This window comes from Ramlibacter sp. AN1015, assembly GCF_037726105.1.
Taxonomy (GTDB): Bacteria; Pseudomonadota; Gammaproteobacteria; order Burkholderiales; family Burkholderiaceae_C; genus Ramlibacter.
This window is the reverse complement of record NZ_JBBJUM010000013.1, coordinates 1-111,750: the sequence shown is the minus strand read 5'-3', so window position 1 is coordinate 111,750 and position 111,750 is coordinate 1. Positions and strand designations below refer to the sequence as shown.

Here is a 111,750-nt window from a genome sequence, read left to right as displayed (position 1 = left end):
TGAGGTGGCGGGTCTGCGGTGTCAAGGGGCAATGCAGGCTCACCACGTCGCTGCGCTCCAGCAGCTCAGCGAGCTCGACGTACTGCACGCCGAGCTGCCGGCACGCCTCGCTGGGCCGCGGGTCGTGTGCGAGCAGGCGGCAACCGAAGCCGGCCATGATGCGCAGGAAGCATTCGCCTATCTTGCCGGTGCCGATCGCGCCCACGGTGCGCCCGTGCAGATCGAACCCCAGCAGCCCTTCCAGCGCGAAGTTGCCCTCGCGCACCCGGCTGTGCGCGCGGTGGATCTTGCGGTTGAGCGTGAGGATGAGCGCCACCGTGTGCTCGGCGACGGCATACGGCGAGTATTCGGGCACCCGTCCCACGGCAATGCCCAGTGCCGCGGCCTCGGCCAGATCGACGTTGTTGAACCCGGCGCAGCGCAGCGCCACCATACGCACCCCCAGCCGCTGCAGTTCGCGCAGTGCCGGCGCATCGAGGCGGTCGTTGACGAAGGCGCACACCGCCTGCGCTCCAGCGGCGGCTGCTGCGGTGGTCGCGTCGAGCCGCGCCTCGATGAAGATCAGCTGGTGGCGACCGCCGGAGTTGGCTTCACCCAGAAAGGTGCGATCGGTGGGGGTGGTGCTGAAAACGGCAACGTGCATGCGGAAGTCTCCAGGGAGGGCAGGGCAGCCGCGCCGCCGGCTGGCGCGGCCCTCGTCGCATGCTACGGCGCGCCGCAGCCTCAGGGGGCTGCCTTCGACCCTCAGCGATACGCGAAAGCGTTTGTTGCACTTCACGAACACACGGCGGGGCTGCGATGCCTAGGATTTGTGTTCCAGGAGCCGATAGCAGGAATCCCATGCGTTACAGCCGTTCCGAATACGCCAAGATGGTGGCGGCGCAGCAGGAGGTCGCACGCGCCGAAGCCGACTACCAGCGCTTTCGCGCTGCCTATCTCGACATCGCCAAGAACGAACCGGGCCACGAGGTGGCGCTGGCCATGGTCGGCGCCGACATGGACCGGGCACATGCCCGCCTGCAGACGCTGATAGGCCTGCCGCGCCTGCCGTTCACCCACGAGCCCAGCACCGTGATCCGCCGCGAGGCGCAGCGCATCTCGGAGGACTCGGAAGAGCGGTCCTGAGCGGCCGTGACTTGATGCGGCGCACTGCGCTGCACGATGGAAGGAATCACGTGATCCCCTACCAGGTCGATCCCAGCCTGCATGCGGCGCCACCGGCGCCCGATCGGCTGGACGACGGCTGCGGCCCACCCGCCGCGCTTTCCGAGGAAGCATCGCACCGGTCGCCGCCGGTGTCGGGCGATGCCGCTGCGGACGACGGCCTCGCCCACCGCAACGGCCACGGCACGAGCGCCTTCTGAGCCGGCGAGCAGGAAAGAATCTGCCATGGCTACCCACCCTGTCGAGCCGGAAGCACCTGAAGAAGGCGGCGCCGAACCGCCGTCGGCGCCGAACACCACACGCCTGCCGATCGAGCCCGAGTTCCTGCCCGACTGGTCGCCGGCGGAACCCGAAGATCCCGGAGCCAAGCCGCAGCTGCCGTGAGCGCAGATGCGCCTGGAGAGGTCGCGGCTGCAGCGTCCCAGTGGAAATACCCCCGGTTCGATGACATGAACGACCACGAACCCAAGGACCGGCGCGACGACACCGGGCGGGCGGCGGACGCGGCAGCGCGCGCTGCAGGGCGGACCCGCCCCGGCAGCGATGCCGGCGACGCTTCGGCGCGGCCCGTGACGCAGCGCCCGCCGGCCGCCGAGGGAGCCTTCGACACCGAGCCCTTGCCGCCCGAGGATCAGTCTGGCGGCTGATCGCCCAGCAGTCCCTGCGCGTCCTCGTCGTGCACAGCGGGTGCGCTGGGCGTTGCCCGCGCCAGAGCCATCCAGATCGGGAAGGGCAGCGGCGCCCGGGGGCGCGCGGGCGGCTGCCGCAGCGCCTCCAGCCGGTCGCCGCGGGCCAGCAGGACACCGCACTCCAGCGGTATTTCGTCCGGCTCGCCGATCGGACGGCCGCGCGCGTCCACCCCGAGCACGTACCAGCAGCTGCCGAGGGCCAGGTAGGCCGCGCGCTTGCCTGGCTGGCGCAGGTCGGCCAGCAGGTCCGAGCGGCGCACCTTGATCTCGTGCACCAGCGGCTCGACGTATTCGGCCACCGTGGTGTGGCGAATGGAGAAAACGTCGGGGCGCGCCATGGTCCAGTCGGCCTCCGGTGCGGGGCGGGCACGCAGGCCGAGCCCGCACCAGGCGATGCGGCCGGCGCGCGCCATCTCCAGCGCGATGCGCCGCACCAGCGCCTCGTGCTCCGAGAGGCGGCCCCGGTGGAGGGCGCGCTCGGCAGCTGCCCGCCGGATGCCGGCATCGGTCAGGCGCAGGCACTCGCGCCCCTGGGAGTCCTGCACGCGCTCGAGCAGGCCGGCAGCCAGCAACTCGAGCTCGATGCCGTCCTGGCAGGGCCAGCCTGCAGAGCGGTAGATGTCGCGCAGCCGCCGCGCGTGCAGCCGCCCGATGGCGCTCGGCGCCTGGTCGTCGTCAACGGGGGGTGCGGTCACAGCGGCCGCGAGTGTAGCCGCGTCACCGCGGCCGACGTGCCGGCCGGGCCCCGTCCGGCACGGCGGGGGCGGGAAACGCCGGCGGCCCGTCGGTGCGGTCCCACGGTCGTTGTCGCGATTGCCCGATCGGACCGGGGCGGGGCCCTCCCACAATCCACATCCATGGAAAACGCCGTATATGCCATCACTGCGCTGCGCTGGCAGGGGCCCGACGAAATTGAGCAGGCCATGATGGGGCTGCTCGACGTCGATCGCATGCAGTGGGACCTGGCGCCGGCCCCCACGCGCACCACGACCGTGATCGATCGCCTGCTCGACGGTGACACCGTCGTGGCCTGGCTGCCGCAGGAAGGCCGCGGCGGGGTCGGCCCCGGACTGCAGGTGGCTCTGTCGCGCAGCGGCCTCGAAACGCTCGCGCTCGAAGACGAGCCGCCCGGCGCTCGCCTGCAAGACCTGCCGCGCTTCTGAGCTGAATCCGTCCTCGCTGGTCCGTGGGCCGCGGCCGGGCCGCTGTCGCCGGCTCGACGGTCGCCGCTGCAACCTTCAGTGCCCGGGCCCGGGCATCCCGCCCCGCGCACGGACCACCCGTCGGACGCGCGACGCACCGGCATCCAGAGCGTCGAGGGAGACATCGGCGACGGGCGAGACATCTGTGGCGCGGCGGCGATTGCGGCAACCGGGCTGGACCCGTGGCAACACCGCAACGCAATCGCGAAATCAGCGTGGCTGTGTATCCCGGCTGAAACGCGGCGACAGGGCTGCTTGCGTAAGCGGACGTGTCGAGAGCGGTGTACACGACACATGCGGTTTCGAAATCAACGTCGCAGACATGCTCTGCCGGAAGCAGGGGGAGCGCCGACAGCGGCGTACGTCTGGCGCCTACAAGTTGCTGCTGTCCCGCTAGCGCACGATTACGTCTTGAAGTCACCCAGGGAGGCCCGTCCATGCGCAATAAAACACCTATTTCCAGCTCAAGGGCGTATCAAACCGTCGCACCGTATGGCACAGCCCCAGCTTGCGCCGCGTCACACACCGACACGTGCTCTTACGGCGCTGCAACGGCTTGCGACACGTGCGCAGCAGCCGTGCGTAAACAGTCGTACATCGCAAGGAGCGCGGCATGAGCGAAGTTCTCTGTGCCCCCGAGTCGCGGGCCGATGCGGCTGCATTCCTGCAGGTCGCCACGCGTGGCGCAACCCTGTCCACGCATGCCGACCTGTGGCGCTGGCTGCGTGACGACGTGCAGGCGCTGCTGCCGCACGACCTGCTGCTGGTCGCCTGGGGCGACTTCACTGCAGGGGACCTGCAGGTGGACCTGGTTTCCAGCCTGCCGGGACTGCGCACCCACGAGTGCGGCGCGGGGCGGCTGCAGCCCTTGGTGAACTACCTGCGGGATTGCTGGATCGCCGCCGGACACGCCGCCTGCCAGCTGGACCTGCATGGCTGCGCCGACCTCTTCGGCGCGCCGGGCCAGGGCTGGGGCCCAGGCCATGCCCTGAGTTTCATGCGCAGCGGCGTGGTGCACGGCACCCGGGATCCGCGCACCGGCTGCGAGCGCATCTTCGCCGCGCTGGCCAACCGGCCGCAACCCGCCGACAGTGCCCCCGGCATGCTGCGCCTGCTCATGCCCTTCATCGACCTGTCCCTTCGCGGCATGCCTTCCACCCCGGCGCGGCAGGCGCGCTTCGACCGCGGTGAGTTCGACGCGCTGGTCGGGCCGCTCGGCACCCTCAGCGAACGCGAACGCCAGATCATGGTGTGGGTCGCCATGGGCAAGACCAACCCGGAAATCGGCTGCATCCTGCGCATCAGCGAGTTCACGGTGAAGAACCACATGAAAAGCATCTTCACCAAGCTCGATGTCACCAACCGCGCGCAGGCGGTGGCCAAGCTCACACGGATGGCCGCGTATGCGTGACGTGCCTTCGCAGCCCCTGCTCGCGCCGACCCCGCCGGTCTCGCTGGGCGTGCCTGCGGCGCCGGAGAGCCGCCTGCTGCGCGCACTGGAAGCGGCGCTCGATCCGCTGATCCTGGTGCTGTCGCTATGGCTGCTGGTGTGGTGGTTCGAAGGGGCGATGTCCACGCCTTGGCTGGTCACGTCGGTCCTTGCGTTCGCACTCGCCTATCCGGGGCGGCCGCGGCTGCGGCTGCCGGCCCGGCGCGTGGTGGCCTCCACGCTGGTCGATTGGTGCTGGATCGCCGGCCTGCTGCTGGTCGCCGGTTTCGCGACCAACCAGCTCCAGGAGCTCTCGCGCAGCGTGGTGCTGCACTGGCTGTGGTTCGCCCCGGCGAGCCAGTTGCTCGCGCACTGGGCGCTGCGGCGCGGCGCGCGCCATCTGGTGCGCCTGGAGGGGCCGCCGATGAAGGCGGTGGTGGTGGGCTTGAACGAGCAGGGGGCCTCCCTCGCCGAGCGCCTGGACGCCGAGCGGGACACCGGCATCGATCTCCTGGGGTACTTCGACGACCGCACCGACAGCCGCCACCACTCCGCCGGGCGCTACACCTATCTGGGACGGCTCGCGGACATCGCGGCCTTCGTGAAGCGCAATCGCGTCCAGCTGATCTACCTGTCGCTGCCCATGGCGTCGCAGCCGCGCATCAAGGAACTGCTCGATGCCCTCAAGGACACCACCGCCTCGGTCTACTTCGTGCCGGACATGTTCGTGACCGACCTGATCCAGGGCCGCACCGACCAGGTCTGCGGCATGCCGGTGATCTCGGTGTGCGACACCCCGTTCCGCGGCCCTGCGGGGCTGCTCAAGCGCGGCAGCGACATCGTGCTGTCCATCCTGATCCTGCTGCTGGTGTCGCCGCTGCTGCTCGGGGTGGCCATCGCGGTGAAGCTCAGCTCGCCCGGGCCCGTGATCTTCCGCCAGCGCCGCTACGGGCTGGACGGCGAGGAGATCGTGGTCTACAAGTTCCGCTCCATGCGCGTGGTGGAGGACGGCGAGAGCATCCGGCAGGCCAGCCGCAACGACGAGCGAGTCACCCCGATCGGCGGCTTCCTGCGCCGCACCTCGATGGACGAGCTGCCCCAGTTCGTCAACGTGCTGCAGGGGCGCATGAGCATCGTCGGACCGCGGCCGCACGCCGTGGCGCACAACGAGTTCTACCGCTCCCTCATCAAAAGCTACATGGTGCGCCACAAGGTCAAGCCCGGCGTCACCGGCTGGGCCCAGGTCAACGGCTTCCGGGGGGAGACCGATTCGCTCGAAAAGATGGAGGGGCGCATCCGCTACGACCTCGATTACCTGCGCAATTGGTCGCTGCGCCTTGACCTGTACATCATCTTCCGTACGATCAAGCTCGTCTTTCGAGACAGCGCGGCGTACTGATGAGCAGATCTAGCCCGAAGGAGCCATTGTTGTGGTGGTGCCAGGTCGCTCAACATACAGACGGGTTGTCGCGGGAACACCCCGGCCCGGGGCGAGGGCAGACGACTCGAAGAAAGAGGAATGAAGTGAAAAAGAACTTGAAACGCAGCGCTTTCGTGCCGGCGGCGTGCCTGTGCATCGCCTGGCCGCTGGCACACGCGCAGAACGCGGAGACGGGGGATACGTTGCAGTTTCGCGTCGGTGCCGCGCTCGAGCGCGACTCCAACGTACTTCGGGCGCCCGACGGACCCTCCGACACCGTCGGAATCCTCACCGCAGGGGCTCGCTACGACAAGCAGTTCAGCCTGCAGCGCGTCGTGCTGGATGCCGAAGTCGCCACCCACCGGCACCAGGACTTCTCCAGCCTGAACTACAACACCCTGAACTACAACGCCGCCTGGAACTTCGCCATCACGCCGCGTTTTCGCGGGGTGTTGAGCGCCACCCAGAATGAATACCGCGACGTCTCGGTCGCCACCACGGGCGTCTCCGAGTCCAACGTGCGCACCGAGCGCATCCAGCTGATCGAGGGCACCTACGCTCCCGGCGGCGGCTTCCTCGCGCAGGCCGGCCTGAGCCACAGCAGCAGCGAAGCCGAGGTGGCCCGCACGCTGGAGTCGAGCCCCAGCGTGCGCAGCCTGCGCCTGGGTACCGGCTACGAGACCGCCCGCGGCAGCTCGGTCATCCTGCAATACCGCCGCGGCGACGGTGAGTACGACAACCTCGCGACCGACTTCAAGGAAAACGAGCTCTCCGTCATCGCCCGCTGGCCCGTCACCGCCAAGACCACCCTCGACGGCAGCATCGGCTACCTGGAACGCGACCACGACGGCAACCCCGCCTTCGACTTCGACGGCCTGGTGGCGAACGTCGGCGTGAACTGGGAGATCACGGGCAAGACCAGCCTGAACGCCGGAATCGAGCGCAACCTCGGAAGCTACGAGGTCGCCAGCGGCGGCTACGTGCGCAGCGTGCGCACCTTCATCCAGCCGATCTGGCGTGCCACCGCAAAGACGGCCGTGCGCCTGCGCTACCAGCGCGAAGACCGCACCTGGGTCACCACCGCTGCCGCGCCCGACTTCAACCGCTCCGACGACGTGAACGCCTTCGGTGTCTTCGTCGATTGGGAGCCGGTGCGCCGCGTGGTGGTGTCCGGTGCGATCCGCACCGAGCGCCGCGATTCCAGCATCGATGCCTTCGACTACCGCGCCACCATCGTGGGAGTGGGAGCGCGTTACACCTTCTAGGCCAGGCGCCTCGCATCGACGGACCGAAGAAGAAAAGCAGTCACACAAGCAACGCTCAGGGAGAAAACCACTATGACCAGACAGCTTCGCCTCCTCCTCTGCGGATTCCTCGCCGCGTGCACCTTCGCCGTCCAGGCGCAGGCGCCGCGGCCGCCCGCGCCTGCCGCGCCCGCGCAGGTGGCGCCGGGGCAGTCGGTCGCGCGCCAGGCACCGCAGCCCGGACCGGAGTACAAGCTCGGCCCCGGCGACGCCATCCGCATCCAGGTGTTCCAGAACCCCGACCTCACCGTCGAGGCCCGGGTGTCCGAGAACGGCACCATCAGCTACCCGCTGATCGGCTCGGTGCAGGTGGGCGGGCTGTCCATCGGACAGGCCGAGCGCCGCATCGCCGACGCTCTCGTCAAGGGGGGCTACCTGAAGTCGCCTCAGGTCAACATGAACCTGCTGCAGGTGCGCGGCAACCAGGTCGCCGTGCTCGGCCAGGTGCAGAAGCCCGGGCGCTTCCCGCTGGAGACCACCAACGTGCGTGCCAGCGAAATGCTCGCGGCCGCCGGCGGCGTGACCCCCGAGGGGGACGACGTGCTGGTCGTCACCGGCAGCCGCAACGGCCAGCAGTTTCGCCGCGTGATCGACATCCCTGCGCTGTTCGCCGGGCTGCGCCCGGAGGACGACGTGCTGCTGCAGGACGGTGACACGCTTTATGTCAGCCGCGCGCCCATGTTCTACATCTACGGCGAGGCACAGCGGCCCGGCCCCTATCGTGTCGAGCGTGGCATGACCGTCATGCAGGCGCTGGCAGCCGGCGGCGGCGTGACGCCGCGTGGCAGCGAAAACCGCCTCAAGCTGCATCGCACCGGCCCCGACGGACGCATCGTCGAGACCACACCACGCCTGACCGACCTGGTGCAGCCGAACGACGTGATCTACGTGCGCGAAAGCCTGTTCTGAGCGCCGCGCGCATCACCGGAAACGTGCCATGAGCCTCCACCAGTTCCTCTCCATCCTGCGGGCCCGCTGGTTCGCAGCGACCTTGATCTTCCTGCTCGTCGTGGGCGCGGCCACGGCCTGGGCGTTGCTGCGCCCGAGCCAGTACACCGCCCGCGCCCCGGTGCTGGTGGACGTCAATGCCTCCGACATCGGCGGCGGCTATGCGCCGGGGATGCTGTCGAGCTACCTGGCCACCCAGATCGACATCGCCCGCAGCGACCGGGTGGCCGAGCGCGTGCTCGAGCAGCTCAAGCCCCAGTTGCTGCCGGAGCTGCGCGAGCCGCTGCGCGCCACCACGCCGCAGGGCCAGCACCGCGAGCTGGTCGAGCGCCTGCAGGAGATGCTCACGGTGCGGCCGGCGCGCGAGAGCAACATCATCAACATCGACTTCACCGCCAGCACGGCGGCCGACGCGGCCCGCGTGGCGAACATGTTCGCGGCGGCCTACACCGACCTCGCGCTGGACCTCAAGACCAACCCGGCCAAGCAGGAGTCCGCCTGGTTCGACGAGCAGGTGCAGTCCGCACGGCGCAAGCTCGAGCAGGCCCAGGCGCGGCTGTCCGACTTCCAGCAGCGCGCCGGCATCGTCGGCGAGGAAATGGCCGACCACGAGATGGCCCGCCTGACCACGCTGGCCACCCAGCTGGCGCAGGTGCAGGCGCAGACCACCGACAGCCTGAGCAAGCGCGGCGCCGGGCGCGACACCGTCGCCGAGGTGATGCAAAGCCCTCTGATCAATGGCCTGAAGGCCGACATCGGCCGGGTCGAGGCGCAACTGCAGCAGGCGAGCGCCACGCTCGGCCCGCGCCATCCGCAGATCCTGCAGCTGCAGGCAGAGCTCGCCTCGCTGCGCAGCCGCCTGGCATCCGAGACCGGCCGCATCAGCACCTCGATCGACACCAGCCTGGAGACCGGGCGCGCCCGTGAGCGCGAGTTGCAGGCGGCGCTGAACGCCCAGCGTTCGCGTGTGCTCTCGCTCAACCGCGAACGCGGCACGCTCGCCCTGCTGCGCCAGGACCTGCAAGCCGCCCAGCAGGCCTACAACCAGGTCAACGACAACGCAGCCAAGGTGCGCCTGACCTCCCTCACCACCATGACCAACCTGCGCCCGCTCGCCCCGGCCGTGGAGCCGGCCGACCCCGTCGGCCTGAGCAAGCGCAACACGGTGGCCATCGCCGCCGGCGCCGGCCTGCTGCTGGCGCTGCTCGGCGCCCTGCTGCTGGAGCTGGTCAACCGCCGCGTGCGCAGCACCGACGACCTCGTCATGGCGACCCAGCTGCCCGTGCTGGCCACCGTTCCCGCGGCGTCCAGCCGCTACACCGCCCTGCCTGCCGCGCGCCAGCGTCTGGCCTATTCCCCCGGGAGCGCATCATGAGCAGCACCAGCCGCGTCGTGGCCATTCCCCGCGAGCACGAGACCGCCCTCGCTCTGCCGCGCGACACCGCGCTGCCGATGGGCGCCCTGCTGGTCGATAGCGGTCGCCTGAGCTTCGAGGACGCCGAGCGCATCCACGACTACCAGGAGCGCAGCGGCCAGCTCTATGGCGAAGCCGGCATCGAGATGGGCCTGCTCACCGCGCAGGACGTGCGACTGGCGCTCGCCCTGCAGTTCGGACACATCGCCTTGCCGCGCGAGTCGGGCCTGAGCAGCGAACTCATCGCGGCCTGGCAACCCGACAGCCCGGCGGTGGAGCACCTGCGCTCGCTGCGCAGCCAGTTGCTGCTGCGCTGGTTCGAGAGCGATGCCCGCCACACGGCACTCGCGGTCGTCAGCCCCCACAAAGGCGAGGGCCGCAGCTACATCACTGCCAACCTGGCGGTGCTGTTCTCGCAGCTGGGCAAGCGCACGCTGCTGATCGACGCCGACCTGCGCCATCCGCGCCAGCACCGCATCTTCGGCATCCAGGGGCGCATCGGCCTGTCTGCGCTGCTGGCCGGGCGCAGCGGCCCGGAGGCGGTGGTGGATATCGCGGGCGTGCCCTCGCTCGCCGTGCTGCCGGCGGGCATCTGCCCGCCCAACCCGCAGGAGCTGCTGGCACGCGAGGGCCTCAGTCGCCTCATGAATTCGCTGCGGGCCAGTTTCGAGGTGATCCTGATCGACACGCCGGCCGCGAGCGGCTGCGCCGATGCGGCCACCGTCGCCGCACGTGCCGGCGCGGCCCTCATCGTGGCCTGCCGCGACACCAGCAGCATGCCGTCGGTCACGGCGCTGAGCGACGATCTGCGCGAATACGGCGTGGCCGTGGTCGGTGCCGTTCTCAACGGGGCCGGGCGCTCATGAGGCTTGCGGCCGCTCCCCCGGGCGACTGGTTGCCGCGCTGGCACCAGATGGTGTGCTCGCTCGTGCGCGTGCACACGCCCCAGGGCGAGCGCCAGCTGCTCGACTGGCTGACCCAGCCCGAGGAATCGGTGGTGGTCGCCTTCGTCAACGCGCACGCCATGAACTCGGCGGCCACCAGCGCCCACTTCTTCGAGGCGCTGATGTCCGCCGACGTGGTGCTGCGCGACGGCATCGGCATGGCCATGCTGATGCGACTGCTCAACCAGCGCCCGGGGCTGAACCTCAACGGCACCGACCTGATTCCCAAGATCATGGCGCGTTACGCCGGCAGTCCGATCGCCCTGTTCGGCACCCAGGAGCCCTGGCTCTCGCGCGCCAAGCGGGCCGCCCTCGGGCGCTTCGCCAAGGGATCCACCTGCGTGACGGCACACGGCTTCCACGACACCGCCACCTACGTGCGGCTGGCGGCCTTGCACCGCCCGCGCCTGATCGTGCTCGGCATGGGCATGCCCCGGCAGGAGGAGGTGGCCGTGGTGCTGCGCGCGGCGCTGGGGTATCCCTGCGTCATCGTCTGCGGCGGGGCCATCATCGACTTCCTCGGCGACAAGACCCCGCGCGCGCCGCGCTGGATGCGCCAGACGGGGCTCGAGTGGCTCTACCGCCTCAGCCGGGAACCGCGCCGCCTGTTCGAGCGCTATGTGCTGGGCAACCCGATCTTCATCGGCCGCTCGCTGCGGCTGGCGGCGCACAGCATGCGCCAGCTGAACAAGCCGCGCGAAACGATGGCCTGACAGGCGGTCGCGCGGCGGCTGCCGTGGCCGCTGCGACGCCCGCGCTGCGACTCCCGCCCGCACCGACCGCGCCGCATTTCCTCCATCGCGCCGCCGCAGGCGCTGCGTGCGCGCGTTGCGCCACAGCGCCTGCGTGCACACCGCACCGCGTTGGTGACGGCGGCTTCGCTGCACATCACGGGGCCGAACCCGTCGTACACGATAGGGGGAGGGGCCGGGGCGCAGAGGGCCGTCGAGCCCCGATCAGGCTGCGACGACGAGGCGAGACGACCAGAGCAGCCATTCCTCGGACCTGCGCCAGGGGGCGGCCCTACGCCGGCCAGCCGGCCCGGCGCACAAGCGCACCTTCACGCAGTCGCAGGGCCTCAGGAGCCTTCGCGCTGCGATGCCGCCTGCTGCGCCGCCGGCCAGCGCGAGGGTGCCTGCCGGCTCTCCCGCGCCCAGCGCGCGCACTGCTGCACGGACTTGGCGTAGGGGGTCCACGCCAGACCGAGTTCGCGGCCGGCGGCCGTGGAATCGAGCTTCAGGTGCCGATGCCACAGTCCCAGCAGGCCGGGCGTGATCGGGTGGGGCAGGCGCGCAGCCCGTTGCCCTCCCAGGCGTGCAAGCAGCTTGCGTCCGACATGCAGCGGCGGCCCGGCGAGGAAGGCGTCCATCTGCAGCTGCCGCAGCCGCACGTGCCGCAGCGGGGTCGCGCCGGTCGCGAGCGCCAGGTCGGCGAAGTAGGTGTTCCAGCGCGGGCTGTCGGGCGCCGCCAGGTTGTAGCTGCGCCGGCTGCCCGGGTGTTCGTCCGCCTGCAGCGACAGCAGCACGGCCTGGCACACGTCATCGACATGCACGAGGTTGGACCAGCCGTCGCCGGCCGGCCCCAGGTCGCCGAGGCGCCCTGCGGCGAGCCATTGGGCGATCCGCTCGACCCACAGCGTGCTGCCGGGGCCGAACACGCAACCCGGGCGCAGGACCGTGACGCTGCAGCCGTCGTCGGCCAGCGTCGCCAGCGCGGCCTCGGCCTCGATCTTGGACTGGCCATACCAGCCGAGGGAGGCGTCGAGCGGCGCCTGCTCGTCCAGCACGCCTTCGCGCGCGCCGTAGACCGACATGGTGCTGAAGTGCACGACGCGGCGGCAGCCGGCTGCGCGTGCCGCTCGGGCCAGCACGCGGGCGCCCTGGGCGATGGCCGGGCCGCTGCCGGCCACGCAGTTGACCACCGCGTCCGCCTCGCGCAGCGCGGCGCTCAACGCGGCTTCGTCGCGGGTGTCCAGCTTGAGGGCGCGGTCTGTGCCGCGGGAGGACGCGGCGATCGGCGTCGCCCAGCCGGAAGCCTGCAGCAGCGCGCACAGGCGCGCTCCGATGTAGCCGGTGCCGCCCAGGACCAGCACCCGCATCGTCATGCCGCGATCTCCAGGGGCGGCGCGCTTCGGGTCTGCAGGCGCTGGCCCAAGTGCGCTCCGAGGCGCAGCGAGAGCGCGATGAGCGTGAGGGTGGGGTTGGCCTGGCTGGAGGTCGGAAAGGCGGCGCTGCCGGCCACGTAGAGGTTGTCCACCGAGTGGACCTTGCAGTCGCGGTCGAGCACGCTGGTGCGCGGATCGCTCCCCATGCGGGTGGTGCCGATGTGATGGCCGCCATAGGCACCGTAGCGCAGCAGGTCCCGCTCCAGCGTGTCGCGCTGGAAGCTGAAGCGGCCGACACCGCTGCGTGCGACTTCGGCGGCGACCAGCTCCAGCGTGCGGGCCAGCGAATCGATGTCCTGCGCGCAGTAGCGCCAATCGACGCGGATGCGCGGCATGCCGAGCGCGTCCACGCCCTGGCCCAGCGTCACGCGGCTGTGCGCCAGCGGCACCTGCTCGCCCTGCAGCTCGAGGCTGAAGCGGTTGATGCGGTTGCGCAGGATCACCGAGGGAAACTTGCGCTGCGCCAGGGTGCGATGGCGCAGCCAGTGGCCCAGGAAGGCGGCGGTGTCGAGCGGGTCGGTGGCCACGTTCAGCAGGTGGCGCGCGTACAGGCCGGCGGTGGGCGCGGGCCCGTCGTGCAGGCGCTTGCCGTATTCGTAGCTGATGAAGTGGCGCGCCAGGAACAGGCCCGAGAGCACGCCGTTGCGGTGGGTCGGGTCGGTGATGCGCGGGAAATGCAGGCGTGCCACCGCGTTGAGCAGTCCGTCGCGTTTCTGGCGCGAGGCCGCGATGGTCAGGCGGCGCCGGCAGTACACGCCGTCGGGTGCCACCTCGTAGCCGTGCCGCACGTCCGACGGCGGGCCCTGCACGGTGAGAGTGCCGACGTTGCCCGCGATGTGGCACATGTAGTAGCGGCCCACCACGTCGTGCTCGTTGCCCACGCCTTGCGGCGCCACGTCGTTCGAGGCGAGCAGCAGGCGTGGCGTCTCCAGCCCGCCCATGGCCAGCACGGTGGCGCGCGCCTTCACCTGGAAGCGGCGCCCCTCCAGGCTGGAGACGTCGAGGTGGCGCACCGAGCCGCCCTCGGGGGCGAGGCGCAGCGCGGTGCACACGGCGCCCTGCAGCACGCGCACGCGCGGTGCGAGCTCCAGGCGGCGCAGGTAGCGCCGGCCGAAGTGGGTGGGACAGGAAAAGCGTTCGAGGCCGGTGGTGCGCACGACCTCGCTGGAGAAGCCGGCGATCATCGGCGGCAGGTCGGGAAAGGCCTCGCGCGCGTCGTAGGCGTAGCGGCCCGCCTCGGCCAGCGCATTGGCCGCCACGTAGTGCGGCAGGAGCTCTTCATACGAGAGCGGCCAGCCGCTTTCGGGCACCCAGGGCCGACGCTCGAAGTCGATCGGGTCATAGGGCATGCAGCGACCGCCCCAGATCGCGCTGGAGCCACCCAGGCCACGCTGGCGGTAGCGATGCGGCGGGCTGTGCAGGGCTTCGTCGCCCACCTCGCCTTCGTAGAGCGCCTGGGCCGCGCGGTCCTGCGGCTTGCGCCCGGCCTCCAGCAACAGCACCGACAGGCCGGTGTCGGCGAGCGACAGCGCCACCGAGATGCCGGCCGGCCCGCCGCCCACGATGCAGACGTCGGCCTCGAGCACGCTGCCCGGCGCGACCGCGTTGGCGTCGCCGATCATGGCTGCTCCCGCACCGCTTGCGCGGCGGTCTCGCGGGGCGTGTGCAGCGGCTCGGCGCTGCCCTCCGCGACGGCCGACGCAGGGGCGCCCGCGATGCCGAAGTGACGCCGGTGGATGCGCGCGATGTTTTCGTAGAAGCGGGTGAGCGAGAACTGCTGGCGGTACAGCGCCTGTCCGTTGTGTTCCAGCGTGCGGCGCAGCCGCTCGTCGCCCAGCACGCGCGCCAGGCCGTCGGCGATGCTCGCGGCGTCGCCGGCCTGCACGAAGCAGGCGTTGTGGCCGTCGGTCAGGACGTGCGGGATCTCGCCCACCGGCGTGCAGACGACCGCCACGCCCTGCGCCAGGGCTTCCAGGATCGCCAGCGGCAGGCCTTCGTCGTACGAGGGCAGCACCAGCACGTCGGCCTGCGACAGCAGCTGCGCGAGCGTGGAGGCGTCGGCCCAGCCCGCGAAGTGCACGTGCTCGGCCAGGCCCATCCGCGCGGCCATCGCCCGGTACCCCTCGACGTCGCCGCCGCCGGCGAACGTGGCCTCGAACGGAATGCCTTCCATGCGCGGCTGCGCCAGCGCGCGCAGCAGGTCCGACACGCCCTTGCGCTCGGACAGGTTGCCCACGAACAGGATGCGCCGCCCCGCGCCCGGCGCGCGCCGCGGCAGCGTCGGTGCCGGCACGCCGTTGATCACCACCTCGACGCGCTCGGGCGGCACGCCCAGGTCGCGGGTGACGAAATCGGCCGAAGCCTGGCCCAGCACGATGCAGGTGCGGGGCAGCGAGAACACCCAGCGCACCAGCGCGCGGCCCCAGGCCGGGAAGTCCGGGTAAGCGCGGTGCAGCTGCGCGGCGTGCAGGTGCAGCACCACCGGCACGCCGAGCGCCTTGCAGGCCACCACGATGGCGCTCTTGCGCACCAGGCTGAGCCGCTCGGCCATGTTCACGTGCACGCCGGCCAACCGGCCGCCCAGGCGACCGCGCACCAGCCGCGCGAGCGCCTGGGCCAGCACCAGCATGGAGGCCGCGGCGCTTCCCGCACCGCGGGTGTCGAGCGGGCGCAGCGCGGCGCTGCGTTCGTCGGCGCCGGCGCCCTGCGCCTGGATCAGGTAGTCCGCCACCTTGTACATGCCGCCGCCCACGGGCGTCCACGGACAGGCGATGTAGATGGTGCGGCGGTGCGGCTGCGCGGGCACGGCCGCGGGGCGTTCGAGGGTGTCTTCGATCGGGCGGTGGGGCATATCAGGAGCGGTGGGCGGACGGTGGCCGGGGTGGCTGGGAGACACGCAGCGCGGCACCGCCGGGTGCGGCGCTCCAGGGCGTGTGGTGGCTGCCGGACGGCGGCTCTCCGGGCTCGCGCAGGATGCGGCTGGCGATGGGTTCGCTGGCCGGCTTGCGCCGGCGCAGCAGCCCGCGCACCAGTCCGGCGGCGTTGAAGCACCACGACACCACGGAGTACACGCCCCGACTGGCCGAGTGCTTGCGCAGGCTCATGAGCGTGAAGGGACCGAGGGCGAGCACCGCCAGCGCCGTCAACTGCATCGTGGCCGTCACCGGCCACAGCGGAATGCTCAGCATCAGCGCCCACCAGGCCAGCACGCCCAGGTAGATGCGCAGCTCGCGCTGGTTGCGCCACACCAGGCGCAGCCACGGCTGGCCCAGGGCAGAGCGCAGCAGCTCGCCCGAGCCGCAGACGTAACCGGTCTGCCAGCGCCGCATCAGCAGGCGGTAGGGCGGGGCGTCGTGGCCGACATGCGCCACCGAATCGATCGGCAGCCGCCAGAGCTTCCAGCCGCGCGCGCGCAGGCGCACGGCCAGGTCGAACTCCTCGTAGCTGTGCAGGTTGCGGTCGGAGAGGTAGCCCGCCTCCTGGATCGCGCAGCGCCGGTAGAGGCCGCCGCCGTCGAGGCGATCGACGGCGCCGGGTACCCGGTGCGCTTCGTGCTTTTCGCGGGCTGCCCGCTCGCGGTATTCCATGCTGTCGAGGTTGCACTCGATCACGCGGCCGCCGACGCCGGCCACCTCCGGGTGCTGCGCCAGGAAGGCCAGCCCCCGCTCGAGGAAGCCGGGCAGCAGTTCCATGTCGCCGTCCATGAGGTAGACGTATTCGCCGACCGAGTGCTGGTATCCCAGCTGCGGACCCGCCCCGCAGCAGCGCTCGCTGGCATGCGCGAGCTGTACCACGCGGATCGGGTAGGCCGAGGCGATCTCCACCGTGCGGTCGCTCGAGCAGGAGTCGGCCAGCACCACTTCGCCGCCGAGCGCCTGCACGGCCCGCAGCGCGCTCTCGATGGCGAGCGCGATGCGCCCTTCCTCGTTCAGCGCCTTGATCACGACGGTCACGCGGGCGGGGCGGGCCTGCGTCATGGTGGGCGGGGTCATTGCACGGGCTCCTGGGCAAAGGTGTCGGCGCTGCGCACGCGCCAGCGCTGCCAGCGGTCGGCCAGGCCGACCGGCATGAACAAGGCCATCAAGGCGGTGACCAGCCAGCGCCGGCTCAGTGCGCCGCCGCGCGCCTGCATCAGCCACCACAGCGCTTCGGCGCGCCGGTTTTCGGACAGCGCCTCGCGGGCGATGGTCACCTGCAGCTGATCGACGAACCACAGGGCAGAGCGCCGGGACCGCGGGGGCAGGGTGCCGTCGCGGGCCTGCGCGCGCATGCGCACCAGGAAGGGGGGCAGGTGGCGCTTGCGCGGCGTGCGGCTGAGGCTGTTGGGCACCTCGCCGCGGATCGATGCGTACGGGGCGTTGACCACGGCCACCGGCGCGCGGTCGGCCACCCGGAACCACATGTCCAGGTCCTCGCCCCAGGAGTCGCCTTCGATGAAGCGCTCGGGCATGGCGCGCAGGCAGCTGGTGCGCACGGCGACGGTGCTGCTGCACAGCGGCGTGTTCTTCATCCAGCGCAGGCGCAGGTCTTCGATCAGTTCGGTCTCGCAGAAGGACTCCGGCACCGCCCAGGGCTCGAAGGCGCGGCCGGTCGGCTCGACCACGGTGCGAAAGCGGGTGGCCAGCATGCCGGCCTCGGGGCAGTCGCGGTGGGCGCGGGCGAGGACGGCGAGGAACTCGGGATGCCAGGCGTCGTCGGCGTCGAGGAAGGCGACCCAGTCGCCCTGCGCCGCCTCGATGCCGCGGTTGCGCGCGGCCGAGACGCCTGCGTTGGCCTGGCGGATCAGGCGCACGCGCGGATCGTCGATGGCCGCGACGCGGTCGCCGCCGCCATCGGTGGAGCCGTCGTCCACCACGAGCACCTCCAGCGGCGCCAGCGTCTGTGCCAGCACCGAGGCCACCGCGCACTCGACGAACCGCGCCTTGTTGTAGAGGGGAATGACAACCGAGAAATTCATGATGAGGCAACTCCGAATGGCATCGGCGCGCGCCGGGGCACGGCCCGGCGCTGCGCGCTCGCCGCCGCCAGCGTGGCCAGCAGCAGCAGGTGGGTGAAGAGCTCGGTGCCGTAGCCCATGAGGGACAGCGGAACCTCGCTGACGGAGCGCAGGGCGATCGCGACGAACAGGGCCAGCGACAGGCCGCCGCTGGCACGCGCGCTGCGCAGCGCGATGGCCAGCAGCACGGCGGCGTAGATCACCAGCGTGGTCGCGCCCACGCTGCCCGAACGCGCGAGGTCGTCCAGGAACTGGTTGTGCGCGTGCGTGGCGTTGGGCATGTTGATCGCCGCGCGGTAACTCGAGTCCCACAGCGACAGCCCGTAGCCGAAGGTCGGGTTGAGTCGCCACTCGCTCATGGCCACTTCCCAGATGCGGTCCCGCCCGGTCAGCGACATCAGCTGGGCGCCCTCGCGGGTGGAGGCGAAGTCCTGGGCGCGGCCCATGGGGTCGCCCAGCAGCACCCACAGGGTGAAGCCCAGCACGAACAGTCCCGCCAGCAGGCACACCAGCACGCCGCCGGCACTTCCGGTGCGCGGGTCGCTCACGCGGCGCCAGAACGGCCCCGCGTTGCGCACCAGCAGCAGGACCATGGCGCAGGCGGCAAAGGCGGTCCAGGCCGTCTTGGACTGCGCTATGAACAGCACGCCCAGACCGATCACCCACGCTGCGACGTTCAGCCAGCGGCGCTGGTAGGGAACGCACCACAGCACCAGCAGAGCGACCTGCGCCAGCATGCCCTGCGTCACGGGGTGCGCCGTCACGCCGCCGAAGCGCGGCAGACCCGGAATCAGCCCCTGCGTGTAGCTGGTGTCCAGCACCATCGTGGTTTTCAGCGGGATCAGCAGCAGCCCGACCAGCATCAGCACGAACAGCGCGTCGCGGGCCGTTCGCTGGATGCGTTCGCGCTCCTGCACACCCACCAGGCAGATGGCGACGCCTACCACCAGCGAGTAGACGTATTCGTGGCTGATGAGGGGGTTGGCCGCGAACAGCGCGGTCAGTCCCACCGTGCCGATCCAGAAGGCAACGAAACTGATCAGGAGCGTGGCCGAGGGAATGGGGCGCCGCGCGGCGAGGTGCCGGACGATCTGCTGGAGCGCAGCCACCAGCAGGAACACGGACACCGCGCGCTGCACCCAGGGCATCACCGGGTGGCGCGGCGTCTCGGCGACGGACATGAGCGAGGCGAACTGCTGCGTCAGATCGCGGCCGATCAGCAGCACGTCGAGCGCGCCCACGCACAGCATCGCGGGGAAGATCCAGTGGAGCAGCCCGGAGCCGGGTTCGCGGGTGGGGACGCGGGTGACGCGGTGCTTCATGCCTTGCTCCCGGGGGCTGCCGCGGCCGGCGTGGACGGCGCGGGGGTGGCGATGCGGACGAAGGGCAGCAGGCGCGAGAGCGCGAGCCGCGCTTCGTCGCCCAGGAGCTGCGGCGCCGCGACCACCACCAGCGCCATGGCGAGGAACGATGCAACGCTTCCGGCGGCGAAGGACACCGCAGCCATCTCCAGCGGCTGCACCGCGAGCTGTGCACCGCGGGCTGCCGCACCGCACCAGACGGCCAGCAGCAGCCCACGCACGGCCAGCGGGCCCAGCGCCGACCAGCGCAGGTGCAGCGCCCGCACTCCGGCAGCGATGGTGATCAGTGCCCTCGCATAGATGGCGATGGCCGAAACGATGGCGGCCCAGCGCAAGCCCTGCGGCGTGAAGAACCACCAGGCGGGGATGGCGAGTGCGAGCACCGGCAGCTGCAACTGCGCTTCGAGGTGCTTGCGCCCGGTGTTCCACAGCACCGGGGTGGACATGCCCCAGCCGGCCCAGGCGGGCAGGCACAGGAACATCAGCGCCAGCACCCAGGCCGCCTCGCTCCAGTCCGGTCCGTACAGCAGGTGCACCAGGTCGTGCGCGACCAGCGCCATGCTGGCGGCGGCCGGGGTGACCAGCACCAGCACGCAGCCCAGCACCAGCATCCAGGCCTGCGCCAGGCGCTGCGGCTCGCCGGCCATCTTGGCGCCGGAGGCCAGGAAGGTCGGCTGGATGGCGCCGACCAGCAGGGTGTTGGGGATCTGCGCGAAGTTGTAGGCGAGCGTGAACAGGCCCACTGCCTGGGCATTGAGCAGGCGGCCGATGATGATGCGGTCCAGGTTGCCCAGCAGCCAGTTGACGATGTTGGTGACGAATACCGTGCGGCCGGTGGACAGCGCCTGCGCACCGGCGGCATGGGCGAACAGCGGGCGCAGCGCATGCGGGCGCAGCGCGAACGCGCCCACCATGGTCACGCCGGCCTGCACCACGCAGGCCATCGCGAGCGCCTGTGCGCCCCAGCCGGCCAGCGCCAGCGGCAGGCCGACCGCGAGGTACCCGAGCGCATAGCTGGCCAGTTGCAGCAGGCCGAGTGAGCGGAAGTTCAGGTCGCGCTGCAGCAGGCACACCGCCGGTGCCCCCAGCGCCGTGAGCAGGCAGGCCAGCGAAAGCCAGCGCACCATCGGCTCGACCCGTGGGTCGCCGAAGAAGTCGGCCAGCAGCGGCGCTCCGAAGAACATCGCGACCGCCGTGCCGAGGCCGGCGAGGGCCTGCCAGGTGAAGGCGAAGCGCACGTCGTTGCGGTCGATCTTCTCTTGCAGCAGCAGGTTCCAGCTGAAGGCAGAGCCGGAGAGGAAGGCGGCGAAGGTGAGCACGGCGATGCCGATGCCGTAGACGCCGTAGTTGGCCGGTCCGAGCACCCGGGCCAGGGCCACCTGGGCACCCAGCTGCAGCACGAACCGCGCCGCCGTCGTCATGGCGCTCCACTTGACGGCTTTTTCGGCCAAGCTGGCCAGCGAAGCAGACGTCATGAGCGTCCGGTGCCCCAGCGCCGCAGCGCAATGCCGGCCATCAGGGCCACGCCCACCATGAGCAAGGCGCGGGAGTTGGTGTGATGCGCGCCGTCACTGCCGGCAGCTGCCGCCTCGTCGCCCACGGCCGGACGGGACGCCAGCTCCGCCGCGCGCACGGGTTCACTGCGCGCCGTGGCGGTGCGCACCATCGCGGGGCTGTCGGCGGCGACCGTCGCAACCGCTGCGACCGCCGATAAGGTCCCGACGGGAGAGAGCGTGGCGGCGCGCGTGCAGGACGGTTGCGGCGCCTGCGCGAGCGCCGCCGCACCGTCGCACTGGGCGAAGGCAGCCGTGTGCAAGCACAGGCAAGTCAGCGTCGCGGCAAGGGCTTTCATCGATCCATCCTGGGGGTGAGTGGGTGTGCCAGGAAATTCTGGGTTGCTCGACCAAGCTGGAGCGTCGGAAAACACCGTCTCGCGATGGCTCTTTCAGGCTATTTCGCCTCGGGCGCACGGCTCGGCGGCCGCAAAATGCTCTGCCATGCTTCAGACCTTCGCCCGCAGGGGCGTCGTCTTCCTGCTGGTGGTGCTGCTCTTCGGAACGCTCATGCCCGGCGGCTGGAAGGACGGCGCCATCGACCGCATCCCGCTCACGCTGAACCTGGCCGCGCTGGCGCACGTGTCGCTGTTCGCCGGGATGGCGTTCCTGCTTCCGCTTGCGCGCTGGTGGGAGCTGCGCTGGTGGCAGTTGCCCGCGCTGGGGCTGGGGCTGGCCCTGGTTACGGAAGGCCTGCAGTACTTCGCGGTCGATCGCCATCCCAACGTCGCCGGGGTGGTGCAGGACCTGCTGGGCACCTTGCTCGGGTGGGCCGCCGCGGCGGCCTGGCACGGGCGCGTCAGGGCGCGCTGGGGGCGCGACGGCGCAGTGTGAGCAGGCCGGTGGACAGCGCGGTGCCAGCGACGATGACGGCGCCGCACACGAGCATCCAGGGCGTGATGCGCTCGTTCAGCACGAGCGCACCGTAGAAGACGGCGAACACGGGGATCAGGAAGGTGACGGTCATGGCCCGCGCCGGCCCGACGCGGTCGATGACCCGGAAGAACAGCACGTAGGCCAGCCCCGTGCACAGCACGCCCAGCGCGAGGATCGCCGCCCAGGCCTGCAGCCCGGGCATGCGCGCCGGCGCCATCCAGAGCGCAGGAATGGCCAGCAGGGCACTGGCGCCGATCTGGCTGGCGGTGGCCGTCACTAGCGGCGGCACCCCGGCGAGATGCACCTTCGCTGCGTTGCCGGCCACCCCATAGCACACGCAGGCCGCCAGGCAGGCGAGCACGGCCCAGCCGGCCAGTGCGCCGCCGCCCGATCGGGCGCCTCCGCCGGCCAGCAGCGCCACGCCGGCAAAACCGATCGCAAGGCCGGCGACGCGGCTTGCATCGGGACGGTCCTTGAGCCAGAGCCAGGCCACCAGCGCGCCGAACATGGGCACCGTGGCGTTGAGGATCGAGGTGAGGCCGGTGCTGATGTACTGCACGGCGAAGGCGAACAGCGCGAAGGGAATGCCCGAGTTGAGTACGCCGATGGTGGCGGCCGTCTTGCCGTGCCGGCGCAGCTGGGGGCCGAGCCCGTGCGCCAGCAGCAGCGGCAGCAGCACCAGCGCCGCGATCACGCAGCGCAGCGCAGCGGTGGGCAGGGCGCCGAACTCCACCACCGCCAGCCGCGCGAACAGGAACGAAGCGCCCCACACGGCTGCGAGCAGGAGGTAGTCGGCAAGAACGTTCAGCGGCATGGCGGTGCCCAGTGTCCAGGCAAAACTTGCGGGTCCGCGCGGCGGGGGCCATGATTTTTTCGGCCGGTTTGATGCGGCCGCGTCATCGATCGCGGCGTCGGTGGCGTCCTGGGGCACGTCGCGCGGCGCGTCATCGCTCGAGTCCTTTTCGCTTCGTTCAGGCGCCTGCGGCGCCTTCGAGCCGCAGCAGGGCGCGTTTGCGGTCCAGACCGCCCGCATAGCCGGTGAGGGCGCCGGCCTGCCCGAGCACCCGGTGGCAGGGCACCACCACGCTGAGCGGATTGCGTCCCACCGCCGCACCGACCGCGCGCGCGGCACCGACGCGGCCGATGCGTTCGGCAAGCTGCGCGTAGGTGAGCGTGCTGCCGCGCGCGATGCCACGCAGGGCCCGCCACACCTGTGCCTGGAACGGCGTGCCCGCGGACAGGTCGAGCGGCAACGAAAAGGTGTGCAAGCGATCGGCGAAGTAGGCGTCGAGCTGGCGGGCCGCCTCCCGCAGCAGGGTGTCGTCGCCCGCACCCTCGGCCCAGGCAGACGAGGCGTGCGGCCAGTGCTTCTGCCCCTCGAACCAGAGGCCGCACAGGCCGTCCGCGGTGGCGGCGAGCAGGACCGGGCCGAGCGGGCTGGCATGGCGCAAGGTGCGTGGCGGCACTGCCCGCACAACGGCGCCCGCGAGGAGGGATGGCGGCGGCTGCGCGGGAGACGGCGGCATGCACGCCGTGGGATTCACGAGGGGCGAGGCGGTGGTCATGGGGTTTTCCTTCGTCACGGTGCCTGGATGCGGACGGCTGCGGGTGCGGGTGCGGGTGCGGGTGCTGGTGCGGCAGCGATGGGCCCGGCGGCAGCGAGCGCATCTGCTGCGCCGGGCGCCGCCAGGTCGCCGGTGGGGCGCGCGCGGCCGGCCCAGGCCCGAAGGACCGCGTAGCTGCGCCAGGGACGCCAGGCCTCGGCGCGGGCGGTGGCGGCCCGCGCCGGGTGCGGCGCGTCGCGCACGCCCAGGGCCTGCTGCAACGCCACGTCGCCGGCGGGAAAGGCGTCGGGCCATCGCAGGACGCGCATGGCCAGGTACTGCGCAGTCCATGCGCCGATCCCCGGCATCGCCTGCAGCTGCGCGAGGGTGGCTTCGCGTGGCGCTGCTGCCGACAGCACCAGCCGCTCCTGCGCCACCGCCTGGGCCAGCGCCAGGATGGCGGCCTGGCGCTGGCGCACGATGCCCAGGGCCCCGAGTGCTTCCGCCGGCACGCCGGCCAGCACCGGGGCCGCCGGAAAGAGCCGCTGCACGCCGGCCAGCGGCGTCGGGAGAGGTTCGCCGAAGTGCTCGACCAGCCGCGCCGCGAGCGTGCGCGCCGCAGCCACCGTCACCTGCTGCCCGAGCACCGCCCGCACGGCGAGCTCGAAGCCGCACGGGCCGCCCGGCACGCGCAGGCCGTCGCTGTCCGGGAAGTCGGCGGCCAGCACCGCCGAGATCGCCTGCGGGTCGGCGTCGAGATCGAACGTGGCGCGCACCCGCGCGATCAGCTGCGGCAGCACCGGCGTGAGCGCATCGGCGACGCGCAGCAGCAGCAGGTGGCGTTCCGGGACGAAGCGGGCCTCGAACCAGCCCGCGTGGACGCGGCCCTGCGCCTGCACCGCCAGCGTGCGGGCCAGCAGGCCGGCGTCCGCATCGACCCGCTCCACGCCATCGATCGCACGCCGCGCGAAGAACGCGAGCATCGCCCGCACGTCGTAGGGCGGGCGCAGTCCCAGCCGCACCGCCGCCCCGCAGGCCGGCTCGGGTGCGTGGCCTTCGCGGCGCAGTTGTGTCGGATTGAGGCCGTAGTGCTGGACGAAGGCGGCGTTGAAGCGGCGCAGGCTGGCGAAGCCGCTCAACGCGGCCACCTGCGTGACGGGCAGGCGGGTGTCGGCCAGCAGCTGCTTGGCCGTGAGCAGGCGCCGCGTCTGCAGGTACTGCAGCGGCGAGACCCCGAGCTCGGCCTCGAAGACGCGACGCAGGTGGCGGTCGCTCACGCCCAGCCGCGCGGCCAGCGCCGGCATGCCGCCGCCGCCTGACAGCGCTTCGGGCTGGTCGAGCAGCCGGGCCGCCTCGCGTGCCAGGATCGCCGGCGCGTCCTGGCTGGACCACCACAGCGCCTGCGGCGCGAGCTCGGGCCGGCAGCGCAGGCAGGGACGAAAGCCCGCCCGCTCGGCCTGCGCGGCATGGCGGAAGAAGCGGCAGTTCTCGCGTCGCGGGGTGCGCGCCCGGCACACCGGCCGGCAGTAGATGCCGGTGGAGGTGACCGCCGTGAAGAAGCAGCCGTCGAAGCGGGCGTCGCGCGATCGCAGCGCATGCCAGCAGGCGTCGGGTTGCAGGTCGTCGGTCAGGGGGGCCATCGAACCGATGATACGGAGCTCGGGCGCCGCGACTCGCCGTTTCCGGACCCCCGGTCGCAGGCCCGGCGGCCCTGCTTCCCTGCCACAATCCGGGGGCTTTTCGACGGACACAACTCTTCAGGGAATCGCCACCACCATGCAACTGTCCCCCTCGATCTTCAAGGCCTACGACATCCGCGGCATCGTGCCGTCCACGCTCGACGAAACGGTCGCCGAGCGGCTGGGCCGGGCCTTTGCCGCCGCCGCCCGGCGCGAGGGCGAACAGACCGTCGCCGTGGGCCGCGACGGGCGCCTCAGCGGGCCCGCGCTCTCGGCCGCGCTGGTGCGCGGGCTGGTCGCCGGCGGCGTCGATGTCGTCGATGTGGGCATGGTGACCACGCCCATGCTGTATTTCGCGGCCAGCACGCTGTGCAACAGCGGCATCCAGGTGACCGGCAGCCACAACCCCAAGGACTACAACGGCTTCAAGATGGTGCTGGCCGGTCGTGCGATCTACGGCGACGAGATCCAGGCGCTGCGCACCGCGATGGAAGGCGAGTCGCACGACGCCGACGCGCCGGGCAAGGTGCGCAACGTCAACGTCTTCGCCCCCTACCGCGACCGCATCGTCTCCGACGTGAAGCTGGCGCGGCCTGTCAAGGTGGTGGTCGATTCGGGCAACGGCGTCGCCGGTGCCTCCGCGCCGTCCATCCTGCGCGCGCTGGGCTGCGAGGTGGTCGAACTGTTTTCCGAGGTCGATGGCACCTTCCCCAACCACCACCCCGACCCGAGCAAGCCGGAGAACCTGCGCGACCTCATCGCGCAGATCGAGGCCACCGGCGCCGAGCTGGGCCTCGCGTTCGACGGCGACGGCGACCGCCTGGGCATCGTCACCCGCGGCGGCAACACCATCTACCCCGACCGCCAGATGATGCTGTTCGCGCGGGACGTGCTCAGCCGCGTGCCGGGCGCCACCATCGTCTTCGACGTCAAGTGCACCCAGCGCCTCGCGCCCACCATCCGCGAGGCGGGTGGCGAGCCGCTGATGTTCAAGACCGGGCACTCCCTCATCAAGGCCAAGATGAAAGCCATCGACTCGCCGCTGGGCGGCGAGATGAGCGGGCACATCTTCTTCAAGGAGCGCTGGTTCGGCTTCGACGACGGCACGTATGCCGGGGCGCGCCTGCTGGAGATCCTCTCGCGCGAGGCCGACCCGAGCGCCGTGCTCGACGGGCTGCCCACCAGCCACTCCACGCCCGAGCTCAACGTGCGCTGCCAGGAAGGCGAGCCGCACGCGCTGGTGGCCCGGCTGGTCGAGCAGGCGCGTTTCGATGCGCCGGCGCAGGTCAGCACCATCGACGGCGTGCGCGTCGATTGGCCGGACGGCTTCGGCCTGATCCGTGCGTCCAACACCACGCCGGTGCTGGTGCTGCGCTTCGAGGGCCACACGCCCGAGGCGCTGCAGCGCATCCAGGAGGAGATGCTGGCCCTGCTGCGCAGCGTCAAGCCCGACGCCCAGATCGGCGAGGCGGCGCATTGAGGGTTCTCATCGTCAAGCTCTCATCGCTTGGCGACGTGGTGCATGCCATGCCGGCCGTGCAGGACATCCGGGCCGCGCTGCCGCACGCACGCATCGACTGGGTCGTCGAGCGCGGGTTTTCCGGGCTGGTCGAGCGCTGCGAGGGCGTGGTGGGCGTGATCCCTTGCGAGCTGCGGCGCTGGCGCCGCGCGCCGCTGTCGCGCGAAACGCGCCAGGGTTGGCGCGCCTTTCGCACCGCGCTGCGGGCGCAGGCCTATGACGCGGTGATCGACCTGCAGGGCCTGAGCAAGTCCGCCCTGGTAGCGTGGACCGCACGGCTGGCCCCTGGCGGTCGTCGCTATGCGCTGGCCAACCGCACCGAGGGATCGAGCTACGAGGCGCCCACGCGCTGGGTCGCGCACGAGGCGGTGCGCGTCGCGCGGCACGTGCATGCCGTCGAACGCTCGCGCGCGCTGTGCGCCAGCGCACTCGGGTATGCCCAGGCCGGGCCTGCCGTGTTCGGGCTGCGGGCGCAGCAGGGCGCAGGCTTGGCCGCCGACGAGGTCGCGCTGGTGCACGGCACCTCGCGCGACGACAAGCTCTGGCCCGAGGCCCACTGGGTCGCGCTGGGGCGGCGCCTCTCGGCCAGCGGCCTGCGGATCGGGTTGCCGCACGGCAGCGTTGCCGAGCAGGACCGCGCGGGGCGGCTGGCGCAGGCGCTGGGGAAGCAGGCCAGCGTCTGGCCGCGCCTCGACCTGGGCAGCCTGAGCGACCGCATCGCGGGCTGCGCCGGGGTGGTCGGCGTGGACAGCGGGCTCTCGCACATCGCCACCGCCCTCGACCGGCCCCACGTGCAGATCTACAACTTCGACACCGCCTGGCGCACCGGCCCCTGCGGCTCGGCGCGCCAGCGGGCGGTGTTCGCTGCGCCGACCCCATCGGTCGAAGCGGTCTGGTCCGCCTGGGAACAGGTGCGCGCCGCGCCATGATGCGTGCGCTGTACTCGCTGGCGATGGCGGCGGCGCAGCCGCTGCTGCGGCGCAAGCTGCGCCGGCGCGGCCGCGACGAGCCCGGCTACCTCGAAGGCATCGAGGAGCGCTTCGGCATCTACGCCGCGCCCGCCGCGCCGAACGCCCTGTGGGTGCACGCGGTGTCCCTGGGCGAGACCCGCGCCGCGGCTCTCCTGGTGGAGGCCCTGCGCGCACGCGAGCCGGGGCTGCGCCTGCTGCTCACCCACGGCACGGCCACCGGTCGGGCCGAGGGCGCCCGGCTGCTGCAGCCGGGTGACGCGCAGGCCTGGCTGCCGTGGGACACGCCAGCCGCGGTGGAGCGATTCCTTGAACACTTCCGACCCTGCGCGGGCGTGCTGATCGAAACCGAGGTGTGGCCCAACCTGGCGCAGGCCTGCGCCCGGCGCGGGGTGCCGCTGACGCTCGCCAACGCGCGCCTGTCCGAGGCGTCGCTGCGCAAGGCGCGGCGGCTCGCCGCGCTGTCGCAGCCGGCGTATGCGGCCCTGGCAGCCGTGTGGGCGCAGACCGAGGCCGATGCACAGCGGCTGCGCGAAGCCGGCGCCCGCGTCAGCGGCGTGCTGGGCAATCTCAAGTTCGACGCGCGTCCCGATCCGGCGCTGCTGGCGCAAGGGCGCGCGTGGCGGGCCGGGCGCGAGTCGCCGGTGGTGATGTTCGCCAGTTCGCGCGAAGGCGAGGAAGCCGAGTTCCTGCGGGTGCTGCGCACCGACCGCGAACGCCTGCGCGGTGGGCAGGCCCGCCGCGCCACCGACCTGATGGCGCCGGTGCAGTGGCTGCTGGTGCCGCGCCATCCCCAGCGTTTCGACGAGGTGGCCTCGATGGCCGCGGCCGCAGGCTTCACGGTGGCGCGGCGCAGCGCCTGGGCGCAGGAAAGTCCACCGGCGGCCGACATCTGGATCGGCGACTCGCTGGGCGAGATGCCGCTGTACTACGGTCTGGCCGACGTGGCGCTGCTGGGCGGCAGCTTCGAGCGGCTGGGCGGACAGAACCTGATCGAGGCGGCCGCCTGCGGCTGTCCGGTCGTGATGGGGCCGCACACCTTCAACTTCGCCGAAGCGGCCGCCGCCGCCGAAGGCAGGGGCGCCGCACTGCGGGTGCGTTCGCTGGCCGACGCGGTGCGCGAAGCCCGTGCGATCGCCGCCGACGCGCCACGGCGCGAGGCGATGCGCACCGGCGCGGCAGCCTTTGCCGAGGGCCACCGCGGAGCCGCCGACCGCTTCGCGCAGGCGCTGCTCGCGCTCGCCTGCAGCCCTGCGCCGCGCGCAGAGGCATCGCCTCGCAGCGGCGCCTCTACGGCGTGACGAGCGGGCGCAGATCGTCCGGTGTGAGGGTGCCGCTCGCCTGGCGCAGTCGCAGCTTCCCCAGCAGGACGTTGTAGCGCGCGACCGCGAGATCGCGCTTGGTCTGGAACAGCTGGCTCTGCGCGTTCAGCACGTCGATGTTGATGCGCACCCCCACCTGGTAGCCCAGGCGGTTGGCGTCCAGCGCGCTCTGGCTGGACGCTTCGGCCGCTTCCAGCGCCCGCACCTGGCCGGTGCCCGAGAGCACCCCGAGATAGGCAACGCGGGTAGCCTGCGCCACCGAGCGCCGCGCGTTGTCGAGTTCGGCCTGCGCGCGGTCTTCCAGCGACAGCGTCTCGCGGATGCGGTTCTGGGTGGCGAAGCCGGCGAACAGCGGCACCGTGAACGTGACCCCCACCTGGCCGGCATTACTTCGCGTGCCCAGCGCGCTGGTGGTGGTGCCCTGCGGGCTCTGGGTGGCGTTGCGCGAGGCGGTGAGGTCCAGCGTAGGCAGGTGGCCGGCGCGCGCCTTCTCGGTTTCCAGGCGGGCGACGTCGAGTGCCAGCCGGGCTTGTGCGATGGCGGGGCTGGCCTCCTCGGCCATGCGCACCCACGCGTCGAGGTCGGGCGGCTGCGGCGGGACGGCGGCCACCGCCGCGGGCAGCGGCTCGGGCTGGGTGTCGGCGCGGCCGACCAGCGTGTCCAGCGCCAGCCTGCGCACGCGCAGGTCGTTTTCGGCGGCGATCTCCTGGGCCAGCACCAGGTCGTAGCGGGCCTGTGCCTCCCGGGTGTCGGTGATGGTGGCGGTTCCCACCTCGAAGTTGCGGCGCGCCGCGGCGAGCTGCTCGCTGACCGCTGCCTTCTGCGCGCGCACGAAGGCCAGGGTGTCCTGCGCCGCGAGTACGTCGAAGTAGGCCTGGCTCACGCGCACGATCAGGTCCTGGGCGGCGGTCTCGAGCTGCGAGGCCGCGAGCTGCACCTGGCGCCGGCTCTGCTCCCAGGTGGCCATGTTGGCCGGCCGGTACAGGGGCTGCGAGGCGGAAATGGTCGCACTGCGGGTGGTGAAGTCGCGATCGACGGCCGGATTGGCATTGCCGAATCCGGTGCGGCTCGCGCCGCCTTGCAAGGCCACCTGCGGCAACAGGCCGGCGAGCGCCTGGTCGGCGCGGAAGACATTGGCGTCGTACTGCGCGCGCGCCGCCTGGAACACCGCGTCGTGGGCACGCGCTGCCTCGTAGAGCTCGGGCAGGCTCTGTGCCGCGGCCGCCCCCGCGAGCAGGGATCCGAAGGCCAGGGGCAACAACCGCACCGCGGGGCGCGCCAGAAGGTTCATGTCCGTCCGTCCTTGCTCGTGGGGGAATGCTCGTGAAGGAGCTCGTCGTCGTGCTGCGCGCGCGTCAGTAGCGGGGCACGCCGGTATCGCGCTCGCGCGACCAGGCGTCGATGCCGCCGGCGACGTTCGCCACATCGTCGAAGCCGCGCGCGGCCAGGAAAGCCGCCACCTGCATGCTGCGCATGCCGTGGTGGCACAGGCAGGCCACCGGCCGGTCGGCGGGCAACTCGTGCAGGCGCGCCGGCACCTGCTGCATCGGGATGTGGACGAACTCGAACCGCGCATCGGCAGCAACGCTCGCGAGCTGCAGCTCGCCGGGCTCGCGCACGTCCAGCAGCAGTGGCCGGTTGTCGGGGTGGCGCTGCAGCCATGCGTCGAACTCGGCGGGGCGGACTTGCGGGATCATCGCGCCGCCTTCAGAAGCGAAAGCGCGAAGGCGCGGGAAAGTTCTGCAGCCGAGGCGCCACGGTGTCCCAGGGCTGGGCAGTGGTGGTGCGCTTGTCCTGCGTGCGGGTGATCACCGTCGCCCGCATCATGGGCTGGTCGCCGACGATGGCCACCAAGCGCCCGCCGGGACTGAGCTGGTCGAGCAGCGCCTGCGGCACCTCGGCCACCGAGCCGCTCAGGACGATCACGTCGAAAGGACCGTCGCCGGGAAGCCCGCGGGCGCCGTCGGCTTGGCGCACCTCGGCATTCGCGATGCCGGCGCGCTCCAGGTTTGCGCGCGCCATCGCGACCAGCCGGGGGTCGATGTCCAGGGTGATGACGCTCTGCGCGCGGCGCGCCAGCAGCGCCGCCATGTAGCCCGAGCCGGCGCCGACCTCCAGCACCTTCTCGTACGGACGCGGGTCGGCCTCCTGCAGCATGCGCGCCTCGACGCGCGGGGCGAGCATGCAGCGCCCGGTGGCGAGGGCCTCTTCGGGGGCGCCCACCAGCGGAATCTCCATATCGACGAAGGTGAGAGCCTGCATTTCCTCGGGCACGAACTCCTCGCGCCGCACCTGCGGCAGCAAGTCCAGCACCTTGGAATCGAGCACGTCCCAGGGACGGATCTGCTGCTCGATCATGTTGAACCGTGCTTGTTCGAGGTGCGCGTGGGACGTCATGGCGTGGGGGAGGAGGCGTTCAGGACAAAGGGTCTATTTTAGGAGCCGGGGCGGCGTCGCCCGCCGCCGCAGCGGGCGCGCGGGCGCCGTCGGAACCCCGACTGCAAAGCCCGCGCAGCAGCAGTTCGGCTTGCAGCGCGACCAGCCGGCGCGGCTCGGGCACGGCCTCCTCGGGCATGCAGGCGCCGAGGGCGTGCTGGTTCAGCATGAGGAAGATCATCGGTGCAACGATGGCGTAGACCGCGGCGTCCATGTCGTCCACCGCGAACTCCCCGCGCGCGACGCCGCGCTCCAGGATGCGGCGGATCAGGGTCTTGCCGGGGCGGACCACTTCCTGCTGGTAATAGGCCGTCACCTCGGGGAAGTTCTGCGCCTCGCACATCATCAGCTTGGGGATGCCGGACGCCGGCGTGGCGCCGATGCGGTCCCACCACGCCTGCATGCAGTGCCGCAGCATGTCGGCCGTGCTGCCCTCGAAAGACTGGAATTCGGCGTTCCAGGCGGCGAAGTGTCCCGCGATGTTCTCGTGGACGACGGCCTTGAAGAGCGCTTCCTTGTTCGGGAAGTAGAGGAACAGGGTGCCCTTGGAGACGCCCGCGCGCGCAGCGATCTCCTCGACGCGCGTGGCGGCAAAGCCTTTTTCGACGAACAGGGCGAGCGCCGCATCGAGCAGCTCGCCGGGGCGCGCCTGCTTGCGGCGCTCGCGACGCGCCGGCGACGGTTCGGCTGGGGAGAGAGGGGACTTGGCGGGCACGCGCGAGGGGAACGGGTTGGCTGCGGGACGGCGGACGATTCTGCTACTGACTGACCGGTTAGTAATGTAGTGGGCCGGCTTCGAACGCGTCAAGGCGGAGCTAGAAGCGCGCGGCCTGCAGCGCCAGCCATTCGCGCAGGAGCTGCCGCGAGGTAGCAAGGCCGTGGCCCGAGGGCAGCCACTCGAGCGGGGTGCGGTCGCGCGGCAGCACCGCCCCGACCGGCGCGGGCAGGACCTCGAAGCCTTGCCGGCGGAATTCGAGGGTGGCGCGGGGAAGGTGCCAGGCGTCGCTCACCAGCGCGATGCGGCGGATGCGGTCGCGCTGCAGCAGCGCGGCGCTGCGCTCGGCGTTCTCGCGCGTATCGCGCGAGGCTCCTTCGACCCAGCGAAGGTCGGCGCCGAAATCCTGGCGCGCGGACAGCCGGGCCGCTTCGGCCTCCGACGCCACGCCCCGCCCCGACCAGCCCAGGCCGCCACTGAAGGCCAGCGGCAGCTGCGCCATGCGGGCCAGGCGCACGCCGTAGCGCAGGCGCTCCAGGCTGTGGTCGGAGGGCTGGGGCGTTCCGTATTCGGGCGCCATGGGCCGTACGCCACCGCCCAGCACGACCACGGCCTCGACACGCGCGCGGCGCAGGTCTGCCAGCCCGATCGGCGGCACCTGCGGCAGCAGGTGCTGGCCGAGGTAGACGGTCACCGCGTGGGTGCTCAGCAACCACAGCAGCACGACGCCCGAGAGCGCGAGTGCGAAGCCGCCTCGCCGCCCCAGCCGGGCGAGCAGCAGCCCCAGCAGCACCAGCAACAGAGGCCCCGCGGGCGGCAGCGCCAATGCCGCCACCAATGTCTTGATCTCACCTGCCTGCATATGGGCGGCGATGGTAGCGCCCCAGCTCAGGCACACCGGCGGCTACAGTTGCCGGCTGTTGTCCACATCCAAGGAGCGTGCCATGAGCGAACCCCAGACCATCGTGCTGGGCGGCGGCTGTTTCTGGTGTACCGAGGCGGTCTTCGTCAAGGTGCGCGGGATCCTCGACGTCGAGTCCGGCTACAGCAACGGCAAGGTCGAGCGGCCGAGCTACGAGCAGGTGTGCACCGGCACCACCGGCCACAACGAAGTCGTCAAGCTGAGTTACAACCCGGACCAGATCAGCACCCGGCAGATCCTGGAGATCTTCTTCGTCGTGCACGACCCCACCCAGCTGAACCGCCAGGGCAACGATGTCGGCACGCAATACCGCAGCGGCATCTACACCACCACGCCCGAGCAGCGGCAGGTCGCCGAGGACATGATCCGCGAGATGAGCCAGGACAAGCTGTTCGGCGCGCCCATCGTGACCGAGGTGCAGCCGCTGGCCAACTACTGGCCGGCCGAGGAATACCACCAGGACTTCTTCGAGAAGAACCCGACGCAGGGTTATTGCATGGCGGTCGCGGCGCCGAAGGTCGCCAAGTTCCGCAAGACCTTCGCGGCACTGTCCCGGGACTGAGGCAGCCGCGTGATCCGCACCGAGGCGCTTCGGCTGCGCCATCCCGCCGGCCCCACCCTCGCGTTCCCCGACCTCGACCTGCCGCAGGGCGGACGCCTGCTGCTGCAGGGCCGCTCCGGCGCGGGCAAGTCGAGCTGGCTTGCGCTGGTGGCGGGCCTGCTCTTGCCCGAGTCCGGCCGGCTGCTGGTGGCGGGGCAGGACCTGCGGGCGCTGACGGGCGCCGCGCGCGACCGCTGGCGGGGCGCGCACGTCGGCATGGTGCCGCAGCGTCTGCACCTGAGCGACGCGCTGGGCGTGGCCGACAACCTGGCGCTGGCGTACTTCGCGCTCGGCCGGGCGGTCAATCGCGCCGCGGTCGCGTCGGCGCTCGCGGCACTGGGCATCGGCGAACTGGCGGCGCGGCGCCCTGGCCAGCTCTCCGCCGGCCAGGCGCAGCGCGTGGCGCTCGCCCGCGCGGTCCTGCTGTCGCCGCGCGTGCTGCTGGCCGACGAGCCCACTGCCAACCTTGACGATGAGGCGGCCGCGGACGCCCTCGCGCTGCTGGAATCGGCGGCGCTGCGCTGTGGTGCCACGCTGGTGGTCGCCACGCACGACCGCCGCGTGCGCGAAGCCATGCCGCAGGCCGAGGTGCTGCGCCTGGACGCGACGGCGCCAGCCCGCGAGCCGGTGGCATGACGCTCGCCGGACTGTCCCTGCGCATCGTCGCGTCGCGCCCGCTGGCGGCGCTGCTGAACCTGCTGCTGCTCACCCTCGGGCTCGGCGCGATCGGCTTCGTGATGCTGGTGAGCGAGCACCTGGACCGCGCCTTCGAGCGCGATCTCTCGGGCATCGACCTGGTCGTGGGCGCCAAGGGCAGCCCAATGCAGCTGATCCTCGCGGGCGTCTTCCAGATCGACGTGCCGCCCGGCAACGTGCCGCTGTCGGAGGTGGAGGCGCTCCAGAAGCACCCCATGGTCGGCCAGCTCGTGCCGCTGTCCCTGGGCGACAGCTTCCGCGGCCATCGCATCGTCGGCACGACCCCCGACTACCTGGCGCTGCTGCGCCTGGAGGTGGCCGAGGGCGAGGCCGGCTTCGCGCCCATGCAGGCGCTGCTCGGCGCCGGCGTGGCCCGCTCGACCGCCCTGGTGCCGGGGCAGCGATTCGTCGGCGAGCACGGGCTGGCTGGCGGCGGGCACGCGCACGGCGACAGCCCCTACACCGTTACCGGCATCCTGGCGCCCTGCGGCTGCGTGGCCGACCGGCTGGTGCTCACCGCCCTGGAGTCGGTGTGGCAGGTGCACGAGGACGCCACCGCCGTGGACGACGAAGACCGCCGCCTGCTGCAGGCCGAACGCGAGGTGACGATGGCCCTGGTGCGCTACCGCACGCCGCTCGCCGCCGTGACGCTGCCGCGCCTGGTGAACGCCACCACCTCCATGCAGGCAGCCGCGCCGGCGGTCGAGGTGACGCGCCTGGCGCGGCTGCTGGGCGCGGGCACCGAGGTGTTGCGCGGGGTGGGACTGGTGCTGCTGCTCAGCGCGGGGCTCTCGGTGTTCATCGCGCTGTGGAACGCCCTGCGTGAGCGCCGTGCGGACATCGCCATGCTGCGGCTGCTGGGCGCGCCCCCGGCCCGCGTCGCCGCGCTGATGGTGGCCCAGGCGCTGTGGCTCGCGATGGCCGCGAGCATCCTGGGGCTTCTGGCTGCACACGGCGCATTCGCTCTGTTAGGCTCCGCGCTCGCTGCGCGCCAGTCGCTGCCGATTTCGGCCTGGACCTGGGTCGGCCAGGAGGCCTGGATCCCGGTGCTCGCCGCGCTGGTGGCCGTGCTGTCGGCGCTGGTGCCGGCCATCGGTGCCTACCGCCTCGACGTGGCGCGCCTGCTGCACCCCTGACCGTGAAGACCTCCCCGCCATGAAACATCTGCTGATCGCCGCATTGCTCTGGCCGCTGGCCCTGTTCGCCCAGGACAAGCACAGCAAGGAAGACATTGCCAAGGACGTGGAGCGCCACCGCGCGATGGCCACCGCCCACGAAGCCGCCGCGCGCTGCCTCGAATCCGGCAAGTCGCCCGAGATCTGCCAGCGCGAGCTGCTGGCGGCCTGCAAGGGGCTGGCGATCGGCAAGTATTGCGGGATGCGCCATGCGCACTGAACACCGCCCTGGGCACCATCGACTGCGCGGCGCCTGGCCTGCTTGCGTGCTCGCGCTGGCCATGCTCGCCGCCGCGCCCGCGTCGGCGCAGAATGCAGCGCCCGCCGTGCCGCAGGGCAGCGGGGCCGGCGTGCACGGCCCCGACAGTCCTTTTCCGCCGCTGCCGCAGCGCGCCGACGTGGTGCCCTGGTCGCTGCTGACGGCGGTGACGTCCCGCACCGAGAAGCAGCGCGTGCTGCCGCAATTCGCAAGCGAGCAGCTCGCGCTGGACGGCAAGACCCAGCGCATCCAGGGATTCATGATGCCGCTGCAGCCGGGCGAAAAGCAGCGGCATTTCCTGCTCAGCTCCGTGCCCCTGACCTGCAGTTTCTGCGTGCCCGGCGGGCCGGAAAGCATGGTCGAGGTGCGCACCAAGGCCCCGGTCGCCTACACGCCCGAGCCGATCACCGTGGAAGGGCGTTTCGCCGTGCTGCGCGACGATCCGATGGGGCTGTTCTATCGGGTGACGGACGCGGTTACCGTTCGCTGATTCCTGCATCGAGCACCGCCTTCCGGCGTGCGGCGGCGCCAGTGGCGGGCGCTGCGCCTGCGGCGCTTGCGGTGTCCAGCGAGAAGGCGCTCGCAGCGAGCCGCACGGCGTGCTGTGCGGTGTCATTCGAGAGCAGCCTGTGATCCTCGCATGGTCATGACCCGTGCGAACCCCGGTGCATGAGCCGCGGCGCAAAACGCCCTGGTGCGTACCTGTCCTACAGCGGCATGCGCCTGCACACGGCGACGATGGCAGCAGCAACCAAGGAGCTGCTCCATGTCTGCTCGAAACGCCCTGGCCGTGCTGGGATTGCTCCTGGGCGGGGCCGCCGCCGCAGCCCATGCCGAAGCTGCGCCGCCCTGCGAGGGTGAGCCGGCCGCGCTGGACCCGCTGCTGCAGCGCGCCGCTGTCATCGCGCACTACGCGAGCCAGCCCGACGCCTGCCGCAAGGCGCTGTTTCGAGAATGCGCGGCCGCTGCCCGCCAGGACCTGCTCGATGTCGGAAGCGCCGTCATCTGCTCGATGCGCTACGAGGGGCTGCTGCGCGGAAGCTTCCGCGGCGACTTCGACGCGCTCATGCAGTGGTGGCGCGCGCAACGGACTGCCTCCGGACGCTGAGCGCATCAGCGCCGCGCGCTGACGATATCCGACAGCGGCGGCACCCCTGGAAAGGCGGGCGAAACGTGCGAGGCGCGGGATGTGTGCGGCCGGCGTGGCGCCGTCTGGTGGCGCCGGCGCTGCAATCAAGGCGCCAGGCGCTCGCGCAGCCAGGCCGCCCCTTCGCGGCGGTAGCGTAGCCGGTCATGCAGGCGGCTCTTGCGGCCCTGCCAGAACTCCCAGCGGTCGGGCACCAGGCGAAAGCCCCCCCAGTGCGGCGGGCGCGGCGGCTGCAGCATGAACTGCGCCCCGTATCGCGCCGCATTGGCCACCAGCACCGAACGGCCCGCGATCACCTCGCTTTGCGGGCTGGCCCAGGCGCCGATGCGCGAGTCGAGGGGGCGGCTGGCGTAGTAGGCGTCGCTCTCGTCGGCGCCGGTGCGCTCCACGCGCCCTTCGATGCGGACCACCCGTTCGAGCTCGACCCAATGGAACTGCAGGGCGGCAAAGGGATTGCCCGCCAGTTCGCGGCCCTTGCGGCTGTCGTAGTTGGTGTACCAGACGATGCCCCGGGCGTCATAGCCCTTGATCAGCACCACGCGGGTGCTGGGCCGCAGGTCGCTCGCGACCGTGGCCAGTGTCATGGCGTTGGGCTCGGGCAGCTGCGCGGCGATGGCCTCGCCGAGCCATTGGTCGAACTGTGCGAGCGGGTCGGCGTGGCTGGCGTCCTCGCTCAGCTCGGCGCGCTCATAACTCTTGCGCAGGTCGGCGATGTGCTCGGAGGTGCTGCTCATGGCGCGGATTGTGCCGCCTCATCGCTGCGCGCCAGCCGCAGCAGGCGCTCGAGGTGGCGGTCGCGGATGTTCATGCGCCTGAGCTCTTCATACGTGCGTGCCGCGTAGTCGAGCGTGCTGCCGTAGATGCCGCAGGCACTGCAGAAGATCTGGCGGTACTCGTCTTCGCTCAGCACGCCGGTGTGGTTGGGGCTGCGGCGCGAGAGCGTGAATGCCAGCGCCTCGACGGTGCCTTGCGTGGTGTGGCAGCCGAGCCAGCGCGGGTCGTACACGGCCGTCACCATCTCGCGCGCCCACAGCCGCGTGAGCACGTCGCGCACGCTGGACTGGGAGATGCGGAAAGCCATGCCCTGGCAGCTGCCGCCGGAGAGCAGCCCGAACACGAGGCCAGGCCGCTCGGGGGTGCCGCGGTTGATGCGGCTCCACATCTTCAGGGCGCGGTGCCAGCCGTGCACCCGCGCGGGCCGGCGTTCGGCAAAGTCGAAGTCGGGTCGCCAGATCAGCGATCCGTAGCCGAACAGCCAGAGGTCGCGGTGCCCGCCCCATTCGCGCAGGGCTCGCTCCAGCAGGGGCACCGGGTCGCGCAGCGGCTTGAGGGCAGCATGAGGGTGCGACTCCAGCCCGACGGCGGTGGTGGTGGGAAGCGGCGTGGTGGCCAGCAGGCTCATGGCCGGTCACTGTAGCAAGCGCGCCGGTGTCCCAGAAGGGTAACGGGCCGCAAACCGGGACCCACCGCGCAGTCGGCGCGCGTGCTGTTGCCGTTAGGATGCATTTCCTCGGATCGGCATCGTTCATCGGCATGGAAGGCACGCACATGGCGGCAGGCGCTCACGAAACAGGTACGGCGGTGACGGCGCTGCAGGTCATGCGCGACGCGCCGGTCATCCCGGTGATCGTGCTGCAGGAGGTGGCCCAGGCCGTTCCCCTGGCGCGGGCGCTGGTGGCCGGCGGCATCCGCATGCTCGAGGTCACGATGCGCACCTCGGTGGCACTGGCCTGCATCGAGGCGATCGCCAGGGAGGTGCCCGAGGCCGTGCCGGGCGCGGGCACCGTGCGCAGCGCCGCCGACGCCCGCGCCGCCAGCCGCGCCGGTGCGCGTTTCGCGGTCAGCCCCGGCTACACGTCCAGCGTCGGACATGCCTGCCGCGATCTCGGCTTGCCGCTGCTGCCGGGCGTCGCCACGGGCAGCGAAATCATGGCGGCGGCCGAGGACGGGCACACCGAACTCAAGTTCTTCCCGGCGCTGCAGGCCGGCGGCGTGGCGATGCTCAAGGCCTGGGGAGGGCCCTTCCCCGAGCTGCGTTTCTGCCCGACCGGCGGGGTGTCGCCCGCCAACGCGGCCGAGTTCCTCGCGCTGCCCAACGTGGTCTGCGTCGGCGGCTCCTGGCTCACGCCAGCCGACGCGGTATCGACTGGCGATTGGGCGCGCATCACCCAGCTGGCCCGCGAGGCGACGCAGCTCCAGCGGCGCTGAGCGCGTCGCGCCGGCGCGGCAGGCGCGACCCGGCTCGCGTCCCCGCCCCCAAGCGGTGCCGGCGCGCCTGTGCGGACCGCCCGACGCTGCCTGGCCGTGCTCCAGCCGCAGCCCACGCGACGGCGTCCTACAGGGGCGCCGTGCCGGCGCCGCGAGACTGGTTCGCAGATCGCAAGCACAGGAATGAAAGGACCCCCCCATGCGAGTCATCTTCTGGATCGTCGTCATCATTTTCCTGATCGGCCTGGCGGTGGTGCTGGGCCTGGGCGGCCTCATCTTCTGAGGCCGGGGCAGGAAGCATCAGAGGCTGCGCTCGAGCGTGCGCAGCCGGCTGCGCAGCTCGCGGGAGCGGGCGCGCGGCTGGATCAGCTGCAGCTCGAGCTGCAGCTCGCGCACGACGCGCATCAGCGCGGCTCGACGCTGGGGGTCGCTCGTTGCGCCGCCGATCGTGCCGAGCGCATCCATGACGCGTTCGAGCACATGCCGTTCGCCGCGACTGTGCCGCACGATCGGCTCGAATGCCAGCAGCAGCAAGTCGTCGAAACCCGGCGCCGGGGCGATCACGCGCAACTCGTCTTCCTCGAAGCGCAGCGGACTCGGCATGAAGCGCGATGCGAGCCGCGCCATCAGCGAACCGAGGCGGTCCACGCACATGCAGGCGGTGGCCACGTCGTTCATGCCCGGCGATAACGCACGGACCGCCACATCGACCAACTGGCTGAGGCCGAAGCGCACGTCCTGGTCTACCGTGCGCATGGTGCCGAGCATGACGCACTTGCGCAGCCGATCGGCCTCGTCTTCCTTGATCGGCCGGTGGCCGCTGATCGCCACCAGGGGCGCGCCTTCGCTGACGAAATCACCGACCTGGTGGCACAGCCACACCACGCGGCTTTCCTCGCGCGCATAGTCCATGAGGCTCTCGCCGCTGAGCTGTGTCAGGTAGCCGCTGTGCTCGGCGCGCACCGTCACCCACTCGGAAGGAATTCGCCGGTCGGCGCCGACGGCTTCGGGTGACTGCCCGACCCCGCTCGGAAAGAGCTCGTCGATGGCGCGAGCGGTGTCGCTGGCAAGGCGCCTCATGATCGCCGGCGCCTGGATGCTCTGGGCGACGTGGTGGATGTAGTAGATGAGCAGAGCGATGCCCACCAGTGCGTACAGCAGGCCGCCCAGCACCGCCAGCGACGGCACGAACGCGATGGAATCCTCGCCGCGCACCGTGCGCATCACCACCAGGCAGTACGCGAAGATGCCGACGAACACACCGAGCACCACCTGCGTGGGCCGGTCGCGCATGAAGTTGCGCAGCACGCGCGGCGAGTACTGGGTGGACGTGAGCGACAGCGTCACGATGGTGATCGAGAACACCACGCCGGCCACCGTAATCATCGAGGCGGCAATCGCGCCGAGCATCTCGCGCGAGCCGTCGGCACTTGCGCCGAACAGCCGGGGCGACCACTCGGCCAACCCGTCGGTCCAGTCGCCCTCGAGGTAGATCAGACCGACGGCCACCAGCAGCGAGCCCGCGACGATGAGCGCGGGCACGAACCAGAAGCTCGATTGCATCTGGCTCCACAACGCCCGCAGTCGAAGGATCATCGTGCAACAGCCTCGTCGTCGCCGGGCCACGGAGGTGGCCTGCTGCAGCGACGCGCACTACCGAGTGGACGATGCGACGGGGGTGGCCCCTGTAGGAGCGTTTCGACAGATGAGGCACGCGCTCTGCGCGGCGCTGCCCGCGCGACGGCCCTTACTTGATCAGCAGCACCGGCACTTCGGCGCCCGTCACCACCTTCTGGGCCACGCTGCCCATCAGCGCACGGCCGAGGGCGCCGTGCCCGTGCGTCCCCATGACCACCATGTGCGCTTTCGACCGTGCGACCGTGCGCAGGATCTGCTCGGCGGCGTGGCCGACCTGCCAGTCACAGCGATAGCGGATCTGGTGCTTGTCCAGGAACCTGCGGATCGGCGCGAGCACCTTCTCGGCCTCTTCGGTCTGGAAGCCGGTGACGATCTCGGCGCCCACGGCCGAGCGCACGCGCGGCGGCATGGCCGGCTGCACGTTCAGCACCAGCAGCTCGTCGTCCGGCCCCGCCAGGTTCTCGTGGGTCACGAGAAAGGCCAGGGCCTTTTTCGTGCAGCTGCTTCCGTCGGCGGCAAAGACGATCTTCATGGGGACTCTTCCTTCGTTGTTGTTGCGAATGGGTTTTCGCGCTCGGCGCCCCTGACGGGCCGCTTCGCCCCTGCGCAGCGACTCGGCGCCATGCGGGGAGTGCGCGGCGGAATCGCTCGCGCTCGCGGTCTTTCGCCAGGGACATCGGGCACGGCACAGCTTAGTCATCCGGGCTCGGCCGGGCTTGATCCACGTCAACGCCCCCTGCAGGCCGCCCTCGTAGCCTCGCGGCATGGCATCTTCCAGCATCCCTGCCCCCGGTGCGCCGCTGTGCGCGCCGGCCGAGCCGTCCGCACCGGCAGCCGCATCCGCGCCTGTCGGCGGTGCGCCCGGCATCGCCGTGGACGCCGGCGATCCCGCATGGGCCGCGCTGGACGACCCCCTCGAGTGGCAGGCGTTCAGCCGCCCCGCGGCTGGACAGGCGCAGCGCTGGGAGTCGTGGCTCGCCATCGATGGCATGCACTGCGCGGCCTGCAGCCTGCTGGTGGAGCAGGCGCTTGCGACGGTCGAGGGCGTCGAATCGGTCGAGGTGAACGGCGCCACGCAGACGGCGCGCGTGGTGTGGCGCGACGGTGCCTGCAGGCCATCGCAGTGGCTGCGGGCGCTGCGCGGGGCCGGCTACGGAGCCCAGCCCGCCGGCGACCAGCTGGAGGCGGCGCCGCGCCGGCGCGCGCAGCGCGTGATGCTCTGGCGCTGGCTGGTGGCGGGGTTCTGCATGATGCAGGCCATGATGTATGCGCTGCCGATCTACGTGGCGGCGCCGGGCGAGATCACGCCCGACATCGAGGCGCTGCTGCGCTGGGGCGCCTGGATGATGACGCTGCCGGTGGTGCTGTTTTCCTGCTGGCCGTTCTTCTCCGCGGCGCTGCGCGACCTGCGCCACGGCCGCATCGGCATGGACGTACCGGTGGCGCTGGGCATCGTGATCGCCTTCGGCGCCAGCACGGCAGCGACCTTCGATCCGTCCGGGCCCTGGGGCAGCGAGGTCTGGTACGACTCGGTCACGATGTTCGTGTTCTTCCTGCTGTCGGGCCGGCTCATGGAGCTGCGCCTGCGCGACCGCACGGCGGGATCGCTGCAGGCCCTGATGCGCAGCCTGCCGGCCACCGTCGAGCGGCTCGATGCGCAGCGCGGTGAGTTCGTGCGGGTGCCGGTGCGCCGGCTTGCGGTCGGAGACCGGATCCGCGTGCTTGCCGGCGAGGTGGTGCCGGCGGACGGCGTGGTCGAGGCCGGTGACAGCCGCATCGACGAGGCCCTGCTCACCGGCGAATCCGCGCCGCGCCCGCGCGACGTCGGCGACGCCGTCATTGCAGGCAGCCACAACCTATCCGGCACGCTGTGCGTGCGGGTGGAGCGCGTCGGCCCCGACACCCGGTTCGCCGGCATCGTGGCCCTCATGGAGCGCGCCTCCGTCGAGAAGCCGCGCCTCGCGCAGCTGGCCGACCGCCTGGCCAGCCCCTTCCTCGTGGCGGTGCTGGGCGCCTCCGCGCTTGCCGCCGCGTGGTGGTGGGTGGCGGGGCCGGCGCACGCGCTGTCGGTCGCGGTGGCGGTCCTGATCGTGACCTGTCCCTGCGCGCTCTCGCTGGCCACGCCGGCCGCGACGCTCGCTGCCGCGGGGGCGCTGGCGCGGCGCGGCGTGCTGGTGCGCCAGCTGCAGGCGCTCGATCGCGCAGCCGGCATCGACACCGTGGTCTTCGACAAGACCGGCACGCTCACGCAGGACGCGCTGGTGCTGGGCGCGCTGCGCTGCCGCCCGGGCGAGCACGAAGACGAGGTGCTCGCTGCGGCAGCCGCGCTGGCGCGCCACTCGCTGCATCCGCTTTCTCGCGCCCTTGCGGCCGCCGCCGGTCGCGCGGTTCCGCAGGTCGAGGAGGTTCGCGAAATCGCAGGGCAGGGGCTCGAGGGGCGGCTCGCCAGTGGGACGCTGTGGATCGCGTCGCCCGCGGGCGATGCGGCCGCAGGTGGCGATACGCCCACGGCGCGGCGCCTGCGCCTGGGGTCGGCCGCCTTCTGCGGCCTCGATCGCCCAGCCGCCGACGGACCGCAGGTGCACCTGGCCGACGACGCGGGCTGGCTCGCCACCTTCGAATTCAGCGAGTCGCTGCGCAGCGACGCAGCGCCGGCCATCGCCGCCCTGCGCGAAGCAGGGCTGGAGCTGCGGCTGCTGTCCGGCGACCGGGCCGGCGCGGTGCGCCGCCTGGCCGAGCGCACAGGCATCGAGCGCTGGGAGGCCGGCTGCTCGCCCGAGGACAAGCTCGAGCGCGTGCGCGCGCTGCAGCGCCAGGGCCGGCGCGTGCTCATGGTCGGCGACGGCATGAACGACGGACCGGTGCTCGCGTGCGCGGACGTGTCGGCGGCCATGGGCCACGGGGTGCCGCTGGCCCAGGCGCGCTCGGACTTCATCGTCCAGAGCGGCCGACTGCTCGATGTGGCGTCGCTGGTGGCGCAGGCGCGCCGCAGCCGCCGCATCGTGCGCCAGAACCTCGCCTGGGCGGCGCTGTACAACGCCGCCTGCGTTCCGCTGGCGATCGCCGGGCTGATGCCGCCCTGGCTCGCCGGCCTGGGCATGGCCGCCAGTTCGCTGCTGGTGGTCGCCAACGCCGCCCGCCTGAGCCGCCTTCCCCGCACCTGACGCCATGGACATCCTCTTCGTTCTCATCCCGTTGTCCGTGGCGTTGGCCCTGCTGATCCTCGGCGGGCTCGGCTGGGCCGTCTGGCGCGGCCAGTTCGAGTCGGTGGACGCGGAAGGCGAGCGTATCCTGCAGGGCGACTGAGCACCGCGCGCGTGCCGCGGGCGCGTGCCGACGCGTGCCGCCGGTGCGTCGTGGCACACGGATCGCCACGCGTGCCGCTACGCCTGCGCCGCATCCGATGCCTTCGATCTGCGTGCTCCGGCGATGGCCGGCGTGCGAGCGCAGATCCGACGCCGCAGCGTCGCCGAACGCCGAACCCCGAACGCAGCTTGCAGCTTGCAGCCCGCACGCCGTCGGCTGCACGCATCGCCGCCGTGGTGCCGTGGTGCCGGCTTGACTTGCATCAAGAGCCCAGCGGCCCTCGCCGCCGACACTTTCCGCAACATCAACAAGGTGCAATCCATGACGACAGCCTCCGCTGCTTCCCCTGCCCGCTACCACGACACGGTGGTGCGGCAGTTCTCGCTCATGGCCGTGGTCTGGGGTGTGGTGGGCATGCTGGTCGGCGTGTTCATCGCGGCCCAGCTCGCCTGGCCCGAGCTCAATTTCGGCATCCCCTGGCTTAGCTATGGGCGCCTGCGGCCGCTGCACACCAACGCGGTGATCTTCGCCTTCGGCGGCTGCGCGTTGATCGGCACCAGCTACTGGGTCGTGCAGCGCACGTGCCACGTGCCGCTGTTCGCGCCCAAGCTCGCGGCCTTCACCTTCTGGGGCTGGCAGGCGGTGATCGTGGCCGCGGCCATCAGCCTGCCGCTGGGCTACACCTCGGGCAAGGAATACGCCGAACTCGAATGGCCCATCGACATCCTGATCACGCTGGTGTGGGTGTCCTATGCCATCGTGTTCTTCGGCACCGTGGGCACGCGCAAGGTGCGCCACATCTATGTGGCCAACTGGTTCTACGGGGCGTTCATCCTGGCGGTGGCCATCCTGCACCTGGTCAACAGCGCCGCGATTCCCGCCGGGTGGATGAAGTCCTACTCGGCCTACGCCGGCGTGCAGGACGCGATGATCCAGTGGTGGTACGGCCATAACGCGGTGGGCTTCTTCCTCACCGCCGGCTTCCTGGGAATGATGTACTACTTCATTCCCAAGCAGGCCGAGCGTCCGGTCTACAGCTACCGCCTGTCCATCGTCCACTTCTGGGCGCTGATCTTCACCTACATGTGGGCGGGCCCGCACCACCTGCACTTCACCGCGCTGCCCGACTGGACGCAGAGCGTGGGCATGCTGTTCTCGCTGATCCTGCTGGCGCCCAGCTGGGGCGGAATGATCAACGGCGTGATGACGCTCTCCGGCGCCTGGCACAAGCTGCGCGACGACCCGGTGCTGCGCTTCCTGATCGTGTCGCTGTCCTTCTACGGCATGAGCACCTTCGAGGGCCCGATGATGTCCATCAAGACCGTCAACGCGCTGTCGCACTACACCGACTGGACCGTGGGCCACGTGCATTCCGGCGCCCTCGGCTGGGTGGGCCTGATCTCCATGGGCTCGCTCTACTACCTGATCCCGCGCCTGTTCGGGCAGAAGAAGATGTACAGCGTGCCGGCCATCGAGCTGCACTTCTGGCTCGCCACCCTGGGCATCGTGCTGTACATCGCCGCCATGTGGATCGCCGGCGTGATGCAGGGCCTGATGTGGCGCGCGATCAATCCCGACGGCACCCTGACCTACACCTTCGTCGAGTCGGTCAAGGCGAGCTACCCCTTCTACGTGATCCGCGTGCTCGGCGGCGTGCTGTACCTGGGCGGCATGCTGGTCATGGCCTGGAACACCTGGATGACCGTCGCCGGCGGCCGGGCGCTGCGCCTGAGCGTGCCCACGCCGGCCCACGCCTGAGCAACGCACGCACTGGCACGCGATAGGAAAACCCATCATGAGCAACGCCCAACCCAAGGCTGGCTTCTCGCACGAGAAGGTCGAGACCAGCAACTTCCTGATGATCGTGCTGATCCTGCTGGTGGTCGCCATCGGCGGACTGGTCGAGATCGTCCCGCTCTTCTTCCAGAAGTCCACCACCGAGGCGGTGCAGGGCGTCAAGCCGTACACCGCGCTGCAGCTGGCCGGGCGCGACATCTACCTGCGCGAGGGTTGCTACAACTGCCACTCGCAGATGATCCGCCCCTTCCGCGCCGAGACGCTGCGCTACGGGCACTACTCGGTGGCCGGTGAATTCGTCTACGACCATCCCTTCCAGTGGGGCAGCAAGCGCACGGGGCCCGACCTGCACCGCGTGGGCGGCAAGTACAGCGACGAATGGCACCGCGTGCACCTGGTCAACCCGCGCGACGTGGTGCCCGAATCGAACATGCCGGCCTATCCGTGGCTGGAGAAGAAGGTGCTCGATCCGGCCGAGATCCAGCCGAAGATGCGCGCGCTGCGCATGGTGGGGGTGCCCTACACCGAAGAGGAGATCGGCAAGGCGCCGGCGGACGTCAAGGGCCGCACCGAGATGGACGCGCTGATCGCGTATCTGCAGGGCATGGGCCTGGCGCTGAAGTAAGGAGTAGAGAGACCATGGACATCACCACCATGCGCATCCTGGCGACGCTGTTCTCGCTGGGCACCTTCCTCGCCATCGCGGCCTGGGCCTATGCCCGCGGCAACCGCGAGCGTTTCGACGACGCCGCCGCCGTCCCCTTCCAGCACGACGAATAAGGAGCTGCAGCGATGAGCGACTTCACCGGAAATTTCTGGTCGGTCTTCGTGGCCGGCCTCACCCTCGTGAGCATCGTGGCGTGCCTGGTGCTGCTCTGGGTCACGGCGCGCACGCGGGTCGCGTCCGACGCCGACAACACCACCGGTCACGTCTGGGACGAGGACCTGCGCGAGATGAACAACCCGATGCCGCGCTGGTGGATGTGGCTGTTCGTGCTCACCATCGTCTTCTCGCTGCTGTACCTGGTGGCCTATCCCGGGCTGGGCAGCTACCAGGGGCAACTCAACTGGAGCACCGCGGGCAACTACGAGAAGGAGATGTCCCGGGCGCGCGAGCAGCTCGAGCCGCTCTATGCCCAGTTCGCCGCGCGCAAGCCCGAGGACCTGGCCGGCGACCCGAACGCCATGGCGATCGGCGAGCGCGTGTTCATGAACCAGTGCTCGCAGTGCCACGGCTCCGACGGCCGCGGCAGCAAGGGCTTCCCCAATCTGGCCGACCGCGACTGGCTCTGGGGCGGCGAGCCCGCGCAGATCGCGCAGTCCATTCACCAGGGCCGCACCGGCGCCATGCCGCCGATGGGCGCGGCGGTGGGCGGCAGCGATGACGTGAAGAACGTCGCCCACTACGTGCTGAGCCTGTCCAAGGCGCCGCACGACTCGCTGCGGGCCCAACTCGGACGCGGCAAGTTCACCGCCTGCGCGGCCTGCCACGGCATGGACGGCAAAGGCAACGCGGCGCTCGGCGCCCCGAACCTCACGGATGACGTGTGGCTGCACGGCTGGGGCGAGCAGGCCATCGTGAACATCATCAACAACGGCAAGACCAGCCAGATGCCCGCCCAGCAAGGCAAGTTGACGGATGCGCAGATCCACGTGCTGTCGGCCTACGTCTGGGGTTTGTCGAACAAGGCGCCGGCGGTGCGGCACTGAGTCGGACCGCGGCGAGGTGCCCGCGCGGCGGCCAACAGGCGGCGAGCGCGGCCCCTGCCGCGCCTGGAGCCGCGCCGGTCGGCCGGTGGCATGCACGGCGGCTGGGCTGGGGCATCGCCAGCCCATCGGTTGTCGCCACGGCGGGGCTTCGGCCCCGCTGCTCATTTAGGGAAGGCCCTGAGGTAGGCAGCACACGGCGCCGGGCGTAATACCCTGGTCACCACCAACCATCAGGAGACCTGCCCATGCCCCGTGTCCACCATGCCCTGGCCGCCGTTGCCGCGCTCGCACTGCTGGGGGCCTGCTCGAGCCCCGCGCCGTCGCCGGGCGCCATGGCGCGCCAGGCCGCCGCCAGCGGCCCCATGACCTTTTTCGTCACCAGCGTCGGCAGCGGCCGGGGTGCCGATCTCGGCGGACTGGCCGGGGCCGACGCCCACTGCCAGCGGCTGGCAGCGGCCGTCGGCGCCGGCCACCGCACCTGGCGTGCCTACCTGAGCACGCCACCCACCTTCCCGTCCGCTGCCAACCCGAAGGGTGTTCCGGCAGTGAACGCCCGTGACCGCATCGGCTCGGGCCCCTGGCACAACTCCCGCAATTCGCTGATCGCGAGCGACCTCGAGCACCTGCACAACGGCAACAACATCAGCAAGGAAACCGCGCTGGACGAACGCGGCAATCCGGTGCGAGGCCGCGGCGAGCAACCCAACGAACACGACATCCTCACCGGCTCGCGCTCCGACGGCACCGCCTTCGCGCCCCAGACCGACACCACCTGCAAGGCCTGGACCTCTTCCGCACCCGACGGATCGGCCGTGGTCGGCCACCACGACCGCAGCGGCCCGATGCCCGAGAACTGGGCCCGTTCCTGGAACTTCTCTCACCAGTCGGCCGGCTGCAACCAGGAGGCCCTGGTGCGCACCGGGGGCTCCGGGCGTTTCTACTGCTTCGCGGCGAACTAGCAGCCGACCGGACGCGGGCGCTCGCAGCGCAGCCGCCCGCTCGAGCGGCGGCGGACCGGCCCGCTGCCCCGGCGGGCGCAGCGCGCGCTGCGTGCCCGCATCCGGGCCAGGTACCCGAATGCGCCCGCACATGACTTAGGACAAGTGCCTGGCACCGGCGGCAGCGCACCATGACGGCAGTTCCGCTACCACCGCGAAGCCGCCGTGAAAGTCATCCCCATCGTGCCCGTGCCCCACGAGCCCCCGCCGGAGGGCGAAACGCAGTCGCTCTACGAGGCACACAAGAAGGTCTATCCGCGCAGCGTGCAGGGCCGGTTCACCAATTGGCGGTGGACCTGCGTGCTGCTGACGCAACTCGTGTTCTACGGCCTGCCCTGGCTGCAGTGGGGCGAGCGCCAGGCGGTGCTGTTCGACCTCGCGGCGCGCCGCTTCTATCTCTTCGGCTATGTCCTGTACCCGCAGGACTTCATCTATCTCACCGGCCTGCTGGTGGTGAGCGCGCTCTCGCTGTTCCTCTTCACCGCCGTGGCGGGGCGCCTGTGGTGCGGCTTCGCCTGCCCGCAGACCGTCTACACCGAAATGTTCCTGTGGATCGAGCGCCGCCTCGAGGGGGACCGCAACGCCCGGCTGAAGCTCGACGCCGCACCGATGTCGGTCGAGAAGCTGGCGCGCAAGGGCGGCAAGCACCTGCTGTGGCTGGCGCTCGCGCTGTGGACGGGCTTTACCTTCGTGGGCTATTTCACGCCGGTCCACGAACTCGGCCAGGAGCTGCTGCACGCCCGCATGGGTTCGTGGGAGGTGTTCTGGGTCCTGTTCTACGGCGGGGCGACCTGGGGCAATGCCGGCTTCCTGCGCGAGCAGGTGTGCAAGTACATGTGCCCGTACGCCCGCTTCCAGAGCGCCATGTTCGACAAGGACACCCTGATCGTGAGCTACGACGCCGCCCGCGGCGAGCCGCGCGGCTCGCGCGGGCGCAAGGTCGATTTCGCCGCACAGGGCCTGGGCAGCTGCATCGACTGCACGCTGTGCGTGCAGGTCTGTCCGACCGGCATCGACATCCGCAAGGGGCTGCAATACGAATGCATCGGCTGCGCCGCCTGCGTTGATGTGTGCGACAGCGTGATGGACAAGATGAACTACCCGCGCGGGCTGATCCGCTTCACCACGCAGAACGCGCTGGCCGGCGGCTGGGACCACGCCCGCATGCTGCGCAGGGTGCTGCGCCCGCGCGTGCTCGTCTACACGGCCATCCTGGGGGTGCTGTCGTTCGCGATCGCGCTGAGCCTGGCGATGCGCACGCCGCTGAAGGTGGACGTGGTGCGCGACCGCGCCGCGCTGGCGCGCATCGTCGCCGGTGGCAAGCTGGAAAACGTCTATCGCCTGCAGATCATGAATGCGACCGAAGAGCCGCAGACCTACCACCTGTCCGCGACGGGGTTGCCCGGGCTGGCGGTGGCATCGGAGGCCGACTTCACCGTCGGTCCGGCCCAGTCCCGCTGGGTTCCCGTGCGCCTGCAGCTGCCCTATGGCGGCGCCGAGCCCGGATCGCACCCCATCCACTTCACCATCGGCACCGCCTCGGGCGACGCGCAGGTCCGCGAGAAATCCGTGTTCCTGGTGCCACGATAGAAAGGCATTCCCTCCCATGCATGACACGCAAGACGACGCGCTGCGCAGCAGCAGCCCCTGGTGGCACCACGGCCACGTCTGGCTGGTGATCGCCGGGCCCGTGATCGTGGTGATCGCGGGCATCGCTACCCTGGTACTGGCGGTGCGCACGCCCGACCCGCTGGTGGCCGAGGACTACTACCGCCGCGGCATCGAGATCAACAGGACGCTGGCCGAGGAACAGGCCAAGGGCCTGCTGCCGGCCGTGCAGGGACGCAACCACGCCGCATCGCCGGCGCCGGCGCGCTGACCGCCATGGCCACCACTCCCTGGGGTCGCGTGGCGATGCTGGTGGCGTGGCCCGCCTTCCTCGGCGCCTGCGTGCTGGAGATGGCGGTGTTCGCGCTGGTCGATCCGCTGGAGCTGTCCTGGGCAGGCGGGCCCCTGGGCTGGAGCCGCCAGGCGGTCTACACCGCGGCCTTTTTCGTGTTCTGGATAACCTGCATGCTGTCCAGCGCGCTGTGCCTGCTGCTGGCGGGAGCAAGCGCAGCGGGTGGGGCACAGGCGGTCGCCGCCGCCGAGTGAGCGGGGCTGCCGCAGCGCGGCCCGCGCGTGCGGTAAATTTGGCGGCACCCCAATGCTCGCTGCCGCACCCGTGTCCCTTTCCCTCCTGCGTGATTCCGATGCCGCCAGCCGGCTTGCCGCGCTGCTCGACTCGGCCATGGACGCCATCATCAGCATCGATGCCCGCGAGCGCATCGTGCTGTACAACCGCGCGGCCGAACAGACCTTCGGCTGGCCCCCCGACGCGGTGATGGGACGGCCGCTGTCGATGCTGATTCCCGAGCGCTTTCGCGCCGGCCACGCGGCCCATGTGCACCACTTCGCCGACACCGGCGTCACCTCGCGCCGCAAGGGCGAGGGCATGGTGCTGTACGGCCTGCGGGCGGACGGCAGCGAGTTCCCGATGGACGCCTCCATCTCGCAGATCGACACGGCCGAGGGCAAGGTGTTCTCGGTCATCCTGCGCGACGTGACCGAGCGCGTGCGGGCGCGCCAGGACCTCGCGCGTTTCGCGACGGAGGCCAGCGCGATCCGCGAGCAGGAGAAGACGCGCGTTGCCCGTGAACTGCACGACGAGCTGGCGCAGTCGCTCACGGCGCTCAAGATGGACGCGATCTGGGTGCGCGACCACCTGGGCGACGATCCGGCGTCCGTGGCCACCAAGCTGGCCGGCATGCTGGAGATGCTGGACGCGAGCGTGGCCGCCACGCGTCGCATCTCGGCCGACCTGCGGCCCCTGGTGCTGGACGACCTGGGCCTGGTGCCGGCGATCGAATGGCTGGTGCAGAGCTTCACGCAACGTCATGGCGTGCCCTGCGCGCTCGACGCCGACGAGTCCCTGGAGCTGGGCGAGCCGCACGCGACGGCCGTCTTCCGCATCGTGCAGGAATCGCTCGCCAATGCGGCCAAGCACGCCCGCGCGAACCAGGTCTGGGTGCGGGTGGCGCGCGAAGGCCGCGAGATCGTGCTGTCGGTGCGCGACGACGGCCAGGGCTTTCGGACCGACGCCGACCGCAAGCCGCAGTCGCTCGGGCTGATCGGACTGCGCGAGCGGGCGCAGCTGCTGGAGGGCACGGTGCGCATTGCGTCGGCCCCGGGGCAGGGCACGCGCATCGAGGCGCGCATTCCGGCGCCTCGCGCCGACCTGGAGCCGACCGCATGATCCGCATCGTGATGGCCGACGACCACGCGATCGTCCGCGAGGGCCTCAAGCGCATCGTGGAGAGCGTCACCGACTTCCAGGTGGTCGGCGAGGCCGGTGACGGCGCCGAGGTGCTGCGCCTGGTGCGCGAGACCGACTTCGACCTGCTGGTGCTGGACCTGTCCATGCCCGGGCGCAGCGGCATGGAACTCATCAAGCTGGTCAAGGCCGAAAAGCCCCGCCTGCGCATCCTGGTGCTGAGCATGCACCAGGAGTCGCAATACGCGGTGCGGGCGATCAAGTCCGGCGCCAGTGGCTATCTCACCAAGGAAAGCGCGCCCGGTCAGCTCGAGCAGGCACTGCGCAAGATCGCGGCGGGCGGCGCGTGGATCAGCCCGGAAGTGGCGCAGCAGCTCGCCCTGGGCGCGATGCCGGGCGGAGGCGGCGAGACCCCGCCGCACGAATCGCTCTCGACGCGCGAGTTCGAGGTGTTCCGACAGCTTCTGGCGGGGCAGTCCGTGACCGAGATCGCGCAGCGCCTGAGCCTGTCGGTGAAGACGGTGAGCAGCCACAAGTCGAACCTGATGCACAAGCTCGGCGTGCACAGCCCCGCCGAGCTGGTGCGCTATGCCATGCGCCACGGCCTGGAGGAGGAGGGCGACGGGCCCTGACGCGGGGGCCGTCGGCAGCTGCACGATGCGCGCGCCGTGCCCCGCACCTGCATGCCGCGGCGCCGGCGCGTCGCGGGCCTTCAGGCCTGCGCGTCGCTGGTGCCCGACGCGAGAGGCGTGACCGAATCGAACAGCTCCAGGCTGCGCGCAACCTCCTCGCGCACCTGCAGGGCCGCGGCAGCCGGTGCGAGCTTGCCGACGCGAACGCCGAGCAGCCGGATGCGCTGGTCGAGATCGACGCGCTTGAGGCACTGGCCCGCCGCCTTGCGGATGGTCGCCGCGTCGCTGGTGAAGCGCTCCAGCGTCAGATCGCGGGTGGCGGTGCGGAAGTCGTCGTAGCGCAGCTTGATGCCGATGGTGCGGCCGACATAACCCTTGCGCTGCAGGTCGCCCGCGACGCGCTCGCACAGCTCGGTGAACACCGCCCCGAGCACCGCCTTGTCGCGCACCGCATGCAGGTCGCGCTCGAAGGTGGTTTCCCGGCTCATCGACACCGGCTCGCTTTCGGTCACCACCGGGCGGTCGTCGCGCCCCCATGCCGCATGGTGCATCCAGGTGCCGGTGGCCCGGCCGAAGTGCTCCACCAGCCACGCGCACTCGCGCGCGGCCATGTCCCCGATGGTGTGCACGCCCAGGGCTTGCAGGCGCGCGTCGGCCTTGGGTCCGATGCCATTGATCTTGCGCGCCGGTAGCGGCCAGATGCGCGAGGCGATCTCGTCGTCCCGCACGATCGAGATGCCGTTGGGCTTGTCGAATTCGCTCGCCATCTTGGCGATCAGCTTGTTCGGCGCGACGCCGATCGAGCAGGTCAGCCCCGTGCGCTCGAAGATGGCACGCTGGATCAGCCGTGCCAGCACCCGTCCGCCCTCGCGCTGTCCGCCAGGCACGTCGGTGAAGTCGATGTACACCTCGTCGACGCCCCGGTCCTCGACCAAAGGCGCGATCTCGCGGATGGTGGCCTTGAAGGCCCGCGAGACGCGGCGCACCTCGTCGAAGTCGGCCGGCAGCACCAGCGCCTGCGGGCACAGCCGCGCCGCCTTCATCATGCCCATGGCCGAGCCCACGCCGAACTGGCGCGCCGGGTAGGTGGCGGTGGTGATGACGCCGCGGCCGACATAGTCCTTGAGACGGGGAAAGGCATCGGCGGGAATCTCGCTCAGGGGCAGCTCCTTGAAGCGTTCGAGCAGCAACTCATCGACGCGCCTGCGGCCGCCGCCGATCACCACCGGAAGGCCCTTGAGCTGCGGATAGCGCAGCAACTCCACCGACGCGAAGAACGCGTCCATGTCGAGATGGGCGATACGGCGCTGCCGGGACATGGTTTCTATTGTCGCCTTGACCTGACGCAAGCGACGCCGCTGCGGCTGCCGCCATCATCCGCGCCGCATGCGCATCCCAGACGTTCTCTTGTTCGCCGCTCCTTCATGCCGCCGCCGGTAGCCCGCGTCCTGTATGCGAGCCGCGCGTGCCTCGAGAAGCCGGTGTTCGGCGAGCTCGAACGCATCCGACGCAGTGCGCTGCGCAACAACCAGGCCCTGGGCGTGCACACCGCGCTCTTGCACCAGGCTGGCTGGTTCCTGCAGTGGAAGGAGGGACCCGCGGTCGGCATGCACCGGCTGATGGAGCGGGTGGCGCGCGATGCGCGGCACCGCGAGCTGCAGGTGGTGCACGCGAGCCGCGGTCCGCGGCTGCTCGATGGCCCCTGGTCCATGGCGGTCGTGCCCTGCGACGAGCCGCCCCACGTGCTGGCGCAGCGCATCGCGCGTGCGGCAAGCGCAGGCGCGCGGGACCAGGACCGCGCAGTGGGGCCCGCCGAGGTGTGGTGCCGCATCGCCATGCCGCTGCGCTGCGGCCAGGGCGGCGAGTTCCAGGAGTCGGACGCATGCCAGCGCGTCCTGTTGGCCAGTGCGGTGGGAACGACCGCGTTCGAACTGGTGCGCTGGCTGGCGGCGCGGCACGGCGCCGCGGTGGCGCACCGGCGCTTCGCGGCGCTCGCGCGCGATGTCGCATCCGAACTCGCCGACTTGCGCGTGCAGGGCCGTGCCTTGCGCATCGTCTCGCTGGCGCGCAAGGGCTTGGCCGTGCCGCTCGCGCGCGCGCTGCTGCAGGCCAACTCGCATCTCGTCTTGCTGCTGTGCGGCGAGGCCGCGCGGGACGCAGCGCTGCTCGACAGCATGGCCGCTGCTTGCGCGGGCCACGCGCAGCCGCCGATGCTGGTCGGTGTGGGGCCCGATGTGCGCGCGCATGGGGCGCTGCTCGCGCTGGCCGCCAGCCGCCGTCTGGCGTACGTGCCTGCCATCGCCGATCCGCGCGACTACGCCGGCGTCTGGGCGGCGCTGCAGCCGGTGCTGGCGCAGTAGAAGACGCCGTGGCGGGCGCAGGAGAGGACGGCGGGGCCGGGGCGCAGCCGCGGGTGCTCGAACCGGCGCGGGTACTGCGCTGCAGCACCGGCCTTGCGCTGTCAGGTCGGGTAGGTGCCCGGCAGCAGGATGCTGCGGTCCACCGTGTTGATGTCGGTGCGGCCGCAGAAGGCCATGGTGATGTCGAGTTCCTTGTGGATGATCTGCAGGGCCTTGGTCACGCCCGCTTCGCCCATGGCGCCGAGCCCATACAGGAAGGCGCGGCCGATGTAGGTGCCCTTGGCTCCGAGGGCGACGGCGCGCAGCACGTCCTGGCCGGAACGGATGCCGCCGTCCATGTGCACCTCGATGCGCTCGCCCACGGCTGCCACGATCTGCGGCAGTGCCGAGATGGAGGAGGGGGCTCCGTCGAGCTGGCGGCCACCGTGGTTGGAGACGATGAGCGCATCGGCGCCGGACTCCACTGCGCAGTGCGCGTCCTCCACGTCCTGGATGCCTTTGAGAATGAGCTTGCCGCCCCAGCGCTTCTTGATCCACTCGACGTCGGCCCACGACAGCGAGGGATCGAACTGCTTGCCCGTCCATTCGGCAAGCGAGCCCATGTTCTCGATGCCCTTGACGTGGCCGTAGATGTTGCCGAAGTTGCGGCGCGGCGTTCGCAGCATGCCCATGCACCAGCGCGGCTTCGTAGCGAGGTTCAGCAGGTTGCGCAAGGTGGGGGCGGGCGGCGCCGACAGGCCGTTGACGATGTCCTTGTGGCGCTGCCCCATCACCTGCAGGTCGAGCGTGAGCACCAGCGCAGAACAGTTGGCCGCCTTGGCCCGGTCGATCAGCCGGCCGATGAAATCGCGGTCGCGCATCACGTACAGCTGGAACCAGAACGGGTGGTTGTCGGTGCCGCGGGCAACGTCCTCGATGGAGCAGATGCTCATGGTCGAGAGCGTGAACGGGATGCCGAATGCCTTGGCGGCACGCGCGGCAAGGATCTCGCCGTCGGCATGCTGCATGCCGGTGAGGCCGGTGGGTGCGATGGCCACCGGCATCGCCACCTCCTGGCCGACCATGGTGGTGCGCGTGCTGCGCCCCTCCATGTTCACCGCCACCCGCTGGCGGAACTTGATGGCGGCGAAGTCTGTTTCGTTGGCGCGGTAGGTGCTCTCGGTCCACGAACCGGAATCGGCGTAGTCGTAGAACATGCGCGGCACGCGCTTGCGCGCGAGCACGCGCAGGTCGTCGATGGTGGTGATCACGGGCACGGTCGTCTCCTCGGTCTGGCGGCCGATGCTAGCCGAGCCGTGGCGCGGCCCCGTTTGAAGAATTTTGTGCGGCGCGGAAATTTATTGGGATGCCGCCGGCAGTGCGCGGCCGCTTTCGCCGGATGCGCGCGCCGCCGCGTCAGGCGCGGGGCTTTTCCAGCAGCGCCAGCAGTTCCTCGGGCGCGACGGGCTTGACCAGGTGGGCATCGAAGCCGGCTTCCATGCTGCGGCGGCGGTCGTCCTGCTGGCCCCAGCCGGACACGGCAACGAGCCGCAGCCCACGTCCCCAAGGCTGGGCGCGGATGCGCTGGCAGGCTTCGTAGCCGTTCAGGCGTGGCATGCCGAGATCCAGGACCACGGCGTCGGGGCGCAGCTCGTCGGCCTTTTCGACGCCTTCCAGGCCGTCGTACGCGGTCGCGGTGCGGCAGCCCATGATCTCGAGCACCTCGGCCAGCGTGTCCGCGGCGTCGTGGTTGTCATCGACCACGAGCACATGGAGCGAGCCCTGGTCGGTGGTGGTTGGAGTGTGCTGGGTCATGGGTGCGCGGGGCGGCGCTCGATCGAAAGAAGATTCATTTTCGGGGCGTCAGGGTGGAGGTGCGAAGCCGCTTACAAGGTGTTGCCGACCCGGGACAGGTTGACTGGCGGGGCTTGCCGGCTCATGCGAGGCGGGCCCGGTGCAGCGCCACCTGCCGGCGCACCTGCGCCGGCGCGGTGCCGCCGGCGATGTCGCGGGCATCCAGCGAGCCGCGCAGCGACAGCACCTGGAACACGTCCTCGCTGATCGCCGGATGAAACCGCTGCAACTCGTCCAGGGGGAGCTGGGCCAGGTCGATCTGCCGGGCGCTCGCGGCCTTCACCGCGTGCGCCACCGTTTCGTGCGCATCGCGGAACGGCAAGCCCTTCTTGACCAGGTAGTCGGCCAGGTCGGTCGCGGTGGCATGCCCGCGCAGCGCCGCCTGCTCCATCGCCTGCGGTCGCACGGTAATGCCGCCGACCATCTCGGCGAAGATGCGCAGCGTGTCCTTGAGGGTGTCGGCCGTGTCGAACAGCGGCTCCTTGTCTTCCTGGTTGTCCTTGTTGTAGGCCAGGGGCTGACCCTTCATCAGCGTGAGCAGTCCCACCAGGTGCCCGACCACGCGACCGGTCTTGCCGCGGGCGAGCTCGGGGACGTCGGGGTTCTTCTTCTGCGGCATGATCGACGAGCCGGTGGTGAAGCGGTCGGCCAGTTCGATGAAGCCGAAGTTCTGGCTCATCCACAGGATCAGTTCCTCGGAGAGCCGGCTCACGTGCACCATTGCCAGCGAGGCGGCGGCGGTGAACTCGATGGCGAAGTCGCGGTCGCTGACCGCGTCGAGCGAGTTCTGGCAGATGCCGTCCATATCGAGCGCCCGCGCCACCTGCTCGCGGTCCAGCGGGTAGCTGGTGCCGGCCAGGGCGGCGGCGCCCAGGGGCAGGCGGTTGACCCGCCGACGCACGTCGGCCATGCGCTCGGCGTCCCGCGCGAACATCTCGACGTAAGCCAGCATGTGGTGGCCGAAGCTCACGGGCTGCGCCACCTGCAGGTGCGTAAAGCCGGGGAGGATGGTCTCGGCGTGTTGCTCCGCGAGCTGCAGCAGGGCCTTCTGCAGGTCGGACAGCAGGCCCTGGATCAGGTCGATTTCGCCGCGCAGCCACAGGCGCACGTCGGTGGCGACCTGGTCGTTGCGGCTGCGGCCCGTGTGCAGCCGTTTGCCGGCGTCGCCCACCAGCTGCGTCAGGCGCGCCTCGATGTTCAGGTGCACGTCCTCCAGGTCCAGCTTCCAGTCGAACTCGCCGCGCTCGATCTCGCCGGCGATCTGCTGCATGCCGCGCTCTATGGCGGCGCGGTCCTCGGCCGAGATGATGCCCTGCGACGCGAGCATGGCGGCATGGGCGAGCGAGCCCTGGATGTCGGCGCGCCACAGGCGCTTGTCGAACCCCACGCTGGAGGTATAGCGCTTGACCAGATCGCTCATGGGCTCGGAGAACAGCGCGGACCAGGCCTGGGACTTGTGATCGAGTTGGTTGGAGGACATGGACGAGGGGGGAATAATCGGGGCCTGGACAGCACCGCGGCACATGCCGCAGACATCGCCCGATGCGGGACCAGCGAATTTTATCGGCCTTCACCGACCTCCCCGACGCGCCGGCGCCGCCCCGCCCGGCGGCGCCGCGCATGCTGGTCTTCGACGCCTGCCATGCCGGCGTCGTGCTGCGCACCCTGCTGTTCGTCGAGGCGGTGGTCTGGGTCGGCGCGATGTTCGTCGCCAGCGGCTGGCGCGACTGGCTCGAACGCGTGGCCTTCCTCAGTGGCGGCACGCTCGCGGCCATCCTGGGCTGGCTGCTGGTGGCCTGCAGCGCCAAGGGACTGCTGGCGCGGCTGCCCATCGCGGTGCAGCAGGCCTGCGGCGTGGTCCTCGGCGCGCTGGCGGGCCTGTACGGGTGTGGCGTGCTGGTGCTGGCGGCCGCCCCGCTGCGGGCGCCCTGGCTCGCGTCGGCCTGCGCGGGCGCGCTGCTCGCCTGGGCGGTGGTGGCGGCGCTGGTGTGGCGTGCCAAGGGGCGCATGCCGGCCGACACCACGGCGCGCCTGGCCGAACTGCAGGCACGCATCCGGCCGCACTTCCTGTTCAACACCCTCAACACCGCCGTCGCCCTGGTGCGCGAGGATCCCGCGCGCGCCGAGGCGGTCCTGGAGGATCTGGCCGACCTGTTTCGCCACGCGCTGTCGGAACACGGCGAGGCGGTGACGCTGTCGGAGGAGGTGGCGCTGGCGCGCCGGTACCTCGACATCGAGCAGGTGCGCTTCGGCGAACGCCTGCGCGTGGAGTGGGCGCTGGATCCCCGCGCCGGTGGCGCGAAGGTGCCGCCGCTGGTGCTGCAGCCGCTGGTGGAGAACGCCGTCATGCACGGCGTGGAGCCCAGCGCCGACGGCGCGCAGGTACGCATCAGCACCGAGCGGCGCAGCGGCACGGTAGTCATCAAGGTCACCAACACCGTGCCCAACGGTCAGGGCCGTCCTGGCAACGGCGTGGCCCAGGAGAACGTGCGCGAGCGCCTGCGCCTGCTGCACGACGTGCACGCGCTGTTCCACAGTGGCCTGCACGAGGGGGTCTATCAGGTGCGCCTCGAGGTGCCGGCGTGAGGCCTCGGCGCACGTCGCACGGGCGGCCTGGCGCCGCAGCGCGGGGCGCGCAGGCCCCGCGCCTGCGTCGCCCGGTCGCCCCCGCGAGCCAGGCCCGCGCGACGCGCTGTGCGGAGGTCCGGCGGTGAGCATGCCCGGACTTCAGGTGCTGCTGGTCGATGACGAGGTCCTGGCGCGCTCGCGCCTTCGCAACCTGCTGGCCGACTGCCGCGACCCCGCGGCCGATGTGGCGGGCGAGGCCGGCAACGCGTCGCAGGCGCTCGAACTGCTGCGCCGCCAGCGCTTCGACCTGGTGCTGCTGGACGTGCGCATGCCCGCGACCGATGGCCTGAGCCTCGCCCAGGAGATCCGCCGCCTGCCGCTGCCGCCGCCGGTGGTGTTCGTGACCGCCCACGCCGATCACGCCGTGCAGGCCTTCGACCTCGAGGCGCTGGACTACCTCACCAAGCCGGTGCGGCTCGCGCGGCTGCAGCAGGCCCTGCAGAAGGTCGAGCGGCAGGCCCTGGTGCGGGCGCAGGCCGGTGGTGCGCTCGCAGCGACGGAGTCCCTGGTCATCCAGGACCGAGGGCACCTTGTCCGACTCCCGCTGTCGGAGGTGATCTATTTCAAGGCCGAACTCAAGTACGTGACCGTCCGCACGGCCAGCCGCAGCTATATTTCCGATGCGTCCTTGAGCGAGCTCGAAGAACGGCACGGTGCGCAGTTCCTGCGCATCCACCGCAATGCCCTGGTCGCCCGGCGCGCGCTGCGCGCGCTGGAGCGGCACGACGACCCCGAAGAGGGCGAGGGATGGGCGGTGCGGCTCGAGGGCATCGACGAACTGCTGGCGGTGTCGCGCCGGCAGCTCGCCGCGGTACGGGAGGCGCTCACGCGCTGAGGAATCGAGGGGACGCGGGCCAGTACGCGGGAACCCCATGAATCAGGAAGAGCAGGTAGACAAAGTCCTCGAGCAGGTGCCGCAGCCCGAGCCGCTGGGGCCCAAGGACCCGCCCGAGAGCGTCGTTCCGGCGCCCGCCGACCCGCGCAGCATTGCGCTGGCGGTGCTGGCGGCAATCGCGGTCCTGGCGGTGCTGCGCTGGGCCAGCGCCTTTTTCATCCCGGTCATGCTGGGTTTCCTGCTCTCGTATGCGCTGGGCCCGATCGTCGAGATGATGGTGCGCATGCGCGTGCCCCGGGCTGTCGGGGCGGGGATGCTGATTCTTTTCATTCTGTCCGGCGGTGCCGGCCTGGTGTACTCCCTGGCCGACGACGCCGCCGCCCTCATCCGCACGCTGCCCGATGCCGCCGAACGCCTGGGCGCGGCGCTGGGCAACCGATCGGTGGCCGAGCCGACCCCGATCGAAACCGTCCAGCGCGCGGCCGCGGAACTCGAACGCGCCACCGACAACGTGCCCAAACCGACGCCGCCGAACGTGCAGCGGGTGCTGGTCGAGAAGCCCGGCTTCGACGTCCGCGACCACCTGTGGACCGGCACCGTGGGTCTGGTGAGCCTGGTCGGCCAGATCGTGCTGGTCGCGTTCCTCACCTATTTCCTGCTCATCTCCGGCGATACCTTCCGGCGCAAGCTGGTGAAGATCACCGGCCCGAGCCTGAGCAACAAGAAGCTCACCGTGCAGGCGCTCGATGAGATCCATGCCCAGATCCAGCGCTACCTGCTGGTGCAGGTGCTCGCCAGCGTGCTGGTGGGGGTTTCGACGGCGATCGTGTTCGCGCTCCTTGGGCTGAAGCATGCCGCCGTCTGGGGCGTGGCGGCAGCCGTGCTGAACCTGGTGCCTTATGTCGGCTCCATCCTGGTCACGGGGGCGGCGGCGCTGGTCGCCTTCCTGCAGTTCGGCGAGGTGCAGCCGGCGCTGGTGGTCGCGGGCGCTTCGCTGGTGATCAACACCCTGGAGGGTTACCTGCTGGTGCCCTGGCTGACCAGCCGCGCCAACAGCATGAACGCCGTCGCCGTGTTCATCGGCGTGCTGGCCTGGGGCTGGCTCTGGGGCGTGTGGGGGCTGCTGCTCGGCATTCCGATCATGATGATCGTGAAGGCGGTGTGCGACCGCATCGAGGACCTCAAGCCGGTGGGGGAGTTGCTCGGAACCTGACGAGGCGGCGGCTGCTGCGGCCGTCGCCGGCGCGTGACCTCACCCGGTGTTGCGCAGCCCCGCGGCGATGCCGTTGATCGACATGTGTATGCCGCGCTGCACGCGGTCGTCGCTGCGGCCCTCGCGATGGCGGCGCACCAGCTCCACCTGCAGGTGGTGCAGCGGGTCGATGTAGGGAAAGCGGTGCCGGATCGAGCGCTGCAAGGCGGGGTTGCCTGCCAGGCGCTGCTTCTCGCCGGTGATCAGCTGCAGCGCGTCCACCGTGCGCTGCCACTCGGCCTCGATCGAAGCGAAGACCCGCTTGCGCAACCGTGCATCGGGCACCAGCTCGCCGTAGCGCGAGGCGAGCGCAAGGTCGCTCTTGGCCAGCACCATGTCGATGTTCGACAGCAGGGTGCGGAAGAACGGCCAGTGGCGCACCATCTTCTGCAGCAGCGCCAGGGCCTCCTTGCGCGGCTGCGGCCCGGCGAGAAAGGCTTCCACGGCCGAACCGAATCCGTACCAGCCGGGCAGGGTCAGGCGGCACTGGCCCCAGCTGAAGCTCCAGGGAATGGCGCGCAGGTCTTCGATGCGCTGGCTGGCCTTGCGCGAGGCCGGCCGCGAGCCGATGTTCAAACCCGCGATCTCACGGATCGGGGTGGCGCCGTAGAAGTAGTCGGTGAAGCCCGGCGTCTCGTAGATCAGCGCGCGGTAGGCGCGCATGCCGGCCTGCGACAGCGCTTCGGCCGCGTCGATGAAGGCCCTGGGCGCCGGCTTGGTGGGCTGCAGCAGGGTCGCCTCCAGCGTCGCGGCCACCAGGGTCTCGAGGTTGCGCCGCCCGATCTCGGGGTTGGCGTACTTGGAGCCGATCACCTCGCCCTGTTCGGTGAGCCGGATCTGGCCGCGCACGGTGCCGGGGGGCTGCGCCAGGATGGCCTCGTAGCTCGGGCCGCCGCCCCGGCCGACGGTGCCGCCGCGGCCATGGAACATGCGCAGCCGGATGGCGTGGCCGTTGGCCAGCTCGTCGAAGAGTTCGACCAGGGCGATTTCGGCGCGGTACAGCTCCCAGTTGCTGGTGAAGATGCCGCCGTCCTTGTTGCTGTCGCTGTAGCCGAGCATGATGTCCTGCTCGGCGCCCGAGCGCTGCACCATGCGGGCGATGCCCGGGAGCGCATAGAACTCGCGCATGATCGGCGCGGCGCTGCGCAGGTCCTCGATGGTCTCGAACAGCGGCACCACGATCAGCTGCGCGACGGCACGGTCGTCCAGCGTGCCCGTCATGAGGCCAACTTCCTTCTGCAGCAGCAGCACTTCCAGCAGGTCGCTCACCGACTCGGTGTGGCTGATGATGTAGTGGCGGATCGCCTGGGCCCCGAAGCGCAGTCGCAGGCGCAGGGCGGACTCGAAAACCCCGATTTCGCGCATGGCGTGCTCGGAGTACTCGGCGCCGATCACCCGCAGCGGGCGGGCGTCGCACAGCAGGCGCATCAGCAGCGTGCGCCGTTGCGCCTCCGGCAGGGCCGCGTAGTCGGCCTCGATGCGCGCGCGGGCCAGCAGCTCGGCCACCACCGCCTCGTGCTGGTCCGAGCTCTGGCGCAGGTCCATGGTGGCGAGATGGAAGCCGAACACCTCGACCGCCCGCATGAGCGCACCGAGCCGCTGCGCCACGATGGCCTCGCCGTGGTTGGCGAGCAGCGAGGCGCGGACCACCTCCAGGTCGGCGAGGAATTCGCCGGCGCCGGCATAGGCGTTTTGCGGTGCCAGTGCGTGCCGCGCGGCGTCGCCGCCGGTGAGCGTCTTCAGCGTCGCCGCGAGCCGCGCGTACATGGCGGCCAGCGCGCGGCGATAGGGTTCGTCGCGCCGGTGCTCGCTCTGATCGGGCGAGGCGTCGGCCAGTGCCTGCATGGCCGGCGAGACCGGCACCAGCATGGCCGACAGCGACAGCTCGCCGCCCAACAGATGCACTTCGGTCAGGTAGTGGCGCAGCGCCACCTCGGCCTGGCGGCGCAGCGCGTATTCGAGCGTATCGACCCCGACGTTGGGATTGCCGTCGCGGTCGCCGCCGATCCACATGCCCATGCGAAGGAAGCTGGCGAGGCGCGGCTGCCCGAGATCGCGTTCGAGGTCGGCGTAGAGCCGAGGGATCTCGCGCAGGAAGGTCGCTTCATAGTAGGAGAGGGCGTTCTCGATCTCGTCGGCCACCGTGAGCTTGCTGAAGCGCAGCAGCCGCGTCTGCCACAGCTGCATGACGCGGGCGCGGATCTGCGCCTCGTTTGCGGCCAGCTCGCGCGGCGCGAGGGCGTCCTTGGGCAGTGCCCGCGCCTTGACTTCATCGCGCTCCGTCAGGAGTCGCGCGATCACGCGTTCGGCGTCGAGGATGCTCTTGCGCTGCACCTCGGTCGGGTGCGCGGTGAGCACCGGCGAGATATAGCTGTGCGCCAGCGCCTGTGCCACCGCGCGCGGCGCGATGCCGGCCCAGCGCAGGCGCGCGAGCGCCACTTCGATGCTGCCCTCGTGGCTGTCGCCTGCGCGCTCGTGGATCACGCGGCGGCGGATGTGGTGCCGGTCCTCCGCCAGGTTGGCCAGGTGGCTGAAATACGTGAAGGCGCGGATCACGCTCACGGCCTGGTCGCCGGTCAACGATTTGAGAAGGCTCTTGAGCGCGCGGTCGGCCTCCTGGTCGGCGTCGCGGCGAAACGCCACGGAGAGTTTGCGGATGCGCTCGACGAGATCGAAGGCCGCCTCGCCCTCCTGCACGCGGATCACGTCTCCGAGGATGCGGCCCAGCAACCGGATGTCTTCGACCAGCGGCTTCTCGTTGTCGCGTGCCTTGCGCGCGGGGGTGGCGGGCGCAGCGGTGGACGACGGGCTGGCGGGCATGGGGAAGCTCCTCGGATGTGCTTAAATTTTCGGCAGGTCGCATGCTAGCATCGCCGCCTTTCCCTCCCTCTCGGGACTCCGCCCGCAGCCGACCACGGCGCCGGCGACTCCCCCTACGAACAGGTTTTTCAACGTGAGCAAGCTCGTGATCGCCACGCGCGAGAGCCGCCTGGCGCTATGGCAGGCCGAACACGTGCAGCGCCTGCTGCAGGCCGCCGGCCACCAGGTCGGACTGCTGGGCATGACCACCCGGGGCGACCAGATCCTGGACCGCAGCCTCAGCAAGGTCGGCGGCAAGGGGCTGTTCGTCAAGGAGCTCGAGGTCGCGCTCGAAGAGGGCCGTGCCGACCTGGCGGTGCACTCGCTCAAGGACGTGCCCATGGACCTTCCCGAGGGCTTCGGTCTTGCCGCCGTGATGGAGCGCGAAGACCCCCGTGACGCGTTCGTGTCCAACCGCTTCGCCCAGTTGCGCGACCTGCCGCCCGGCAGCGTGGTGGGCACCTCCAGCCTGCGCCGCGTGGTGCTGCTGCGCGCGCTGCGGCCGGACCTGCGCATCGAGCCGCTGCGCGGCAACCTCGACACGCGCCTGCGCAAACTCGACGACGGCCAGTACGAGGCCATCGTGCTGGCGGCGGCGGGCCTGAAGCGGCTGGGACTCGCATCGCGCATCCGGTGCGTTTTCTCCCCCGACGACATGCTGCCCGCGGCCGGACAGGGCGCCCTGGGCATCGAAGTGCGCGGAGAGCGCAGCGAGGTGCTGGACGCGGTGGCGCCGCTCGCGCACAAGCCGACCTGGCTCGCCTGCGCCGCCGAGCGTGCGGTGAGCCGTGCGATGGGTGGCAGTTGCTCGATGCCGCTGGCCGCATTTGCCACCTTCACCGATGCCGGCGACCTGCATCTGCGCGCCGCGTGGGGCGATCCGGAGCGTGCCGGGCACCTGGTGCGCGCGGCGGCCGGTGCGCCGGTCGCCACCCTCGCGGAGGCCGCCGCGCTGGGCAATGCGGTGGTGGCGCAGCTGCGCGCCGGCGGCGCGCACTAGGACGGCCATGGACGGCGCTCCCCCCGCCGTGCTGGTGACCCGGCCCGCGCGGCAGGCGCAGCAGTGGGTAGCGGCGCTGCGCGCCGCCGGTGTGGCGGCCGAGGCCCTGCCGCTGATCGCTATCGCCGCGGCGCCGGATCTGGCGGCCCTGGCGCAGGCCCGCGCCGGGCTGCACACCCGCCACGCCGCGATGTTCGTCAGCGCGCATGCGGTGCAGGGATTTTTCGAAGGCGGGCTGGCGTGGCCGCCGGGGGTGCAGGCCTGGGCGACCGGTCCGGGCACCCGTGCGGCCTTGCTGGACGCCGGCGTGCCACCCGCGTGCATCGAGGCGCCGGAGGACGACGCGCCCCGCTTCGACTCCGAGGCGCTGTGGCAGCGCGTGCATGCGGACCTGTCGGCGAGAAGTACGGTGCTGCTGGTGCGCGGCGCCGACGCGCAGGGGCGGCCCGCGGGGCGTGACTGGCTCGCCGAACGGCTCGCGTCGGCCGGCGCCGAGGTGAACGCGGTGGCCGCCTACCAGCGGCTGCTGCCATCCTGGGACGCGGCGCAGCGCGCCCGCGCCTGCAATGCCGGTGGCGCGTGGTGGATCTTCAGCAGCTCCGAGGCGGTGCGCAACCTGCAAGCCTTGTTGCCCGGGCACGACTGGTCGCAGGGCCGGGCGCTGGCCACGCACCCGCGGATCGCCGAGGCGGCGGCTTCCGCAGGCTTTGCGCGCGTCGTGGAAGTGCGCCCGGGCATCGAGCCGCTGCTCGGCTTCCTACAATCCGGGGCATGACCGTTTCCTCCTCCGGCGACCAGCCCGATTCCGCCGCGACGCCCGTGCACGCGGCAGACGCAGCGCCGGCGGCTTCTGAAGCCGCCGGTCGCGACATCAGTGCGCGGATGGCGCGCAACACGCTGGTCGCTCTGCTGGTGCTCACTGGCCTGGCGCTCACGGCCAGTCTGGTCCTGTGGCAGCGACTCGGCCACATCCAGGAACAGCTCGCCCGGCAGAGCGCCGATTCGGGTGCGCAGGCCATCGAGGCACGGGCGCTGGCCCGCGAGGCGCAGGAGCTGGCGCGCCAGACCGCCGCCCGCCAGGCCGTCACCGACACGCGACTGAGCGACGTCGCCCTGCAGCGCAACCAGCTCGACGAATTGATGCAAAGCCTCTCGCGCTCGCGCGACGAGAACCTGGTCGTCGATCTCGAATCCGCCCTGCGGCTGGCGCAGCAGCAAAGCCAGCTCACGCTCAGCCCCGAGCCGCTGCTCGCCGCGCTGCGGGCCGCCGACCGCCGCCTGGAACGGGCCGCCCAGCCCCGCCTGTCGCGGGTGCGCAGCGCCATTCAGCGGGACATCGAGCGCATCAGGTCGGCCGCAGTCGGGAACGTTCCGGGGGTGCTGGTGCGCATCGACGAACTCGCGCGCATGGTCGATGAACTTCCGGTGGCCAACGCAGTGGGGCCGGCGGCTCTGGCGCGCGGGCGCAGCGGCGACGCGGGGCCGCCCCAGTCCTGGTGGTTGCGGGCGGTGGACGTGGTGCGCGAAGAGGCGCGGGGGCTGCTGCGCGTGAGCCGCATCGACGAGCCCGACGCGGCGCTGCTGTCGCCCGAGCAGGGGTTCTTCCTGCGCGAGAACGTCAAGCTCAAGCTGCTCAATGCGCGCTTGTCGGTTCTGGCGCGCCAGACCGAGCTGGCCCGTGCCGACCTCGCGGCGGCGCAGTCGGCGATCGCCCGCTATTTCGACAGCGGGCGGCGCACGCAGGCCATGACCACCAGCCTGCAGCAGCTGCAGGCGCAGTTGCGGGACGTGGAGACGCCCCGCATCGACGACACGCTGGCGCTGCTCGATGCCACTGCCGCAGGGAGGTGAGGACGCGATGCGCAACCGAGCTTCTTCCGTGACCGCCCGCCATTGCACCCGGAGCCTCTGCTGATGCGCGCCGCACTCTGGCTTCTGGCCTTGTTCGGCGTCGCTGTGGCGGTGGCGCTGTTCGCGGGCAACAACCAGGGCACCGTGACCCTGTTCTGGCCGCCCTGGCGCATCGACCTGTCCCTGAATCTGGTGCTCTTGCTGCTGCTGGCCGCCTTCGTCTTCCTGTATGCGGTGCTGCGCGCGCTGGCGGCGCTGTTCGAACTGCCACGCCAGGCCCTGCGCTGGCGCAACCAGCAGAAGGAGCGGGCGGTGCACGCCCTGCTGGTCGATGCCATCGCGCACCTCATGGCGGGCCGCTTCCTGCGCGCGCGCAAGGCCGCCGAGGCGGCGCTGACGCAAGAGGAGTCGTTGCAGGGCTCGGGCGAGCGCCTCCCGCACGCGGGGCAACTGCGTGCGCTCTCGCATGTGCTGGCCGCCGAGAGCGCGCAGGCGCTGCAGGACCGCAGTGCGCGCGACCACCACCTGCAGCGGGCGCTCGAGCAGGCACGCGCACGGGATGCGCAGGCGATGCACGAAGGCACCCTGATGCGGGCGGCGCGCTGGGCACTGGACGAGCGTGATGCCCAGGCGGCGAACGCCTGGCTGCGAGAACTCCCGCAGGGTGCGGCGCGACGCACCCTGGCGCTGCGCATGAAGCTCAAGGCCGCGCGCCTGGAGGGCCAGACCGAAGAGGCACTGGAGACAGCGCGCTTGCTGGCCAAGCACCGCGCCTTCTCGCCCGCGGCCTCGGAGAGCATCGTGCGCGGGCTCGCGACCGACCTGCTCAATGGCGCCCACGACCTCGCACAGCTTCAGCGCGCGTGGACCTCGCTGGACGCCGCCGAGCGGCGCATGCCCGAGCTGGCAGTTCACGCAGCCCAGAGGCTGATGGCGCTGGGCGGCGACGCCGAACTGGCGCGGCTGTGGCTGCTGCCTGCCTGGGAGCAGTATGAGAACCTTGCGCAGCCGCTGCGGGTGCGGCTGGTACGGGCGCTGGAGCTCGGGCTGGATTCGATCGACGCCGCCTGGCTTGCCCGCTTCGAGGCGGCCCAGCGCGCGCTGCCCGCCGAGCCGGTGCTGCAGTACCTCGCCGGCATGGCCTGCATGAAGCGCCAGCTGTGGGGCAAGGCCCAGCAGCTCCTGACCCAGTCGGCACTCGGGCTGCAGGACGCGCAGATGCACCGGCAGGCCTGGCGCGCACTCGCCGCGCTGGCCGAGGACCGCGGCGACACGACCACTGCCGCCCAGGCATGGAAGCGCGCGGCGAGCGCGTGAGCACCTGACGGCCCGCTGCTGGCACCTGCTGCCCGCTGCGTGGCTGCGTGAGCGCCTGTGGTCCTGACCTCCCGCTGATGGCAACCTGCTGCCTGCTGCCTGCTGCCTGCTGCCTGCTGCCTGCTGCCGGATTGCCGGATTGCCGGATTGCCCGATTGCCCGATTGCCCGATTGCGCGACTGCGCTGCGTGACTGTGACTGCCTGACTGCTCGAGCGCGTCACCCCGGGTGACCGGAGCACGACGGCGAAAAGGAGAGGGTCAGGGAGTGTCTTCGCGCCGCGATGCGGCGAGGCAGGGCGCGAGTGGCGGCTTTGCGTCCCCTCTCGCTTCGGAGCTTCGGCGCAGGACATTCGTCCGGTGGCCCTGACGTTCTTGCGGTGCAACGCCCCTCCTCGTGCCGCCGCGCCGATGCAAGGCGGGCGTTGCAGCCGGCCGCCGCAAAAACACGAACCTGCGAAAACTCTGGAGCGAGAGCTGCGAGCCGGCGTGCAGATGCCGTTGACAGCCACGTCGGGCCGCTGCCGTGGAGCCCCAAGAAGACCAGCCCCTGGCGACGAAGCGCCAGGGGCTGGTGGAGGGGGAGGGGCCCGACCAGTGGCGGCCGGGCTCATGGCTCTGCCGGTGCCGATCAGCCGCCGGAGGCGTCGGTCGAGAACGGCTGCTGCATCTGCCGCAGGTCGCGGCGGGTTTCCACCAGCACCAGCGGGCCTTCGTCGATCACGACGGGCGCCGGCCGCTCGCGCGGCACATGCACCGGCGCCGGTTCGGCGGCGATGGCCGCCTGGGTCGCCGCGATCTTCTGGGCATCGGAGTTGACCCACTGCAGGCCCGTTCCCTGCGCGACGGCGACCAGCTGCTCCACCGGCAGCTCATAGGGCTGCACTTGCGGCAGCCGCGCTGCTTGAGCGGGTGCCTTGGCGGATTCGGGCGTTGTGGCCGTTCGCGCGGCAGGCGCTGCCGCGGTGGGGGCCGGCGCGGCGGCCGGTTCGATCCGCGTCGGGGCGGCAGCGTCTTCAGACACGAAGCCAGTCGCATAACGCGGGCGTCGCGGTTCGACTTCGATCTCCACCACGGTGTCGGGAGTCACGACACCGGCGATGGCGCTGGCGTCGTCTGCTTCAGCGGGCGCATCCTCGCGCGCGGGGCGATCGCCCCGTTCGCGCCGGTCGCGGCCGTAGCGATCGCGCGAACGGCGGCGCGGCTCACCGGCCTGCGCGGCGTCCGGCGCTTCGGGCGACGGCGGTTCGATGCCCGCGACCAGCTCCACCTCGGCCTGGATCAGGGTCGTCTCGGGCGAACTTGCGCCCGCTGCGTCCTGGGGCGAGAGCGAAGCATCGCTGCCGTCTGCCGCATGCTCACGCATGCGCTCTGCGCCACGTCCGCGGCGACCCTCGCCCCGCTCGCGCCGGCCTTCGCCTCGGGGAGTGCGTTCGCCACGCGCCGCGTCCCGTTCACCGGACGCGGCCAATTCGGCGTTGACGCCTTCGGCCAGCTCTCCGCCGCCGAGCGCCTGAACGCCGGACTCTGCGCGCTCACGCGGCTCACGCGGCTCACGCGGCTCACGAGGCGCCCGTGCTTCGCGAAGTTCGCGCGGTTCGCCGCTCTCTCGCGGCTCGCGCGGTTCACGCATTTCGCGTTCTTCACGCGGCTGGCGGGGTTCGCGCGCCTCGACGCTTTCGCGTGGCTCACGGCCTTCGCGTGGCTCACGGCCTTCGCGTGGCTCACGGCCTTCGCGTGGCTCACGGCCTTCGCGTGGCTCGCGGCCTTCGCGTGCTTCACGACCTTCACGCGGTTCGCGACCCTCGCGTGCTTCGCGACCTTCACGCGGTTCGCGACCTTCGCGTGCTTCGCGACCTTCACGCGGTTCGCGACCTTCGCGTGCTTCGCGACCTTCACGCGGCTCACGGCCCTCGCGTGCTTCGCGCGGCTCACGGCCCTCGCGTGCTTCGCGACCTTCACGCGGATCGCGGCCTTCACGTGCTTCGCGACCTTCACGCGGCTCGCGGCCTTCACGTGCTTCGCGGCCCTCGCGCGGCTCACGGCCTTCGCGGTCGGTGCGCTCGCCGGTGCGGCTGCGACCGCGGCCCTCCGGCCGTGCGCCCTCGACCGCTTCGGCGTTCGTGGCGCCACGGTCGGCGCTGCGGCCTTCTCCGCGGCCTTCTCCGCGGCCTTCTCCGCGGCCTTCTCCGCGGCCGCGTCCTCGGCCGCGGCCTCGCTCGCTACGTTCACCGCGCTCGCCACGCTCACCGTGGGACGACTCTCGCTTCTCCTCGCGCTGGCCGCCCGAGGTGGAGGCCGCCGCAGGGGCGGGTGCGGCCACGGGTGGCGGCGCGATGGCGCTGAAGACGGACTTGAGCCAACCCATGAAGCCGTGCTCGGCCGGTGCCGCCGCATGAGCCGGCGCTGCAGCGGGCGCGCGGCTCGCGGCGGGCGCGGCGGGCGCGGCGGGGCGGACGGCCGGTTCGGGGCGCGGCGGCGCGATCGGGGCCGGCGCGTCCGGCAGCACGCCCTTGATCACCGGCTCCTGGCGGTTGGTGCGCTCCTGCGAGCGGCGCGTGACGGTGGTGGGGTCTTCCACTTCGACGGCCATGTGGTAGCTGGCCGCCAGACTGTCCAGGCGCGGGTCGTCGTGCTTGAGCCGCTCGAGCTTGTAGTGCGGCGTGTCCAGCGACTTGTTGGGAATCATGATCACGCTGATGCGCTGCTTGAGCTCGATCTTCGCGATCTCGGTGCGCTTTTCGTTCAGCAGGAACGAGGCCACCTCCACGGGGACCTGCACATGCACGGCGGCCGTGCTGTCCTTCATGGACTCTTCCTGGATGATCCGCAGAATCTGGAGCGCCGAACTCTCGGTGTCCCGGATGTGGCCGTGGCCGCCGCAGCGCGGGCAGGGGATGGACGCGCCTTCGGACAGTGCCGGGCGCAGCCGCTGGCGGCTCATCTCCATCAGGCCGAACTTGCTGATGGTGCCGAACTGGACGCGGGCGCGGTCCTGGCGCAGGGCGTCGCGCAGCCGGTTCTCGACTTCGCGCCGGTTCTTCGACTCCTCCATGTCGATGAAGTCGATCACGATCAGGCCGCCCAGGTCGCGCAGGCGCATCTGGCGGGCCACCTCATCGGCGGCTTCCAGGTTGGTACGGGTGGCGGTCTCTTCGATGTCGCCGCCCTTGATGGCGCGCGCCGAGTTGACGTCGATGGAGACCAGTGCTTCCGTGTGGTCGATCACGATCACGCCGCCCGAGGGGAGCTTGACCTCGCGGGCATAGGCCGACTCGATCTGGTGCTCGATCTGGAAGCGGCTGAACAGCGGCGCATCATCGCGGTAGCGCTTGACCCGCGCCGCGTGCTCCGGCATCACGTGGGCCATGAACTGCTGGGCCTGCTCGTAGATGTCGTCGGTATCGATGAGGATGTCGCCGATGTCGTGATTGAAGTAGTCACGGATCGCGCGGATCACCAGGGAGGATTCCTGGTAGATGAGGAAGGCGCCCTTGCCCCCCTTGGCAGCGCCGTCGATGGCGTTCCAGAGCTTGAGCAGGTAGTTCAGATCCCACTGCAGTTCGGGGGCGCTGCGGCCGATGCCGGCCGTGCGCGCGATGATGGACATGCCGTTGGGATACTCCAACTGGTCCATCGCCTCCTTGAGCTCGGCCCGGTCGTCGCCCTCGATGCGGCGGCTGACGCCACCGCCGCGCGGGTTGTTGGGCATCAGCACCACATAGCGCCCGGCCAGCGACACGAAAGTGGTCAGCGCCGCGCCCTTGTTGCCGCGCTCTTCCTTCTCGACCTGGACCAGCAGTTCCTGGCCTTCCTTGATGACGTCGTTGATGCGCGCCTGGGACACCGGCACGCCCTGATGGAAGTACTGGCGGGAGATTTCCTTGAACGGCAGGAAGCCGTGGCGGTCTTCGCCGTAATCGACGAAACAGGCCTCGAGGCTGGGCTCGACGCGCGTGACCACCGCCTTGTAGATGTTGCCCTTGCGCTGCTCGCGCCCTTCGATCTCGATTTCGTAGTCGAGGAGCTTTTGTCCATCGACGATGGCCAGCCGGCGCTCTTCGGCCTGCGTGGCATTGATCAGCATCCGCTTCATCGCGTCACCTTCTTGTTGTCAAACATCGAAACGACCCCCGGTCCCTGAGGACCGCGGATCACGATGCCGGGCGCGGCTTCGAAGCGAAGGGAATTGCCTAGGTGGCTGCTCCGGCCGAGAGCGATCTCGACGGGATGGGCCGGGGCGCGTGGATGGGTGCGAGTGGATGGCGGCCGGGTGGGCGCCCCTGATGCCCTGCCGCGCAGGCGGCGGCAGGTGAGGCAGGTCCCGCGCGCGTGGCGCGGGCTGCGGGCGAGGGCGTGCCGGTGTCCGGGCGCATGAGCCCGGGCCACAGGAGTTGCAACATCGCCATCAGCACAGGTGGTTGTCTCGCGTCAATCCGCCTGCCAGCAAACTGCCGCTGCCAGGCTTGTATTCCGTATCGGTGCTTCGAAGTCGTACCAGCTCCGGTGTCCCGGTGGGCCACTGCAAACCTTCGGCTTGCGGCTCTCCCACGCGCGGCGGACATCGTTGGCATCGACCATCTGTCGCCCCAGCCGCAGTGGTGGTGGAATAAACTCCAAAGAAAATCAACCACTTACGGGCAGTGCGCCAGTGAAACAGATTATAGGGGGCGCCGGACTGCCGAATTCCGCGGAAGTCCGCAGCCTCCACGTGGATGAAGAATCCGCCGGACAGCGCCTCGACAACTTCCTGATGCGGCACCTCAAGGGGGTTCCCAAGACGCACGTCTACCGCATCATCCGCAGCGGCGAAGTCCGCGTGAACAAGGGTCGCGCCGCCGCCGACACCCGCGTGCAGGCCGGCGACGTGGTGCGGGTGCCTCCGGTGCGCACCTCCGAGGCGGCCTTGCAAAAGACGGAGCGGCCGGCGCCCGCGCGCGAATTCCCCGTGTTGTTCGAGGACGATCACGTGATCGCGATCGACAAGCCCGCCGGCGTGGCGGTGCACGGCGGCAGCGGCGTGAGCTTCGGCGTCATCGAGCAGCTGCGCCAGGCGAGGCCGCAGGCGCGTTTTCTCGAGCTCGTGCATCGACTGGACCGCGAGACCTCGGGCCTGCTGCTGGTGGCCAAGCGCCGCTCTGCGCTCACGGGGCTGCAGGACCAGTTCCGGGACCGCGAAACCGGCAAGACCTATCTTGCCCTGGTGCGCGGGGCGTGGCCGGCCTCGCGCAAGGTCATAGACCAGCCGCTGCACAAGTACCTGCAGGCCGACGGCGAGCGGCGGGTGAGGGTGGTGGGCAAGGACGACCCCGACGGCATGCGCTCCATCACCCTGGTGCAGGTAGACCGCGCGCTGCCGTTGCCGCACGCTGCCGGCATCGTGGCCAGCCTGCTGCGCGTCACCATCAAGACCGGCCGCACCCACCAGATCCGCGTGCACCTCGCCTCGCAGGGCCACCCGATCCTGGGCGACGACAAGTATGGAGATTTCGAGCTGAACCGCACGCTGCAGAGGCACGGGCTCAGGCGCATGTTTCTGCACGCATGGCGGTTACAGTTCACGCACCCCGCCAGCGGCGAGCGCATCGAACTGCTGGCGCCGCTGCCCCCCGAGCTTCACGTGTTCGCCCCGCCTTCCAACGCCCATGCGCCCGCGCCGGTTTGACCTGATTGCCTTCGACTGGGACGGCACGCTCTTCGACTCCACCCAGATCATCGTGCGCTGCATCCAGCGGGCGGTGGTCGATGTCGGCGGGCGCATGCCCACTGCCGAGGCCGCCTCCTGGGTCATCGGCATGAGCCTTCCCCAGGCATTGGCCCACGCCGCGCCCGATGTCGATCCGCAGCGCTACGCCGAGCTGGGTGCACGCTACCGCCGCCACTACGCCGACCACCATGACGACCTGAGCCTTTTCGATGGCGTGTTGCCGCTCCTGCACGATCTGCGGGCGCGCCACCACCGACTCGCGGTGGCCACGGGCAAGTCGCGTCGGGGCCTCGACGAGGTGCTGCACGCGGTCGAGTTGAAGGGCCTGTTCGATGCGTCTCGCACCGCCGACGAAACCGCGGGCAAGCCACACCCGCGGATGTTGCAGGAGCTGATGGATGCGTTCGGTGTCCCGCCCGAGCGCACGCTGATGATCGGCGACACCACGCACGACCTGCAGATGGCCCGCAACGCGGGCTGCGCCAGCATCGGCGTGAGCTACGGAGCGCACGAGATCGACGGGTTCCATGCCCTCGAGCCGTGCTACGTCGCCCATTCGGTGCGCGATCTGCACCAATGGCTGCTGGAGCACGCCTGAACGGCGACGCGATGGCGGCCGTGCCTCTGTGCAACGCCGGCGACCTCATCGAGGGCGGGCGGGCCGTGCCATTCGACGTGGTGTACGGCGGCCAGACATGTCGCGCCTTCGCCGTGCGCTGGCGCGGCCAGGCGCATGCATACCTCAACCGCTGCAGCCACGTCGCGATGGAACTGGACTGGCAGCCCGACCGGTTTTTCGACGACAGCGGCCGGTGGCTCCTGTGCGCCACCCACGGTGCGGTGTACGAACCCGACAGCGGCGCCTGCGCCGGCGGACCCTGCCGCGGCGGCCTGGTGAAGATCTCCCTCAGTGAGCAGGATGGCGTGGTGCACTGGCATACTGCCTTCAACCTCCAACCTGTTGAGTTCTGAGATGACCGACCCCACGCCGCCCGCTGACGCAGGCCCCACCAATCCTCGCAGCACCGGCGTGGGCGAACCCGGATGGGAGCGGGGCACGATAGAGCGCCTCATGTTCGCCACCCTGCACGAGCAGCGGGTGAGCCGGCGCTGGCGCGTGGGCCTGCGGCTCGCGTGGCTGCTGTTCGCGGTACTGCTGGTTTGGATGGCATTGTTTCGCGGTGGACCGGGTGGGGTAGACAAGGCCCTCCCGCACACGGCGCTGATCGAGATCAAGGGCTCGATCGCCTCGGGCGAGGAAGCCAGTGCCGAGAACGTGGTGGCGGCACTGCGCAGTGCCTTCGAAGACCTCGGCGCCCAGGGAATCGTGCTGCGCATCGATTCGCCCGGCGGCAGCCCGGTGCAGGCAGGCATCATCAACGACGAGATCCGGCGCCTGCGCGCCAAGCACGACAAGCCGCTGTACGTGGTGGTCGAGGAGACCTGCGCTTCGGCCGCGTATTACATCGCCTCCGCGGCCGATCGCATCTACGTCAACAAGGCCAGCATCGTCGGCAGCATCGGCGTGCTGATGGACGGGTTCGGCTTCACCGGGCTGATCGACAAGCTCGGCGTCGAACGACGGCTGATCACGGCCGGTGAGCACAAGGGCTTCCTCGATCCGTTCCGCCCCCAGACGCCCCAGGAGCGCGCCTATGTGGAGACCATGCTCAAGCAGATCCACGGCCAGTTCATCGATGTGGTGAAGGCCGGCCGGGGCAAGCGCCTGAAGGAAACGCCCGAGATCTTCTCGGGCCTGTTCTGGACCGGTGCGCAGGCGATCGACCTGGGGCTGGTGGATCAGCTGGGCAACCTGGATTTCGTCGCGCGCGAGGTCATCAAGGCCGAAGAGGTCGTGGACTACACGCGGAGGGTCAACCTGGCCGAGCGACTGGTGAGCCGCTTCGGCGCGTCCATCGGTCGGGGCGCGATCGCCGCGCTCGGCAGCGTGCCGGCGCTGCGCTGAACCGCGGCGCCGTCAGGGGCCGATGGCGAACACGGCGGGCCCGGTGGGCGCGTCGGCCTCCGGCGCTTCCCGCCACCGTTTCACCGTGGCGCTGCGGGTGCGCGCTTGGGCCAGCGTAAGACCGCTGCTCACCGAAAGACGGGTGCGCGGCTGCAGCCCCTGCAGCAGGGCCGCGAGCAGCGCCTGGTTGCGGTAGGGCGTTTCGATGAACAGCTGCGTCTGCCCCGTCTGCACGGCGAGCGCTTCGAGCGCGCGGATACGCTGCAGCCGCTGTGCCGGCTCTTGCGGCACGTAGCCGACGAAGGCGAAGTTCTGTCCGTTCAGCCCGCTGGCGGCAAGCGCGAGCAGCAGGGACGATGGACCGACCAGCGGCAGCACCTCCAGCCCCAGCTCGTGGGCGGCGCGCACCACCGACGCACCCGGGTCGGCGACGGCAGGCATGCCGGCTTCGCTGAGCAGGCCGGTATCGCTGCCCTGCAGCGCAGGCTGCAGCAGCGATCGGGCGTCGAAGCTTGCGCCGGTGTCGCCCTTCTTGTGCACCTCCCGCGGCAGCTCGACGATGTGCTGTTCCTGTAGCGGCAGCGCGAGCGGCGTCACCTGCCCGACCCGCTTGAGCACCGCCCGCGCGGTCTTGGCGTTCTCGCAGATCCAGCAGGTGATCCTCGCCGCGGCCGCCAGCGTGCCGGCCGGGAGCACCTCGGTGATGGGGGGCTGGGGTTCGCAGCCGAAGTCGAGCGGCGCCGGCACCAGCACCAGGCGCCCGCGTCGCGGCAGTGCGGTCCCGCTCATGCTGGCAACCGGAGTCCCGCCTCGCGCAGCATGCGGCAGGTGCGGATCAGCGGCAGGCCCACCAGGGCGGTGGGGTCGTCATTGTCGATCGCCTCCAGCAAGGCGATGCCGAGGCCCTCGCTCTTGGCGCTGCCGGCGCAGTCGTAGGGCTGTTCGGCAATCAGGTAGCGCTCGATCTCCGCATCGCAGAGCGCGCGAAAACGCACCCGCACCGCTGCCAGGTCGCAGCGCTCGAAGCCGCTTGCCCCGCACACTACCGCGACGGCCGTCTGAAATACCACGTCGCGCCCCCTCATCGCCCGCAGCTGCGCACAGGCGCGCTCGTGCGATCCGGGCTTGCCCAGCGGCTGCCCGTCCAGGTCGGCGACCTGGTCGGAGCCGATCACCAGCGCGTCGGGAAAGCGGGCGGCGACGGCGCGGGCTTTCGCCAGGGCGAGCCGACGCGCCAGCGCGTCGGGTGTCTCCGCAGGCAGCGGCGTCTCATCGACTTCGGGCGCCGCAACCTCGAAGGGCACGCGCAGCCGCTGCAGCAGCTCGCGGCGGTAGGGTGACGTGGACCCCAGTACGAGGGGGCGTTGCAGGGGCTCGGGCATCGCTCGATTCTCTTACACTGACCCGATGCCCAAGGAGTTCAACCCCCTGCGCCTGGACGTCCAGGCGTTCGCCGAGGACGGCGCGCACCTGTCGGGTACGAGCAGCGTGGGCCGTTGCGAGCGGCTCGCCTCGGAGACCGAGGGCCGCGGCCTCGAACATGTGGTCCGCTGGAACGCCCGCGGCGAGCTGCGCAACCCTGCGCACGTGCATCCGGAAGTCTGGCTGCACCTCGAGGCCGACACGCTGCTGTCGCTCACCTGCCAGCGTTGCCTCACCCCGGTGGACACGCCGGTCTCGGTGCAGCGTTCCTTCCGCTTCGTCGCCGACGAAGCTACAGCTCTGGCGCAGGACGACGAAGCCGAGGAGGACCTGCTCGCACTCAGCAGGCAGTTCGACCTGCCGGCGCTTGTGGAAGACGAGATCCTCATGGAGATGCCGCTGGTGCCACGGCACGAGCATTGCCCGGTTCCGGTACGGCTTGCGACCGAAGGCGTGGACGAGTCGGAGAATGCCGCCGCCGTGCAGAACCCTTTCGCCATCCTGGGCTCGCTGAAGGGGCGCGGCAGCGACAGCTAGAAGGCCGCTGGCCTTGGGGCTATAATCGTGGGCTTTTGCGCGATACGCCAGCCGGTTTGAATGGGTTGTTGCGGCGCGTTTTTCCCACCACCATCCATTTGCAGTGTCTGCGCCGCGGGCGCAGCACCTACCCTCCAGGAGACCGCCATGGCCGTCCAGCAGAACAAGAAGTCGCCCTCGAAGCGGGGCATGCACCGCTCGCACAATGCTCTCACCGTTCCGGGCATTGCCGTCGAGCCGAACACCGGCGAGACGCACCTGCGTCACCACATCAGCCCCAACGGCTTCTATCGTGGCCGCAAGGTGCTCAAGACCAAGAACGACGCCTGAGCCCGCCCGCGCGGCTGTTGCGCTCTTCCCCTCGAAAGGGCCCGGTCCCGCTCACGCGGAACGGGCCCTTGTCATTGGTAACCACGGCATGCACTGACGGAATGCCGGCGCCAGGTTTGGCTCTACATTTGCGCCTATGACTACTGTGGCTGTCGATTGCATGGGCGGGGACCACGGGCCTCGCGTGACGCTCCCTGCCTGCCGTCGTTTCCTTCAGTCGCATCCCGATGCGCGCCTGCTGCTGGTGGGGCGTCCCGAAGACCTGGAGGGCTTCCGCCACGAACGTGCGGCCGTGGTCGCTGCCCGCGAAATCGTCGCTATGGACGATGCCGTGGAGGTCGCCCTGCGGCGCAAGAAGGATTCGTCGATGCGCGTGGCCCTGCTGCAGGTCAAGGAGGGAAGGGCCGACGCCGCGGTGTCAGCCGGCAACACCGGTGCGCTCATGGCGTTGGCGCGCTACCTGTTGAAAACGGTGGAGGGCATCGACCGCCCGGCCATCGCCTATCCGATGCCCAATGCCCGCGGCGGCGCGACCACCGTGCTCGACCTCGGCGCGAACGTCGATTGCACCGAGCAGCACCTGCTGCAGTTCGCAGTGATGGGGTCGGCGCTCGTGTCGGCCCTGCGCAACGAGGAGCAGCCCACCGTCGGTTTGCTGAATATCGGCGAGGAGATCATCAAGGGCAGCGAGGTCATCAAGCGGGCGGGCGAACTGCTGCGCGCTGCGGCCCAGGCAGGCGACCTCAATTTCCATGGCAACGTCGAAGGCAACGACATCTTCAAGGGCACCACCGACATCGTCGTGTGCGACGGTTTCGTGGGCAACGTCGCGCTGAAGACCAGCGAAGGCCTGGCCGCCATGATCGGCGGTTTCCTCAAGGAGGAATTCGCGCGTACCCCGCTCACCCGCATGGCCGCGCTCCTGGCCTGGCCGGTGCTCGCCGCATTCAAGCGCCGCGTCGATTACCGGCGCTACAACGGCGCTGCCCTGCTGGGGCTGCGCGGGCTGGTGTTCAAGAGCCACGGCTCGGCCGACGAGTTCGCTTTCGGGAAGGCGCTCGAGCGCGCGTATGATGCGGCCCGAAATCAACTGCTGGAACGGGTCCAGGCGCGCATCGCCCACGCCCGGCCGCTGCTGGTGGGGGAGGCCGCCGGCGCGAGCGACAACCAGCCGACCGTAGCCACGACCGCCAGCTGACGGAGCTTCATGACACGTTTTTCCCGCATCGCCGGAACCGGCAGCTACCTGCCGCCGCGCCGCGTCACCAACGCCGAACTGGCGGCCCAGCTGGCCGAGCGCGGCGTCGAGACTTCCGACGAGTGGATCGTGGAGCGCACCGGCATTCGCGCCCGGCATTTCGCGGCGGCCGAGGTCACGAGCAGCGACCTGGGAGCCGAGGCGGCCCGCCACGCCCTGGAGGCCGCAGGCGTCGCAGCCAGTGACATCGACCTGATCATCGTGGCTACGTCCACGCCCGACATGGTGTTTCCCTCGGCCGCGTGCATCCTGCAGGCCAAGCTCGGCATCGCGGGCTGTCCGGCGTTCGACGTGCAGGCGGTCTGCAGCGGCTTCGTGTATGCGCTCACGGTGGCCGACTCGATGATCAAGACCGGGGGCGCCACGCGCGCGCTCGTCGTGGGAGCGGAAGTGTTCTCGCGCATCCTCGACTTCGACGACCGGACCACCTGTGTGCTGTTCGGCGACGGCGCCGGCGCCGTGGTGCTGGAAGCGTCCGACATGCCGGGTATCCTGGCCACGGACTTGCACGCAGACGGCCGCCACGTCAACATCCTGTGCGTGCCGGGAACGGTGAGCGGAGGCCAGGTGCTGGGCCAGCCGCTGTTGCGCATGGACGGCCAGGCCGTTTTCCGGCTGGCCGTGGGGGTGCTGGAATCCGCAGCCCGCGCAACGCTCGCGAAGGCCGGACGCAGCGACGCCGACATCGACTGGCTCATACCGCACCAGGCCAACATCCGCATCATGCAGGGCACGGCCAAGAAGCTGAAACTGCCGATGGACAAGCTGGTGGTGACCGTCGATCAGCACGGCAATACCTCGGCTGCCTCCATTCCACTGGCGCTCGATGCGGCGGTGCGCAGCGGCAAGGTCCGACGTGGCGACACGCTCATGCTCGAAGGCGTCGGCGGCGGCTTTACCTGGGGCGCCGTGCTGCTCGATTACTGATCCCGGTCGGGGAGCCAGGCGCGCTTCTATCGGCGCACACGACGTCGCGTCCCACCGACATCCAGAAAAAAAACAAGCAACTGCACATCACCATGAGACCGTTCGCATTCGTATTCCCCGGTCAAGGCTCGCAGGCCGTCGGCATGCTGGACGGCTGGGGTGAGCACCCCGCCGTCCGTCGCACGCTTGAGGAGGCATCGCAGGCGCTCGACCAGGACCTGGCCAGGCTCATTCACGACGGACCCAAGGAGGCTCTGGCGCTGACCACCAACACGCAGCCGGTGATGCTCGTCGCGGGCGTCGCCGCCTGGCGTGTCTGGCAGGAAGAGGGCGGGGCCGAGCCGATCGTGGTGGCGGGGCATTCGCTTGGCGAATACTCCGCGCTCGTCGCGGCTGGCGCTCTGACGCTCTCGCAGGCGGCACCGCTGGTGCGCTTCCGGGCCGAGGCCATGCAGCAGGCGGTTCCCGTGGGCACGGGTGCGATGGCGGCCATCCTCGGGATGGAGGCGCCGCGCGTGGTCCAAGCCTGCCTGGAAGCCACGGAGAGCTTCGACGCGGCAACCGGCGAGACGGTAGAGGCCGTGAACTTCAACGACCCGGCGCAGACCGTGATCGCCGGCAGCAAGGCCGCAGTCGACAAGGCGTGCGAGCTGCTCAAGGCGTACGGCGCGAAGCGCGCGTTGCCGCTGCCGGTGTCGGCCCCGTTCCACTCCAGCCTCATGCGGCCGGCGGCCGAGCGCCTGCGCGAACGGCTTGCGGACACCGCCATTGCTGCGCCCCGCATTCCGGTTGTGAACAACATCGACGTGGCCGTCGAGAGCGACCCCGACCGCATCCGCGATGCGCTCTATCGCCAGGCCTTCGGTCCGGTTCGATGGGTCGAATGCGTGCGCGCCCTGCAGTCGCGTGGCGCCGAGGCGGTGGTCGAGTGCGGGCCGGGAAAAGTGCTCGCCGGCCTGTGCAAACGCATCGACCCGCAGCTCACCGCCGCAGCGCTGTTCGACCCCGCGTCCCTCGCTGAAGTCAAGGGAGCCGTGCAATGAGCGTCACGCCCAGCTCCGGCCGCCACGTGGCCCTTGTCACGGGAGCCTCGCGCGGCATCGGCGCGTCCATCGCCGTCGAGCTGGCGCGGCGGGGCATGGCCGTCATCGGCACCGCCACGACGGACGAGGGCGCCGCCCGCATCACAGCCGCGCTCGCGGAGCACGCCGGCTGCCGTGGCGCCCGCCTCGACGTCAACGACGCGGCCGCCTGCGAGGCGCTGGTCGATTCCGTGGTTAAGGAGCACGGCGGGCTGCAGGTTCTCGTGAACAACGCCGGCATCACCCGGGACATGCTTGCCATGCGGCTGAAGGACGAAGACTGGGATGCGGTCCTGGACACCAACCTCAAGGCGGTTTTCCGGATGAGCCGCGCCGTGATGCGCACGATGATGAAGCAGCGCTACGGACGCATCGTCAACATCACTTCCGTGGTGGGGGCATCCGGCAACGCGGGGCAAGCCAACTACGCGGCGGCCAAGGCTGGCGTCGCCGGCATGACGCGGGCGCTGGCGCGCGAACTCGGAAGCCGCGGCGTTACGGTGAACTGCGTCGCGCCCGGGTTCATCGCCACCGACATGACCGCGGCGCTGCCGCCGTCGCAGCAGCAAGCATTGCTAGCGCAAATACCGCTCGGTCAGCTAGGCAAGCCGGAAGATGTGGCTCATGCCGTCGCCTATCTCGCCTCTGCCGAGGCCGGTTACGTGACCGGACAGGAGTTGCACGTCAACGGTGGCATGTACATGGCATAAAGGCGAGAGCCTGTCCATTCCTCCACCCGTCTGCGGTCGCGGAGCAGTTCGCCCTGCGCCCGCTAAAATCGCGGATTCATTCACAAACCCTTTGAGGGAACCCATGAGCGATATCGAAGCACGTGTCAAGAAGATCATCGCCGAGCAACTCGGCGTGGAAGAGTCCCAGGTAACCAACGAGAAGGCTTTCGTGGCCGACCTCGGTGCCGACTCTCTCGACACGGTGGAGCTGGTGATGGCGCTGGAAGACGAGTTCGGCATCGAGATCCCCGACGAGGACGCCGAGAAGATCACCACCGTTCAAAACGCCATCGACTACGCGCTGGCACACCAGAAGGCCTGAAGCATCGATGTCCCGCCGCCGTGTTGTCGTAACCGGTCTGGGCTGCGTCAGCCCCGTGGGAAACACGGTAGCCGAGTCCTGGGCCCAACTGCTCGCCGGTCAGTCCGGCATCGATTTCATCACCCAATTCGACGCGGCCAATTTCGCGTGCCGTTTCGCCGGTGAGGTCAAAGGCTTCGATATCGCGGCCTACATCCCCGAGAAGGAAGCGCGTCACATGGACCGCTTCATCCATCTCGGCCTCGCCGCAGCTGCGCAGGCGGTCGCCGACAGCGGACTGCCCACCGGGGATGCCCTGAGCGAGGAGCTCGCGACCCGTATCGGCTGCAACATCGGATCGGGCATCGGCGGCCTGCCGATGATCGAACAGACGCACGCCGAACTGGTCAGCCGTGGCCCGCGCCGTGTTTCGCCCTTCTTCGTGCCCGCCTCGATCATCAACATGATCTCGGGCCACGTCTCGATGCGCTTCGGCTTCAAGGGCCCCAACATCGCGGTCGTCACCGCGTGTACCACCGGCCTGCACGCCATCGGCATGTCCGCCCGCATGATCGCCTACGGCGATGCGGACGTCATGGTCGCCGGCGGCGCCGAATCGACCGTGTCGCCCCTGGGCATCGGCGGCTTCGCAGCCTCCCGTGCGCTTTCCACCCGCAACGACGACCCCAAGACGGCATCGCGTCCTTGGGACAAGGACCGTGACGGGTTCGTGCTGGGCGAGGGCGGGGGCGTGCTGGTGCTGGAAGAGTACGAGCACGCGCGCGCCCGCGGGGCCCGCATCTACGCGGAGCTCGCCGGCTTCGGCATGAGCGGCGATGCGCACCACATGACCGCTCCCGACGTCGATGGCCCGCGTCGTGCCATGGCCGCTGCGCTGCGCGATGCGGGCGTGACGGCCGAGCAGGTCGATTACGTGAACGCGCACGGCACGTCCACGCCGCTGGGCGACGTGAACGAAACCAACGCCATCAAGCTGGCGTTGGGCGAACATGCCCACAAGACTGTCGTGAACTCGACCAAATCCATGACCGGGCACCTGCTGGGTGGCGCGGGCGGCATCGAGTCGGTGTTCACGGTACTCGCGGTGCACCACCAGAAGTCTCCTCCGACCATCAACATCTTCAGCCAGGATCCCGAGTGCGACCTGGACTACTGCGCCAACACGGCGCGCGACCTGAAGATCGATGTGGCGCTGAAGAACAACTTCGGCTTCGGTGGGACCAACGGGTCTCTGATATTCAAGCGCGTCTGACGCACCGCAGCCCATGCGTAGCGCCCCATCGGTGAGCTTCCCGGTGGGGCGCTCCCGTTTTGGCGCGGCGGTCATCGTGCTGGTGTGCCTGCTCGGGCTCGCAGCGCTGGCGCTGTGGCTGTTGCTGGGACCGGAACCCGGCTGGCGCCAGGCGCTTGCGGGTGGCACGCTGCTGGTCTGCGCAGGCGCCGCATTCCTGGACCATCGCCGCGGCGCTGCGAGCGCAGTCCTGTCCTGGGATGGTGCGAGCTGGGCCTGGAGCGGCGCCACACCCGGCGGGGGCTCGCGTGTCGCGGTCGAGGTGGTGTGGGACCTGCAACAGGCCATGCTGGTGCACCTGCATACCTTCCGTGGTGGCCGCGCGGCGCATTCCTGGCTCTGGCTGGATCGGCAGTCCGATACAGAGGCATGGCAAGCCCTGCGGCGCGCTGTATATTCCCCGGCCGACCCGCAGGCGCAGCCTGAAGGCGCATCCGCCTCATGAACAATCCCCCGCCACCCGCTCCCCCCAGCCCGCAGGACACCGACCAGCTGCTGGTGGCGCGCACGGTGGCCGGTGACCAGCGCGCCTACGAATTGCTGGTCATCAAGTACCAGCGCCGCATCGAGCGCCTGATCGGACGGATGGTGCGCGATACAGACCTCGTCCAGGACATCGCACAGGAGACCTTCATCCGGGCCTACCGCGCGCTGGGTCAGTTTCGCGGCGAGGCACAGTTCTACACCTGGCTCTACCGCATCGCGGTCAATACGGCCAAGAAGGCGCTGGTGGATCTGCGGCGCGATCCCCTGGTGACGGAGAGCGCGCTGCGATCGGGCGAGGACGAGGATGAAACTTCCGCTGTGGAGAACGAACTAACCAGCCCCGAGACGCCCGAGACGGTGCTGGCCGCCAAGGAAATCGCCGCCGCTGTGAACCAGGCGATGGAAGCGCTTCCGGAGGAGCTACGCCAGGCGGTCACCTTGCGAGAGATCGAAGGCTTGAGCTATGAAGAGATCGCCGAGGTGATGAGCTGCCCGATCGGCACCGTCCGCTCGCGGATCTTCCGCGCGCGCGAGGCGATCTCGGCCAAGGTAAGACCCATGCTGGCACAGCAGACCGGCAAACGTTGGTAAGGGTACGAGGTGATGCAATGAACACGATGAACACGCAGGAACTGATCTCGGCCTTTGCTGATGGCCAACTCGAGGGCGATGAGCTCGAACGTGCCCTGGGGGCCCTCGCGCACGATCCACAGGCGCTGCAGGCCTGGCACGAATGCCACCTCATCGGCGACCTCTTGCGCTCGCCGGATCTGGCCGGGCGCGCGGCAGGCATCGGCTTTGTCGATCGCGTGTCCGAGCGGCTGGCGGCGGAGCGGTTCGCGCCGGTTGCCACGCCTGCGCCCGTGCATTCCATGCCGCCGCCGATGCTCGCTCCCTCATCGCGTGAAGACATCGGCCGCACCCGCGACGCTGCCTCGAACGACCCTGTCTTTCGTTGGAAGCTGGTCGCCGGCTTCGCCTCGCTGGCCGCCGCCTTCTCGGTCGGCTGGGCCTTGCTCGGCGCCGCGCCCGAGCTGGCGCCTCCCGGACCGCAGCTGGCGACAGCGCCGCCGCCTGCAGGCATGACGATGATCCGCGACCCGCAGCTCGATGAGCTCCTTGCGGCGCACCAGCAGCTCGGTGGCACTGCCGCGCTCCAGATGCCGGCGTCCTTCGTGCGCCAGGCAACGTTCGACAACACGCCCTTGCGCTAGGGCGCGGCTTGATGCACCGGACTGTCAGCAGAGGCCTCGCAAGCGTCGGGCGGCGCTTGGCTTTTTTGGGGCTGCTTGCCTGCGTGCAACTGGCGCACGGCCAGGTTCAGGCAAGCGGCGCGGCGCCCGCTGCGAATGCTGGTGAGCCGGGGCTGAGCGAGCAGAGCATCGCGCAATGGTTGCAGCGCGTGCACGCCGCTCCGCGCAAGCACAACTATGTGGGCACCATCGTCGTGTCATCCCAGGCGGGCGCCATGGCCAGCGCGCGCATCTGGCACGCCTGTACGGCCGATCAGCAGGTCGAACGTGTGGACTCGCTGAGCGGTCCACCGCGCTCGAGCGTGCGGCATGAGGACCGGGTGGTGACGCTGCTGCCCGAGCAGAAGCTCGCGCGCATCGAGCAGCACGAGTCGCTGCGGCGCTTCCCCGACCTGCTCGCTTCCGGTGCGGCAGCCATCACCGACAACTACACCGCGCGCCAGGTCGGCACGGACCGCATCGCCGGCTTCGACGCCGAGGTCGTGCACCTCGCGCCGCGCGATGCGCTGCGCTTCGGCTACCGCGTCTGGACCGAACGCAAAAGCGGACTCGTCGTCAAGCTGCAGACCCTCAGCGCCGAGGGCGCCGTACTCGAGCAGACGGCTTTTTCCGAGCTCCAGCTCGATGTTCCGATTCGCGTCGATCGCTTGCTGAAGCTGATGACGCCTCCGCCCGGATGGCGGATCGAGCGCCACGATGCCACCAAGACCACGGCGGCGGCGGCCGGCTGGCAGGTGCGCAACGTGGCGCCGGGTTTCAAGCCCATGGACTGCTACCGCCGCAACGGGGGCGCCGCTGGCGCGCTGCAGTGCGTGTTCTCGGACGGGATCGCAGCCGTGTCGCTGTTCGTGGAACCGGGCGCTGCCCAGTCTCCCGTGCAGGAGGGCACGCTCTCCGCCGGTGCGACCCATACGGTCAGCCGCCGCCTGCAGGACTGGCGGATCACAGCTGTCGGCGAGGTTCCGCCGCAGGTGCTGCGCGGGTTCGTGCAGGGGCTTGAGCGGCTGCCATGAGGCCCCAACTGGCGGTGTGCCCGGCCACGGCGCCGGCGTGTGGACCAATGTGCCCGGCTGCATTCTCAGCAGGGGAGTCAGGGCTTTAATTCAGAGGTGAGCATGCTTCGCGACAACTTCCAATCACTGCGTCTTCGTGGCCTTGCCGGCGCGCTCGCGCTGTCAATGGCCGCAACCTTGGCGCCCGCTTCGTCGGCCTGGGCTCAGTCCGCACCCCAGGGCAACGGTCTTCCCGACCTGACCCAGCTCGTCGAGCAGGTCGGCCCGGCCGTGGTCAATATACGCACCCTCGAGCGCAACCGAAGCGCCCAGCTGCCGCCCGGCATGGACGAGGAAATGCAGGAGTTCTTCCGGCGCTTCTTCGGCCAGCCGCTGCCCGGCACGCCGCGGCAGGCGCCGTCCCCGGGCGGCCCCCCCGGCGGTCCGCAGGGCGACGAGCCGCAGCGCCGGGGCGTGGGCTCGGGGTTCATCCTCACGAACGATGGTTTCGTGCTCACCAACGCGCATGTGGTCGAAGGCGCCGAGGAGGTGCTGGTCACCCTGCCGGACAAGCGTGAGTTCAAGGCCAAGGTCATCGGAGCACCCGACAAGCGCACCGACGTGGCGGTCCTGAAGATCGAAGCCACGGGACTGCCTACGGTGCGCATCGGCGACGCCAACCGCCTCAAGGTCGGCGAATGGGTCATGGCGATCGGCTCGCCCTTCGGACTGGACAACACCGTCACGGCGGGGATCGTCAGTGCCAAGCAGCGCGACACGGGCGACTATCTTCCCTTCATCCAGACCGACGTCGCCATCAATCCCGGCAACTCGGGCGGGCCACTGATCAACATGCGCGGCGAGGTGATCGGCATCAACAGCCAGATCTACTCGCGCTCTGGCGGCTTCATGGGGATCTCGTTCGCGATTCCGATCGACGAGGCGATCCGCGTCGCCGAGCAGCTGCGCACCAATGGGCGGGTGACGCGCGGCCGCATCGGCGTGCAGATCGACCAGGTCAGCAAGGAAGTGGCCGAGTCGCTCGGCCTGGGGCGTGCGCAGGGCGCGCTGGTGCGCAGCGTCGAGAGTGGCTCGCCGGCCGACCAGGCCGGCGTGGAGGCCGGCGACATCATCGTTCGCTTCGACGGCAAGACCATCGAGCGGCCGACCGACCTGCCGCGGCTGGTGGGCAATACCAAGCCGGGAACCCGCAGCAGCATGACGGTGTTCCGGCGCGGCAGCACGCGCGACCTGCAGGTGCAAGTGGCCGAACTCGAGCCCGAACAGCCACAGCGTCGCGCCTCCGGCTCCGAGCAGCGGCCCAACAAGCCGGGTGCGTCGGCCATGGCGCAGTCGGTGGGGCTTGCCGTGGCCGAACTCACCGAAGCCCAGAAGAAGGAGCTCAAGCTCAAGGGGGGCGTGCGGGTCGAAGCCGTTGCAGACGCCGCCGCCCGCGCCGGAATCCGGGAGGGCGACGTGATCGTTGCGATCGGCAACGTCGAGGTGAGCAATGTGAAGGAGTTCGAAGCAGCCGTCGGCAAGGTCGACAAGACCAAGCCCATCCCGGTGCTGCTGCGTCGCGGAGAACTCGCGACCTACCTGCTCATCCGCCCCCAAAAGTAAGCTGCGGAGCGGCGAAAGCCCCTCGGACTGCCTCGGGTTTCTGGGGTATTCCGTCGCCATGTGTTGACGTAGCGGCACTTATTTTTGCAGCTGCTGAGCAGGTTGGGGCCAGGTTTGCGTGCACTCACAAACCTGGCCCTTCACGCCTTCTGGATAGAATCGCGCCTCCTGAATGGTACCGGGGCGTATATGGAGCGGCCTCCTGACCACGATGCGGGATGCCATGGGGTGCTGGACCTGCCGTCCACAGATCACCCACATGTTGTCCTCCTGTTCGCTCCGCCCCTGTGTTGAAAACCTGTGAATAATTTCCTTGTTGCTGCCCTGCAACTGGCACTCGCCGGTAGGCCTGCGGGTGTACGGCGGGGGGTTTTTGCCTACAATGAAGCTCCAACTATCGCAGTTGCCATAGATTGTTGGTTCAGGGCGCGTCGCCACTCGACGCGCCCTTTTTTCTTGTGCGCGCTCCTTTGAATTCAACAACTTAAGTGCTTCCGTTGATGAACCACATCAGAAACTTCTCGATCATCGCGCACATCGATCACGGCAAGTCCACCCTTGCGGACCGCCTGATCCAGCGTTGCGGCGGCTTGTCGGATCGAGAGATGCAAGAGCAGGTCCTCGACTCGATGGACCTCGAGAAAGAGCGTGGGATAACCATCAAGGCGCAGACCGCTGCACTGCGCTACAAGGCCCGCGACGGACAGGTCTACAACCTCAATCTGATCGACACACCGGGACACGTCGATTTCTCGTACGAGGTGTCGCGCTCGCTCTCCGCGTGCGAGGGTGCGCTGCTCGTGGTCGATGCCAGCCAGGGCGTCGAAGCGCAGACGGTCGCCAACTGCTACACCGCGCTCGATCTCGGTGTGGAGGTGTTGCCGGTCCTGAACAAGATGGACCTGCCCCAGGCCGATCCCGAGAACGCGAAGTCCGAGGTGGAGGACGTCATCGGCATCGATGCGTCGGAAGCGATTCCCTGCTCCGCGAAGACGGGGATGGGCATCGACGAGATCCTCGAGGCGATCGTGGCCAAGGTGCCTCCGCCGCGCGGCAATCCTGCAGGGCCATTGCGGGCCATGATCATCGACAGCTGGTTCGACAGCTATGTCGGCGTGGTGATGCTGGTGCGCGTGGTGGATGGCCGCCTTGCCAAGGGCGAGCGCATCAAGCTGATGGCGACCGGCGCGAGCTACAACGCCGACAACCTGGGGGTGTTCACTCCGGCGAACGAGTCGCGCGATTCGCTGGAGGCGGGCGAGGTGGGCTACATCATTGCCGGCATCAAGGAGTTGCAGGCCGCGAAGGTGGGCGACACCGTCACCTTGATCAAGCAGGGCAGCGGCGGAGCGGCGTTCACCGCCACCGAAGCGTTGCCGGGGTTCAAGGAGATCCAGCCGCAGGTCTTCGCGGGCCTGTACCCGACCGAGGCGAACCAGTACGACGCGCTGCGCGACAGCCTGGAGAAGCTCAAGCTGAACGACGCCTCGCTGCACTACGAGCCGGAGGTCAGCCAGGCGCTGGGGTTCGGTTTCCGCTGCGGCTTCCTCGGCTTGCTGCACATGGAGATCGTGCAGGAGCGCCTCGAGCGCGAGTTCGACCAGGACCTGATCACCACCGCGCCCAGCGTCGTCTACCAGGTGGTCAAGGGCGATGGCGAGGTGATCATGGTGGAGAACCCGTCCAAGATGCCCGACCAGGGTCGGCTGGAGGAGATCCGCGAACCCATCGTGACGGTGCACCTGTACATGCCGCAGGAGTACGTTGGGCCGGTCATGACGCTGGCCAACCAGAAGCGCGGGGTGCAGATCAACATGGCCTACCACGGCAGGCAGGTCATGCTCACCTACGAGCTGCCGCTCGGCGAGATCGTGCTCGATTTCTTCGACAAGCTGAAGTCGGTCAGCCGCGGCTACGCCTCCATGGACTACGAGTTCAAGGAGTACCGCCCTTCGGACGTGGTGAAGGTCGACATCCTCCTCAACGGAGAGCGGGTGGACGCCTTGTCCATCATCGTGCACCGCACCCAGGCGGCCTACCGCGGTCGCGCCGTGGTCGCCAAGATGCGCGAGATCATCAGCCGCCAGATGTTCGACGTGGCGATCCAGGCCGCCATCGGCGCCAACGTGATCGCGCGGGAGACCATCAAGGCGCTGCGCAAGAACGTGCTGGCAAAATGCTACGGCGGTGACATCTCCCGCAAGCGCAAGCTCCTCGAAAAACAAAAGGCAGGCAAGAAGCGAATGAAGCAGATCGGCTCGGTGGAAGTCCCTCAGGAAGCATTCCTCGCCATCCTGCAGGTGGAGGAATGATGCAGGTGCTTACGGCCGCGATCCTCGCGGCCTTTGCCGGGTATGCCGGCGCGTGGTACCTCGGATACGTCGAGGGAAACTTCGCCCTGCTGCTGTTCCTCGCGACCCTGGTCACCGGCATCTACTGGATTGCAGAGCGGTTGTGGTTCATGCCTCGCCGCCGCCGTGCAGCCGCCCGGCTGGACGCCCAGGCCGCCGAGCGGCGCGCAAGCCTCGCGTCCCAGGGCATCGGCCACAACGACGGCGCCGAACTGGCCGTGGCCCGCGAGCGGCTGCTCATGCAGCCCTGGTGGCTCGACTGGACTGCGGGCCTGTTCCCGGTAATCCTGGCCGTGTTCGTGCTCCGCTCCTTCCTCTTCGAGCCGTTCAAGATTCCCTCGGGTTCGATGATTCCCACGCTGCTGGTGGGCGACCTGATCCTGGTGAACAAGTTCACCTACGGGCTGCGCCTGCCGGTCCTGCACACCAAGCTCACCGAGGGCCGCCAGCCACAGCGAGGCGAGGTGGTTGTCTTTCGCTACCCACCCAAGCCCAGCCTGGACTACATCAAGCGCGTGGTCGCCGTGCCGGGCGACGAGGTGGCCTACCTGAACAAGCGGCTCACGGTGAACGGGCAACCGGTCGAGCGCCAGCCGGTGGCCGAGTTCTTCGACCGCGAATCCATGCGCTATGCCAAGCAGTTCGAGGAGCGGCTCGGGGGCAGGGATTTCCGCATCCTGATCGATCCCCAGCGTCCGGCCATGATCCCGGCTGCGGAGGATTTCCCATTCCGTGACCAATGCCGCTACAGCGTCGAAGGAATCGCCTGCAAAGTGCCGCCGGGGCACTATTTCGTCATGGGCGACAACCGTGATAATTCACTCGACTCGCGCTATTGGGGGTTCGTCCCCGATCGCAACATCGTCGGCCGGGCATTCTTCATCTGGATGAATTTCGGCGACCTGGGGCGCATCGGCGGATTCGACTGAGGATGGTTTTCTTCGCACAAAGAGGTGGTGGGCAATGAAGTATCGGTTTGCACGGCGGCAACGTGGCGTCTCCTTCGGAGGCCTTCTGGTCGTGGCCCTGGTCCTGATCATGGGTGGTGTGCTGGCGGCCCAGGTCGTTCCGACGGTGCTGGAATACCGCGCCATCCAGACGGCCGTGGACAAGGCGACCCAGGGCAGCAGTCCCGAGGAGGTCCGCCGGCTGTTCGATCGTGCGGCCGAAGTCGAGGGCATTCGCTCCATCGGCAGCAAGGACCTCGAGATCACCAAGGACGACTCGGGCAAGGTCGTCATCGGCTACGCCTACGACCGCCAATTCAAGCTCGGCGGCCCGGCGTTCCTGGTCATCAAGTATTCCGGGCGCTCGCTCTGACGCCCCTCGCCCCGTGACGGTCGCCAAGACGGCGCAGGCTCCGGCCGGCGCCTCCCTGACGGGGCTGCAGCAGCGGCTCGGGTACCGATTCGCCGATCCTCGCCTCCTGGCGCGCGCCGTCACCCACCGCAGTTTTTCGGCAGAGCACAACGAGCGCCTCGAATTCCTGGGCGACTCGGTGCTCGGCCTTGCGGTATCGAAGCTGCTGTATGTGCGCCTGGAGCACCTGCCCGAGGGGGACCTCTCGCGCGTGCGCGCCAACCTGGTGCGACAGGAGACTCTGCACCAGCTGGCGCTGGCCCTGGGCCTGTCCGAGGTCGTGCGCCTCGGCGAGGGCGAGGCGCGCTCCGGCGGCAACAAACGGCCCTCCATCCTGGCTGACGTGCTGGAGGCCGTGATCGGCGCGGTCTATCTCGACGCCGGCTTCGACGCGGCCGAAGCGCTGGTGCTGCGGCTGTTTCAGGATGTCGAGATACGTCCCGAGATGCAGGCCGCCTCCAAGGACCCGAAGACCGAACTGCAGGAATGGCTGCAGGGGCGGCGCATGAAGCTGCCCGTCTATCGGGTCGCCGGAACTTTGGGCGCGGCCCACAAACAGACTTTCGATGTCGAGTGCGAGGTGCCGGAATGGGGCCTGGTCGAGCGCGGCATCGGTGGCTCGCGTCGCGCCGCCGAGCAGGCGGCCGCCGCGGCCATGCTCCTGACGCTCAGGAACCGACAACTCTGATGAACCCCACCGACCCTTTGCCGCCCGGCGCCGAGCCGCCCCCCCTGCCACCCGCGTCAGCCGCGAGCGACGCGTCGCTGCCGCCAGCGCAGCTTGCCGAGGCCGCGCCAGCCGCGCCTGGGCAGGAGGCCGCGTCCGCCGGGCCGGCCTGCGAAGAGAGCGCGCCGCAGGGCGAGGCGCAGCCGTCCGGCGGCTCGCCCGACGATGCGGCGCAACGCTGCGGCCTCGTTGCCATCGTCGGGCGGCCCAACGTCGGCAAGTCCACGCTGCTGAACGCGCTGGTCGGCCAGAAGATCAGCATCACCTCGCGCAAGGCCCAGACCACGCGCCACCGCATCACCGGCATTCGCACGCGCGAGCAGGCGCAGTTCGTCTTCGTGGACACGCCGGGTTTCCAGACGCGCCATTCCACCGCGCTGAACCGGTCGCTGAACAAGACCGTGATGGGCACCATCGGCGACGTCGATCTGGTGCTGTTTCTCGTGGAGGCCGGCAACTTCACGCTGGGCGACGCCAAGGTGCTGTCCCTGCTCAAGCCCGGCGTTCCGGTGCTGCTGGTGGCCAACAAGCTCGATCAGGTGCACCGACGCTCCGAGCTGGCGCCCTGGCTGCGCGACATGCAGCAGCGCCATCCGTTCACCGAGTTCGTGCCCATGTCCGCCAAGAACGCCAAGGACATCGAACGGCTGCTCGGCATTGTCGAGCGCTACCTGCCGAATCAGCCGTGGTGGTACGACGCCGACGAGCTCACCGACCGCAGCGAGAAATTCCTGGCCAGCGAGATCGTGCGCGAGAAGCTGTTTCGCCTCACCGGCGAGGAGTTGCCCTACACCTCCACTGTCGTGGTGGACAAGTTCGACGAGGAGCCGAGCCCCCGGCACGGGCGCATGCTGCGCATTGCCGCGACCATCGTGGTCGAGCGCGACAGCCACAAGGCCATGGTGATCGGCGAGAAGGGCGAACGCCTCAAACGCATCGGCACCGAAGCCCGCCAGGAGATGGAGAAGCTCATGGCCGCGAAGGTGTTCCTCGAGCTATGGGTGAAAGTGCGTTCCGGCTGGGCCGACGACGAGGCGCGGGTGCGCAGCTTCGGCTACGAATGACGCTGCGCGCCTGAATGGCCGGTCGCCGCATTTCCGACGAGCCGGGCTTCGTGCTCCACCGCTACGACTGGAGCGAATCCAGCTTGATCCTGGAGGTGTTCACCCGGCGGCACGGCCGTGTCGCCCTGGTCGCGCGCGGTGCCAAGAAGCCCAGTTCCAATTTCCGGCCGGTGCTGTTGCCGCTGCAGCCGCTGCGCCTGGCGTTCAGTGCCGACGGAGAGATCCGCACGCTCAAGGACGCCGAGTGGGTGGGGGGGCAGGTCATGCCGACGGGCGACGCGCTGCTGTCCGGCTATTACCTCAACGAGCTGCTGCTGCGCCTGCTGGCGCGCGACGACGCGCATCCCACCCTTTTCGACGCCTACGCCAGCGCCGTGCAGGTGCTCGCCTCGGAGCACGGCGAGGCGCTTGAGCCGGCGCTGCGCGCCTTCGAGCTGCTGCTGCTGCGCGACATCGGCCTGCTGCCCGCGCTGGACATGCAGACGCTGGCGATGGCGCCCTTGGCCGAGGACGGCCTCTACAGCCTGGTACCCGAAGGCGGCCTGGTGCAGGCCGGTCCCCACGACGGCCGCGCCAGCCTGCCAGCGGCTGCATGGCGGGCCCTGGAGGTGGCGCTCGGACAGCCGGCTCCCTTCCACGCCGTGCTGCGCCAGACGGCCGGTGCGATGGCCGGGCTCAAGCCGCAGCTGCGCGTGCTGCTCCACTACCATTGCGGGGTTTCCACCCTGCGCACGCGCCAGTTGATGAAGGATCTTCAGTCGCTATGAGCCCCGATCGCACCGTGCTGTCGGTGAACCTGAACAAGGTGGCGCTTGTGCGCAACACGCGCCATCTCGGCATCCCCAGCCTCGAGCGCGCCGCCACGCTGTGCCTGGACGCCGGTGCGCGCGGAATCACCGTGCACCCCCGCCCCGATGCCCGGCACATCCGCGCAGACGACGTGCCCGCGCTGCACCGGCTGGTGGCCGCCCGGCCCGGCGTCGAGTTCAACATCGAGGGCAATCCCTTCCACAACCTGATGGACTTCGTGCGCGACCTGCGCCCGCACCAGGCCACCTTCGTGCCCGACAGCGAATCGCAATTCACGAGCGACCATGGCTGGGAATTTCCGGCCGATGCCGATCGCTTGGCACCGCTCATCGCCGAATGCCGCTCGCTCGGCGTGCGCGTGAGCCTCTTCATGGATCCGCGACCCGATGCAATGGCGGCCGTGCGCGCCGCCGGTGCCGATCGCGTCGAGCTCTACACCGAGACGTATGCGAGCGCATGGGGCACTCCGCGGCAGGCCGAGGTCCTGCGCCAGTTCGCCGATGCTGCCCGCGCGGCCGCGGCCGCCGGTCTCGCCGTCAACGCCGGCCACGATCTCAATGCCCACAACCTCGCCGACTTCCTGCGCGGCGTGCCGGGGGTGATGGAGGTCTCCATCGGCCATGCGCTGATCGCCGATGCCCTCGAAGAAGGTTACGCGCGCACCGTCCGGCGCTACCTCGCCAGCATCGCCAGCGCCACCGAGATCGCGTGATGGTGATGCTCGTGGCCCTGCCGGACTGGCGCGCGACTCCGGCTGTAGCCAGCGCATGATCTACGGCATCGGCACGGACATCTGCGACGTGCGGCGCATTCGCGAATCGCTGCATCGGCATGGCGAGCGCTTCGCCCGCAAGGTGCTGTGCGATGCCGAGCTTGCCGTGTACCGATCGCGCGCTGCGCGCTGGCCTGAACGCGGGTTGCGTTACCTGGCCACCCGCTTCTCCGCCAAAGAGGCCTTCAGCAAGGCCATCGGCTTGGGCATGCGCATGCCCATGACCTGGCGCGCCTGCGAGATCGCCAACCTGCGAAGCGGCCAGCCCGTGATCGTGCTGCACGGCGAGCTCAAGACCTGGTTCGAAGCGCGCGGCCTTTCGGCGCACGTCACTGTCACCGACGAAACCGACTATGCCGCGAGCTTCGTCGTCGTCGAACGCCAACCCATCCACCAGACAACCTGAACCGAATGAGCGATCACGCCCCCGTCATCCTCGACATCGCCGGCCTCACCCTGACCGACATCGACCGCGCACGGCTCGCGCATCCACTGTGTGGTGGACTCATCCTCTTCGCCCGCAACTGGAAAAACCGCGAGCAACTCACGCAGCTTTGCGCCGACATCAAATCGATCCGCGAAGACCTCCTGATCTGCGTCGATCACGAAGGTGGTCGCGTGCAGCGATTTCGCACCGACGGTTTCACGCACCTGCCGCCCATGCGCAGCTTGGGCGAGCTGTGGATGCAGGACGGCGGCCAGGGTGGCAGCGCCATGCATGCCACCGACGTCGCCACCGCCTGCGGCTACGTGCTGGGCAGCGAGCTGCGCGCGTGCGGTGTGGACTTCAGCTTCACGCCCGTGCTGGACCTGGATTGGGGCGAGAGCGGAGTCATCGGCGACCGGGCCTTCCACCGCGATGCCCGCGTTGCCACCTTGCTTGCCAAGTGCCTCATGCACGGCCTGCTGCAAGCGGGCATGGCCAACTGCGGAAAACATTTCCCGGGGCATGGCTTCGTCAAGGCCGACTCGCACACCGACATCCCGATCGACGAGCGCGCCCTCCACGCCATCCTGGCCGACGACGCCGCGCCCTACGGCTGGCTCAGTGCCACGCTCACCAGCGTCATGCCGGCGCACGTCATCTACCCGCAGGTCGATTCGCGCCCTGCGGGCTTCTCGCGCCGCTGGCTGGAGGACATCCTGCGACGGCAGCTGGGCTTTCAGGGCGCGATCTTCAGTGACGACCTGAGCATGGCCGGCGCGCGGATCATCGATGGGCGCGAGGTGAGCTACACCGAGGCAGCCATCGTGGCGCTCGATGCGGGCTGCGACATGGTCCTGCTTTGCAACCAGTCGGTGGAGAGCGAAGGTGGGGTGGCCGTGGATGAATTGCTGGAGGGCTTGGAGGCCGCTGCGAAGCAGGCCAAATGGGTGGCAAACGCCCGCAGTGATGACCGACGACGGGCACTGCTGCCGGCAACGCCGTCACCCACCTGGGACTGGCTCATGGCACACCCTGCCTACCTGCGTTCCATCGACCTGCTGATTTGACGCACAACCTCATGAGTCTGTCGGAGCGCCCGGCCGAGGTTCGATGAGTTCCTCGATCCGCACCGTGAGCACCACAGGCTCCAGCACCTCGTCGAGCGCCAAACGGACGTAGCGCTAGCTTCCGCGGAAAGCGCGCAGTTCCCGCGTCCACGGCACGTTCAGCAGGCCGAACGCAGCGATTGCAATTCCGCAGATCATCATGGCCGCTGGTTCACCCAGGGAATGGCTCAGGATCCCCGCGACAAGCCCGGAGAGCGCAGGCATGACCTGCGTGGTGATTCCGTAAATGCTCATCACGCGGCCCCGAAAAGCCGTCGGTGCCTGGGTTTGTATCGTGGAACTCACAATGCTGCTTCCAAAGCCGCTGGCGACGCCAATCATGAAAAGCAGGCCGATGGCCGAACTCCGATCGTGCGCGCCCGACATTGCCGCAAGCAGCATGCCGACAATGATGATGGCGAAGGTAAGAACTTTCCCGTGCGACCAGTGTTTTGCGACGATCATGCAGAGAACCCCGCCTACTACGATGGACGGAGCCAGAATCATCATGAAACTACCGCTACCCATTTCGCTGAAGCCGAATTGGGTTCGGGCCATCTTCAACACCAGCACCTGAAGCGGCCCCACAACCATCAGAATAATGATGGCGCCCATCATCGTCTGCCGCAGAAGCGGCGACCGCGTGACAGTATGGATCCCCGCCAGGATATCTTCGAGAAGTGGCTTGGCTTGCTCATGGTTGGACGGCGTATATATGCCGTAGAGAAGAGCAGAGCTCGCGACGAAAAGCACGAAAGGGAGGACCAACGTGCCCTGCCAGCCAAATGCACTTTGAACCGCTGCAAGGAGGGCTGGCGCCAGCCCGAAACCGATGATCGGCATCAGGTTGTACACCATCGAGACCTTCTGGAGTTTGTCCGGCGTCGTCACCGATGCGAGCGCGGTCATTCGCCCCGGGGCCACGAATGACCACCCGATGCCCACGAGAAAAGCACAAGCCATCATCATCGACGTGCGCCAGTCAAGATCGTGAATCCATCGGTCCGCCATGCCGAGTCCGGTCACCGCTGCAATGAAGGCCAGATGTGCCGCATGCACGATCTTGATGGGTGAACGGCGATCGCAGATCACACCTGCATACCATCCAAAGACAACCGGAGTCCCGAAACACAACGCGAACCCGACACCGGCAAGCAGGTTCGATCCGAAAACCTCCTGGGCGTACAAGATGACCGAGAAATTGATGAAGTGAGCGGCGGTGGCAGAGAGCAGGCACGAGACCAGGAATGATGCGGTGCGGTCTCGGGATCTCGCTGTCGATTCGCCAGACCGTGGATCACCGGGGCGGTCCATGCCGCCGTCGTTGGCAATCGCCCTCACTATCGATGCGTCCGGATTCATGACGATGTCCTTAAAGTGAAGAAGCAAGGTGGCGGGTTTCGGTTGAAATCCTGCAAGTCGTATTCGACCAAGGGTCCGTTCGAAGACCACTCAGCCGAGGAGAAACACGGGCGACCTGCACGCGGCGGCGTTCCATCATCCGGCTACACCGCTGCGCTGTTCGTCATCGCCGCCGACCATCGCTTGTGCCTCGAGCCACATGCCGCTCAAGAACGATTTGGCCCGCATCAAGACGTCCTCCACTGCCAGCGAAGCGAACGCCACTTCGCGTACGCCGGAGGCAAGCGTTTCGATGCCGCATCCGAGCCCCTTGAAGAGCATCTGCGCCAGGCGATTGGTCGCTGACTCGATCAGGGTAAGAACGACGGCGCCGCAGCCTGACGACAGTGCCATTCGGCCCAAGGCGCTGATCATTTCCTCCTCGATCCCGAGGCCGGCGTGATCGCTTTTGAGCATGAAGCCGTCGGCAACGAAATCTTCTTCGTCGGCGTGGCACAGCATCAGGCCAACGATGCCGTGGTCGCCGTACTGGTCGAACGCGCGCACGCGCAGCACGTGGTGATGAGGCCGCGCCATCCAGGCGCGCAGCTCGATGGGCGATGGCGTTCGGGCGGCGGCGTTCAGCTGGTGGATCTGGGCCGCGACGCCCGCGGCCTCTTCGACTTCGTTGTGGGCAAGGGGCGCGATGTGGATGGTCAGCTGGATGGGAACGCTTGCATCGGCATCGGTGCCGGCCACGTCAGATCGACGCCGCCAATGCTCATGAAACGAAGGCTGGCCGCGCAAAGCTGCGCGATGAGCGATCTCTTCGAGCGGGAACGTGGCGCACAGTGTGACGGGCATGGAGTTCACCTTTGAATCGTTGAGGTGGAGGGAATCAAGGAACAACGCATCGTTCGCAACGGGTGCCAAGGATCACGCGGGTAGGGCGAGTCCGTGCGTACAGGTGTTTGCGTCCGACGCGGCCGATTCGTCACTGCGCGTCTCGAGCATCCAGTGCGATATCGAAGCGTGGAGTTCGGTGGTGCATGCCTGAGGGGAGATCGCGTGAACGCGCAACCCATCTGAAGCGACGAAGAACCATGCATGGCCTGCTGCGTTGGCGTTGGCCTCTGCAGGCTGGCCCGACTGACTCGCAAGCCAGCGACCGAGGGGATGTCCATCGCCACCCAGCGCGGCAGGCCGGGCCGAGGCGGGAAGTCTCATCACCGCCAATCCGTGCGCGGCAAAGCGATGCTGCACCCAGGCGAGTTCCTCGTCGTGCCCGGCATCGAACGCGATCAGGAGGGGGTGCCCCGCGTGATCGGACAGCAGGATCGAGCGGCCTTGCGCATTGCGTACGACGAAGTGGTAGGCCCCTCGGTCCCGGTGCGGCAAGAGGGGCATGCCGGCGGCTTCCGAGCTCGAAGACCCGGCCGGATGGCTACGCACAAGCCCCACGCTGGTTCTGCCAGCAACTGCAAAGATCTGTCCGAGTGTCGGCATGCTTGCTTCTCCTTCTCCAGATGTGCGGGGTCAATGCTGCGTTGCGAGACGAACGGCCAGCTGCGTTCGCAAGCGCGCGGCAGCCTCGTCGCCGGCGCGCTCACCAGCAGCCAGGAATTCGCCTGTCCGATCCAGGCTTTGTTCGAAGCGGGCGATGTCTGGGCGGATCACCACATCGGCCTGCGCCAGTTCGAGCTCGCCGAGCTGGTGGATTGCCATGTCGAAGCAGTGCGTGAGCGATTCGGCCGGATGCCGCGCCACCTGCTGCCCATGGCGAGGGACGTCTACCGCCACGGCAATCACCAGGTCGGCGCCCAAGGATCGGGCCACCGAAACCGGTACAGGTGCAACAACGCTTCCATCGACCAGCAGCCGACCCTCGTGACGCACCGGCCGCACCAGCCCGGGGACGGCCATCGATGCCTCGACAGCCGTGGCGACATCTCCGTCCGAAAGGATGACGGGACGGCCCGAGAGCGCGTCTGCCGCCACGCATGCGAAGGCGCGCGGCAAGCTCGGTATGCGGCGGTCGGCGCCCAGGAGGGATCCGATGATGCCCTGCAGGGGCCGCATGTCGGTGAATCCATCCTGGCCTGGGGTGCGGGTGAACACATCCTCGAGCCGCAGGCGCCGCAAGGCGGCATCCATGTAGTCCGCAGTGAAGCCGGCGGCGTACATCATTCCCGCCAGGGCCCCTGCGCTCGTGCCCACGACCAGGTCGATGGGAATGCCTTGGCGCTCCAGAGCGCGAATCACGCCCACATGTGCGGCTCCACGAAACGAGCCTGCGCCCAGCACCAGGCCAATGCAGCGTGCCGGTCCGCCGAGTCCACCGGGTGTCGGTCTGGCAAACGCACCGGCTGCGAACCCGGTGTCGGCGCCATCGAGTTTGGTCAATGACAAGGTGTTCTCCCTTCGATTGATCAACCGTGTTGCGTCATGCCGCGCGCGTTCGATGCGCCGGCTTGAGCGAACGTGGGCGCCGAATCGGGGCATGAGGTCTTCGCTCGGCGCAGCGCCTGTGCCGCATACGGGCCGGATGGCCCTGCGCCCATCACCGCGATGCGAGTGATCGCCTTATCGACCGGTTCCGTGAACATGGCTTCTCCTTGGTTGTGGCGGGGGCGATGACTCAGTTCAGTGGCCGGGGGTGGAATTCGAACGCGGCGGACGGAATCGGCACACCGAGTGAACGCAGTTGCTGTGCCCGCGTGATCACTGCCGCGCCTTCGAGCAGATTGCGAGCGATCTGCACCACCGTGCGGTGGCCGGGTTCGGCCAGGAAGCTGCCCCGCGTCCAGGCGTTGAACGAACCCATCGCCGGTCCGCACCAGATCTGGTAGTCCAGCACCCGATCCGGCACGCCTTGGGTGGCCCAGCGGCTTGCCTGGCCCAGGTAACAGCGGAACACCAGTGCCATCCGGTGCTTGGGATCCCTGTCGGCGCGTTGGATTTCGGCCGGGTCGCGTTCTTTGAAGAAGGCCTGTGTCTGCTGCCAGATATCGGCCAGCGGCGCGCGGAACAACTCCGCTTCAAGCTTGAGGCGCTCATCGGCCGGAATGCCTTCGATGCATGCGTACTTGCGCCAGGCGTCATAGAGCCGTTGCGCGCGCACGCTGAACATGGTGCCGCGCTTGAGCACTTGCACTTTCACGCCCAGCTCGAACATGTCGGCGGCGGGGGCCATCGCCACGTCTTCGATCGCCGCCTGTGCCAGCAACGCGCGGCCTGCGGGCGACAGGCCCGACTCCACCGCTGCCTGATTGACCGATCCGGTCACCACATACGCTGCGCCCAGGCTGAAGGCCGCCGCGACAGCCGCGGGCGTGCCCAGCCCGCCTGCGGCGCCTACGCGCACGGGCGTGCGCAAGCCGTGCCGTGCCTGCGCCTCTCGCACGGCATGCACGATCGTGGGAAACAGCGCCACCAGAGGGCGGTTATCGGTGTGCCCGCCGGAATCGCCCTCCACGGTGATGTCGGCAGCCAGGGGGACCAGGCTCGCGAGTTCAGCCTCTCGCGCGCTCAAGTGGCCGCGCTCGACCAAGGTTGCCAGCATGGTTGCTGGTGGCGGTGACGCGAACCGGGTAGCAATCTCGGGGCGCGAGACCTTGGCCATCAGCTGATTCGGCTGCACCACCTCGCCGTTTTGGCCGATGTGCAAGCCGCTGCAGGCATAACGAACCACCGCCGGCGTCAGCTGCAGATAGGCCGATGCGCAGACCCGCCGTACGCGGTGGCGCAGCAGCAGATCGACGAGCGCGTCCTCGGCCGTCGCATCCTGGATGTTGTGGATCAGGTTCACGCCCCAAGGCAGCGGGGGCGCCTGCAGGCTCGTCATCATCTTGTCGAGTGCCTTCTCGATCGCCACCAGCGGCAGGCCGCCCGCGCCGAAGAAGCCCAGCATGCCGGCGCGTGCCATCGCGATGACCATGTCGGCCGTCGCGATGCCGGTGGCCATCTCGCCGGCGATGTACGGGTAGCGCACGCCATGGGCGCTCAGAAAGCCGGGATCGCCCAGCTTTTCCGGTGCGAGGGCGGGCAGGTTCCACAGAGCTTCCATGCCGGGCGACGCTTTGACGCCAGGTCCAACCAGGACGCCGACGCGCTGCGACTTCATCTCGCGCACGACCAGGAGCGGCTCGTGGATTCGCTGCACGGCCTCGACCAGTCCGGCGGGAGAGAAGGCCGACTCGACAACGGGAGGGGCTTCGAGGGGGACGCAGGCGGTCATTGGCGGCTCCAGAGGTTGTCGAGATCGGACGCGTCCAGCGTGCGGGTCTGCCGGATGTGGAAGTCCGGCGTGAGCGCCGCGACGGCAGCGATGTAGCCGGGAGCCGGTGTGAAGGAGCGCACATGGCAGTCGCGCCCCAGTCCCACGGCGTCGGCCTCGTCGTGTCCACGGTCTTCGATGCGGATGGACTCCCAGCCCGCAGAGATTCCGGTCCCATGGGCTTTGACGACGCTTTCCCGGCGGGTCCACGAGCGCAGGAAACCTGCCGGCCCTTCATCCATCGACGCGCGCTCCGACTCGCTGAAGAACCGCGCCGCGATGTGCACCGTGCTTTCCATCGGCCGGATGCGTTCCACGTCGATGCCCACCTGCACGCCACCCGATACCGCAACGAGCAGCAGGCCGTCCGTATGCGCAAGATTGAAGTCCAGCGCGTGCCCGGTTGGCAGGCTCGGCTTGCCATGGGTTGTCTGCACCAGTGGCACGTCCTTGGCAGGTACGCCGCGGTAGTGACCCAGCAACATGCGAACCACCGCGCGGCCTGCGACGAACTCCCGCCGTTTGCTCGTCAACCTGAAGTTCCCTGCACGTCGGTGCTCGTCATCGGACAGTGCCGTGACCAGCGCTGCCTCGATGCTGGCTTGCAAAGGCAGCTGAACGATCCAGACATCGACCGAGTCCTCGTGCAGGGAGGGCCAGCTCGGCGAGTCGGTGGGGTGGTTGTGCAGGGGGCGCGTACCGCAGCCGTCGCGCGCGAGAACCTTCGGCGCTTCAGGCTCGCGGATGTTCTGTTGGTGGTGCATCACCTGGCACCTCCATCGCTCACATCGGCGGGTCGTTTCGCGCCGCGCAGCGGTTGCGGAACGGGTGGGCGGGGCTTGGTCGTGGGAGCATCGCCCGGGTTCATCATCCGCCCTCCACGATCCGCACCGCCAGGTTCCTGGCGTGGTAGATGCGCAGGCCATCGACCCACAGCCAGACATTGGCGCTCACCCAGGGTCCGCGTTCGTCGCGGCCTTCGTCGGCGATTTCCATTTCCACGCTGACCTTGCGGTTCCTTGGCAGGACTTGGCCGCGGTATTTCCATGCCATGGCACGTCCGACCGCCAAGGGTTCGAAGCGGGGCGCCCGCATCCCTGCGGCCAGCCCGCGATCGCGCATGGTGAACTGGAGCAGCTGGATCATGGCCTCGATGCCGAGCGAGCCGGGTTGCACCGGGTCTCGATAGAAATGGGCCTTGAAGAACCAGGCGTTCGGATCGACGTCGAACTCCGCTTGCAGCCGACCGCGCTTGGCGGCTCCGCCTTGCGGCCAATCGCCCGTGACCCGATCGAGCATGAGGAGATTTCCTCTGGCCAGGCGCGGCAGCTCCATGGAATTGCCTGCTGCCCGCAGATCGACTTGTCGTCCCTGGGCGGCTTGCATGGCGGTGCGTTCGGCGGCTGTGGCCGGCAGCCCCTTTTGTTCACTCAGGGCTTGCGTCGTGAAATGCCCGAAGACCGTCTTGAGCGTGTAGACGGGCGCGTCACCAATCACGCAGCGGACGTCGAACGATTCGATGAAGATGTCGCCGTTGCGGGCCAGCGAGGTGCAGCGGGCCGTGGTACGCAGGATGCCGTCACCACGAAAGACGCTGCGGTGAAGCGTGCCCTCACCGTCGAGGTTGCGAAAACTCAGGTCGGTGTCGCAGTGCAGCGGCACGCCCATGTACGTCGCGAGCCATCCGCACGGCTGGAGCGCGGCTTCCAGCAGCACGGCAAAAGCCATCGTGCGCGAATCGTTGTCGTCGAAGTACCAGGCGTCGTCGGGAATGTCGTACTCGCTGTCCACTTCGCTGCCAACCTGCATGCCCCCGAGGGGCCCGGCGCACCGGGTGACACGCGACATGAACTGGTAGGGCGGGGAGGGCAGCCGTGGCAGATTGCGCGCGCCATCGAAGCGCGCGAAAAGCGGGCCGAACGCGCGCGAAGGCAGCCCCGTGGCGCAATGGAGCATCGCGGCGCCGTCGAAGGTGAAGCCGTCGATCCGCGCTGCGGGGCGCGCACCTGCTGCCGGAGCCGGCGCGATGGCGTGTTCGAGCGGCACGCTTGGTACCAGGCGGACGCCGAGATTGCGGCCGTGGAAAGCCTTGCGCCCGTCCACCGTCAGCAGCACGTCGGCCCACAGGGTGGGGCAGGTGCCCTCTTCGAGACCTCTGACGAAGATCTCGTAACTCATGCGCCGCGAAGTCGGCACCACCTGGCCGCGGCATACGGCTTTGAAGGTCACCGAGGGCACCAGTTCGAAGCTCCATCCGTCGCGTTCACGGGTATGGCCGAGCGCGGCGAGATAAAAGCTCATCATCTGGAAGCCGGCCTCGCACATCAGCGTGCCGGGCATCGTCGGGTCGTTCTTGAAATGGCCGGGGAAGAACCACTCGTCGCCGCGGATGTCATAGGTCGCGCGCAGGGTGCCGCGGCCCCATGGTCCGCCGTGCGGGTCGAGTTGCTCCACTTGCTGAAAGAGCTGCATCGGCCCTTCCTGGATGCGCGGTGTGCGGTGGTGCGCAGCGACTGCTTCGAAGCCGGCGCCGAAGCAGTCGTAGGCGCGGCCATCGGCCAGCGCACGCACCTGCTCGGCGCTGTAGCTGCGGGCGGTCTGTGTCGGTGGCGCCTGGTGGTGCTGGATCGAGGCATCGGGCAGGTCTGTCGCCGGGTTCCAGATCACGCCGCCGGCGTTCTTCAGCTCCTGCTCGGTGAAGAAGCCGGCCCTTCCGTTGCGCACCGACAGGCGCGGCTCGCCATTGAGAAAGCTGTCGTAGCGGAAGAAGAACAACCGCACCTCGCCGGTGTTCGCATGGCCGGTGACCTCGATCTCATAACGCAGCGTGTCGCCCACACGCGGCCGGCGTTCGCCGTGAAAGGTCATCTCGCAGCCCAGCAGGCGATAGACGCGCTCACCGCGGTTCAACAGGTCCGCGCCCAGGTACGAGATGAGCAGCAGGTCGGCCTGTCCTGCCTCCACCTCCAGGCCGGCGGGCATCGAGCCTTCATGCAGGTACCAGGCATCGGCCGTGACATCCGTTTCCGTCACGATGCGGCCCAGACCCATGCCACCGGCTTCACCTTCGATCTCCATCACCCGGTCGGCCAGCAGCAAGGGCGGCATCGGCATGCGGACCTGGCGGGCATGGCCGTCCTGCGGCTCGAACTTCGGCCCGAAGAACCTGGACAGCTGCCCGTGGGACATCTCCTCCAGATCGGCCCGGGTCCACAGGGGCTCGGGGGCGGTGGTCTCTGCGGGCCGGACCATGGCGGACGATCGTACGAGTGCGTTCATATCGCTTTCTGGTGGTAGGACGGTGGCATTGCGGGACGAGATATTTGCAGTGCTGGGTGCAGTCGCGCGCTCGTCCTGACGCTGCGGCCAGGGCGGCAATGCAATGGGAGGCATGTGCGAGGCGAAGCGAACGCCGCTGCCCGGGTTCGGCGTGACACACGATGCATCGGTGAGCTGCGCATTCATCGCTTCGACATCCACCGTAACGCCAGCGGCCCATAGCCGCGCGCCTACGAGCAATGCGCTTCGAACGGATCGGTTCGGGTGAGCGTCGTAGGCAAGCGCCAGGTGGGGCCGATCGCCCAGGATGTCCGCGATCCATCGCGTGCAGAGGCTGCGCGGACCGTGCTCCACGAAGACACGGATCCCGTCCTGCCAGGCGCGCTCGATCATCGAATGGAAGTCCACCGGCCCACTGGCCATCTCCAGCAGCGCATCGGCGATGCGATCGGATTCGGCCGGGTAGGTGCCGCATGCGGCGGCCGTGTAGAAGCGCAGGTCCGCCAGGGCGCGGGTGCTGCGGTGGTGCAACGACCGCCAGGTGTCGCGCACGTGCAGCACCTCGGGGCAGTGCACCGCGACATCATGGTCGATGCGGGTGGCGTAGCTGCCTCCGAGTTTGTCGATCACGCGGCCGACCGCGCCGCGCTCCCCACCGATGGCGCAGGCAGCCGGCCCGTAGATCATGGTCAGGTAGGCATGGCGCTCGTCACGCAGCGCTTCGCGGACCCGCTCCGGCGGCAGCGCGATGGTCCAGGCGGCCCATTGGGCTTCGGGCTGCTGCCACGCGCTTTGCAGGAGTTCGAAGCGCCCACCCAGTCCATTCGCGTAAATGGGCGCGAGCCCGTCGAACAGCCCGTCCACGCTGTCCCACGCGCCCAGGGCTACGACTGCGTTGGTCTCGCCCGACGACAGGCCGATGGCCGCGTGCGGCCGCAACTGCAGCACCTGCATGGACAGCTGCGCATGAACCTGTGACAGCAGCGAGCTGCCCGCCAGCTGTTCCAGCGGTGAGACGGATGCGGCCGATGCGGTCGATGGCCCACGCGCGGGATCGAAGATCCAATCGCAGGCGGCGCGGACATTGCCCAGGCGGGCGCTGGCGCTTGCCACTGCCCTGGGGCTGGCCAGCATCAACTCGCGTCCCATGCCGGGATACGCCGCCCCGGCAGCCGTGAACACGGCGGCTACTTCGCCGCCGAGAGGACCGTCGCACAGGGCGATGTCCGCCGTCGCCGTCGCGGCGGCCGGGTTTGCCAGACAGGCCAGGGCCGACGCGGATTGCCGCTCGAAGTCGGCACCTGGTGCCGCGACGAAGGCCAGTCTCACGGGCCCGTGCCCGCCGGTGCGTCCGGCGGCAAGCGCCTGGCGCAATCCCTCCCGATCGCTGGCGGCGAAGCACCACGCCCGTTCGATCCGCGTACCGGGGGGCGGCCCAGACGCTTCGTGCGGCGAGGCTTGCACATCGATGTGGAACTGATGCCCACCTTGTGCATGCATGCTCACGCGCGCTTTGCGCTGCGCCGCTGGTGCCAGCCACGGCGTGGCCGGTCCGGCTCCGAGCCATGCCCCGTGGCGGGTCGCGATCACGGCGGCGGCCAGGTGCAGCAGTCCGCTTGCGGCGTGGGCGTGGCCGTAGCGCTCGGTCAGATGCAGGGACCCGGGGCCGTCCCCCAGGGCGAGGCGGGCGCTCGCTGGCGCATCGGTGGCAGCCGCATCATCCGCGTTCGACTCACCTTCGATGAGTGCCAACACCTGCTCGCCATCGCGCGTCGCGTCGTCCAGGCGCTTGAGCACCATCACCACAGCCGCGTCGCCGGTGCGCTCGCGGCCGACCCCCTCCAGGCTTTCTGCCGCCCGCGCGGTGGCGCTCTCGCAGCACAGGTCGACCGCGCCGACGACGGCGGCGTCCAGCTCGCCGCGGCGCAGGGCGCGTGCAGCAATGTCCAGGGCTCGCAGCCCGGACAACTCGTCGGCGCATACGCTGTAGCCCAGGCCGGCCAGCTTGAACTGGGCGTTCAGGCGATTGGCGACGATGTTGGGCAGCGAGCCCGTCACGACACTGGCCTTCAAGGGGCCAGCAAACGCGTCGCGTGCATGCTGCAGCCAGTCCGGATCCACGGTCACGCCGGCGGACTGCGCCCAGTCGTGCAGCCGGGCGGGCACCAGCGAGCGGGCCAGTTGCCGTGCGATCTCGACATCGCATTCCATGCCGGTCAGCACGCCGGTGCGCTCCTGGGGAAGCGAGCGCACCGTTGCCAGTGCCTCGCTCGCGACCTTGAGCAGGATCACCTGTTGCGGCAGGCTGTCTGCCAGGTCTCGCGGCGGAAATTTGATCTCGGCGGCGGCGAGCGTGAAAGGCTTGGCCAGTCCGCATGGGCCGATGTCCGGGACCTCGGTGAATGCCTGGGCGCCGTCGAGCAGGGAGCTGGTGAATTCAGCGGTGTTCTGCGCGTGGGCGCAGACGACGCCCAGACCGACGATGGCCAGCGGCGCGGGTGCGGGCGCGCACACCGGTGGCACTCGCACCGCGTGGTGCGTGCCCCGGTGGCCCGGCTCGTACGCTTCAAGAATGACATGCGCGTTGTTGCCGCCGAAGCCGAAGCTGCTGACCGCGGCGATGCGGCGAGCGTGCGTGGGCCACGGTTCCTCGGTTTCCAGCAAGCGCACGGGAGCTTTTGCCAGGGCGTCCAGCGTCTCCCGCACCGGCATGGAGGGGGGCAGCACGCCTGCCTCGAAGGCACCCAGGACCTTCAGGATGCCCGCGGCGCCCGAGACCGTGAGCAGATGGCCGATCTGACTCTTGAGCGATCCGATGGGCATGCATCCGGCGGCGGCGTAGGCCGCGGCGATGCTGGCCAGCTCGACGCCGTCTCCAACCGGCGTGCCGGTGGCATGGCATTCCAGCATCGCCACGTCGGCGGGCTGGAGTTCGGCCCGCAGCAGGGCCTGGCGGATGGCCCGCACCTGCCCGCTGCTGGCGGGCGTGAGCAGGCCGGCAGCGCCGCCGTCGTTGGACAGGCCGATGCCGCGGATCACGCCCAGGATGCGATCACCGGCCGCCTGCGCGTCGTGCAGGCGCCTCAAGGCCAGAACGACCGCGCCTTCCGATGGCACCAGGCCGTTGGCATCGCGGTGGAAGGGCCGGCTCTGGCCGGTCGGGCTCAGCGCCTTGAGGGCGCGGAACCCGATGTGCAGGAACATCGGATCCGTGCCGCAGCAGGCGCCAGCCAGCATCAGGTCGGCGCGGCCGTCTTCCAGGGCGTCGCAGGCCAGCTTGAGCGCATACAGGGACGAGGCGCAGGCGGCATCGAGGGTGAATGCCTCGCCGCCCAGGCCCAGGGACCGCGCCAGCAGGCGGGTGGGCATGGCGGACATGTAGCGGTTGCCGGGCGCCACCGGCGCCGCGTCGAGCTGGTCGATGATTCCCGCCAATCCCTGCTCGTGCGCCCACCGCCGCGTCCACGCGGCGACCGCGAACTGCACTTGCGAAGGCGTCGGCAAGGACAGGTTCCCGAGGATGGCGCCCGTGCGGCGGTGGCCTGCAGCGGCGTCGTGGCCGGCTTCATGCAAGGCCTGCCGAGCCGCCTCCAGCACCCAGTGCGCGCAGCGGTCAGCCTGCAGCAGCTCCTGGGCATCGACCGCGAAGCCGGTTGGATCGAAGTCGAAGTCGCGCACGTAGCCGCCGCGGTCCGACCACCGCACGCCGGTGGCGTCGAGCGTGATGCGTTCGCTGCTCATGGGCCATGACCCGATCGGCGGCGGCGACAGCAGGTCGTCGCCGCCGCGCAGCCGACGCCAGAGCTCGGCCGGGCTGGTGGCGCCGGGCAGCACGCAGCCTCGGCCGACGATCGCAATGGGCATCTGCGACACGGGGCGGCCTAGCCGTGCGCCTGCTCGGCCGCGACCGCGACGCGGGCGTGCAGCTGGACGCCCGACATGCGCACCGACCAGCCGCCGCCGCGAGCGGTGACATCGACGATCGCCTGCAGCGAGTTGGACGAACGCAGCCGCACGGTGCAGCGGATGGGGGCGGTGATGGGCCCATCACGCCGGGCGAGCACCTGGCCCAGGTGCGTGGGCAACATCGATGCAGTCGATACCTGGTGCAGCCAGCCGACAGCCACCTGCAGCGCACCGTCGAGTGCAGCCAGGTCGAGCAGCCGATCTCCATCGTCCCAGCCCAGGCCCCAGGCGCCATGGAGTTCGGCTTCGACGCCTTGAGCGCAGGTGCCGGTCAGGCGACGGATCGCCTGCAGGTCGGGGCCGTGAAAGAGTGCAGGCGTGCCGTACAGGCTGGCGCCGTCGGTGTCGCAGGCGCGCATGACGAGGTTGCCGGCGCCATCCTCTGGTTCCGCTTGCGCGGAGAAATCCGCCGTCGCGCAGTAGTGGAGCACTTCGCCGTTGGCGCTGTGCACTTCGCACCGCAGCCGCCGACCTGTGCCCGGCTCGAACCTGGCCGTCACCCGCAGGCGGCTGGCGTGTTGCGGCCAGTCGTTCAGCACCACGCCGCGCATGACGCGCAGATCACGCAGGGTGGGCAGCCCCGCGCCGGGGAGCAGCGACATGGCGATCCGCATGAACCACTCGGCCACCAGCACGACCGGCACGACGGGCTCGGCGCCGATGCAATGACTGCCCAGGAAGGGGTAGCGTTGCGGGCTCAGCACCACATCGCCGGTCAGTGCGCCGCGGTGTCCCGTGTCCCGTGCCAGCAGCTCGCGCGGCTCGCCCGGGCCCATCACGAGTTGCACTTCCGGCCCACCCTCGTGCAGTTCGGCCAGGAAGGCGGCCGCACCGGCCTCCGCGCCGATGAGCGACACACCCTGCGCATCGAAGTGGGCGCGCAGCGCGGGAGTGACCATGCCGCCGTCCCAGGGGCCCCAGCCGATCGAGCGCACCAGGCAGTTCGGTCGTTTCGGCGCCTCGACCAGTGCGACCTGGTTCAGCACTTCGTTGGCCATGGCGTAGTCGCACTGGCCGGGGTTGCCGACACGCGCTGCCACCGACGAGAACAGCACGATCGCATTCAAGGGGTCGGATTTCAGGGCCGTCAGCAGGTGCTGCAGGCCTTCGACCTTGGTGGAGAAAACGCTGTCGAACTGGTCGAGCGTCTTGTCCTTGATCAGTTTGTCCGCCAGCACGCCGGCACCGTGTACCAGGCAGGTGACGGGACCGAAGCGCTTGCGTACCTCCACCAGGGCGCGGTCGATCGACGTGGCGTCGCTCACGTCGGCCACGCAGTAGACAAGCTGTGCCCCCGCCTCTTCCATGGCCTGGAGGTTCCGCTGGACTTCGCGGGCCGCCATGACGTTGCTGGCCATGCGTGACAGCTGCATTGGCGTGGGGCGGCGGCCATGCTGCAACTCGTGGTCGAGCAGCGCGCGCTTGATCTCGGCGTCGGTCTGCGCCGCCCGGACGCTGGTCGGCTCCACGTCGAGCGGCGTTCTCCCCAGGATGGCAATGCGTGGCTTGAGCCGCGCGATCTCCTGCAGGCACAGCGCAGTAACGCCGCGCGCTCCGCCGGTGGCGAGCACCACGCTCTGAGCGTCGATCACGCAGCGCCCGGTGGGCGCAGCGCACAGCTCGGTGGTGAGCGTCATGCGGGAGCTTCGCGCGGGCAGTCCGACCTCGCGCTCGGCACCGCCATCGAGCAACTCCTCGGCCAGTGCCCGGGCAATGGCCGCGGGGGCGCGCTCGGATGCTTCGATGTCGATGGCTTTGACGGCAGCCTGCGGCCATTCGTTGGCGGCCGTGCGAGCCAGTGCGGCGATGCCGCCCAGATAGGCCCGCACGCCAGCACGCCCGGACAGGCCGAAGTCGCCACCCGTGTCCTGCACCGTGACCAGCAGGCCGTCGCGGTCGGACAGGCGGGCCGACATCGCCTGGACGAACTCGAAGGCGCGGCGGTTGACGCGAATGGCCTCCCATGCATCGCCAACGGCCTGCAGCCCGGACAGCACGATCAGCCCGGTGCATCCTGCCGATGCGGAAGGTTCGGTGACGAGGCGGGCCGTCACGCCGCGTGTTTCGAGCAGCTGGACCAGCCGGCGTGCAACCCCGCGGCCGTCGTCGGTCACACCGATCACGGCGCCGCGCAGCAACAGGCCCGACATCGCAAAGCCGGCGGCTTGCTGTGCCACGGGTCGGACGACGTGGCGCGGAAGTGCGGCCGACGCGATCGGGCGTGCGGCGCCGGCCGATTCCGGCGGGGCGATGGTCGGCAGAGGCGGCATGCCGGCGATGAATGAGCCAGCAACTGTGATGTCCGACGGCGCCGCCACGACGGGCGCCGGCGCATGGCCCTGCATGAAGTTCAGCACGTCCG

General features: G+C 69.9%; 109 protein-coding genes (1 of these 109 only partly in view). 70 read left to right on the top strand and 39 right to left on the bottom strand.

Annotation, left to right across the window (positions count from 1 at the left end; translation table 11 throughout):
* Nucleotides 1–643, bottom strand: the 5' portion of a protein-coding gene (locus WG922_RS18465; RefSeq protein WP_340284302.1) for a 2-hydroxyacid dehydrogenase. Its footprint begins 362 nt before the window's first position; only the first 643 of its 1,005 coding nucleotides appear in the window; its start codon is at nt 641–643; the stop codon falls past the left edge of the window.
* A 197-nt stretch (nt 644–840) separates the two neighbouring features.
* Between WG922_RS18465 and WG922_RS18460 the strand changes: the two genes are divergently transcribed.
* From WG922_RS18460 to WG922_RS18445, 4 genes are all read left to right on the top strand, one after another.
* Entirely contained in the window at nt 841–1,125 is a 285-nt protein-coding gene (locus tag WG922_RS18460) for a hypothetical protein (RefSeq protein ID WP_340284301.1), read from the top strand.
* Nucleotides 1,126–1,175: 50 nt separating this feature from the next.
* Nucleotides 1,176–1,364, top strand: a complete 189-nt coding sequence (locus WG922_RS18455) for a hypothetical protein (protein WP_340284300.1) — start codon at nt 1,176–1,178, stop codon at nt 1,362–1,364.
* 25 nt (nt 1,365–1,389) lie between these two features.
* Complete coding sequence (locus WG922_RS18450; RefSeq protein ID WP_340284299.1) at nt 1,390–1,548, top strand: stereocilin; 159 nt, start codon at nt 1,390–1,392, stop codon at nt 1,546–1,548.
* A 65-nt stretch (nt 1,549–1,613) separates the two neighbouring features.
* On the top strand, nt 1,614–1,811 hold the full coding sequence (locus WG922_RS18445; protein ID WP_340284298.1) for a hypothetical protein: 198 nt from the start codon (nt 1,614–1,616) through the stop codon (nt 1,809–1,811).
* On the opposite strand, the gene WG922_RS18440 is transcribed toward WG922_RS18445, so the two are convergent.
* Nucleotides 1,796–2,548, bottom strand: a complete 753-nt coding sequence (locus WG922_RS18440; protein WP_340284297.1) for a hypothetical protein — start codon at nt 2,546–2,548, stop codon at nt 1,796–1,798. The genes WG922_RS18445 and WG922_RS18440 overlap by 16 nt on opposite strands.
* Nucleotides 2,549–2,710: 162 nt before the next feature.
* Here WG922_RS18440 and WG922_RS18435 point away from each other — a divergent pair, with 162 nt between their 5' ends.
* The 8 genes from WG922_RS18435 (at nt 2,711) to WG922_RS18400 (ending at nt 11,227) form a co-directional block, all read left to right on the top strand.
* On the top strand, nt 2,711–3,016 hold the full coding sequence (locus WG922_RS18435) for a hypothetical protein (protein WP_340284296.1): 306 nt from the start codon (nt 2,711–2,713) through the stop codon (nt 3,014–3,016).
* A 652-nt stretch (nt 3,017–3,668) separates the two neighbouring features.
* Nucleotides 3,669–4,466, top strand: a complete 798-nt coding sequence (gene epsA / locus WG922_RS18430; RefSeq protein ID WP_340284295.1) for an XrtB/PEP-CTERM-associated transcriptional regulator EpsA — start codon at nt 3,669–3,671, stop codon at nt 4,464–4,466.
* Entirely contained in the window at nt 4,459–5,883 is a 1,425-nt protein-coding gene (locus tag WG922_RS18425) for an undecaprenyl-phosphate glucose phosphotransferase (RefSeq protein ID WP_340284294.1), read from the top strand. The genes epsA and WG922_RS18425 overlap by 8 nt, the downstream gene beginning before the upstream one ends.
* 125 nt (nt 5,884–6,008) lie before the next feature.
* On the top strand, nt 6,009–7,169 hold the full coding sequence (gene epsL, locus WG922_RS18420; RefSeq protein ID WP_340284293.1) for an XrtB/PEP-CTERM-associated polysaccharide biosynthesis outer membrane protein EpsL: 1,161 nt from the start codon (nt 6,009–6,011) through the stop codon (nt 7,167–7,169).
* A gap of 72 nt (nt 7,170–7,241) precedes the next feature.
* Nucleotides 7,242–8,117: a polysaccharide export protein EpsE gene (epsE, locus tag WG922_RS18415; protein WP_340284292.1), complete on the top strand. Its 876-nt coding sequence runs from the start codon at nt 7,242–7,244 to the stop codon at nt 8,115–8,117.
* 28 nt (nt 8,118–8,145) lie between these two features.
* Nucleotides 8,146–9,531, top strand: coding sequence for a GumC family protein (locus tag WG922_RS18410; protein WP_340284291.1), 1,386 nt, complete (start codon nt 8,146–8,148; stop codon nt 9,529–9,531).
* Entirely contained in the window at nt 9,528–10,436 is a 909-nt protein-coding gene (gene epsG, locus WG922_RS18405; protein ID WP_340284290.1) for a chain length determinant protein tyrosine kinase EpsG, read from the top strand. The genes WG922_RS18410 and epsG overlap by 4 nt, the downstream gene beginning before the upstream one ends.
* Complete coding sequence (locus WG922_RS18400) at nt 10,433–11,227, top strand: WecB/TagA/CpsF family glycosyltransferase (RefSeq protein WP_340284289.1); 795 nt, start codon at nt 10,433–10,435, stop codon at nt 11,225–11,227. Before epsG ends, WG922_RS18400 begins: the two co-directional genes overlap by 4 nt.
* A gap of 365 nt (nt 11,228–11,592) precedes the next feature.
* Here the strand turns inward: WG922_RS18400 and WG922_RS18395 are convergent, their stop codons facing one another.
* The 8 genes from WG922_RS18395 to WG922_RS18360 are packed head-to-tail and all read right to left on the bottom strand — an operon-like array spanning nt 11,593 to nt 20,887.
* Nucleotides 11,593–12,618 carry an NAD-dependent epimerase/dehydratase family protein gene (locus WG922_RS18395; RefSeq protein ID WP_340284288.1) on the bottom strand — a complete coding sequence of 342 codons (1,026 nt, stop codon included), beginning with the start codon at nt 12,616–12,618 and terminating at the stop codon, nt 11,593–11,595.
* Complete coding sequence (locus WG922_RS18390; RefSeq protein WP_340284287.1) at nt 12,615–14,300, bottom strand: GMC family oxidoreductase; 1,686 nt, start codon at nt 14,298–14,300, stop codon at nt 12,615–12,617. The genes WG922_RS18395 and WG922_RS18390 overlap by 4 nt, the downstream gene beginning before the upstream one ends.
* Entirely contained in the window at nt 14,297–15,529 is a 1,233-nt protein-coding gene (locus WG922_RS18385; RefSeq protein WP_340284285.1) for a glycosyltransferase family 4 protein, read from the bottom strand. The genes WG922_RS18390 and WG922_RS18385 overlap by 4 nt, the downstream gene beginning before the upstream one ends.
* A 1-nt stretch (nt 15,530) precedes the next feature.
* Complete coding sequence (locus WG922_RS18380) at nt 15,531–16,670, bottom strand: glycosyltransferase family 2 protein (protein WP_340284284.1); 1,140 nt, start codon at nt 16,668–16,670, stop codon at nt 15,531–15,533.
* Nucleotides 16,667–17,635 (bottom strand): glycosyltransferase family 2 protein, encoded by a 969-nt coding sequence (locus tag WG922_RS18375; protein WP_340284283.1) that lies wholly within the window; start codon nt 17,633–17,635, stop codon nt 16,667–16,669. Before WG922_RS18375 ends, WG922_RS18380 begins: the two co-directional genes overlap by 4 nt.
* A complete protein-coding gene (locus WG922_RS18370; RefSeq protein ID WP_340284281.1) occupies nt 17,632–18,996 on the bottom strand; it encodes an O-antigen ligase family protein in 1,365 nt (454 codons plus the stop codon). The genes WG922_RS18375 and WG922_RS18370 overlap by 4 nt, the downstream gene beginning before the upstream one ends.
* On the bottom strand, nt 18,993–20,510 hold the full coding sequence (locus WG922_RS18365) for an oligosaccharide flippase family protein (protein WP_340284280.1): 1,518 nt from the start codon (nt 20,508–20,510) through the stop codon (nt 18,993–18,995). The genes WG922_RS18370 and WG922_RS18365 overlap by 4 nt, the downstream gene beginning before the upstream one ends.
* Nucleotides 20,507–20,887, bottom strand: a complete 381-nt coding sequence (locus WG922_RS18360) for a hypothetical protein (protein WP_340284279.1) — start codon at nt 20,885–20,887, stop codon at nt 20,507–20,509. Before WG922_RS18360 ends, WG922_RS18365 begins: the two co-directional genes overlap by 4 nt.
* Nucleotides 20,888–21,032: 145 nt before the next feature.
* Between WG922_RS18360 and WG922_RS18355 the strand changes: the two genes are divergently transcribed.
* Nucleotides 21,033–21,422 carry a VanZ family protein gene (locus WG922_RS18355; RefSeq protein WP_340284278.1) on the top strand — a complete coding sequence of 130 codons (390 nt, stop codon included), beginning with the start codon at nt 21,033–21,035 and terminating at the stop codon, nt 21,420–21,422.
* On the opposite strand, the gene WG922_RS18350 is transcribed toward WG922_RS18355, so the two are convergent.
* From WG922_RS18350 to WG922_RS18340, 3 genes are all read right to left on the bottom strand, one after another.
* Nucleotides 21,388–22,278 (bottom strand): DMT family transporter, encoded by an 891-nt coding sequence (locus WG922_RS18350; RefSeq protein ID WP_340284277.1) that lies wholly within the window; start codon nt 22,276–22,278, stop codon nt 21,388–21,390. The two genes, WG922_RS18355 and WG922_RS18350, sit on opposite strands and share 35 nt — an antisense overlap.
* Nucleotides 22,279–22,435: 157 nt before the next feature.
* On the bottom strand, nt 22,436–23,029 hold the full coding sequence (locus WG922_RS18345) for a methylated-DNA--[protein]-cysteine S-methyltransferase (protein WP_340284276.1): 594 nt from the start codon (nt 23,027–23,029) through the stop codon (nt 22,436–22,438).
* A gap of 14 nt (nt 23,030–23,043) precedes the next feature.
* Complete coding sequence (locus WG922_RS18340; protein WP_340284275.1) at nt 23,044–24,648, bottom strand: DNA-3-methyladenine glycosylase 2 family protein; 1,605 nt, start codon at nt 24,646–24,648, stop codon at nt 23,044–23,046.
* A gap of 136 nt (nt 24,649–24,784) precedes the next feature.
* Here WG922_RS18340 and WG922_RS18335 point away from each other — a divergent pair, with 136 nt between their 5' ends.
* Genes WG922_RS18335 through WG922_RS18325 form a run of 3 tightly spaced genes read left to right on the top strand, consistent with a single transcriptional unit; the run spans nt 24,785 to nt 28,475 of the window.
* Nucleotides 24,785–26,167, top strand: a complete 1,383-nt coding sequence (locus tag WG922_RS18335) for a phosphomannomutase/phosphoglucomutase (RefSeq protein ID WP_340284274.1) — start codon at nt 24,785–24,787, stop codon at nt 26,165–26,167.
* A complete protein-coding gene (gene waaC / locus WG922_RS18330; RefSeq protein WP_340284273.1) occupies nt 26,164–27,135 on the top strand; it encodes a lipopolysaccharide heptosyltransferase I in 972 nt (323 codons plus the stop codon). The genes WG922_RS18335 and waaC overlap by 4 nt, the downstream gene beginning before the upstream one ends.
* The gene (locus tag WG922_RS18325) at nt 27,132–28,475 is read left to right on the top strand and encodes a 3-deoxy-D-manno-octulosonic acid transferase (RefSeq protein WP_340284272.1); all 1,344 of its coding nucleotides are present in this window, start codon (nt 27,132–27,134) and stop codon (nt 28,473–28,475) included. The genes waaC and WG922_RS18325 overlap by 4 nt, the downstream gene beginning before the upstream one ends.
* Here WG922_RS18325 and WG922_RS18320 read toward each other — a convergent pair.
* From WG922_RS18320 to WG922_RS18300, 5 genes are all read right to left on the bottom strand, one after another.
* Complete coding sequence (locus WG922_RS18320; protein WP_340284271.1) at nt 28,465–29,787, bottom strand: TolC family outer membrane protein; 1,323 nt, start codon at nt 29,785–29,787, stop codon at nt 28,465–28,467. The genes WG922_RS18325 and WG922_RS18320 overlap by 11 nt on opposite strands.
* A 64-nt stretch (nt 29,788–29,851) precedes the next feature.
* A complete protein-coding gene (locus WG922_RS18315) occupies nt 29,852–30,193 on the bottom strand; it encodes a rhodanese-like domain-containing protein (RefSeq protein ID WP_340284270.1) in 342 nt (113 codons plus the stop codon).
* A 10-nt stretch (nt 30,194–30,203) separates the two neighbouring features.
* On the bottom strand, nt 30,204–30,893 hold the full coding sequence (locus tag WG922_RS18310) for a protein-L-isoaspartate O-methyltransferase family protein (RefSeq protein ID WP_340284269.1): 690 nt from the start codon (nt 30,891–30,893) through the stop codon (nt 30,204–30,206).
* A gap of 19 nt (nt 30,894–30,912) precedes the next feature.
* Nucleotides 30,913–31,647 (bottom strand): TetR/AcrR family transcriptional regulator, encoded by a 735-nt coding sequence (locus tag WG922_RS18305; RefSeq protein WP_340284267.1) that lies wholly within the window; start codon nt 31,645–31,647, stop codon nt 30,913–30,915.
* A gap of 100 nt (nt 31,648–31,747) precedes the next feature.
* Nucleotides 31,748–32,509, bottom strand: a complete 762-nt coding sequence (locus tag WG922_RS18300; protein WP_340284266.1) for a YdcF family protein — start codon at nt 32,507–32,509, stop codon at nt 31,748–31,750.
* Nucleotides 32,510–32,591: 82 nt separating this feature from the next.
* On the opposite strand from WG922_RS18300, the gene msrA reads away from it, so the two are divergent.
* The 6 genes from msrA to WG922_RS18270 all read left to right on the top strand — a co-directional run bounded on the left by msrA (nt 32,592) and on the right by WG922_RS18270 (nt 36,408).
* On the top strand, nt 32,592–33,131 hold the full coding sequence (msrA, locus tag WG922_RS18295) for a peptide-methionine (S)-S-oxide reductase MsrA (RefSeq protein WP_340284265.1): 540 nt from the start codon (nt 32,592–32,594) through the stop codon (nt 33,129–33,131).
* 9 nt (nt 33,132–33,140) lie between these two features.
* Nucleotides 33,141–33,806 carry an ATP-binding cassette domain-containing protein gene (locus tag WG922_RS18290; RefSeq protein ID WP_340284264.1) on the top strand — a complete coding sequence of 222 codons (666 nt, stop codon included), beginning with the start codon at nt 33,141–33,143 and terminating at the stop codon, nt 33,804–33,806.
* Nucleotides 33,803–35,002, top strand: a complete 1,200-nt coding sequence (locus WG922_RS18285; protein ID WP_340284263.1) for an ABC transporter permease — start codon at nt 33,803–33,805, stop codon at nt 35,000–35,002. The genes WG922_RS18290 and WG922_RS18285 overlap by 4 nt, the downstream gene beginning before the upstream one ends.
* Before the next feature lie 19 nt (nt 35,003–35,021).
* On the top strand, nt 35,022–35,261 hold the full coding sequence (locus WG922_RS18280; protein ID WP_340284262.1) for a hypothetical protein: 240 nt from the start codon (nt 35,022–35,024) through the stop codon (nt 35,259–35,261).
* A complete protein-coding gene (locus WG922_RS18275; protein WP_445322853.1) occupies nt 35,251–35,790 on the top strand; it encodes a DUF3299 domain-containing protein in 540 nt (179 codons plus the stop codon). The genes WG922_RS18280 and WG922_RS18275 overlap by 11 nt, the downstream gene beginning before the upstream one ends.
* Nucleotides 35,791–36,066: 276 nt before the next feature.
* On the top strand, nt 36,067–36,408 hold the full coding sequence (locus tag WG922_RS18270; protein WP_340284261.1) for a hypothetical protein: 342 nt from the start codon (nt 36,067–36,069) through the stop codon (nt 36,406–36,408).
* A 125-nt stretch (nt 36,409–36,533) separates the two neighbouring features.
* Here WG922_RS18270 and pdxH read toward each other — a convergent pair whose 3' ends face one another.
* Together pdxH and WG922_RS18260 are read right to left on the bottom strand one after the other, a co-directional pair.
* A complete protein-coding gene (pdxH, locus tag WG922_RS18265; RefSeq protein ID WP_340284260.1) occupies nt 36,534–37,181 on the bottom strand; it encodes a pyridoxamine 5'-phosphate oxidase in 648 nt (215 codons plus the stop codon).
* Nucleotides 37,178–37,750, bottom strand: a complete 573-nt coding sequence (locus WG922_RS18260; RefSeq protein ID WP_445322856.1) for a gamma-glutamylcyclotransferase — start codon at nt 37,748–37,750, stop codon at nt 37,178–37,180. The genes pdxH and WG922_RS18260 overlap by 4 nt, the downstream gene beginning before the upstream one ends.
* Nucleotides 37,751–37,995: 245 nt before the next feature.
* On the opposite strand from WG922_RS18260, the gene eda reads away from it, so the two are divergent.
* Both eda and WG922_RS22035 read left to right on the top strand, forming a co-directional pair.
* The gene (eda, locus tag WG922_RS18255) at nt 37,996–38,655 is read left to right on the top strand and encodes a bifunctional 4-hydroxy-2-oxoglutarate aldolase/2-dehydro-3-deoxy-phosphogluconate aldolase (RefSeq protein WP_340284307.1); all 660 of its coding nucleotides are present in this window, start codon (nt 37,996–37,998) and stop codon (nt 38,653–38,655) included.
* Between the two features lie 199 nt (nt 38,656–38,854).
* The gene (locus tag WG922_RS22035; protein ID WP_445322855.1) at nt 38,855–38,938 is read left to right on the top strand and encodes a hypothetical protein; all 84 of its coding nucleotides are present in this window, start codon (nt 38,855–38,857) and stop codon (nt 38,936–38,938) included.
* Nucleotides 38,939–38,955: 17 nt separating this feature from the next.
* On the opposite strand, the gene WG922_RS18250 is transcribed toward WG922_RS22035, so the two are convergent.
* Complete coding sequence (locus tag WG922_RS18250; protein WP_340284258.1) at nt 38,956–40,251, bottom strand: DUF2254 domain-containing protein; 1,296 nt, start codon at nt 40,249–40,251, stop codon at nt 38,956–38,958.
* A gap of 151 nt (nt 40,252–40,402) precedes the next feature.
* Nucleotides 40,403–40,825 (bottom strand): universal stress protein, encoded by a 423-nt coding sequence (locus WG922_RS18245; RefSeq protein WP_340284257.1) that lies wholly within the window; start codon nt 40,823–40,825, stop codon nt 40,403–40,405.
* A gap of 232 nt (nt 40,826–41,057) precedes the next feature.
* On the opposite strand from WG922_RS18245, the gene WG922_RS18240 reads away from it, so the two are divergent.
* The 12 genes from WG922_RS18240 (at nt 41,058) to WG922_RS18185 (ending at nt 52,049) form a co-directional block, all read left to right on the top strand.
* The gene (locus WG922_RS18240; RefSeq protein WP_340284256.1) at nt 41,058–43,457 is read left to right on the top strand and encodes a heavy metal translocating P-type ATPase; all 2,400 of its coding nucleotides are present in this window, start codon (nt 41,058–41,060) and stop codon (nt 43,455–43,457) included.
* A 4-nt stretch (nt 43,458–43,461) separates the two neighbouring features.
* Nucleotides 43,462–43,599 carry a cbb3-type cytochrome oxidase assembly protein CcoS gene (gene ccoS, locus WG922_RS18235; RefSeq protein WP_340284254.1) on the top strand — a complete coding sequence of 46 codons (138 nt, stop codon included), beginning with the start codon at nt 43,462–43,464 and terminating at the stop codon, nt 43,597–43,599.
* A gap of 321 nt (nt 43,600–43,920) precedes the next feature.
* Nucleotides 43,921–45,357 (top strand): cytochrome-c oxidase, cbb3-type subunit I, encoded by a 1,437-nt coding sequence (gene ccoN, locus WG922_RS18230; protein ID WP_340284253.1) that lies wholly within the window; start codon nt 43,921–43,923, stop codon nt 45,355–45,357.
* Nucleotides 45,358–45,394: 37 nt separating this feature from the next.
* On the top strand, nt 45,395–46,021 hold the full coding sequence (gene ccoO / locus WG922_RS18225) for a cytochrome-c oxidase, cbb3-type subunit II (RefSeq protein WP_340284252.1): 627 nt from the start codon (nt 45,395–45,397) through the stop codon (nt 46,019–46,021).
* A 14-nt stretch (nt 46,022–46,035) separates the two neighbouring features.
* Nucleotides 46,036–46,176: a cbb3-type cytochrome oxidase subunit 3 gene (locus WG922_RS18220; protein ID WP_340284251.1), complete on the top strand. Its 141-nt coding sequence runs from the start codon at nt 46,036–46,038 to the stop codon at nt 46,174–46,176.
* Between the two features lie 12 nt (nt 46,177–46,188).
* Nucleotides 46,189–47,106 (top strand): cytochrome-c oxidase, cbb3-type subunit III, encoded by a 918-nt coding sequence (gene ccoP, locus WG922_RS18215; protein ID WP_340284250.1) that lies wholly within the window; start codon nt 46,189–46,191, stop codon nt 47,104–47,106.
* A gap of 245 nt (nt 47,107–47,351) precedes the next feature.
* Nucleotides 47,352–48,065 carry a hypothetical protein gene (locus tag WG922_RS18210; protein WP_340284249.1) on the top strand — a complete coding sequence of 238 codons (714 nt, stop codon included), beginning with the start codon at nt 47,352–47,354 and terminating at the stop codon, nt 48,063–48,065.
* Nucleotides 48,066–48,269: 204 nt separating this feature from the next.
* A complete protein-coding gene (gene ccoG, locus WG922_RS18205; RefSeq protein ID WP_340284248.1) occupies nt 48,270–49,694 on the top strand; it encodes a cytochrome c oxidase accessory protein CcoG in 1,425 nt (474 codons plus the stop codon).
* 16 nt (nt 49,695–49,710) lie between these two features.
* Nucleotides 49,711–49,983, top strand: coding sequence for a FixH family protein (locus WG922_RS18200; protein ID WP_340284247.1), 273 nt, complete (start codon nt 49,711–49,713; stop codon nt 49,981–49,983).
* A 5-nt stretch (nt 49,984–49,988) separates the two neighbouring features.
* Nucleotides 49,989–50,258, top strand: a complete 270-nt coding sequence (locus tag WG922_RS18195) for a hypothetical protein (protein ID WP_340284246.1) — start codon at nt 49,989–49,991, stop codon at nt 50,256–50,258.
* Nucleotides 50,259–50,328: 70 nt separating this feature from the next.
* Complete coding sequence (locus WG922_RS18190) at nt 50,329–51,399, top strand: PAS domain-containing sensor histidine kinase (RefSeq protein WP_340284245.1); 1,071 nt, start codon at nt 50,329–50,331, stop codon at nt 51,397–51,399.
* Nucleotides 51,396–52,049: a response regulator transcription factor gene (locus WG922_RS18185; protein WP_340284244.1), complete on the top strand. Its 654-nt coding sequence runs from the start codon at nt 51,396–51,398 to the stop codon at nt 52,047–52,049. Before WG922_RS18190 ends, WG922_RS18185 begins: the two co-directional genes overlap by 4 nt.
* A gap of 80 nt (nt 52,050–52,129) precedes the next feature.
* Here WG922_RS18185 and WG922_RS18180 read toward each other — a convergent pair whose 3' ends face one another.
* A complete protein-coding gene (locus tag WG922_RS18180) occupies nt 52,130–53,368 on the bottom strand; it encodes a Y-family DNA polymerase (protein WP_340284243.1) in 1,239 nt (412 codons plus the stop codon).
* Between the two features lie 105 nt (nt 53,369–53,473).
* Here WG922_RS18180 and WG922_RS18175 point away from each other — a divergent pair, with 105 nt between their 5' ends.
* The gene (locus tag WG922_RS18175; RefSeq protein WP_340284242.1) at nt 53,474–54,409 is read left to right on the top strand and encodes a BLUF domain-containing protein; all 936 of its coding nucleotides are present in this window, start codon (nt 53,474–53,476) and stop codon (nt 54,407–54,409) included.
* A gap of 101 nt (nt 54,410–54,510) precedes the next feature.
* Here WG922_RS18175 and WG922_RS18170 read toward each other — a convergent pair whose 3' ends face one another.
* The 3 genes from WG922_RS18170 to argH all read right to left on the bottom strand — a co-directional run bounded on the left by WG922_RS18170 (nt 54,511) and on the right by argH (nt 57,722).
* Nucleotides 54,511–55,665, bottom strand: coding sequence for an alpha-hydroxy acid oxidase (locus WG922_RS18170; protein WP_340284241.1), 1,155 nt, complete (start codon nt 55,663–55,665; stop codon nt 54,511–54,513).
* A gap of 139 nt (nt 55,666–55,804) precedes the next feature.
* Complete coding sequence (locus WG922_RS18165; protein WP_340284240.1) at nt 55,805–56,203, bottom strand: response regulator; 399 nt, start codon at nt 56,201–56,203, stop codon at nt 55,805–55,807.
* A 121-nt stretch (nt 56,204–56,324) separates the two neighbouring features.
* Nucleotides 56,325–57,722, bottom strand: a complete 1,398-nt coding sequence (argH, locus tag WG922_RS18160) for an argininosuccinate lyase (protein WP_340284238.1) — start codon at nt 57,720–57,722, stop codon at nt 56,325–56,327.
* 62 nt (nt 57,723–57,784) lie between these two features.
* Here argH and WG922_RS18155 point away from each other — a divergent pair, with 62 nt between their 5' ends.
* The 3 genes from WG922_RS18155 (at nt 57,785) to WG922_RS18145 (ending at nt 60,918) form a co-directional block, all read left to right on the top strand.
* Nucleotides 57,785–58,828 carry a sensor histidine kinase gene (locus WG922_RS18155; protein ID WP_340284236.1) on the top strand — a complete coding sequence of 348 codons (1,044 nt, stop codon included), beginning with the start codon at nt 57,785–57,787 and terminating at the stop codon, nt 58,826–58,828.
* A 130-nt stretch (nt 58,829–58,958) separates the two neighbouring features.
* A complete protein-coding gene (locus tag WG922_RS18150; RefSeq protein WP_340284235.1) occupies nt 58,959–59,705 on the top strand; it encodes a LytR/AlgR family response regulator transcription factor in 747 nt (248 codons plus the stop codon).
* 37 nt (nt 59,706–59,742) lie between these two features.
* The gene (locus WG922_RS18145; RefSeq protein ID WP_340284234.1) at nt 59,743–60,918 is read left to right on the top strand and encodes an AI-2E family transporter; all 1,176 of its coding nucleotides are present in this window, start codon (nt 59,743–59,745) and stop codon (nt 60,916–60,918) included.
* A 39-nt stretch (nt 60,919–60,957) separates the two neighbouring features.
* Here the strand turns inward: WG922_RS18145 and ppc are convergent, their stop codons facing one another.
* Nucleotides 60,958–63,777 (bottom strand): phosphoenolpyruvate carboxylase, encoded by a 2,820-nt coding sequence (ppc, locus tag WG922_RS18140; protein WP_340284233.1) that lies wholly within the window; start codon nt 63,775–63,777, stop codon nt 60,958–60,960.
* 133 nt (nt 63,778–63,910) lie between these two features.
* Here ppc and hemC point away from each other — a divergent pair, with 133 nt between their 5' ends.
* From hemC to WG922_RS18120, 4 genes are all read left to right on the top strand, one after another.
* Nucleotides 63,911–64,816 carry a hydroxymethylbilane synthase gene (hemC, locus tag WG922_RS18135; RefSeq protein ID WP_340284232.1) on the top strand — a complete coding sequence of 302 codons (906 nt, stop codon included), beginning with the start codon at nt 63,911–63,913 and terminating at the stop codon, nt 64,814–64,816.
* A 7-nt stretch (nt 64,817–64,823) separates the two neighbouring features.
* Nucleotides 64,824–65,591: a uroporphyrinogen-III synthase gene (locus WG922_RS18130; RefSeq protein WP_340284231.1), complete on the top strand. Its 768-nt coding sequence runs from the start codon at nt 64,824–64,826 to the stop codon at nt 65,589–65,591.
* Nucleotides 65,588–66,667 carry a uroporphyrinogen-III C-methyltransferase gene (locus WG922_RS18125; protein WP_340284229.1) on the top strand — a complete coding sequence of 360 codons (1,080 nt, stop codon included), beginning with the start codon at nt 65,588–65,590 and terminating at the stop codon, nt 66,665–66,667. Before WG922_RS18130 ends, WG922_RS18125 begins: the two co-directional genes overlap by 4 nt.
* A gap of 63 nt (nt 66,668–66,730) precedes the next feature.
* A complete protein-coding gene (locus WG922_RS18120; RefSeq protein ID WP_340284227.1) occupies nt 66,731–67,984 on the top strand; it encodes a heme biosynthesis protein HemY in 1,254 nt (417 codons plus the stop codon).
* A gap of 630 nt (nt 67,985–68,614) precedes the next feature.
* Here the strand turns inward: WG922_RS18120 and WG922_RS18115 are convergent.
* Nucleotides 68,615–72,079 carry an Rne/Rng family ribonuclease gene (locus WG922_RS18115; protein WP_340284225.1) on the bottom strand — a complete coding sequence of 1,155 codons (3,465 nt, stop codon included), beginning with the start codon at nt 72,077–72,079 and terminating at the stop codon, nt 68,615–68,617.
* 555 nt (nt 72,080–72,634) lie between these two features.
* Here WG922_RS18115 and WG922_RS18110 point away from each other — a divergent pair.
* Genes WG922_RS18110 through sppA form a run of 4 tightly spaced genes read left to right on the top strand, consistent with a single transcriptional unit; the run spans nt 72,635 to nt 75,656 of the window.
* Nucleotides 72,635–73,648 (top strand): RluA family pseudouridine synthase, encoded by a 1,014-nt coding sequence (locus WG922_RS18110; RefSeq protein ID WP_340284224.1) that lies wholly within the window; start codon nt 72,635–72,637, stop codon nt 73,646–73,648.
* Nucleotides 73,629–74,288 (top strand): HAD family hydrolase, encoded by a 660-nt coding sequence (locus tag WG922_RS18105; RefSeq protein WP_340284223.1) that lies wholly within the window; start codon nt 73,629–73,631, stop codon nt 74,286–74,288. The genes WG922_RS18110 and WG922_RS18105 overlap by 20 nt, the downstream gene beginning before the upstream one ends.
* 11 nt (nt 74,289–74,299) lie before the next feature.
* Nucleotides 74,300–74,662: a Rieske (2Fe-2S) protein gene (locus WG922_RS18100; RefSeq protein WP_340284306.1), complete on the top strand. Its 363-nt coding sequence runs from the start codon at nt 74,300–74,302 to the stop codon at nt 74,660–74,662.
* A 1-nt stretch (nt 74,663) separates the two neighbouring features.
* Nucleotides 74,664–75,656 (top strand): signal peptide peptidase SppA, encoded by a 993-nt coding sequence (gene sppA, locus WG922_RS18095; RefSeq protein WP_445322852.1) that lies wholly within the window; start codon nt 74,664–74,666, stop codon nt 75,654–75,656.
* Between the two features lie 12 nt (nt 75,657–75,668).
* Here the strand turns inward: sppA and WG922_RS18090 are convergent, their stop codons facing one another.
* Together WG922_RS18090 and WG922_RS18085 are read right to left on the bottom strand one after the other, a co-directional pair.
* Nucleotides 75,669–76,445 carry an SAM-dependent methyltransferase gene (locus WG922_RS18090; RefSeq protein ID WP_340284222.1) on the bottom strand — a complete coding sequence of 259 codons (777 nt, stop codon included), beginning with the start codon at nt 76,443–76,445 and terminating at the stop codon, nt 75,669–75,671.
* The gene (locus WG922_RS18085) at nt 76,442–77,038 is read right to left on the bottom strand and encodes a Maf family nucleotide pyrophosphatase (protein WP_340284221.1); all 597 of its coding nucleotides are present in this window, start codon (nt 77,036–77,038) and stop codon (nt 76,442–76,444) included. The genes WG922_RS18090 and WG922_RS18085 overlap by 4 nt, the downstream gene beginning before the upstream one ends.
* A gap of 25 nt (nt 77,039–77,063) precedes the next feature.
* Between WG922_RS18085 and WG922_RS18080 the strand changes: the two genes are divergently transcribed.
* From WG922_RS18080 to nagZ, 22 genes are all read left to right on the top strand, one after another.
* Complete coding sequence (locus tag WG922_RS18080; RefSeq protein ID WP_340284219.1) at nt 77,064–77,615, top strand: YceD family protein; 552 nt, start codon at nt 77,064–77,066, stop codon at nt 77,613–77,615.
* A 147-nt stretch (nt 77,616–77,762) separates the two neighbouring features.
* Entirely contained in the window at nt 77,763–77,945 is a 183-nt protein-coding gene (gene rpmF / locus WG922_RS18075; protein ID WP_340284218.1) for a 50S ribosomal protein L32, read from the top strand.
* A gap of 136 nt (nt 77,946–78,081) precedes the next feature.
* Nucleotides 78,082–79,143, top strand: coding sequence for a phosphate acyltransferase PlsX (gene plsX / locus WG922_RS18070; protein ID WP_340284217.1), 1,062 nt, complete (start codon nt 78,082–78,084; stop codon nt 79,141–79,143).
* Nucleotides 79,144–79,152: 9 nt separating this feature from the next.
* The gene (locus tag WG922_RS18065) at nt 79,153–80,130 is read left to right on the top strand and encodes a beta-ketoacyl-ACP synthase III (RefSeq protein WP_340284216.1); all 978 of its coding nucleotides are present in this window, start codon (nt 79,153–79,155) and stop codon (nt 80,128–80,130) included.
* Between the two features lie 92 nt (nt 80,131–80,222).
* A complete protein-coding gene (gene fabD, locus WG922_RS18060) occupies nt 80,223–81,173 on the top strand; it encodes an ACP S-malonyltransferase (RefSeq protein WP_340284215.1) in 951 nt (316 codons plus the stop codon).
* The gene (gene fabG, locus WG922_RS18055; RefSeq protein WP_340284214.1) at nt 81,170–81,922 is read left to right on the top strand and encodes a 3-oxoacyl-ACP reductase FabG; all 753 of its coding nucleotides are present in this window, start codon (nt 81,170–81,172) and stop codon (nt 81,920–81,922) included. The genes fabD and fabG overlap by 4 nt, the downstream gene beginning before the upstream one ends.
* A 103-nt stretch (nt 81,923–82,025) precedes the next feature.
* On the top strand, nt 82,026–82,265 hold the full coding sequence (acpP, locus tag WG922_RS18050) for an acyl carrier protein (RefSeq protein WP_200789322.1): 240 nt from the start codon (nt 82,026–82,028) through the stop codon (nt 82,263–82,265).
* 7 nt (nt 82,266–82,272) lie between these two features.
* Nucleotides 82,273–83,517: a beta-ketoacyl-ACP synthase II gene (fabF, locus tag WG922_RS18045; protein WP_340284211.1), complete on the top strand. Its 1,245-nt coding sequence runs from the start codon at nt 82,273–82,275 to the stop codon at nt 83,515–83,517.
* 13 nt (nt 83,518–83,530) lie between these two features.
* Complete coding sequence (locus tag WG922_RS18040; RefSeq protein WP_340284210.1) at nt 83,531–84,001, top strand: hypothetical protein; 471 nt, start codon at nt 83,531–83,533, stop codon at nt 83,999–84,001.
* Nucleotides 83,998–84,633 (top strand): RNA polymerase sigma factor RpoE, encoded by a 636-nt coding sequence (gene rpoE / locus WG922_RS18035; protein WP_340284208.1) that lies wholly within the window; start codon nt 83,998–84,000, stop codon nt 84,631–84,633. Before WG922_RS18040 ends, rpoE begins: the two co-directional genes overlap by 4 nt.
* 26 nt (nt 84,634–84,659) lie before the next feature.
* Entirely contained in the window at nt 84,660–85,256 is a 597-nt protein-coding gene (locus WG922_RS18030; RefSeq protein WP_340284207.1) for a sigma-E factor negative regulatory protein, read from the top strand.
* A gap of 83 nt (nt 85,257–85,339) precedes the next feature.
* Complete coding sequence (locus WG922_RS18025; protein ID WP_340284206.1) at nt 85,340–86,308, top strand: MucB/RseB C-terminal domain-containing protein; 969 nt, start codon at nt 85,340–85,342, stop codon at nt 86,306–86,308.
* 102 nt (nt 86,309–86,410) lie between these two features.
* On the top strand, nt 86,411–87,910 hold the full coding sequence (locus WG922_RS18020) for a DegQ family serine endoprotease (protein WP_445322854.1): 1,500 nt from the start codon (nt 86,411–86,413) through the stop codon (nt 87,908–87,910).
* Between the two features lie 500 nt (nt 87,911–88,410).
* A complete protein-coding gene (lepA, locus tag WG922_RS18015; RefSeq protein ID WP_340284203.1) occupies nt 88,411–90,222 on the top strand; it encodes a translation elongation factor 4 in 1,812 nt (603 codons plus the stop codon).
* Nucleotides 90,222–91,190, top strand: a complete 969-nt coding sequence (gene lepB, locus WG922_RS18010; RefSeq protein WP_340284202.1) for a signal peptidase I — start codon at nt 90,222–90,224, stop codon at nt 91,188–91,190. Before lepA ends, lepB begins: the two co-directional genes overlap by 1 nt.
* A 34-nt stretch (nt 91,191–91,224) precedes the next feature.
* Complete coding sequence (locus tag WG922_RS18005) at nt 91,225–91,581, top strand: DUF4845 domain-containing protein (RefSeq protein ID WP_340284201.1); 357 nt, start codon at nt 91,225–91,227, stop codon at nt 91,579–91,581.
* A gap of 13 nt (nt 91,582–91,594) precedes the next feature.
* A complete protein-coding gene (gene rnc, locus WG922_RS18000) occupies nt 91,595–92,308 on the top strand; it encodes a ribonuclease III (RefSeq protein WP_340284200.1) in 714 nt (237 codons plus the stop codon).
* Nucleotides 92,308–93,411 (top strand): GTPase Era, encoded by a 1,104-nt coding sequence (gene era, locus WG922_RS17995; RefSeq protein ID WP_340284198.1) that lies wholly within the window; start codon nt 92,308–92,310, stop codon nt 93,409–93,411. The genes rnc and era overlap by 1 nt, the downstream gene beginning before the upstream one ends.
* A 14-nt stretch (nt 93,412–93,425) precedes the next feature.
* Entirely contained in the window at nt 93,426–94,178 is a 753-nt protein-coding gene (gene recO / locus WG922_RS17990; RefSeq protein WP_340284196.1) for a DNA repair protein RecO, read from the top strand.
* Complete coding sequence (locus WG922_RS17985) at nt 94,175–94,933, top strand: pyridoxine 5'-phosphate synthase (protein ID WP_340284195.1); 759 nt, start codon at nt 94,175–94,177, stop codon at nt 94,931–94,933. Before recO ends, WG922_RS17985 begins: the two co-directional genes overlap by 4 nt.
* 55 nt (nt 94,934–94,988) lie before the next feature.
* On the top strand, nt 94,989–95,399 hold the full coding sequence (gene acpS, locus WG922_RS17980; RefSeq protein WP_340284193.1) for a holo-ACP synthase: 411 nt from the start codon (nt 94,989–94,991) through the stop codon (nt 95,397–95,399).
* A gap of 5 nt (nt 95,400–95,404) precedes the next feature.
* Entirely contained in the window at nt 95,405–96,487 is a 1,083-nt protein-coding gene (gene nagZ / locus WG922_RS17975; protein ID WP_340284192.1) for a beta-N-acetylhexosaminidase, read from the top strand.
* 114 nt (nt 96,488–96,601) lie between these two features.
* On the opposite strand, the gene WG922_RS17970 is transcribed toward nagZ, so the two are convergent.
* The 9 genes from WG922_RS17970 to WG922_RS17930 all read right to left on the bottom strand — a co-directional run.
* Nucleotides 96,602–97,888: an MFS transporter gene (locus tag WG922_RS17970; protein WP_340284191.1), complete on the bottom strand. Its 1,287-nt coding sequence runs from the start codon at nt 97,886–97,888 to the stop codon at nt 96,602–96,604.
* Between the two features lie 135 nt (nt 97,889–98,023).
* Entirely contained in the window at nt 98,024–98,731 is a 708-nt protein-coding gene (locus tag WG922_RS17965; RefSeq protein ID WP_340284190.1) for a hypothetical protein, read from the bottom strand.
* 72 nt (nt 98,732–98,803) lie between these two features.
* A complete protein-coding gene (locus WG922_RS17960; RefSeq protein ID WP_340284189.1) occupies nt 98,804–99,373 on the bottom strand; it encodes a hypothetical protein in 570 nt (189 codons plus the stop codon).
* A 30-nt stretch (nt 99,374–99,403) separates the two neighbouring features.
* A complete protein-coding gene (locus tag WG922_RS17955; RefSeq protein ID WP_340284187.1) occupies nt 99,404–100,276 on the bottom strand; it encodes a patatin-like phospholipase family protein in 873 nt (290 codons plus the stop codon).
* A gap of 20 nt (nt 100,277–100,296) precedes the next feature.
* Nucleotides 100,297–100,473 carry a hypothetical protein gene (locus WG922_RS17950; RefSeq protein WP_340284186.1) on the bottom strand — a complete coding sequence of 59 codons (177 nt, stop codon included), beginning with the start codon at nt 100,471–100,473 and terminating at the stop codon, nt 100,297–100,299.
* A 32-nt stretch (nt 100,474–100,505) separates the two neighbouring features.
* Nucleotides 100,506–101,990, bottom strand: a complete 1,485-nt coding sequence (locus WG922_RS17945; RefSeq protein WP_340284184.1) for a PfaD family polyunsaturated fatty acid/polyketide biosynthesis protein — start codon at nt 101,988–101,990, stop codon at nt 100,506–100,508.
* 110 nt (nt 101,991–102,100) lie between these two features.
* Entirely contained in the window at nt 102,101–102,751 is a 651-nt protein-coding gene (locus WG922_RS17940) for a 4'-phosphopantetheinyl transferase family protein (protein ID WP_340284183.1), read from the bottom strand.
* A gap of 259 nt (nt 102,752–103,010) precedes the next feature.
* The gene (locus WG922_RS17935; protein WP_340284304.1) at nt 103,011–109,286 is read right to left on the bottom strand and encodes a beta-ketoacyl synthase N-terminal-like domain-containing protein; all 6,276 of its coding nucleotides are present in this window, start codon (nt 109,284–109,286) and stop codon (nt 103,011–103,013) included.
* A 17-nt stretch (nt 109,287–109,303) separates the two neighbouring features.
* Nucleotides 109,304–111,750 (bottom strand): SDR family NAD(P)-dependent oxidoreductase (locus tag WG922_RS17930; protein WP_340284181.1); only part of this gene is annotated, 2,447 nt, incomplete at its 5' end.

Excerpts from the sequence above, each read along its gene's own strand:
- acpS (WP_340284193.1), top strand. The coding sequence starts at position 94,989 with ATGATCTACGGCATCGGCACGGACATCTGCGACGTGCGGCGCATTCGC.
- WG922_RS18325 (WP_340284272.1), top strand. The coding sequence starts at position 27,132 with ATGATGCGTGCGCTGTACTCGCTGGCGATGGCGGCGGCGCAGCCGCTG.
- WG922_RS18275 (WP_445322853.1), top strand. The coding sequence starts at position 35,251 with ATGCGCACTGAACACCGCCCTGGGCACCATCGACTGCGCGGCGCCTGG.
- WG922_RS18040 (WP_340284210.1), top strand. The coding sequence starts at position 83,531 with ATGCGTAGCGCCCCATCGGTGAGCTTCCCGGTGGGGCGCTCCCGTTTT.
- WG922_RS18175 (WP_340284242.1), top strand. The coding sequence starts at position 53,474 with ATGCCGCCGCCGGTAGCCCGCGTCCTGTATGCGAGCCGCGCGTGCCTC.
- WG922_RS18395 (WP_340284288.1), bottom strand. The coding sequence starts at position 12,618 with ATGACGATGCGGGTGCTGGTCCTGGGCGGCACCGGCTACATCGGAGCG.
- WG922_RS18270 (WP_340284261.1), top strand. The coding sequence starts at position 36,067 with ATGTCTGCTCGAAACGCCCTGGCCGTGCTGGGATTGCTCCTGGGCGGG.
- WG922_RS18240 (WP_340284256.1), top strand. The coding sequence starts at position 41,058 with ATGGCATCTTCCAGCATCCCTGCCCCCGGTGCGCCGCTGTGCGCGCCG.
- WG922_RS18435 (WP_340284296.1), top strand. The coding sequence starts at position 2,711 with ATGGAAAACGCCGTATATGCCATCACTGCGCTGCGCTGGCAGGGGCCC.
- WG922_RS17945 (WP_340284184.1), bottom strand. The coding sequence starts at position 101,990 with ATGAAGTCGCAGCGCGTCGGCGTCCTGGTTGGACCTGGCGTCAAAGCG.
- WG922_RS18410 (WP_340284291.1), top strand. The coding sequence starts at position 8,146 with ATGAGCCTCCACCAGTTCCTCTCCATCCTGCGGGCCCGCTGGTTCGCA.
- WG922_RS18180 (WP_340284243.1), bottom strand. The coding sequence starts at position 53,368 with ATGTCCCGGCAGCGCCGTATCGCCCATCTCGACATGGACGCGTTCTTC.
- WG922_RS18450 (WP_340284299.1), top strand. The coding sequence starts at position 1,390 with ATGGCTACCCACCCTGTCGAGCCGGAAGCACCTGAAGAAGGCGGCGCC.
- WG922_RS18030 (WP_340284207.1), top strand. The coding sequence starts at position 84,660 with ATGAACACGCAGGAACTGATCTCGGCCTTTGCTGATGGCCAACTCGAG.
- epsE (WP_340284292.1), top strand. The coding sequence starts at position 7,242 with ATGACCAGACAGCTTCGCCTCCTCCTCTGCGGATTCCTCGCCGCGTGC.
- eda (WP_340284307.1), top strand. The coding sequence starts at position 37,996 with ATGGCGGCAGGCGCTCACGAAACAGGTACGGCGGTGACGGCGCTGCAG.
- WG922_RS18390 (WP_340284287.1), bottom strand. The coding sequence starts at position 14,300 with ATGATCGGCGACGCCAACGCGGTCGCGCCGGGCAGCGTGCTCGAGGCC.
- WG922_RS18080 (WP_340284219.1), top strand. The coding sequence starts at position 77,064 with ATGCCCAAGGAGTTCAACCCCCTGCGCCTGGACGTCCAGGCGTTCGCC.
- WG922_RS18210 (WP_340284249.1), top strand. The coding sequence starts at position 47,352 with ATGCCCCGTGTCCACCATGCCCTGGCCGCCGTTGCCGCGCTCGCACTG.
- msrA (WP_340284265.1), top strand. The coding sequence starts at position 32,592 with ATGAGCGAACCCCAGACCATCGTGCTGGGCGGCGGCTGTTTCTGGTGT.
- WG922_RS18445 (WP_340284298.1), top strand. The coding sequence starts at position 1,614 with ATGAACGACCACGAACCCAAGGACCGGCGCGACGACACCGGGCGGGCG.
- WG922_RS18200 (WP_340284247.1), top strand. The coding sequence starts at position 49,711 with ATGCATGACACGCAAGACGACGCGCTGCGCAGCAGCAGCCCCTGGTGG.
- rpoE (WP_340284208.1), top strand. The coding sequence starts at position 83,998 with ATGAACAATCCCCCGCCACCCGCTCCCCCCAGCCCGCAGGACACCGAC.
- acpP (WP_200789322.1), top strand. The coding sequence starts at position 82,026 with ATGAGCGATATCGAAGCACGTGTCAAGAAGATCATCGCCGAGCAACTC.
- WG922_RS18355 (WP_340284278.1), top strand. The coding sequence starts at position 21,033 with ATGCTTCAGACCTTCGCCCGCAGGGGCGTCGTCTTCCTGCTGGTGGTG.
- WG922_RS18150 (WP_340284235.1), top strand. The coding sequence starts at position 58,959 with ATGCCCGGACTTCAGGTGCTGCTGGTCGATGACGAGGTCCTGGCGCGC.
- WG922_RS18370 (WP_340284281.1), bottom strand. The coding sequence starts at position 18,996 with ATGAAGCACCGCGTCACCCGCGTCCCCACCCGCGAACCCGGCTCCGGG.
- WG922_RS18380 (WP_340284284.1), bottom strand. The coding sequence starts at position 16,670 with ATGACCCCGCCCACCATGACGCAGGCCCGCCCCGCCCGCGTGACCGTC.
- rpmF (WP_340284218.1), top strand. The coding sequence starts at position 77,763 with ATGGCCGTCCAGCAGAACAAGAAGTCGCCCTCGAAGCGGGGCATGCAC.
- argH (WP_340284238.1), bottom strand. The coding sequence starts at position 57,722 with ATGTCCTCCAACCAACTCGATCACAAGTCCCAGGCCTGGTCCGCGCTG.
- WG922_RS22035 (WP_445322855.1), top strand. The coding sequence starts at position 38,855 with ATGCGAGTCATCTTCTGGATCGTCGTCATCATTTTCCTGATCGGCCTG.
- WG922_RS18005 (WP_340284201.1), top strand. The coding sequence starts at position 91,225 with ATGAAGTATCGGTTTGCACGGCGGCAACGTGGCGTCTCCTTCGGAGGC.
- sppA (WP_445322852.1), top strand. The coding sequence starts at position 74,664 with ATGACCGACCCCACGCCGCCCGCTGACGCAGGCCCCACCAATCCTCGC.
- nagZ (WP_340284192.1), top strand. The coding sequence starts at position 95,405 with ATGAGCGATCACGCCCCCGTCATCCTCGACATCGCCGGCCTCACCCTG.
- WG922_RS18400 (WP_340284289.1), top strand. The coding sequence starts at position 10,433 with ATGAGGCTTGCGGCCGCTCCCCCGGGCGACTGGTTGCCGCGCTGGCAC.
- WG922_RS18195 (WP_340284246.1), top strand. The coding sequence starts at position 49,989 with ATGGCCACCACTCCCTGGGGTCGCGTGGCGATGCTGGTGGCGTGGCCC.
- plsX (WP_340284217.1), top strand. The coding sequence starts at position 78,082 with ATGACTACTGTGGCTGTCGATTGCATGGGCGGGGACCACGGGCCTCGC.
- WG922_RS17935 (WP_340284304.1), bottom strand. The coding sequence starts at position 109,286 with ATGCCCATTGCGATCGTCGGCCGAGGCTGCGTGCTGCCCGGCGCCACC.
- ppc (WP_340284233.1), bottom strand. The coding sequence starts at position 63,777 with ATGCCCGCCAGCCCGTCGTCCACCGCTGCGCCCGCCACCCCCGCGCGC.
- WG922_RS18100 (WP_340284306.1), top strand. The coding sequence starts at position 74,300 with ATGGCGGCCGTGCCTCTGTGCAACGCCGGCGACCTCATCGAGGGCGGG.
- WG922_RS18220 (WP_340284251.1), top strand. The coding sequence starts at position 46,036 with ATGGACATCACCACCATGCGCATCCTGGCGACGCTGTTCTCGCTGGGC.
- WG922_RS18105 (WP_340284223.1), top strand. The coding sequence starts at position 73,629 with ATGCGCCCGCGCCGGTTTGACCTGATTGCCTTCGACTGGGACGGCACG.
- lepA (WP_340284203.1), top strand. The coding sequence starts at position 88,411 with ATGAACCACATCAGAAACTTCTCGATCATCGCGCACATCGATCACGGC.
- fabG (WP_340284214.1), top strand. The coding sequence starts at position 81,170 with ATGAGCGTCACGCCCAGCTCCGGCCGCCACGTGGCCCTTGTCACGGGA.
- WG922_RS18155 (WP_340284236.1), top strand. The coding sequence starts at position 57,785 with ATGCGGGACCAGCGAATTTTATCGGCCTTCACCGACCTCCCCGACGCG.
- WG922_RS18085 (WP_340284221.1), bottom strand. The coding sequence starts at position 77,038 with ATGCCCGAGCCCCTGCAACGCCCCCTCGTACTGGGGTCCACGTCACCC.
- epsA (WP_340284295.1), top strand. The coding sequence starts at position 3,669 with ATGAGCGAAGTTCTCTGTGCCCCCGAGTCGCGGGCCGATGCGGCTGCA.
- WG922_RS18115 (WP_340284225.1), bottom strand. The coding sequence starts at position 72,079 with ATGAAGCGGATGCTGATCAATGCCACGCAGGCCGAAGAGCGCCGGCTG.
- WG922_RS17960 (WP_340284189.1), bottom strand. The coding sequence starts at position 99,373 with ATGCCGACACTCGGACAGATCTTTGCAGTTGCTGGCAGAACCAGCGTG.
- WG922_RS17970 (WP_340284191.1), bottom strand. The coding sequence starts at position 97,888 with ATGAATCCGGACGCATCGATAGTGAGGGCGATTGCCAACGACGGCGGC.
- WG922_RS18460 (WP_340284301.1), top strand. The coding sequence starts at position 841 with ATGCGTTACAGCCGTTCCGAATACGCCAAGATGGTGGCGGCGCAGCAG.
- WG922_RS18125 (WP_340284229.1), top strand. The coding sequence starts at position 65,588 with ATGACCGTTTCCTCCTCCGGCGACCAGCCCGATTCCGCCGCGACGCCC.
- WG922_RS18020 (WP_445322854.1), top strand. The coding sequence starts at position 86,411 with ATGCTTCGCGACAACTTCCAATCACTGCGTCTTCGTGGCCTTGCCGGC.
- WG922_RS17965 (WP_340284190.1), bottom strand. The coding sequence starts at position 98,731 with ATGCCCGTCACACTGTGCGCCACGTTCCCGCTCGAAGAGATCGCTCAT.
- epsG (WP_340284290.1), top strand. The coding sequence starts at position 9,528 with ATGAGCAGCACCAGCCGCGTCGTGGCCATTCCCCGCGAGCACGAGACC.
- WG922_RS18250 (WP_340284258.1), bottom strand. The coding sequence starts at position 40,251 with ATGATCCTTCGACTGCGGGCGTTGTGGAGCCAGATGCAATCGAGCTTC.
- pdxH (WP_340284260.1), bottom strand. The coding sequence starts at position 37,181 with ATGAGCAGCACCTCCGAGCACATCGCCGACCTGCGCAAGAGTTATGAG.
- ccoN (WP_340284253.1), top strand. The coding sequence starts at position 43,921 with ATGACGACAGCCTCCGCTGCTTCCCCTGCCCGCTACCACGACACGGTG.
- WG922_RS18320 (WP_340284271.1), bottom strand. The coding sequence starts at position 29,787 with ATGAACCTTCTGGCGCGCCCCGCGGTGCGGTTGTTGCCCCTGGCCTTC.
- WG922_RS18165 (WP_340284240.1), bottom strand. The coding sequence starts at position 56,203 with ATGACCCAGCACACTCCAACCACCACCGACCAGGGCTCGCTCCATGTG.
- WG922_RS18385 (WP_340284285.1), bottom strand. The coding sequence starts at position 15,529 with ATGCCCCACCGCCCGATCGAAGACACCCTCGAACGCCCCGCGGCCGTG.
- WG922_RS18245 (WP_340284257.1), bottom strand. The coding sequence starts at position 40,825 with ATGAAGATCGTCTTTGCCGCCGACGGAAGCAGCTGCACGAAAAAGGCC.
- WG922_RS18345 (WP_340284276.1), bottom strand. The coding sequence starts at position 23,029 with ATGACCACCGCCTCGCCCCTCGTGAATCCCACGGCGTGCATGCCGCCG.
- WG922_RS17985 (WP_340284195.1), top strand. The coding sequence starts at position 94,175 with ATGAGCCCCGATCGCACCGTGCTGTCGGTGAACCTGAACAAGGTGGCG.
- WG922_RS18340 (WP_340284275.1), bottom strand. The coding sequence starts at position 24,648 with ATGGCCCCCCTGACCGACGACCTGCAACCCGACGCCTGCTGGCATGCG.
- WG922_RS18065 (WP_340284216.1), top strand. The coding sequence starts at position 79,153 with ATGACACGTTTTTCCCGCATCGCCGGAACCGGCAGCTACCTGCCGCCG.
- fabF (WP_340284211.1), top strand. The coding sequence starts at position 82,273 with ATGTCCCGCCGCCGTGTTGTCGTAACCGGTCTGGGCTGCGTCAGCCCC.
- WG922_RS18280 (WP_340284262.1), top strand. The coding sequence starts at position 35,022 with ATGAAACATCTGCTGATCGCCGCATTGCTCTGGCCGCTGGCCCTGTTC.
- WG922_RS18285 (WP_340284263.1), top strand. The coding sequence starts at position 33,803 with ATGACGCTCGCCGGACTGTCCCTGCGCATCGTCGCGTCGCGCCCGCTG.
- WG922_RS18315 (WP_340284270.1), bottom strand. The coding sequence starts at position 30,193 with ATGATCCCGCAAGTCCGCCCCGCCGAGTTCGACGCATGGCTGCAGCGC.
- lepB (WP_340284202.1), top strand. The coding sequence starts at position 90,222 with ATGCAGGTGCTTACGGCCGCGATCCTCGCGGCCTTTGCCGGGTATGCC.
- fabD (WP_340284215.1), top strand. The coding sequence starts at position 80,223 with ATGAGACCGTTCGCATTCGTATTCCCCGGTCAAGGCTCGCAGGCCGTC.
- WG922_RS18300 (WP_340284266.1), bottom strand. The coding sequence starts at position 32,509 with ATGCAGGCAGGTGAGATCAAGACATTGGTGGCGGCATTGGCGCTGCCG.
- WG922_RS17950 (WP_340284186.1), bottom strand. The coding sequence starts at position 100,473 with ATGTTCACGGAACCGGTCGATAAGGCGATCACTCGCATCGCGGTGATG.
- WG922_RS18350 (WP_340284277.1), bottom strand. The coding sequence starts at position 22,278 with ATGCCGCTGAACGTTCTTGCCGACTACCTCCTGCTCGCAGCCGTGTGG.
- ccoP (WP_340284250.1), top strand. The coding sequence starts at position 46,189 with ATGAGCGACTTCACCGGAAATTTCTGGTCGGTCTTCGTGGCCGGCCTC.
- WG922_RS18310 (WP_340284269.1), bottom strand. The coding sequence starts at position 30,893 with ATGACGTCCCACGCGCACCTCGAACAAGCACGGTTCAACATGATCGAG.
- era (WP_340284198.1), top strand. The coding sequence starts at position 92,308 with ATGAACCCCACCGACCCTTTGCCGCCCGGCGCCGAGCCGCCCCCCCTG.
- WG922_RS18185 (WP_340284244.1), top strand. The coding sequence starts at position 51,396 with ATGATCCGCATCGTGATGGCCGACGACCACGCGATCGTCCGCGAGGGC.
- WG922_RS18375 (WP_340284283.1), bottom strand. The coding sequence starts at position 17,635 with ATGAATTTCTCGGTTGTCATTCCCCTCTACAACAAGGCGCGGTTCGTC.
- ccoO (WP_340284252.1), top strand. The coding sequence starts at position 45,395 with ATGAGCAACGCCCAACCCAAGGCTGGCTTCTCGCACGAGAAGGTCGAG.
- WG922_RS18120 (WP_340284227.1), top strand. The coding sequence starts at position 66,731 with ATGCGCGCCGCACTCTGGCTTCTGGCCTTGTTCGGCGTCGCTGTGGCG.
- recO (WP_340284196.1), top strand. The coding sequence starts at position 93,426 with ATGGCCGGTCGCCGCATTTCCGACGAGCCGGGCTTCGTGCTCCACCGC.
- WG922_RS18425 (WP_340284294.1), top strand. The coding sequence starts at position 4,459 with ATGCGTGACGTGCCTTCGCAGCCCCTGCTCGCGCCGACCCCGCCGGTC.
- WG922_RS18090 (WP_340284222.1), bottom strand. The coding sequence starts at position 76,445 with ATGAGCGGGACCGCACTGCCGCGACGCGGGCGCCTGGTGCTGGTGCCG.
- WG922_RS18145 (WP_340284234.1), top strand. The coding sequence starts at position 59,743 with ATGAATCAGGAAGAGCAGGTAGACAAAGTCCTCGAGCAGGTGCCGCAG.
- WG922_RS18130 (WP_340284231.1), top strand. The coding sequence starts at position 64,824 with ATGGACGGCGCTCCCCCCGCCGTGCTGGTGACCCGGCCCGCGCGGCAG.
- ccoS (WP_340284254.1), top strand. The coding sequence starts at position 43,462 with ATGGACATCCTCTTCGTTCTCATCCCGTTGTCCGTGGCGTTGGCCCTG.
- WG922_RS18365 (WP_340284280.1), bottom strand. The coding sequence starts at position 20,510 with ATGACGTCTGCTTCGCTGGCCAGCTTGGCCGAAAAAGCCGTCAAGTGG.
- WG922_RS18360 (WP_340284279.1), bottom strand. The coding sequence starts at position 20,887 with ATGAAAGCCCTTGCCGCGACGCTGACTTGCCTGTGCTTGCACACGGCT.
- WG922_RS18335 (WP_340284274.1), top strand. The coding sequence starts at position 24,785 with ATGCAACTGTCCCCCTCGATCTTCAAGGCCTACGACATCCGCGGCATC.